This is a genomic window from Parvibaculum indicum (assembly GCF_011762095.1).
In the GTDB taxonomy this organism is placed as follows: Bacteria; Pseudomonadota; Alphaproteobacteria; order Parvibaculales; family Parvibaculaceae; genus Parvibaculum; species Parvibaculum indicum.
Genome location: NZ_JAASQO010000003.1, coordinates 229121 through 342833 on the forward strand (window position 1 = coordinate 229121; position 113713 = coordinate 342833).

At 63.3% G+C, this 113713-nt stretch carries 101 protein-coding genes, 2 tRNA genes, 1 pseudogene and 1 riboswitch (2 of these 105 cut by a window edge); of the genes and pseudogenes, 65 read left to right on the forward strand and 39 right to left on the reverse strand.

Going from position 1 to position 113713, the window contains the following annotated elements:
• Both FHS78_RS05445 and FHS78_RS05450 read right to left on the reverse strand, forming a co-directional pair.
• Positions 1-62 carry the beginning of a VOC family protein gene (locus FHS78_RS05445; protein ID WP_205305208.1) on the reverse strand. It extends 340 nt beyond the left edge of the window, so only the first 62 of its 402 coding nucleotides appear in the window; its start codon is at positions 60-62; the stop codon falls past the left edge of the window.
• 3 nt (positions 63-65) lie between these two features.
• The gene (locus FHS78_RS05450) at positions 66-713 is read right to left on the reverse strand and encodes a carboxymuconolactone decarboxylase family protein (RefSeq protein ID WP_167091380.1); all 648 of its coding nucleotides are present in this window, start codon (positions 711-713) and stop codon (positions 66-68) included.
• 72 nt (positions 714-785) lie between these two features.
• Between FHS78_RS05450 and FHS78_RS05455 the strand changes: the two genes are divergently transcribed.
• The 10 genes from FHS78_RS05455 (at position 786) to mutL (ending at position 13422) form a co-directional block, all read left to right on the forward strand.
• Complete coding sequence (locus tag FHS78_RS05455; protein ID WP_167091383.1) at positions 786-1256, forward strand: MarR family winged helix-turn-helix transcriptional regulator; 471 nt, start codon at positions 786-788, stop codon at positions 1254-1256.
• Positions 1253-2125 carry an isocitrate lyase/PEP mutase family protein gene (locus FHS78_RS05460; protein WP_167091386.1) on the forward strand — a complete coding sequence of 291 codons (873 nt, stop codon included), beginning with the start codon at positions 1253-1255 and terminating at the stop codon, positions 2123-2125. The genes FHS78_RS05455 and FHS78_RS05460 overlap by 4 nt, the downstream gene beginning before the upstream one ends.
• Positions 2126-2153: 28 nt before the next feature.
• Entirely contained in the window at positions 2154-2582 is a 429-nt protein-coding gene (locus FHS78_RS05465) for a PaaI family thioesterase (RefSeq protein ID WP_167091389.1), read from the forward strand.
• A gap of 347 nt (positions 2583-2929) precedes the next feature.
• Positions 2930-5884 carry an isoleucine--tRNA ligase gene (gene ileS, locus FHS78_RS05470; protein ID WP_167091392.1) on the forward strand — a complete coding sequence of 985 codons (2955 nt, stop codon included), beginning with the start codon at positions 2930-2932 and terminating at the stop codon, positions 5882-5884.
• 16 nt (positions 5885-5900) lie between these two features.
• Entirely contained in the window at positions 5901-6461 is a 561-nt protein-coding gene (gene lspA, locus FHS78_RS05475; protein WP_167091410.1) for a signal peptidase II, read from the forward strand.
• Between the two features lie 136 nt (positions 6462-6597).
• The gene (locus FHS78_RS05480; RefSeq protein WP_205305209.1) at positions 6598-7197 is read left to right on the forward strand and encodes a DUF3035 domain-containing protein; all 600 of its coding nucleotides are present in this window, start codon (positions 6598-6600) and stop codon (positions 7195-7197) included.
• A 154-nt stretch (positions 7198-7351) separates the two neighbouring features.
• The gene (locus FHS78_RS05485; protein ID WP_167091413.1) at positions 7352-8731 is read left to right on the forward strand and encodes a M16 family metallopeptidase; all 1380 of its coding nucleotides are present in this window, start codon (positions 7352-7354) and stop codon (positions 8729-8731) included.
• Entirely contained in the window at positions 8728-10113 is a 1386-nt protein-coding gene (locus FHS78_RS05490; RefSeq protein WP_167091417.1) for an insulinase family protein, read from the forward strand. The genes FHS78_RS05485 and FHS78_RS05490 overlap by 4 nt, the downstream gene beginning before the upstream one ends.
• 110 nt (positions 10114-10223) lie before the next feature.
• Positions 10224-11558, forward strand: a complete 1335-nt coding sequence (locus FHS78_RS05495; RefSeq protein ID WP_167091420.1) for a glucose-6-phosphate isomerase — start codon at positions 10224-10226, stop codon at positions 11556-11558.
• Positions 11559-11565: 7 nt separating this feature from the next.
• Entirely contained in the window at positions 11566-13422 is a 1857-nt protein-coding gene (gene mutL / locus FHS78_RS05500) for a DNA mismatch repair endonuclease MutL (protein ID WP_167091423.1), read from the forward strand.
• On the opposite strand, the gene FHS78_RS05505 is transcribed toward mutL, so the two are convergent.
• The gene (locus tag FHS78_RS05505) at positions 13423-14151 is read right to left on the reverse strand and encodes a pyrimidine 5'-nucleotidase (protein WP_167091426.1); all 729 of its coding nucleotides are present in this window, start codon (positions 14149-14151) and stop codon (positions 13423-13425) included.
• 126 nt (positions 14152-14277) lie between these two features.
• On the opposite strand from FHS78_RS05505, the gene FHS78_RS05510 reads away from it, so the two are divergent.
• Positions 14278-15534 (forward strand): DUF2336 domain-containing protein, encoded by a 1257-nt coding sequence (locus FHS78_RS05510; RefSeq protein WP_167091429.1) that lies wholly within the window; start codon positions 14278-14280, stop codon positions 15532-15534.
• Between the two features lie 21 nt (positions 15535-15555).
• On the opposite strand, the gene FHS78_RS05515 is transcribed toward FHS78_RS05510, so the two are convergent.
• The 6 genes from FHS78_RS05515 to rpmH all read right to left on the reverse strand — a co-directional run bounded on the left by FHS78_RS05515 (position 15556) and on the right by rpmH (position 20764).
• Positions 15556-16545 (reverse strand): DUF1036 domain-containing protein, encoded by a 990-nt coding sequence (locus tag FHS78_RS05515; protein ID WP_167091432.1) that lies wholly within the window; start codon positions 16543-16545, stop codon positions 15556-15558.
• A gap of 164 nt (positions 16546-16709) precedes the next feature.
• Positions 16710-17618, reverse strand: coding sequence for an acetylglutamate kinase (gene argB / locus FHS78_RS05520; protein ID WP_167091435.1), 909 nt, complete (start codon positions 17616-17618; stop codon positions 16710-16712).
• Between the two features lie 27 nt (positions 17619-17645).
• The gene (gene yihA, locus FHS78_RS05525; protein ID WP_167091438.1) at positions 17646-18347 is read right to left on the reverse strand and encodes a ribosome biogenesis GTP-binding protein YihA/YsxC; all 702 of its coding nucleotides are present in this window, start codon (positions 18345-18347) and stop codon (positions 17646-17648) included.
• Between the two features lie 4 nt (positions 18348-18351).
• On the reverse strand, positions 18352-20151 hold the full coding sequence (gene yidC, locus FHS78_RS05530; RefSeq protein ID WP_167091441.1) for a membrane protein insertase YidC: 1800 nt from the start codon (positions 20149-20151) through the stop codon (positions 18352-18354).
• 12 nt (positions 20152-20163) lie between these two features.
• Entirely contained in the window at positions 20164-20568 is a 405-nt protein-coding gene (rnpA, locus tag FHS78_RS05535; protein WP_167091443.1) for a ribonuclease P protein component, read from the reverse strand.
• A 61-nt stretch (positions 20569-20629) separates the two neighbouring features.
• A complete protein-coding gene (gene rpmH / locus FHS78_RS05540) occupies positions 20630-20764 on the reverse strand; it encodes a 50S ribosomal protein L34 (RefSeq protein ID WP_167091446.1) in 135 nt (44 codons plus the stop codon).
• A 421-nt stretch (positions 20765-21185) separates the two neighbouring features.
• Between rpmH and FHS78_RS05545 the strand changes: the two genes are divergently transcribed.
• The 7 genes from FHS78_RS05545 to glk all read left to right on the forward strand — a co-directional run bounded on the left by FHS78_RS05545 (position 21186) and on the right by glk (position 30000).
• Complete coding sequence (locus FHS78_RS05545; protein ID WP_167091449.1) at positions 21186-22004, forward strand: TVP38/TMEM64 family protein; 819 nt, start codon at positions 21186-21188, stop codon at positions 22002-22004.
• Between the two features lie 8 nt (positions 22005-22012).
• A complete protein-coding gene (locus FHS78_RS05550) occupies positions 22013-23446 on the forward strand; it encodes a dihydrolipoyl dehydrogenase family protein (RefSeq protein ID WP_167091452.1) in 1434 nt (477 codons plus the stop codon).
• 74 nt (positions 23447-23520) lie between these two features.
• Entirely contained in the window at positions 23521-25047 is a 1527-nt protein-coding gene (locus FHS78_RS05555; protein WP_167091455.1) for a sensor histidine kinase, read from the forward strand.
• Positions 25044-25784, forward strand: a complete 741-nt coding sequence (gene otsB / locus FHS78_RS05560; RefSeq protein ID WP_167091458.1) for a trehalose-phosphatase — start codon at positions 25044-25046, stop codon at positions 25782-25784. The genes FHS78_RS05555 and otsB overlap by 4 nt, the downstream gene beginning before the upstream one ends.
• 36 nt (positions 25785-25820) lie before the next feature.
• Positions 25821-27617, forward strand: a complete 1797-nt coding sequence (locus tag FHS78_RS05565; protein WP_167091461.1) for a glycoside hydrolase family 15 protein — start codon at positions 25821-25823, stop codon at positions 27615-27617.
• The gene (gene otsA, locus FHS78_RS05570) at positions 27614-29011 is read left to right on the forward strand and encodes an alpha,alpha-trehalose-phosphate synthase (UDP-forming) (RefSeq protein ID WP_167091464.1); all 1398 of its coding nucleotides are present in this window, start codon (positions 27614-27616) and stop codon (positions 29009-29011) included. Before FHS78_RS05565 ends, otsA begins: the two co-directional genes overlap by 4 nt.
• Complete coding sequence (glk, locus tag FHS78_RS05575; protein WP_167091467.1) at positions 29008-30000, forward strand: glucokinase; 993 nt, start codon at positions 29008-29010, stop codon at positions 29998-30000. Before otsA ends, glk begins: the two co-directional genes overlap by 4 nt.
• Here glk and ggt read toward each other — a convergent pair.
• A complete protein-coding gene (gene ggt, locus FHS78_RS05580) occupies positions 29997-31748 on the reverse strand; it encodes a gamma-glutamyltransferase (RefSeq protein WP_167091470.1) in 1752 nt (583 codons plus the stop codon). The two genes, glk and ggt, sit on opposite strands and share 4 nt — an antisense overlap.
• Positions 31749-31845: 97 nt before the next feature.
• Between ggt and FHS78_RS05585 the strand changes: the two genes are divergently transcribed.
• Both FHS78_RS05585 and FHS78_RS05590 read left to right on the forward strand, forming a co-directional pair.
• A complete protein-coding gene (locus FHS78_RS05585) occupies positions 31846-32907 on the forward strand; it encodes a P1 family peptidase (RefSeq protein WP_167091473.1) in 1062 nt (353 codons plus the stop codon).
• A 129-nt stretch (positions 32908-33036) separates the two neighbouring features.
• Positions 33037-33113 (forward strand) — tRNA-Arg (locus FHS78_RS05590).
• A gap of 64 nt (positions 33114-33177) precedes the next feature.
• On the opposite strand, the gene FHS78_RS05595 is transcribed toward FHS78_RS05590, so the two are convergent.
• Both FHS78_RS05595 and FHS78_RS05600 read right to left on the reverse strand, forming a co-directional pair.
• On the reverse strand, positions 33178-36642 hold the full coding sequence (locus FHS78_RS05595) for a glycosyltransferase (RefSeq protein ID WP_167091476.1): 3465 nt from the start codon (positions 36640-36642) through the stop codon (positions 33178-33180).
• A gap of 98 nt (positions 36643-36740) precedes the next feature.
• A complete protein-coding gene (locus FHS78_RS05600) occupies positions 36741-37772 on the reverse strand; it encodes a glutathione S-transferase N-terminal domain-containing protein (RefSeq protein WP_167091479.1) in 1032 nt (343 codons plus the stop codon).
• A gap of 138 nt (positions 37773-37910) precedes the next feature.
• On the opposite strand from FHS78_RS05600, the gene FHS78_RS05605 reads away from it, so the two are divergent.
• Both FHS78_RS05605 and FHS78_RS05610 read left to right on the forward strand, forming a co-directional pair.
• Positions 37911-38552 carry a hypothetical protein gene (locus tag FHS78_RS05605; protein WP_167091482.1) on the forward strand — a complete coding sequence of 214 codons (642 nt, stop codon included), beginning with the start codon at positions 37911-37913 and terminating at the stop codon, positions 38550-38552.
• A gap of 15 nt (positions 38553-38567) precedes the next feature.
• The gene (locus FHS78_RS05610) at positions 38568-39647 is read left to right on the forward strand and encodes a DUF2855 family protein (protein WP_167091485.1); all 1080 of its coding nucleotides are present in this window, start codon (positions 38568-38570) and stop codon (positions 39645-39647) included.
• A 6-nt stretch (positions 39648-39653) separates the two neighbouring features.
• Here the strand turns inward: FHS78_RS05610 and FHS78_RS05615 are convergent, their stop codons facing one another.
• Positions 39654-40286 carry a TetR/AcrR family transcriptional regulator gene (locus FHS78_RS05615; protein WP_167091487.1) on the reverse strand — a complete coding sequence of 211 codons (633 nt, stop codon included), beginning with the start codon at positions 40284-40286 and terminating at the stop codon, positions 39654-39656.
• Between the two features lie 267 nt (positions 40287-40553).
• On the opposite strand from FHS78_RS05615, the gene FHS78_RS05620 reads away from it, so the two are divergent.
• From FHS78_RS05620 to FHS78_RS05650, 7 genes are all read left to right on the forward strand, one after another.
• A complete protein-coding gene (locus FHS78_RS05620; protein WP_167091489.1) occupies positions 40554-41324 on the forward strand; it encodes a MotA/TolQ/ExbB proton channel family protein in 771 nt (256 codons plus the stop codon).
• Complete coding sequence (locus FHS78_RS05625) at positions 41284-41700, forward strand: ExbD/TolR family protein (protein ID WP_167091492.1); 417 nt, start codon at positions 41284-41286, stop codon at positions 41698-41700. Before FHS78_RS05620 ends, FHS78_RS05625 begins: the two co-directional genes overlap by 41 nt.
• Positions 41697-42083 carry an ExbD/TolR family protein gene (locus FHS78_RS05630; RefSeq protein ID WP_167091495.1) on the forward strand — a complete coding sequence of 129 codons (387 nt, stop codon included), beginning with the start codon at positions 41697-41699 and terminating at the stop codon, positions 42081-42083. The genes FHS78_RS05625 and FHS78_RS05630 overlap by 4 nt, the downstream gene beginning before the upstream one ends.
• Before the next feature lie 8 nt (positions 42084-42091).
• Positions 42092-42892 (forward strand): energy transducer TonB, encoded by an 801-nt coding sequence (locus FHS78_RS19585; RefSeq protein WP_167091498.1) that lies wholly within the window; start codon positions 42092-42094, stop codon positions 42890-42892.
• A 146-nt stretch (positions 42893-43038) separates the two neighbouring features.
• On the forward strand, positions 43039-43644 hold the full coding sequence (locus FHS78_RS05640; protein WP_167091501.1) for a glutathione S-transferase family protein: 606 nt from the start codon (positions 43039-43041) through the stop codon (positions 43642-43644).
• Positions 43645-43655: 11 nt separating this feature from the next.
• Positions 43656-44864, forward strand: a complete 1209-nt coding sequence (locus tag FHS78_RS05645; RefSeq protein ID WP_167091504.1) for an acyl-CoA dehydrogenase family protein — start codon at positions 43656-43658, stop codon at positions 44862-44864.
• Between the two features lie 16 nt (positions 44865-44880).
• Positions 44881-46002 carry an acyl-CoA dehydrogenase family protein gene (locus FHS78_RS05650; RefSeq protein ID WP_167091507.1) on the forward strand — a complete coding sequence of 374 codons (1122 nt, stop codon included), beginning with the start codon at positions 44881-44883 and terminating at the stop codon, positions 46000-46002.
• A 30-nt stretch (positions 46003-46032) separates the two neighbouring features.
• On the opposite strand, the gene FHS78_RS05655 is transcribed toward FHS78_RS05650, so the two are convergent.
• The gene (locus FHS78_RS05655) at positions 46033-46689 is read right to left on the reverse strand and encodes a TetR family transcriptional regulator (RefSeq protein WP_167091510.1); all 657 of its coding nucleotides are present in this window, start codon (positions 46687-46689) and stop codon (positions 46033-46035) included.
• Positions 46690-46797: 108 nt separating this feature from the next.
• Here FHS78_RS05655 and FHS78_RS19590 point away from each other — a divergent pair, with 108 nt between their 5' ends.
• The 8 genes from FHS78_RS19590 to FHS78_RS05690 all read left to right on the forward strand — a co-directional run bounded on the left by FHS78_RS19590 (position 46798) and on the right by FHS78_RS05690 (position 56738).
• Positions 46798-46926: a hypothetical protein gene (locus FHS78_RS19590; protein ID WP_281356576.1), complete on the forward strand. Its 129-nt coding sequence runs from the start codon at positions 46798-46800 to the stop codon at positions 46924-46926.
• Between the two features lie 51 nt (positions 46927-46977).
• Complete coding sequence (locus FHS78_RS05660) at positions 46978-48219, forward strand: acetyl-CoA C-acetyltransferase (protein ID WP_167091513.1); 1242 nt, start codon at positions 46978-46980, stop codon at positions 48217-48219.
• Positions 48220-48304: 85 nt separating this feature from the next.
• Positions 48305-48730, forward strand: a complete 426-nt coding sequence (locus FHS78_RS05665) for a MerR family transcriptional regulator (protein ID WP_167091516.1) — start codon at positions 48305-48307, stop codon at positions 48728-48730.
• 94 nt (positions 48731-48824) lie between these two features.
• Positions 48825-50228 carry an aldehyde dehydrogenase family protein gene (locus tag FHS78_RS05670; protein ID WP_167091519.1) on the forward strand — a complete coding sequence of 468 codons (1404 nt, stop codon included), beginning with the start codon at positions 48825-48827 and terminating at the stop codon, positions 50226-50228.
• Between the two features lie 149 nt (positions 50229-50377).
• A complete protein-coding gene (locus FHS78_RS05675) occupies positions 50378-51355 on the forward strand; it encodes an NAD(P)H-dependent flavin oxidoreductase (RefSeq protein WP_167091522.1) in 978 nt (325 codons plus the stop codon).
• 227 nt (positions 51356-51582) lie between these two features.
• Positions 51583-53610 carry a PHA/PHB synthase family protein gene (locus FHS78_RS05680; RefSeq protein ID WP_246220356.1) on the forward strand — a complete coding sequence of 676 codons (2028 nt, stop codon included), beginning with the start codon at positions 51583-51585 and terminating at the stop codon, positions 53608-53610.
• A 101-nt stretch (positions 53611-53711) separates the two neighbouring features.
• Positions 53712-55610: an alkyl/aryl-sulfatase gene (locus tag FHS78_RS05685; protein ID WP_167091525.1), complete on the forward strand. Its 1899-nt coding sequence runs from the start codon at positions 53712-53714 to the stop codon at positions 55608-55610.
• 108 nt (positions 55611-55718) lie between these two features.
• The gene (locus FHS78_RS05690) at positions 55719-56738 is read left to right on the forward strand and encodes an NADP-dependent oxidoreductase (RefSeq protein ID WP_167091528.1); all 1020 of its coding nucleotides are present in this window, start codon (positions 55719-55721) and stop codon (positions 56736-56738) included.
• A 21-nt stretch (positions 56739-56759) separates the two neighbouring features.
• Here the strand turns inward: FHS78_RS05690 and FHS78_RS05695 are convergent, their stop codons facing one another.
• The 3 genes from FHS78_RS05695 to FHS78_RS05705 all read right to left on the reverse strand — a co-directional run bounded on the left by FHS78_RS05695 (position 56760) and on the right by FHS78_RS05705 (position 59143).
• A complete protein-coding gene (locus tag FHS78_RS05695; RefSeq protein ID WP_167091531.1) occupies positions 56760-57554 on the reverse strand; it encodes a PAS domain-containing protein in 795 nt (264 codons plus the stop codon).
• 76 nt (positions 57555-57630) lie between these two features.
• Positions 57631-58737 carry a ferritin-like domain-containing protein gene (locus tag FHS78_RS05700; protein ID WP_167091534.1) on the reverse strand — a complete coding sequence of 369 codons (1107 nt, stop codon included), beginning with the start codon at positions 58735-58737 and terminating at the stop codon, positions 57631-57633.
• 85 nt (positions 58738-58822) lie between these two features.
• Positions 58823-59143, reverse strand: coding sequence for a 2Fe-2S iron-sulfur cluster-binding protein (locus FHS78_RS05705; RefSeq protein ID WP_167091537.1), 321 nt, complete (start codon positions 59141-59143; stop codon positions 58823-58825).
• 466 nt (positions 59144-59609) lie between these two features.
• On the opposite strand from FHS78_RS05705, the gene FHS78_RS05710 reads away from it, so the two are divergent.
• The gene (locus tag FHS78_RS05710; RefSeq protein ID WP_167091540.1) at positions 59610-61739 is read left to right on the forward strand and encodes a S8 family serine peptidase; all 2130 of its coding nucleotides are present in this window, start codon (positions 59610-59612) and stop codon (positions 61737-61739) included.
• A gap of 190 nt (positions 61740-61929) precedes the next feature.
• Entirely contained in the window at positions 61930-62331 is a 402-nt protein-coding gene (locus FHS78_RS05715) for a hypothetical protein (RefSeq protein WP_167091543.1), read from the forward strand.
• 22 nt (positions 62332-62353) lie between these two features.
• Here FHS78_RS05715 and FHS78_RS05720 read toward each other — a convergent pair whose 3' ends face one another.
• Together FHS78_RS05720 and FHS78_RS05725 are read right to left on the reverse strand one after the other, a co-directional pair.
• On the reverse strand, positions 62354-66574 hold the full coding sequence (locus FHS78_RS05720) for a translocation/assembly module TamB domain-containing protein (RefSeq protein WP_167091546.1): 4221 nt from the start codon (positions 66572-66574) through the stop codon (positions 62354-62356).
• Entirely contained in the window at positions 66574-68517 is a 1944-nt protein-coding gene (locus FHS78_RS05725) for an autotransporter assembly complex protein TamA (protein ID WP_167091551.1), read from the reverse strand. Before FHS78_RS05725 ends, FHS78_RS05720 begins: the two co-directional genes overlap by 1 nt.
• Positions 68518-68754: 237 nt before the next feature.
• On the opposite strand from FHS78_RS05725, the gene FHS78_RS05730 reads away from it, so the two are divergent.
• Genes FHS78_RS05730 through FHS78_RS05740 form a run of 3 tightly spaced genes read left to right on the forward strand, consistent with a single transcriptional unit; the run spans position 68755 to position 72110 of the window.
• Complete coding sequence (locus tag FHS78_RS05730) at positions 68755-70947, forward strand: copper-transporting P-type ATPase (protein WP_205305210.1); 2193 nt, start codon at positions 68755-68757, stop codon at positions 70945-70947.
• Between the two features lie 46 nt (positions 70948-70993).
• Positions 70994-71716, forward strand: a complete 723-nt coding sequence (locus FHS78_RS05735) for a TetR/AcrR family transcriptional regulator (RefSeq protein ID WP_167091557.1) — start codon at positions 70994-70996, stop codon at positions 71714-71716.
• A complete protein-coding gene (locus tag FHS78_RS05740) occupies positions 71691-72110 on the forward strand; it encodes a DUF1330 domain-containing protein (protein WP_167091560.1) in 420 nt (139 codons plus the stop codon). Before FHS78_RS05735 ends, FHS78_RS05740 begins: the two co-directional genes overlap by 26 nt.
• Here FHS78_RS05740 and FHS78_RS05745 read toward each other — a convergent pair.
• From FHS78_RS05745 to FHS78_RS05760, 4 genes are all read right to left on the reverse strand, one after another.
• Entirely contained in the window at positions 72107-72985 is an 879-nt protein-coding gene (locus tag FHS78_RS05745; RefSeq protein ID WP_167091563.1) for an alpha/beta fold hydrolase, read from the reverse strand. The two genes, FHS78_RS05740 and FHS78_RS05745, sit on opposite strands and share 4 nt — an antisense overlap.
• A 14-nt stretch (positions 72986-72999) precedes the next feature.
• Positions 73000-73233 (reverse strand): putative quinol monooxygenase, encoded by a 234-nt coding sequence (locus tag FHS78_RS05750; protein WP_167091568.1) that lies wholly within the window; start codon positions 73231-73233, stop codon positions 73000-73002.
• Positions 73234-73370: 137 nt separating this feature from the next.
• Entirely contained in the window at positions 73371-73886 is a 516-nt protein-coding gene (locus FHS78_RS05755) for a styrene oxide isomerase (protein ID WP_205305211.1), read from the reverse strand.
• Between the two features lie 11 nt (positions 73887-73897).
• Complete coding sequence (locus FHS78_RS05760) at positions 73898-74770, reverse strand: metal-dependent hydrolase (protein ID WP_167091573.1); 873 nt, start codon at positions 74768-74770, stop codon at positions 73898-73900.
• A 109-nt stretch (positions 74771-74879) separates the two neighbouring features.
• Here FHS78_RS05760 and FHS78_RS05765 point away from each other — a divergent pair, with 109 nt between their 5' ends.
• Positions 74880-75512 (forward strand): TetR/AcrR family transcriptional regulator, encoded by a 633-nt coding sequence (locus FHS78_RS05765; protein ID WP_167091577.1) that lies wholly within the window; start codon positions 74880-74882, stop codon positions 75510-75512.
• A 35-nt stretch (positions 75513-75547) separates the two neighbouring features.
• Here the strand turns inward: FHS78_RS05765 and FHS78_RS05770 are convergent, their stop codons facing one another.
• Positions 75548-76372, reverse strand: a complete 825-nt coding sequence (locus tag FHS78_RS05770; RefSeq protein WP_167091595.1) for an SDR family NAD(P)-dependent oxidoreductase — start codon at positions 76370-76372, stop codon at positions 75548-75550.
• Between the two features lie 153 nt (positions 76373-76525).
• Between FHS78_RS05770 and FHS78_RS05775 the strand changes: the two genes are divergently transcribed.
• The 8 genes from FHS78_RS05775 to phoB all read left to right on the forward strand — a co-directional run bounded on the left by FHS78_RS05775 (position 76526) and on the right by phoB (position 85764).
• On the forward strand, positions 76526-77743 hold the full coding sequence (locus FHS78_RS05775) for an acyl-CoA dehydrogenase family protein (RefSeq protein ID WP_167091598.1): 1218 nt from the start codon (positions 76526-76528) through the stop codon (positions 77741-77743).
• Positions 77744-77821: 78 nt separating this feature from the next.
• On the forward strand, positions 77822-79231 hold the full coding sequence (locus FHS78_RS05780) for an ATP-binding protein (RefSeq protein WP_167091601.1): 1410 nt from the start codon (positions 77822-77824) through the stop codon (positions 79229-79231).
• A 250-nt stretch (positions 79232-79481) separates the two neighbouring features.
• Positions 79482-80501: a substrate-binding domain-containing protein gene (locus FHS78_RS05785; protein ID WP_167091766.1), complete on the forward strand. Its 1020-nt coding sequence runs from the start codon at positions 79482-79484 to the stop codon at positions 80499-80501.
• Between the two features lie 142 nt (positions 80502-80643).
• Positions 80644-82104, forward strand: coding sequence for a phosphate ABC transporter permease subunit PstC (gene pstC / locus FHS78_RS05790; RefSeq protein WP_167091604.1), 1461 nt, complete (start codon positions 80644-80646; stop codon positions 82102-82104).
• Positions 82101-83420: a phosphate ABC transporter permease PstA gene (pstA, locus tag FHS78_RS05795; protein WP_425500290.1), complete on the forward strand. Its 1320-nt coding sequence runs from the start codon at positions 82101-82103 to the stop codon at positions 83418-83420. The genes pstC and pstA overlap by 4 nt, the downstream gene beginning before the upstream one ends.
• Positions 83421-83479: 59 nt before the next feature.
• Positions 83480-84229, forward strand: a complete 750-nt coding sequence (gene pstB, locus FHS78_RS05800) for a phosphate ABC transporter ATP-binding protein PstB (RefSeq protein ID WP_246220358.1) — start codon at positions 83480-83482, stop codon at positions 84227-84229.
• A gap of 45 nt (positions 84230-84274) precedes the next feature.
• Complete coding sequence (phoU, locus tag FHS78_RS05805) at positions 84275-84994, forward strand: phosphate signaling complex protein PhoU (protein WP_167091610.1); 720 nt, start codon at positions 84275-84277, stop codon at positions 84992-84994.
• Between the two features lie 74 nt (positions 84995-85068).
• Positions 85069-85764 carry a phosphate regulon transcriptional regulator PhoB gene (gene phoB, locus FHS78_RS05810; protein WP_167091613.1) on the forward strand — a complete coding sequence of 232 codons (696 nt, stop codon included), beginning with the start codon at positions 85069-85071 and terminating at the stop codon, positions 85762-85764.
• Positions 85765-85863: 99 nt separating this feature from the next.
• Here the strand turns inward: phoB and FHS78_RS05815 are convergent, their stop codons facing one another.
• Entirely contained in the window at positions 85864-86388 is a 525-nt protein-coding gene (locus FHS78_RS05815; protein ID WP_167091616.1) for a GcrA family cell cycle regulator, read from the reverse strand.
• Positions 86389-86836: 448 nt separating this feature from the next.
• Here FHS78_RS05815 and FHS78_RS05820 point away from each other — a divergent pair, with 448 nt between their 5' ends.
• From FHS78_RS05820 to FHS78_RS05835, 4 genes are all read left to right on the forward strand, one after another.
• Positions 86837-87661, forward strand: a complete 825-nt coding sequence (locus tag FHS78_RS05820) for an ABC transporter permease (RefSeq protein WP_205305212.1) — start codon at positions 86837-86839, stop codon at positions 87659-87661.
• A gap of 240 nt (positions 87662-87901) precedes the next feature.
• Positions 87902-89104, forward strand: a complete 1203-nt coding sequence (locus tag FHS78_RS05825) for an acetylornithine transaminase (protein WP_167091618.1) — start codon at positions 87902-87904, stop codon at positions 89102-89104.
• A complete protein-coding gene (gene argF, locus FHS78_RS05830; RefSeq protein WP_167091621.1) occupies positions 89101-90027 on the forward strand; it encodes an ornithine carbamoyltransferase in 927 nt (308 codons plus the stop codon). The genes FHS78_RS05825 and argF overlap by 4 nt, the downstream gene beginning before the upstream one ends.
• Before the next feature lie 58 nt (positions 90028-90085).
• Positions 90086-91096, forward strand: coding sequence for an Hsp33 family molecular chaperone (locus FHS78_RS05835; RefSeq protein WP_205305213.1), 1011 nt, complete (start codon positions 90086-90088; stop codon positions 91094-91096).
• A 3-nt stretch (positions 91097-91099) separates the two neighbouring features.
• On the opposite strand, the gene argE is transcribed toward FHS78_RS05835, so the two are convergent.
• The 3 genes from argE to FHS78_RS05850 form a co-directional block, all read right to left on the reverse strand.
• Positions 91100-92266, reverse strand: a complete 1167-nt coding sequence (gene argE / locus FHS78_RS05840) for an acetylornithine deacetylase (RefSeq protein WP_167091624.1) — start codon at positions 92264-92266, stop codon at positions 91100-91102.
• Between the two features lie 43 nt (positions 92267-92309).
• Entirely contained in the window at positions 92310-92702 is a 393-nt protein-coding gene (gene apaG, locus FHS78_RS05845) for a Co2+/Mg2+ efflux protein ApaG (RefSeq protein WP_167091627.1), read from the reverse strand.
• A gap of 178 nt (positions 92703-92880) precedes the next feature.
• A complete protein-coding gene (locus FHS78_RS05850; protein ID WP_167091630.1) occupies positions 92881-94077 on the reverse strand; it encodes an O-succinylhomoserine sulfhydrylase in 1197 nt (398 codons plus the stop codon).
• Between the two features lie 40 nt (positions 94078-94117).
• Positions 94118-94197, reverse strand: a riboswitch (SAM riboswitch).
• A gap of 151 nt (positions 94198-94348) precedes the next feature.
• On the opposite strand from FHS78_RS05850, the gene FHS78_RS05855 reads away from it, so the two are divergent.
• From FHS78_RS05855 to FHS78_RS05870, 4 genes are all read left to right on the forward strand, one after another.
• A complete protein-coding gene (locus FHS78_RS05855) occupies positions 94349-95509 on the forward strand; it encodes a 2'-deoxycytidine 5'-triphosphate deaminase (protein WP_167091633.1) in 1161 nt (386 codons plus the stop codon).
• 3 nt (positions 95510-95512) lie between these two features.
• Entirely contained in the window at positions 95513-95887 is a 375-nt protein-coding gene (locus tag FHS78_RS05860; RefSeq protein ID WP_167091635.1) for a CidA/LrgA family protein, read from the forward strand.
• Positions 95884-96606: an LrgB family protein gene (locus FHS78_RS05865; RefSeq protein WP_167091637.1), complete on the forward strand. Its 723-nt coding sequence runs from the start codon at positions 95884-95886 to the stop codon at positions 96604-96606. The genes FHS78_RS05860 and FHS78_RS05865 overlap by 4 nt, the downstream gene beginning before the upstream one ends.
• Before the next feature lie 102 nt (positions 96607-96708).
• Positions 96709-97398: an HD-GYP domain-containing protein gene (locus tag FHS78_RS05870; protein WP_167091640.1), complete on the forward strand. Its 690-nt coding sequence runs from the start codon at positions 96709-96711 to the stop codon at positions 97396-97398.
• A gap of 69 nt (positions 97399-97467) precedes the next feature.
• On the opposite strand, the gene FHS78_RS05875 is transcribed toward FHS78_RS05870, so the two are convergent.
• Positions 97468-97887, reverse strand: a complete 420-nt coding sequence (locus FHS78_RS05875; protein WP_167091642.1) for a hypothetical protein — start codon at positions 97885-97887, stop codon at positions 97468-97470.
• A 161-nt stretch (positions 97888-98048) separates the two neighbouring features.
• On the reverse strand, positions 98049-98999 hold the full coding sequence (locus FHS78_RS05880) for a radical SAM protein (RefSeq protein WP_167091644.1): 951 nt from the start codon (positions 98997-98999) through the stop codon (positions 98049-98051).
• Positions 99000-99089: 90 nt separating this feature from the next.
• Here FHS78_RS05880 and FHS78_RS05885 point away from each other — a divergent pair, with 90 nt between their 5' ends.
• Both FHS78_RS05885 and FHS78_RS05890 read left to right on the forward strand, forming a co-directional pair.
• A complete protein-coding gene (locus FHS78_RS05885; RefSeq protein ID WP_167091646.1) occupies positions 99090-100109 on the forward strand; it encodes a DUF2804 domain-containing protein in 1020 nt (339 codons plus the stop codon).
• 74 nt (positions 100110-100183) lie between these two features.
• Positions 100184-100257, forward strand: a tRNA-Gly gene (locus FHS78_RS05890).
• Between the two features lie 64 nt (positions 100258-100321).
• Here the strand turns inward: FHS78_RS05890 and FHS78_RS05895 are convergent.
• Positions 100322-101221, reverse strand: coding sequence for a GntR family transcriptional regulator (locus FHS78_RS05895; protein ID WP_167091649.1), 900 nt, complete (start codon positions 101219-101221; stop codon positions 100322-100324).
• 32 nt (positions 101222-101253) lie between these two features.
• Here FHS78_RS05895 and FHS78_RS05900 point away from each other — a divergent pair, with 32 nt between their 5' ends.
• The 3 genes from FHS78_RS05900 to FHS78_RS05910 all read left to right on the forward strand — a co-directional run bounded on the left by FHS78_RS05900 (position 101254) and on the right by FHS78_RS05910 (position 104050).
• On the forward strand, positions 101254-102420 hold the full coding sequence (locus FHS78_RS05900; protein ID WP_167091652.1) for a UxaA family hydrolase: 1167 nt from the start codon (positions 101254-101256) through the stop codon (positions 102418-102420).
• Complete coding sequence (locus FHS78_RS05905) at positions 102420-102716, forward strand: UxaA family hydrolase (protein WP_167091655.1); 297 nt, start codon at positions 102420-102422, stop codon at positions 102714-102716. The genes FHS78_RS05900 and FHS78_RS05905 overlap by 1 nt, the downstream gene beginning before the upstream one ends.
• Before the next feature lie 77 nt (positions 102717-102793).
• Positions 102794-104050: a serine hydrolase domain-containing protein gene (locus tag FHS78_RS05910; protein ID WP_167091658.1), complete on the forward strand. Its 1257-nt coding sequence runs from the start codon at positions 102794-102796 to the stop codon at positions 104048-104050.
• 72 nt (positions 104051-104122) lie between these two features.
• On the opposite strand, the gene FHS78_RS05915 is transcribed toward FHS78_RS05910, so the two are convergent.
• From FHS78_RS05915 to FHS78_RS05925, 3 genes are all read right to left on the reverse strand, one after another.
• Positions 104123-104881 carry an ABC transporter permease gene (locus FHS78_RS05915; RefSeq protein WP_343041929.1) on the reverse strand — a complete coding sequence of 253 codons (759 nt, stop codon included), beginning with the start codon at positions 104879-104881 and terminating at the stop codon, positions 104123-104125.
• A 110-nt stretch (positions 104882-104991) separates the two neighbouring features.
• Positions 104992-105843 (reverse strand): ABC transporter ATP-binding protein, encoded by an 852-nt coding sequence (locus tag FHS78_RS05920; RefSeq protein WP_167091664.1) that lies wholly within the window; start codon positions 105841-105843, stop codon positions 104992-104994.
• A 66-nt stretch (positions 105844-105909) separates the two neighbouring features.
• Positions 105910-106851 carry an isopenicillin N synthase family dioxygenase gene (locus tag FHS78_RS05925; RefSeq protein ID WP_167091667.1) on the reverse strand — a complete coding sequence of 314 codons (942 nt, stop codon included), beginning with the start codon at positions 106849-106851 and terminating at the stop codon, positions 105910-105912.
• A 339-nt stretch (positions 106852-107190) separates the two neighbouring features.
• Here FHS78_RS05925 and FHS78_RS05930 point away from each other — a divergent pair, with 339 nt between their 5' ends.
• Positions 107191-108783 (forward strand): gamma-glutamyltransferase family protein, encoded by a 1593-nt coding sequence (locus FHS78_RS05930; RefSeq protein ID WP_167091670.1) that lies wholly within the window; start codon positions 107191-107193, stop codon positions 108781-108783.
• Between the two features lie 23 nt (positions 108784-108806).
• Here FHS78_RS05930 and puuE read toward each other — a convergent pair.
• The 5 genes and pseudogenes from puuE to FHS78_RS05955 form a co-directional block, all read right to left on the reverse strand.
• Positions 108807-109703 (reverse strand): annotated as a pseudogene (gene puuE / locus FHS78_RS05935) (allantoinase PuuE); the annotation flags it as partial.
• Positions 109700-110959 (reverse strand): pyridoxal-phosphate-dependent aminotransferase family protein, encoded by a 1260-nt coding sequence (locus FHS78_RS05940; RefSeq protein WP_167091676.1) that lies wholly within the window; start codon positions 110957-110959, stop codon positions 109700-109702. The pseudogene puuE and the gene FHS78_RS05940, both read right to left, overlap by 4 nt.
• Positions 110959-112236: an allantoate amidohydrolase gene (locus FHS78_RS05945; protein ID WP_167091679.1), complete on the reverse strand. Its 1278-nt coding sequence runs from the start codon at positions 112234-112236 to the stop codon at positions 110959-110961. The genes FHS78_RS05940 and FHS78_RS05945 overlap by 1 nt, the downstream gene beginning before the upstream one ends.
• A gap of 8 nt (positions 112237-112244) precedes the next feature.
• The gene (uraH, locus tag FHS78_RS05950) at positions 112245-112592 is read right to left on the reverse strand and encodes a hydroxyisourate hydrolase (protein WP_167091682.1); all 348 of its coding nucleotides are present in this window, start codon (positions 112590-112592) and stop codon (positions 112245-112247) included.
• A protein-coding gene (locus FHS78_RS05955) for an NAD(P)-binding domain-containing protein (protein WP_167091685.1) crosses the window boundary here: on the reverse strand, positions 112589-113713 show its 3' portion. It continues 345 nt past the right edge of the window; only the last 1125 of its 1470 coding nucleotides appear in the window; its start codon lies off the right edge, out of view; it ends in the stop codon at positions 112589-112591. Before FHS78_RS05955 ends, uraH begins: the two co-directional genes overlap by 4 nt.

Below are 113713 nucleotides of genomic sequence, written 5' to 3' on the forward strand. Positions count from 1 at the left end.
TCATAGAAGTCGTGAATGGCCTTCATGTCGCGCGCGGCAAGCGCCAGATGATGATAGCCCATCGTTCAGTCTCCTCCTTTGTCCGTATCCACCATGCTCATCACGTCGGTCGAGCTTCCCTCCGGCGCGGCGACCTCGACGATCCGCTCGTCGACATCGTCATATTCGAGCCGGAGCGCCTTGCTCATGGTGGCGTGCATTTCATAGGTGCAGGTCACATAGGTGAATTCGAGAATCTCCTCGTCGGAGAGGTGCTTCTTCATCTCGTCGAAAATCGCCTCCGGCACGCGGCCCCCCTGAAGCACCAGGCAGTCGGTATAGGCGAGCAGCGCGCGCTCGACGGGTTCCCAGCAATCGGCGATGGGCCAGTGCGGAATGGCGTCGATCTGCTCTTCGGTGAAGCCCACATCGCGGCAGGCCTTGCAGTGCTGCGAAAAGACGAATTGCGAGCCGCGCGCGAACCCGGCCCGGATCTGCCCCAGTTCGCGCAGCTTCGGGTCGAGCTTGCGGTCGGGGCTGCGATAGAACTGGAAACCTTCCGTCGTGTGCTTGAAGGCGTCGGGCACCAGTGCGAAGACGGTCCACCAATTGCCGGGCGTGCCGGTGGCCGTGCCCGGCTCCTTCACCGGATCGCGGTCGCCGAACAGCATCTTGTAGAGCTGCTGGGCGAACGGATCGGCATCGGCCTTTCCGATCTCTCTCAAACGCGGCATCTGGCTCCCTCCCATTGCATCGTTCGGAAAAACGTAAGATAAACTGACAATACTCACAAGGGAGAATTTTGAATGTCTCGCCAGACCGGCCTTCTGGTGGCCCAGCTTCTGAACCGCTTCATGTGGTTCGACGGCGCGCTTCAGCGGAATCTGGAAAAGCGCGGCTGGGGCGGTGTGCGTCGGCTTGAATCCATGACCATGATCTATGTCCATGCGGGTATCCGCCGCCCGTCGGAACTGGCGCGCCTGATCGGCGTGACGCGGCAATCCATGAACACCGCGCTCAGGGAACTGGAGGACAAGAAACTGGTCCGCCTGCAGCCCGACCCGAAAGACAAGCGCTGCAAGATCGTGGAATTCGACCCGGCGGGTGCCGCCATGCGGCATGAGGCGCTCAACGTGATAGAGGAACTGGAAGCGCTGCTGGACGAGAGGCTGGGCGAGGGAACGGCGGACAGGCTGGCCGGCATTCTCGACGCCGATTGGGGAGAAGCGCCGCTGCTGAACGCGGATGGCGAGCGGAAAAAGAAAGAAGCGATATGAGCGAGACGAACACGCTGGACGAATTGCTGGCCAGACCCGGCCTGATCGTGGCGCCCGGTGCCTATGACGCGCTGTCGGCGCGGCTTGCCATGCAGGCGGGCGCGGATGCCGTCTATATGACGGGGTTCGGCGTGGCGGGCTCGACGCTGGGCCTGCCCGATATCGGGTTGATGAGCGCCAGCGAGATGGTCGCCCGCGTGGCCGCGCTGGCGGAGGCTTGCGCGCCCGCACCGCTTTTCGCCGATGGCGACAACGGTCATGGCGGGCCGCTCAATGCCGCGCGGCTGACGAGGGCGTATGAGCATGCGGGTGCTGCCTGCATCCAGATCGAGGATCAGGTCTTCCCCAAGCGCTGCGGTCATATGGAAGGTAAGGAAGTGATCGGGCTGGAGGATGCCGCCGCCAAGATCCGCGCCTGCGTGGACGCAAGGTCGAGCAAGGCCTTCAAGGTGATGGCACGCACCGACGCCCGCGCGACGCATGATCTCGACGAGGCGTTGAGGCGCGGCGAGGCCTTTCTGGAAGCAGGCGCCGATCTCCTTTTCATCGAGGCCCCGCAGACGGAAGCGGAAATGACGAAGGTCTGCGAAACCTTCAAGGGCGTGCCGCTGGTCGCCAATATGGTGGAGGACGGCAAGACGCCCTATCTTCCCGCTCGCGACCTCGAAGCGCTGGGCTTCAAGCTCGCCATCTATCCCGTATCGGCGCTTCTTGCCGTGACGGCGCGGCTGCAATCGGTCTATGCAACGCTTCTCAAAGGGGAAGGGCTACCCAAGGGCGAAGAGCGGGTCACCTTCCAGCGTTATAACGAGTTGATCGGCCTGCCGGAAATGCTGGCCGAGGCCGCCAAGCTCGCCACTGACGAATAAGACGGCCGAATAAGACGAAGGAGACGGTATGCCGAGTTGGGCCAATATCATGAAGCGGATCGCTGCGGGGGAGACGGAGAAGGCCCCGCCCCATGTGACGGCCCTCAATCTCTATGCGGGCGAGCTGACGGTGCTGGAGCCGGGGCGCATCCGCTTCGACTGGCCGGTCAACCCGGATTACATGAACCCGGTGGCTGTTTTCGGCGGCTATCTGGCGACGCTGGCCGACCAGACCTGCTCCTTCGCGCTGATGAGCATGCTGGAGGACGACAGGAACTTCACCACCGCCGACCTCCAGATGCATTTCTTCCGCCCCGTGACGAGCGGCACGCTCCATTGCGAGGGCCATGTCCTCAACAGGTCGAAGAACCAGGCCTATGTGGAGGCCGTCTTCACCAATGACGAGGGCAAGATGTGCCTGAAGGCCCGGGCGGTGGAGAAGATCATCCCAGCGTGAAGGACCGGTCCTACAACCACCTTCGTCGTCATGACCCGGCTTGTCCGGGTCATCCACGCCTTTCTTTTCGGCCTACCCGTATCGCCAAGACGTGGATGGCCCGCATGGAGCGGGCCATGACGCGGGGCCAGATGGGGCTCTTACTGGACTGTTAGGGGTTCGGCTGCTAGAAACCGGCGCATGACAAAGCTCGTTTCCATAGGGGCGAATGAGGGGCGCAAGCCCTGCATAGCGCCGCGAATTAGCCGCCCGGCGTGCCGCTGAGCGCCCCCATGACGAGGGGCCGGGGCACGGACCGGGACCCATCCTGAGCATTCGCGCGAACCCCGAACTTTCCGAGACCCCTCATGTCATCCGAAACGAAATCTGATTCCACGACCGAAAACGAAGAGACCGGCCGCGATTATCGCGAGACGCTCTTCCTGCCCAAAACCGACTTCCCCATGAAGGCGGGCCTGCCCAAGCGCGAGCCGGAATGGCTCGAGCGCTGGGAGAAGATGGACCTCTACAAGCGCCTGCGCGAGGAGTCCAAAGGCCGCGAGACTTTCACCCTGCATGACGGCCCGCCCTACGCCAACGGCAACATCCATATCGGCCATGCCCTCAACAAGACGCTGAAGGACATCGTCGTCCGCTCGCAGCAGATGATGGGCAGGGATGCCGCCTACGTGCCCGGCTGGGACTGCCACGGCCTCCCCATCGAGTGGAAGATCGAGGAGAAGTACCGCAAGAAGGGCAAGAACAAGGACGAGGTGCCGCCGCTCGAATTCCGCCGCGAATGCCGCGAGTTCGCCCAGAAATGGGTGGATGTGCAGCGCGAGGAGTTCAAGCGTCTCGGTGTGCAGGGCGACTGGGAGAACCCCTATCTCACCATGGCCTATGACGCCGAAGCGGTGATCGTGCGTGAGTTCCAGAAATTCCTGATGAACGGCGCGCTCTATCGCGGCTCCAAGCCCGTCATGTGGTCGGTCGTCGAAAAGACCGCGCTGGCGGAAGCGGAAGTTGAATATGCCGACCATGTCTCGCCGACGATCTGGGTGAGGTTTCCGATCGTATTTGAGGTGCCGGATACCCGTGTGGGGTCTAGGGAGAAGGTCAAGGAAGCCGATCCTCTTTGGGGGGCGTCAATCGTCATCTGGACGACCACGCCCTGGACCATCCCGGGCAACCGCGCCATCGCCTATTCCGACAAAATCGACTACGGCCTTTACCGGATCGATGCGGTGAATGAGGGCTCGGCGGCAAAAATCGGCGAGAAGATCGTGCTGGCCGATGCGCTGGCGCCGGAGGTCTTCAAGGCCGCGAATGTGGAATCATGGGAGCGCGAGCATCATGTCGATGCCGACATGCTGAAAGGCATGGTCTGCGCGCATCCTTTCCGCGGGCAGGGCTACGAGTTCGATGTGCCGCTGCTGGCGGGCGACCATGTGACGGAAGAGGCCGGTACCGGCTTCGTCCACACCGCGCCGGGACACGGTCAGGACGATTACATGCTCTGGGTGCAGAATTTCGGCTACAAGGGCATCCCGGAAACGGTGAATGAGGAAGGCACCTATTACGACGACGTGCCGCTCTTTGCCGGATGCTTCGTGCTGAACCGGCAGGGCAAGGACGGCAACGCCAACAAGCGCGTGATGGAAGAGCTCGAAAAGGCGGGCGCGCTGCTCGCCCATGGCAAGCTCACCCATTCCTACCCGCATAGCTGGCGTTCCAAGGCGCCGCTCATCTTCCGCAACACGGCGCAATGGTTCGTCGCCATGGACGCGAAAATCGAGCCTGCAGGCGGCAAGCAACTGCGCGAGGTGGCGCTCGAGGAAATCGACAAGGTGCGCTGGGTGCCCGCGCGCGGGCGCAACCGTATCCATTCCATGGTGGAAGGCCGCCCCGACTGGGTGCTGTCCCGCCAGCGCGCCTGGGGCGTGCCGCTGACGCTCTTCGTGAACAAGAACGACGGCTCGCTCCTGCGCGACGAGGCGGTGAATGCCCGCATCGTGGAGGCTGTGACGCAGGAAGGCGCGGATGCCTGGTTCGAGAAACCGGCGGGCGATTTCCTCGGCAATGACTACAATGCCGAGGATTGGGAAAAGGTGACCGACATTCTCGATGTCTGGTTCGATAGCGGGTCCACCCACGCCTTCGTACTGGAAGAGCGCGGTATGCCGACGCCCGCCGACCTCTATCTCGAAGGGTCCGACCAGCATCGCGGCTGGTTCCAGTCCTCGCTGCTGGAAAGCTGCGCCACGCGCGGCCGCGCACCCTACAAGCAGGTGCTCACCCATGGCATGACGCTGACCGACAAGGGCACCAAGATGTCGAAGTCGCTCGGTAACGCCATCGAGCCGGAAAAGATCATCAAGCAGAACGGCGCCGACATCCTGCGGCTCTGGGTGGCGGGTACGGACTACTGGGACGACCACAATATCGGCGACGCGATCATCAAGTCGAATGTCGAGGCCTACCGGAAACTGCGCAACACCTTCCGCTACATGCTGGGCAATCTCGACGGCTTCGAGGAGAGCGAGCGCGTGGCCGTCGCCGACATGCCGGAGCTTGAGCGCTCGATCCTGCACCGCCTGGCCGAACTCGATCAGCTCGTGCGTCAGGCCTATATGGATTACGACTTCAAGCGCGTGACGCATACGCTGTCGAATTTCATGAACGTGGATCTCTCCGCCTTCTATTTCGACATCCGCAAGGACACGCTTTATTGCGATGCGCCGTCGAGCCTGCGTCGCCGCGCCTGCCGCACGGTGCTCGACGAACTCTTCAACTGCCTGACGGCCTGGCTTGCGCCGGTGCTTTGCTTCACGGTGGAAGAAGTGTGGCTGTCGCGCTTCCCGGGCGAGGATAATTCGGTGCATCTGCGCACCTTTCCGGATGTGCCGGCCGACTGGCGCAACGAGGCGCTGTCGGAAAAATGGAAGAAGGTCCGGGAACTTCGCCGCGTCGTTACCGGCGCGCTGGAGGTGGAGCGCCGCGAAAAACGCATCGGCGCGAGCCTCGAAGCCGCGCCGGAGGTTTACGTATCGAGGCCCGAACTCGTCGAGGCGATGCAGGGGCTCGACCTCGCGGAAATCGCCATCACCAGTCAGGCGAGCCTGATCGAGGGCGACGGTCCGTCGAACAGTTTCCGGCTGGAAGATGTCCCCGGCGTTGCCGTGGTGCCTAAACTGGCGGAGGGACGGAAATGCGCGCGCTCGTGGAAAATTCTGCCCGAGGTTGGTTCCGATCCGGACTATCCTGACCTGACGCCCCGCGATGCCGAGGCGGTGAGGGAATGGGACGCGAAATCCGCGGCGTGAACGGCAAGCAGAGGGAATGGCGATGAAATGGGCGGCCTCCGATCTCTTCAAGCGTGAGACCTGGTGGGGCCCTCTGTCGCTCGCCGGGCTCGTCGTCGCCATTCTCGCCTTCGCAAGCGATCGCCTCCACAAATGGTGGATGCTTTTCCAGTACGACATGCCGGAAAAGGTCCGCGTAGAGGTCACCGGATTTTTCGACCTCGTCATGGCCTGGAACAAGGGCGTGAGCTACGGCCTCTTTCAGGCGGAAGGAACGGGCGGGGTCGTGCTGCTCATCCTCTTTGCGCTGCTGGTCGTGGGGGGCTTGAGCCTCTGGCTTGCCCGGGTGGCGCATTGGCGCATGGCGCTCGCCATCGGTCTCGTCATCGGCGGGGCGCTGGGCAACGTCTATGATCGATTCGTCTATGGCGCGGTCGCCGACTTCTTCAGCTTCCACGCCTGGGGCTATTACTGGTACATCTTCAATGTCGCCGATATCTGGATCGTGCTGGGCGTGGTCCTGATTTTCCTCGATTCCATGCTGGAAAGCGGGGAAGAAAAGGCGGCAGCGGGTCGCGGCGACGGCGAGCGGGGCTGAACGGGCTTCGCCTCTGGCCTAACCGGAACGATCTGCTAGGATGCGCCTCAAATATCGCGGCGACCGGCCAGGGGGCCGCGAAACGGATCGTCCCGAACGCCGAAAGGCCTTTGGGGACAGGGAGTTGAACGGGTTCATGAGCATGTCCGCAAACAGGAAACCGGCCCGCCGCATGGCGGCCATCATCGCCATCGGCACGCTTTCGCTGGGTCTGGCCGGCTGCGGCGGGGGTGGCCTTACCGACGCGCTCGGCATGGGCAAGAATGCGCCGGACGAGTTTGCCGTCGTCACCAAGGCGCCGCTTGTGATCCCGCCGGATTATTCGCTCCGCCCGCCCGAGCCGGGTGCGCCGCGCCCGCAGGAGGCCAGCCTGTCGCCTTCCGCCACTGCGCAGGAAGCCCTGATCGGCGGCAATGGACAAAGCGCCCCCGCCGCCGAAACGCTGTCGCCGGGTGAAAAGGCGCTGCTCGCCAATGCGGGCGCCGACAAGGCCGACCCCCGTATCCGTCAGGTGGTGAATGCCGAAAGCCGCTCGCTCGTGGAGCGGGACGACAGCTTCGTGGACGATGTTCTCTTCTGGAAAGACGGCAGCACGCCGCCTGCAGAGCCCATGGTGAACGCACCGGAAGAGGCCAAGCGCATCCGGGCGAACACGGCCGAAGGCAAGCCCGCCACGGAAGGCGAAACGCCGACTGTGGAGCCCGAGGAAAAGGGCATTCTGGAAGATATTTTCTGACCGCCCTTTCAGTCGGCGATTGCCTTTCCGTCACGGCCATCAAGGCGGGACGACCGTTTGATGAACGGGTTTTAACTGCGCGTCGTCCGGGGCGGCCGATAGCATGACGCGATGGGTCCCTTCGCGGCCCCAAGGGCCGCGTGAGGAGACTGTTTTGACGTTTGCGATTTTCTCTCCGATGAAAATGCCGTTCCGCCGGCTGGCGCTCGGTTGTGTCATGGCCGTCTCGCTGGCGGCGGCGCCCGCATTGGCGGAAAAGCCCGCCGATACCGCGCCGCAGAGCTTCAGCCTGTCCAACGGCATGCGCGTTCTCGTGATCCCGGATCATCGCGCCCCCGTCGTCACCCATATGGTCTGGTACGATGTCGGATCCGCCGACGAGACGAAGGGCAAGACAGGGCTTGCGCATTTTCTCGAACATCTGATGTTCAAGGGAACGAAGGACGTGGCCCCGGGCGAATTCGCCAGGATCGTCGACCGCAATGGCGGCAGCGAGAACGCCTTCACCAGCTACGACTACACCGCCTATTACGAAGTGATCGCCAGCGACCGGCTGCCGCTCGTCATGGAGTTGGAGGCCGACCGCATGGCCAATCTTCGCCTGACGGACGAGGTGGTCTATCCCGAGCGCGATGTGGTGCTGGAAGAATACCGCATGCGTATCGAGAACAATCCCATGTCGGCTTTGAGACAGAAGATGGACCAGGCGCTTTATGGTCCTCATCCCTATGTGCGGCAGGTGATCGGGGTGAAGAAGGATGTCGAAGGGCTGACCAGAGAGGACGCCCGCGCCTTTTACGACCGCTACTACACGCCGAAAAACGCGACGCTGGTGGTGGCGGGCGATATCGATGCCGAGGATCTGAAACCGCTGGCGGAAAAATATTACGGCGTGCTGAAGAACCGCGCCGAGCGTATCGAGCATGACGCCCCGCCGGTGAAGCCGTTGGCGAAATCGGTCCGCGAGGTCGTGCATGACAAGCGTGTCGGGGAGCCGGTTTGGCTTCGGACCTATCTCGCACCGAACTATGTGGCGCTGTCGCCGAAAGAGGGCGCGGCCTTTGACGTGCTGGGGCAGATCCTCGGCGACGGAACGACGAGCCGCCTCTACAAGGCGCTGGTGGTCGATCAGGGCATCGCGGCGGCGGCGCAGAGCTGGTATTCCGGCGGGCGGCGCGATAGCGGCGGGTTTGGTTTTTACGCCATTCCGCGTGGACGGGCGAGTTTTGCCGACATCGAAAAATCCGTCGATGCCGTGATCGGCAATCTGCTGAAGAACGGCGTCACCGGGGAAGAGTTGAAGCGCGCCAAGACGCTGATCGAGGCCGGCTCCGTCTATGCGCGCGACGACCAGAAGGGGCTGGCCAATGCCTATGGCAGCGCCCTGATGGTCGGCGTGAAGCCTGAAATCGTCCATGACTGGCCGTCCTATGTGAAACAGGTCACCGCCGGGGATGTAATGGAAGCTGCGCGCAAGGTGTTCGACGGAACCCATTACGTGACGGGCGAATTGCTGCCGGAGGAAAAATCGTGAATCGCATCCTTTCCTTCATCGCAGCTTCCTTTCTTGTTCTGGGTATCGCCGGTCCCGCGAGGGCGCTGGACATCGAGCGGGTGGTAAGCCCCGGCGGCATCGAGGCATGGCTCGTCGAGGAGCATCAGGTGCCGGTGGTCGTCATGAAGGCGGCCTGGATCGGCGGCGCGGCCTACGACCCCAGGGACAGGCAGGGGCTTGCCAATATGGTCTCCGGTCTGCTGGACGAAGGCGCCGGCGATATGGACTCGCAGACCTATCAGAAGACGCTGGACGACAATGCGGTGAGGCTCGGCTTCGATGCGGGGCGCGACACTTTCTCGACCACGCTGAAGACGCTGGACGATCGCCGCGACGAGGCCTTCCGCCTCTTCGCATTGGCGGTGAGCAAACCCCGCTTCGATGAGCAGGCGGTGGAACGCATCCGCGCCCAGATCCTCACGGGCCTGTCGCAGAAGAAGGAAGACCCGAACTGGCTGGCGGGCCGCGCCTGGTTCGAGAGCGCTTTTGGCGATCATCCCTATGCCCGGCCCTCCAACGGGACGCCGGAAAGCGTCCAGGCGATCACTCGGGAGGATCTCAACGGGTTCGCGAAGCGCGTGTTGGCGCGCGACAATCTGAAAATCGCCGTGGTCGGTCCGATCACGCCCGAGGAACTCGGTCCGTTGCTCGACAAGGCTTTTGGCGATCTGCCGGAAAAGGCCGATTTGCCGTCGCTTCCCGACATGACGATTGCAACGCGGAAGAAGCCGATCATTGTCGAAAAGCCCTTCCCGCAATCGGTCGTATTGTTCGGTACGCCGGGCATCAAGCGCGAGGATCCGGATTTCATCCCCGCCTATGTGATGAATTATGTGCTGGGGGGCGGCAGTTTCTCTTCCCGACTGGTGGAGGAGGTGCGCGTCAAGCACGGCCTCGTCTATTCGATCGGCACCTCGCTCTATCCGCTGGATCACTCGGGCTTTTTCTTCGGCCAGTTCGGCACCAAGAACAAGACGGTCGGCGTTGCGCTCAAGATTGTGCGCGAGCAGCTGGAACGCATGGCGAAATCCGGCGTCACAGCCGAGGAGCTGAAGGATGCCAAGACCTATCTCACCGGGTCCTATCCGCTGGGATTCGATTCGAACGGTTCCATCGCCAGCCGGCTGCTGGGCATTCAGCTTGAAAACCTCGGCATCGATTATGTTGAAAAGCGTAACGGCCTCGTCGAGGCGGTGACGCGCGAGGACGTGCAGCGGGCGGCGAAGCGGATTCTCGGCTCGGGCAAATGGCTTGTCGCCGTGGTCGGCCAGCCCGACCTTTCCGAGGATGTGCCCGCCGAAGGCGATCTGAAACCCGACGGAGAGGCGCCCCGGCACGGCGACACCGGCGGCCTCGACTGATCCGGCACGCCGCCGCTGCGGAGACGTCGCGGCTGGTTGCGCGTGGGGCTTCTTGCTAGGCTTCGATGACCGGCATCCGCCGGATCCATCCAGCCAGGTGTGAGCAGCGCATGACCAGTCCGCATTACCAGCAATCCATCGATACCTGCTTCGAGACGGCGATCGGGACCGGCGGCATTTCCGCATCCACCTTCGATGTCAGGCTCGCCGGGGCGGACAAGGCGCTTGCCTGGCTGCGCGACGCCTATGAGACGGGATCCCTGCCTGTCCTGCGTGTGCCGGAACGCCGCGACGATATTCCCGCGCTGAAAGAGGTGGCCGACGGTCTTCTGAAGGATACGAGCGATCTTTTCCTGTTCGGCATTGGCGGCTCGTCGCTCGGTGCGCAGGCGCTGGCGCAGCTTACCGGCTGGGGCACGCCCGCGCATGCGGTTCTGGAGGAACGCCCGCGCATCCATCTCGTGGACAATCTGGATGCCGTCACGATGGACGCATTGCTCGCGAATTGCGATCTGCGGACGACGCGCTTCCTCGTCGTCTCCAAATCCGGCGGTACGGTCGAGCCTGCCATGCAGATGCTGGTGGCCATGAGTGCCATCGAAAAGGCCGGTGGCGGCAAATACATGAAGCATCATTTCGCCGTGCTGACCGAACCGGCAAAGGACGGCAAGCCCAATGCGCTGAGAGCGCTGGCGGAGGCGCACGGATTTCCGGCGCTGGAGCACGACCCCGGCGTGGGCGGCCGTTTTGCCGTGCTTACCAATGTCGGTCTCGCGCCGGCGCATCTTTTCGGGCTCGATGTCGAGGCAATCCGCGAAGGCGCCTTTTCCGTCATGAAGCCGATCCTGGATGGGGCGGCAGCAGGCGATGTTGCGCCGGCGCAGGGTGCTGCCCTCTCGCTTGCCTTCTCGGAAGAAAAACACGCCAATATGAGTGTCTTCCTCGCTTATGCCGACAGGCTGGAGCGCTTTCTTGCATGGCATGTGCAGCTCTGGGCGGAGAGCCTCGGCAAGGAGGGGAAAGGCACGACACCGATTCGCGCGCTCGGCCCGGTGGACCAGCACAGCCAGTTGCAGCTTTGGCTGGGCGGCCCGAAGGACAAGCTTTTCAATGTCTTCACGACCGACACGAAGGGCACGGGGCCCGCGATTGCGCCGGAGATTGCGAAGGGCACGGGCTTTGAGGCATTGTCCGGTCACACGGTCGGCGACCTCGTCGATGCCGAGCAGCGCGCAACCTTCGATACGCTGGCGAATAACGGTCTGCCTGTGCGCGGGTTTCATGTGCCCGTACTGAACGAAAAGGCCATCGGCGCGCTTCTCATGCATTTCATGCTCGAAACCATGATCGCCGGGCACATGATGGGCATTAACACCTTCGATCAGCCCGCCGTTGAAGAAGGAAAGATTCTCGCCCGGAATTATTTGGCGGAAGGAAAGGGATAAGCCGCGCATGACGCGCATTCGCCGTCTCAGCGAAGGAACGATCAACCGCATCGCCGCGGGTGAAGTGGTCGAACGTCCGGCAAGCGCCGTGAAGGAGCTTGTCGAGAATGCGATCGACGCAGGCGCGCGCCATGTGGACATCGTCATTCAGGGTGGAGGACGCGACCTTATCCGCATCACCGACGATGGCTGTGGCATGAGCGTGGAAGAACTGGAGCTGGCGGTCGAGCGCCACGCAACCTCGAAACTCGCCACGGATGAAGCGGGACGCGAAGACCTGATGCGCATCGCGACGCTTGGCTTTCGCGGCGAGGCGCTGCCCTCCATCGGCGCGGTGGCAAGGCTCTCCATCGTCTCGCGCGCGCAAGGGGCGGACACCGCGCATCGCATCAGCGTGGAAGGCGGGCGCAAATCCGCCGTCGAGCCCGCCGCCGGCCCGCCCGGTACGCGGATCGAGGTGCGCGACCTCTTTTATGCGACGCCGGCCCGCCTCAAATTCATGAAGAGCGAGCGCGCCGAGACCATGGCCGTTTCCGATACGGTGAAACGGCTCGCCATGGCGCATCCCGAAATCGGCTTCACGCTGACGAGCGAGAGCCGCAACATGCTGCGTGTGGAGCCGGAACTGCCCGGGGAGGGAGGCCGGCTTTCGCGGCTGTCGGCGATCATGGGGCGCGACTTCTCATCCAATGCGCTGCCTATCGATGCGATGCGTGAGAATGTACGCCTGACGGGTTTCGCGGGTCTGCCGACATACAATCGCGGCAATGCGCAGCTCCAGTATCTTTTCGTCAATGGACGCCCGGTGCGTGACAAGCTGGTGGTGGGCGCGGTGCGCGGCGCCTATGCCGATTTCCTGGCGCGCGACCGGCATCCGGTCGTCGCTCTCTTTGTCGAGATCGATCCCTCGCAACTCGATGTGAATGTGCATCCGGCGAAAACCGAAGTGCGCTTCCGCGATGCGGGGCTTGTGCGCGGACTGATTGTCGGCGCACTCAAATATGCGCTGAACGAAGCGGGCCACCGTGCGTCCACGACGGTGGCCGGCGATGCGCTCTCCGCTTTGCGGCCGGGTGCGGCCCCGGCGCCGGCTCATCCCGCATATGCCTATGCGGCCGATCCGGGCTGCCCGTCGGGCTTTGCCGAACCGGCTCCCGCCCCCGCATCGGACTGGCAGGGCAGTTTTTCCGGTCTTTCCGGTCCTTCGGCGCGCGTTACCGAAACGCCGGAAATGCCTGCGCCGCAAGGCTTCCCCGAAACCGGGCAGCAAGAGCCGCCTCAAGACTATGCTCTGGGCGTTGCCCGCGGACAGCTTCACGAAACCTATGTCATTGCGCAAACGGCGGACGGCATCGTCATCGTGGACCAGCATGCGGCCCATGAAAGGCTCGTCTATGAGCGCATGAAAAAGGCGATGGCCGAACGCGGCATTCCGCGCCAGATGCTGCTCATTCCCGAAGTGGTGGAGCTGGAAGAGGCGGAGGCCGAACGCCTGACCGCCCGGACGGAAGAGCTTGCCGAACTCGGTTTCGTGCTGGAGGGCTTCGGCGGCGGCGCGGTCGTGGTGCGCGAAGTGCCGGCGCTTTTCGGCAAGCTCGACGTGGCAGGACTTGTCCGCGATCTGGCCGACGACCTCACCGAGATGGAAGAGGCATTGACGCTGAAGGAAAAGCTCGAAGATGTGTGCGGCACCATTGCCTGTCACGGGTCGGTCCGCGCCGGCCGCCGCCTGACAGCCGAGGAAATGAATGCGCTCCTGCGTGAAATGGAGGCGACGCCCCATTCCGGCCAATGCAATCATGGCCGTCCCACCTATGTGGAACTGAAGCTCGCCGATATCGAGAAGCTTTTCGGGCGGCGCTGATCAGGCCTTTTCAGCCAGCAACCTTTCCAGAAATATCGTCAGGTCGTCGGTCACGTGATGGACATGGCCGTCTTCCGCACCTTCCGCGGAAAGTTTCTGGTGCCGCGGCGCATCCGGCGCGGGATGCGGCGGCTTCACCCAGACTGTTGTCATGCCGAGCTCATGCGGCACGACGAGATTGCGGGCAATGTCTTCGAACATGGCCGCGCGCGCAGGCTCCACGCCGCTTGCTTCGATGAAGCGGTCATAGGCGGCCCGGCGCGGCTTCGGCTCGTAGCGCGTGGTGGCAATGTCGAACATGGCGTCGAAATGATGGTCGATGCCCAGTTGTCTCGCAACGTTCTCCGCATGGGCCAGCGAGCCGTTGGTGAAGATCACCTTCCGGCCCGGCAGCCGCGCAATCGCCTCGCCCAGCGTCAGATTTGCCGGTACGCCGGAGACGTCGATGTCATGCACATAGTCGAGGAAGTCGCCCGGCGTCATGCCATGGACGCTCATCAGCCCCGACAGCGTCGTCCCGTGCTCGACGTAATAGTGCTTTTGCACGCGCCGCGCTTCTTCTTCATCCAGCTTGAGATAATTCATGATGAAGTCGCACATCCGCCGGTCCACTTGCGAAAAGAGATCGCAGGCCGGTGGATAGAGCGTGTTGTCGAGATCGAAAACCCAGTGTTCCACATGGTTAAACGAACCTTGCGGGCGCGGCGCGGCGGCGGGGTTTTCGTGCATGCTGTTTTCCATACCCCATATGTGGCTCGCCCCGGCGCCGATGACAAGCGGCGGATTAATCGGACGTTAAGCCGGGGGCCGCAAGCTTTCGGGTGAAGCCCGTGTTGGCAGTATCGGAGTAATGAGGTGGGTCTTTTAGCGAGCCTTTTTCGGCGGCGGCGTCTGCCGAGCAAGATGGGCTATCAGGACGCGCGCGAGGCTCTGGAAAGCCGCAATCGCGAGGTGAAGCGCGAGCTCGCCGCCCGCGAGGATGCGCCGCCGGAAACCCTTTACTACCTCGCCTGCGACGATGACCGCGACGTACGTCAATGCGTGGCGGCCAACCCGTCGACCCCCATTCATGCCGATGAATTGCTGCAGACCGATGCCGATGACGATGTGCGCGTGGAACTGGCCCGCAAGCTCGGCCGGCTGCTGCCCGACATGGACGATGCCGAACGGCTGAACCTGCGCGAACGTGTGCTGCGTCTGATCGAAAGGCTCGCCGCCGACGAGGTACCCCGCGTGCGCGCCATGCTCGCCGAGGAGATCAAGTCCTGTCCCCTCATCCCCAGGCGCCTGGCGCTCCGGCTTGCCCGGGACACGGAAATTGCGGTGTCGGCCCCCATCCTCCAGTATTCGCCGCTGCTTTCCGACGAGGATCTGGTCGAGCTTATTGCGACCGCGCGTGTCGAAGGGGCGATCGAAGCCATGGCGAGGCGGGCGCACCTGAGCCCAGCCGTATCCGAAGCGGTGGTCGCGACCCTCGACATTGCAGCCATCGGCCAGTTGCTGGCGAATGACAATGCGCAGATCCGCGAGGACACATTGCAGCAGGTCATTGCCCAGGCCGCGGACATCGAGAGCTGGCACCAGCCGCTCGCCATGCGCCCGGGCCTTTCCCTGAGGGCGATGAAGCGCATTTCCAGTTTCGTCTCCCGCTCCCTTCTTGAAACGCTGGCCAACCGTCATGGCCTCGACGACGAGACGCGCGATCTGCTGAAGGCCCGCCTGCAGGAGCGGCTGGAAGGCCCGGCGAAGGAGGAGGCGCCGGTCGGTCCGCTTGCCGCGATAGCGAAAGCGTATGAAGAAGGACGGCTCGGAGACGAACAGGTAATGGAAGCGGCCACGCTTCAGCAGCGTGACGCGGTGGCGCTGGCCCTGTCGTCTCTCTCCGGTGCGCCGCTGGAGCGCGTGGATGCGGTGCTGAAATCGAAAAGCGGTCGCGCGGTCACGGCGCTTTGCTGGCACGCGGGCCTTTCCATGCGCACCGCACTACAGGTGGAGCGCCATATCGCACTGGTGGAAAAGGGGCATCTCCTGCTGCCTCGCGCAGGGACGGACTTCCCGCTCGATGAGGAAGAGATGCGATGGCATCTCGACTATTTCGATATCGAGGCGTGAACGCGCGAAGCGGACCCGCTTCTAGTCGAATTCGTATCTCAGCAACGGATCGCCGTCCGGATCGACCTCGATGAATTCGCGGCTGTCGAAGCCCCGCGCCGCGCAATCGGACCGGCCCTTGATGTCGAAACGCGTCGGCTTGGTGCAGAATGTTTTCGCGCCGGCCCATGTCACCCGGGCGCCATCCTTGCGCACTGCCACGCCGCGTTCGTCGACGGCTTCGCCATAGACGTAATAGGGGCGGTCGCGCAGCGCGCCCTTGATCGCCTTGCGGCACTCGCCCGGCGCAATGCGAATCCAGCCGCTCGACATGGGCGTGATTTTTTCCTTGTCGTCGGTGCTGTCATAGCCGACCGCCGACCAGATGAGATAGGCCGTCTCGTTGCACAGATCGAGACCGGCGCGGGCCTGGCGAGCTTCGGCCGTCGAGATGAGCTTGTCCAGCAGACCGTCCGTGATGGCGCCGCTTCCCGAAAGCCCGGCCTGTTTTTCGAAGGCGCGTATGGCCCGCGTCGTCCGATTGCCTTCATTGCCGTCGATATTCGAAAGCGCGATGCCATTATCCTTGAGCAGGCGTTGCGCACCGGCAACCCGTGCCTTGCGAACGGTGTAGTTTGACGGTTCGGTAAAGCTGGTCGTCCAGTCTTTCCCTTTGATCGTCTTGATGCGAATGAAGTCGGCGAAATCGTATCCGCGTCTTGCACAGGAGCGCCGGCCTTCGATCCTGAAATCGCCTTCCGTGACGCAGAAGCGCGAACCACCGCTGAAAAACTTCACCGGGCCTTCATGCGCGGCGATCGATTTGGCGTAAACGTAATAGACGTCGCGATCGATATCGCCCCGAATGGCGGCGGCGCAATTGCCCGGCCATATTCTGAGCCAGCCCTGGCTGGCGATCTCGTCGCCCTCGCCATACCCGATTGCGGCCTTCAATACATAGCTTGTCTGGTTGCAGAGGCGGTAATCGGCCTGTGCCGTCCCCGGCAGGAAGACGAAAAGACAAGCCGCCATGCCCATCAAGGCTGCCCACTGGAAAGAAGCCCTCAGGCGGAAAGAAGGAAGAAGAAATGCCGACATTTGAGTGGTTGCGCCCCTTTTTGGTCCCGAACCTTATCACCGCCTCGCGCCGGGCGAAAAGGCGAGGCTGCGGTTTGGGTTAACGGGCGCGCGGGCGGTTAGCGGTTCGAGGCCTCGATCAGCGTTCCCACGCCATGCTCGGTCAGGAGCTCGAGCAGCACTGCATGGCGCACGCGCCCGTCCAGAATGACGACGGCTTCCACGCCGCCCTCCACGCTTTCGATGCAGGTTTCGACCTTGGGAATCATGCCGCCCGAAATCGTGCCGTCCTTCATCATACTCTTGGCTTCGTCGACGGTCAGCGTCTCGACGAGTTGGCCTTCCTTGTCGAGCACGCCGCGCACATCCGTCAGCAGCAGCAGGCGCGTTGCGTTCATCGCCGCGGCGATGGCGCCCGCCGCCGTGTCGGCATTGATGTTGTAGGTGTCGCCGCCCCGCGACACACCGATGGGCGCGACCACCGGAATGATGTCGGACTTCTGGATGACGTCGAGAATTTCCGGATTGATGGATTCCGGTTCGCCGACGAATCCGAGATCGAGAATCTTCTCGATGTTCGATTCCGGATCGTGGATCTTGTGCTCCACCTTCCGCGCCTGAATGAGATTGCCGTCCTTGCCGCACAGGCCCACGGCGCGCCCGCCTGCCTGGTTGAGCTGGGCGACGATCTGCTTGTTGATCGAGCCGGCCAGCACCATTTCGACGATTTCCACCGTCGCCTTGTCGGTGATCCTGAGGCCGCCGGAAAATTCGCTCTTGATGTTGAGCCGGTCGAGCATGCGGCCGATCTGCGGGCCGCCGCCATGGACGACGATGGGGTTCACGCCCGCCTGTTTCAGCAGCACGATGTCACGGGCGAACTCGGCGCCGAGTTTCTCGTCGCCCATGGCGTGCCCGCCATATTTAACGACCACGGTGCGCTTGTCGTAGCGCTGCATGAAGGGCAGGGCTTCGGACAGGATCTGCGCGCGGTCGGGCGACCCTCCATCCTGAGTCTTGTCGGTCATGCGTCTCTTCCCCTTGCGACGTCCGGCTCAGCCGGATTGCGGTTTATATCCCAGCGCGGCTTCATCTGCCAGCGAGGCCAGTTCGGCCCTGAGTTCGGCGATCCCCGTTCCCTTTTCGCTCGATGTGGCGTGAATGACCGGGTGAGAGGCGGGATGTTTCTTGAGTTCGGTCCCGATCTCCTCGATCCGGCTCTGAAGTTCGTTCTTTTTCAGCTTGTCGATCTTGGTCAGCACGATCTGATAGGAAACGGCGACCTCGTCGAGCATGCTCATCACATCGCGGTCGCTGTCCTTGAGCCCGTGCCGGCTGTCGACCAGTACGAAGACGCGGCGAAGCTCAGGTCGGCCGCGCAGATAGTCGATGATGAGGGCGGTCCATTGCGCGACGCGCGCCTTGGTTTCGCGCGCATAGCCGTAGCCGGGCAGGTCCACCAGTATCAGGGCGGGTCCCGTGGCGGGGCCGAGCGAGAAGAAGTTCAGTTCCTTCGTCCGGCCGGGCGTATTGGACGTTCGTGCCAGCGTCTTGCGGCCCGTCAGCGCGTTGACGAGGCTCGACTTGCCGACGTTGGAGCGCCCGGCAAAGGCGATTTCCGGCAAGCCGGTATCGGGCAGGGCACGCAGCGTCGTGACGCCGAGCATGAACTCGCAAGGCTGGGCGAAGAGCCAGCGTCCGGCTTCGAGCGCATCCGCGTCCGTTCCGTCCTCCGTCTCGCCGCCTTCAGCCGTCATGGGATCAGCTCTTGCCGGAGCCGCCGAACAGGCGGTCGAAGCCCAGATTGCTGAAGATTTCGATCTTCACGCCCTGCCGCTTCATGATCACGCCCTGCTGCAGCACGGACAGGGAGTTGTTCCATGCCCAGTAGATAACGAGACCTGCCGGGAACCCTGCCAGCATCACGGTGAAGATGACGGGCATCCAGGTGAAGATCTGCTGCTGGATCGGGTCGGCGGGCGCCGGGTTCATGCGCTGCTGCATGAACATGGTCACGCCCATGATTAGCGGCCAGGCGCCGATCATCAGCATGGAGGGCGGCGTCCAGGGGATCAGGCCGAACAGGTTGAAGATCGTCGTCGGATCGGGCGCGGACAGGTCATGGATCCAGCCGAAGAAGGGCGCATGCCGCATTTCGATGGTGACGTAGAGCACCTTGTAGAGCGCGAAGAAGACCGGGATCTGGATCAGAATGGGCAGGCAGCCGGCCAGCGGGTTCACCTGCTCCTTCTTGTAGAGCTCCATGATCTCCTGCTGCTGCTTCATCTTGTCTTCGGCGTAGCGCTCCTGCAGCTCCTTCATCTTGGGCTGCAGCATCTTCATCTTGCTCATCACCACATAGGAACGGTTGGCAAGCGGGAAGAAGGCGAGTTTTACGAGCACGGTCACGATCAGGATCGCGACGCCGAAATTGCCCACGATGTTGGCGAAGAAGTGCAGCGCCTGGAACATCGGCTTGGTCAGGAACCAGAACCAGCCCCAGTCGATCATCAGGTCGAACTTGTAGACGCCCTGGTCACGATAGCCGTCGACCACGTTCACCACCTTGGCGCCCGCGAAGAGCTTGTTGGTGATGGTCTGCGTGGCCGAGGCGGGAATGGTGACGGCGTCATAGCGGAAATCGGCCTGGTAGATTTCCTTGGCCGGGTCCGGCGCCTCGCTGAAACGCGCATCGAAGCTGCGCCCCTTCTGGGGGATCAGCGCGGCGGCCCAGTATTTGTCGGTGATGCCGAGCCAGCCGTCATTCGCCTTGTAGCTCTGGGCCGGTTCGTCCTTCACGTCGCCATAATCGACTTCCAGAAGGCCTTCGCTGTCGAGGGCCCCGATCAGGCCTTCATGCAGAATGTAGATCTTGTGGCCGCTGGGCTGGCCGTTGCGCGAGATGAGGCCGTAGGGATAAAGCGTCACGGGCGCGCCCGTCTTGTTGTCCACGCTGTCCTTGACGGTGAACATGTAGTTCTCGTCGAGCGAGATCTCGCGATGGAAGACGAGGCCCTGACCATTGTCCCAGACGAGATCGACGGGCGTGGTGGGTGTCAGCGTGTCATTGCCCTCGACCGTCCACAGGGTCTTCGCACCGGGGGTGGCGATGCCGGAATTCGGCGGGGCGATCCAGCCGAATTCGGAGAAATAGGGGTGTTTGGTTCCCACCGGCGAGAACAGCCGGACCTCCGGGCTGTCGTCGGCGATGGTCTCGTGATAGTTGCGCAATTTCAGGTCGTCGAAGCGCACGCCGCTCAGCGAAATCGAGCCGTCGAGCCTGTCGGAGCTGACATCGATGCGCGGCCCCTGGGCGGTAACGGTTTCCGCGCTCAGACCGGACGTGGCAGGCGTGCGCGGTGCGCTGCCGTCGATCGCGGGTGGGCGGGCATGTCCGTCGCTCTGCGAGCCGGCATCGCTTTGCTGGGTCTGCGCAGCCTGCTGGGCGGCCTTCTGGGCCTTTTCGGCTTCCATCTTCGGATTGATGAAGAAGTACTGCCATCCGACGAAAACGAGCACCGAAAGCGCGATCGCGATGATGAAATTGCGGTTGTCACCCATACGGCAGGCTTCCTACTTTTCCACGTTTTTGGCTGGGCGCTGTTTGTCCGCCTTGCCGCCTTGCGGCGATACGGAGCGGCGCGCCGAATGGACGCGGGCAAGCGCCACGCGCAAATCCTCCAGAAGGTCGGGCCAGGCACGCGTCAGCGTTCCCGTCCGGCCTATCAGGACGTAGTCGTAACCGGGTTTTCCAAGGGAAGGAAGGATTTCGGCAGCTGCCGCGCGCAATCGTCGCTTTGCCCGGTTGCGCGTCACGGCTGTGCCCACCTTCTTGGTCACTGTGTAGCCGACCCGAAGCGGGTCGGCGTCGCTGCGCTTATGCGCCTGCAGGACAAGCCCCGGCGCGGCCCATTTGCGGCCTCTCGCGACAGTCAGAAACTCGCGGCGGCGTCTGAGACGGTCCATCATGGCGTCCATGGGCGCCTTCGGAGAGGAAATCCCCTGAAATGGCGCAACGACGCTCGTCACCGCAGTCGGTTCAAGCGGAAAGCCGCTTGCGCCCCTTTGCGCGACGGGCGGCCAGCACCTTGCGGCCGCCGATCGTGGCCTTGCGCGCACGGAAACCGTGACGGCGCTTGCGGACGAGCTTGCTCGGTTGATAAGTGCGTTTCACGTTTCTTCTCCGGCATATCTGACGGAAACCCCCGAAAAAAGGGTTCCCCGGGGCCGCCGCGGCCGGTCCCGAAATCGGAGCCGGCGCTGTCGTCCCCGTCAGACGGTAGGGCCGTCATCGGGTCTTGAGATGGGCCATGAACAACAAGAGCCGCAGGCGGTTGCCGCCAAACGGCTGGTTGGCGCGGTGTATAAGCGAAACAGGGGGCGGAAGTCAACGCCGGAGCGCCCGCCCGCCCGCGTTCAAGCACTATGAACTCCTCTCACATTCAGGTGAAGGGGCCTTCGCAACGGCCGATTTCCCGCTACCTTCTGGCGATGGACAGACACGGATCGGTTCAGGCTCCGAAAGTTCCTGAAATGTTCTTTGGGCTGTCCGGCCTTCGCATTGCTCTCCCGAGACCCTCAAAAGCGAGAAATCCATGGTATCTCCGCCCGATCCGGTTCTGTCAGCGCCGGCAGAGTCAGCGCCGGCAAAGCCCCGCGCGGTCTGGCGGCGGCTCCTGCCGCTTGCCGTCCTGGTAGCGCTTGTCGCACTCGCCTTCTGGTCGGGCCTCGACGAGTATTTCTCGCTGCGCCAGGTGGCGGAGAACCGGGCGGCCCTGACAGGCTTCGTGCGCGACAATTTCCTGCTGGCGGCCCTGGCCTATACCGTCATCTATATTGTCGTGACAGCGCTCTCGCTGCCGGCGGGCGCGCTTTTGACCATTACGGGCGGCTTTCTCTTCGGCCCCGTCATAGGGGGAACGGCTACCGTCGTCGGGGCAACGATCGGGGCAACCATCATCTATCTGATCGCCAGAACCTCTCTGGGCGAGCCGCTCGCGGCCCGGGCAGGGCCGTGGCTTTCGAAGCTGCGGAAGGGCTTTCAGGAAGATGCCATGTCCTACCTGCTCTTCCTGCGCCTGGTGCCTGCCTTTCCCTTTGCCGTGGTCAATCTGGTTCCGGCCGTTCTGGGCGTTCCACTGCGCACTTACGTACTGGCCACGTTTTTCGGCATAATCCCCGGCACCTTCGCCTTTGCTTGGCTGGGGGCGGGGCTCGATTCCATCATCGAGGTCCAGCAGGAGGCCTATCGCGAATGCGTGGCCACGCAAGGGGCAGGGGCGGCATGCCGCTTTGAACTCGACCCCGGGGCCTTGCTGACCAATGAGATCGTCATCGCCTTTGCCGCGCTGGGCGTGGTGGCGTTGATCCCGCCGCTTCTCCGCCGCTGGCGGAACCGCGGCGCCGCCGAGTAGGAGCCGGAATGGAAAGAATAAAAGCCGATATTTGCGTCATAGGCGCCGGGTCCGCCGGGCTTTCCGTCGCCGCCGGCGCCGCCCAGATGGGCGCGCGCACCGTGCTGGTGGAAAAGGCGGTGAGAAACGGCGCCATGGGCGGCGATTGCCTTCATACGGGCTGCGTGCCGTCCAAGGCGCTGCTGGCGGCCGCTGGTCATGCACAGACGATGCGTTCGGGGGATGCGTTCGGCGTGGCCGCGGCGCAGCCTGCCATCGATTTCGCCCGCGTCCACGACCATGTGCAGGGGGTGATCGCTTCCATTGCGCCGATGGACTCCGTGGCGCGTTTCGAGGGCCTCGGCGTCACCGTCATCCAGGACCATGCCCGCTTTACCGGCGAGCGGCTGCTCGTGGCGGGGTACAGGGAAATACAGGCCCGGCGCTTCGTGATTGCCACGGGCTCGCGCGCCGCCATGCCGCCCATTCCCGGCCTGGCGGAAACGCCCGTCTATACCAACGAAACCATTTTCGATCTGACCGAGTGTCCGAAACACCTCATCGTCATCGGCGGCGGGCCCATCGGCATGGAAATGGCGCAGGCGCATCGCCGGCTGGGCGCCGAGGTGACGGTGATCGAAGGTGCGAGCGTGCTGGGCCGCGACGATCCGGAACTTGCCGCGATCGTCGCCGATAATTTGCGCCGGGAAGGCGTGACGCTGATCGAAGAGGCCAGGGTCTTGCGCGTCTCCGGCGGCGCGGGCTCGGTCGATGTCGCCTATTCCTGCGACGGCAGGGAGACGTCGGTCTCCGGCTCGCATCTTTTGGTTGCGACCGGCCGCACGCCGAATGTGGAGGACATGGGGCTTGAGGAGGCGGGCGTGGACTACACCCCGCGCGGAATCACCGTCGACGACAGGCTTAGGACTACCAACAAGAAGATTTTCGCCATCGGCGATGTGGCCGGCGGACCGCAATTCACCCATGTGGCTGGCTATCACGCCGGGCTCGTCATCCGGAACGCGCTTTTTCGCGTGCCCGCCCGTGTCGATCATTCGGCGATCCCCCATGTGACCTATACCGATCCCGAACTCGCCCATGTCGGTGAAACCGAGGCAGAAGCACGCAAGCATCATTCGAAAATCAGCGCCCTTCGCTGGCATCTGGCAGAGAACGACCGGGCCCAGGCCGACAGGCGAACCGAGGGGGCGATCAAGATCGTCATCGACGGCCATGCCCGCGTTCTCGGCGCGACCATTGTGGGACCCCATGCAGGTGAACTCATCCTGCCATGGGTGATGGCCATGCAGCAGGGGCTGAAGCTCTCCGCGATGGCAGGCTATGTGGTTCCCTATCCGACCTATTCGGAAATCACCAAGCGCGTGGCCGGCTCCTACTATACCTCCACCTTGTTCGGGCCCAGAACGAAGGCGCTGGTCCGCTTCCTTTCCTGGTTCGGCTGATTCCGTCCCGGCGCCGTTTGCGTATACGATAAGAACGTAGGCGCGGCGGTGCAGGTCATGATCGAGGGAACGGAATGAAGGCCAGGGCGGGAAAGGACGAAGGCGGCAAGCCCGGCGCCCTGCGTCATGTCGCCGGGCCGGTATTGCGCCCGCTGCGCGCCAGTCTCTCCTTCCGGCTTCTGGTGATGACGGTGCTTTTCGTCATGCTGGCCGAAGTGCTGATCTTCGTCCCGTCCATTGCCAATTTCCGCAAGACATGGCTCGACCAGCGCGCCTCCGCCGCGCAGATCGCCTCTCTCTCGCTGGAAGCGACCCCCGACAACATGGTGTCGCCGGAGCTGCGCGAGGAACTTCTGCGCAATGCCCAGATATTCCTCGTGGTGCTGCACCGGACCGATGCGCGCAAGCTCCTGTTGAGCGAAAGCATGCCGCCAAAGGTCGATGCCTATTACGACCTTCAAAAGGCAACGCCCTTTTCGCTGGTGGTGGATGCTTTTGGAACATTGCTGGCGAAGGACGGGCGTACCATTCGTGTGATGAGCAAGCCGAACTATGCGGCCGGCGAGTCGATCGAAATCGTTCTGGACGAGACGCCGCTGCGGATTGCCATGCTTCACTATGGTGCGAATATCTTTTGGTTGTCCCTCGTGATTTCCGTCATCACCGCCGGGCTTGTCTATCTCGCGCTGCATGTTCTAATGGTGCGGCCCATGCGCCGGATTACACATCATATGGTCTCGTTTCGTCAGAACCCGGAGGATGCACGCCGCGTTATCCTGCCCTCCGGCCGTCTGGATGAAATCGGTGTGGCCGAGCGCGAACTCGCGGCCATGCAGTCCGAAATCCGCGCGACCCTCAATCAGAAGGCGCGCCTGGCCGCGCTGGGCGGCGCGGTGAGCAAGATCAATCACGACCTGCGCAATATTCTCGCGAGCGTGCAGCTTATCTCCGACCGTCTCGGCGCGGTCGACGACCCGACGGTGCAGAAACTGGCGCCGCGTCTTTTTTCATCCATCGACCGTGCGATCCAGCTTTGCACCGAAACGCTCAAATTCGGCCGCGCCAAGGAAGAGCTGCCACAGCGACAGCGTGTCCGCCTCGCGTCCTTCGCAAACGAGATCGCAGAGGCCGCGATTCCCGAAAAGCTCGCGATCGGCTGGATCGATCGCGTCCCGGACGATCTGGAGGTCGATGCCGATCCCGACCAGCTTTTCCGCGTATTGCTGAACCTCGTGCGCAATGCGACGCAGGCGCTGGGCGAATGCGGACGCGCCGATGGTGAAATCCGGCTCGCCGCCCGGCGCTGCAAGGATCATGTGCATATCTATCTGTCGGACAACGGACCCGGCCTGCCGGAAAAGGCGAGGGAGCATCTTTTCGAGCCCTTTTCGGGCAGTGCGCGGGCGGGTGGCAGCGGTCTGGGCCTTGCCATTGCCGATGAGCTGGTGCGCGCTCATGGAGGGCATATCGACCTCGTGAAGTCGGACGCCTCCGGTACCGTCTTCCGCATCTGTATCCCCGATGGTGGCGGGTCGGATGTGGAGTGCGAGAAGGCGGAAGAGATCTGCGAGATGGAAGCCGACGGGACGGTGCGAACGTGAACGATATCGATCTGCCTGTGCCGTCCCACGACTGGGCGCTCTTTCTCGATTTCGACGGTACGCTGACCGAGCTTGCACCGCATCCTGACGCCGTGCGCATCGATCCTGACCTGCCGGGACTTCTGGAGGCGATCTTTTTGGAGCTCGACGGAGCGCTCGCCGTCGTCTCCGGCCGCACGCTTGCCGAGCTTGACCGTCATCTGGGGGTCCGCTTGCCTGCCGCGGGCGTCCATGGGCTGGAACTGCGCGAGCGCCCCGGCGCCACCGTTCACCCGCCCGCGGAGGCGCTGCTTGTTGCGCGGCTCAAGGCGCGCCTTGCCGGTTTCGTCGCCGCCGACGATCGCCTCCTGCTGGAGGAAAAGCCGGGCGCGCTGGCGCTGCATTTTCGCCAGGCGCCCGACAGGGCAGCCGATTGCGCGCGCCTGATGGCGGAGGCGACGGCCGACCTCGATGGTATCCATGTGCTGAAGGGCAAAATGGTGCTGGAGGCAAAGCCCGCGCGTGTGAACAAGGGTCATGCCATAGAAACCATGATGAAGGAGCCGCCCTTTTCGGGGCGCGTACCCGTTTTTGCGGGCGACGACACGACGGATGAAGACGGATTCCGTATCGTCAACGCGCTGGGCGGCATATCGATCAAGATCGCCGATGGCGATACGCTCGCCCGCTACCGGATGGATGATGTCCGGGGCTTCATAAACTGGTTGAAGCATGTAGCATCCGTATTGTCGCCTTAGGGCGTCGTTCTGTATCTGTGTTTCCAGGAGGATCTCTTGTCGTCGCTCGATCTCGGTGTCATCGGAAATGGCAGCTTTGGTGCATTGATCGACGAGGAGGGCCGGATCGTCTGGTGCTGTCTGCCTCGCTTCGACGGCGATCCCGTCTTTCACGATCTCCTGAACGGCAAGCAGGAAGGCGATAATGAGGGGGACAGGGGGTTTTGGGAGATCTCCCTGGTCGGCCAGAAAAGCGTCACCCGGGAATATCGCACCAACACCGCGATCCTCGTCACCACTATCTCCGACGACCATGGCAATGCGATAGAGATCACCGACTTCGCGCCGCGTTTCGCCACGCGTGGCCGCATGTTCCAGCCCATGTCGCTGGTCCGCCGTGTGCGGCCCGTCAGCGGTACGCCGCGCATCAAGGTCCGGCTCCGTCCCGGCTTCAACTACGGCAAGATCGCACCCACGGTGACGCGCGGCTCCAACCATGCGCGTTTCATGCATTCCGGTCTCGTTCTGCGCCTCACCACCAACGCGCCGATCACCTATGTGCTGGACGAAACTTCTTTCCAGCTCAAGACGCCAGTGAGCTTCATTCTCGGTCCGGACGAAACCCTTTCCGACGGCATAGAAGAAACCGCGCGGAAATTCGAAGAGGACACGGAGACCTATTGGCGCCAATGGGTGCGCCGCCTGGCGCTGCCGCTGGAATGGCAGCAGGCCGTCATCCGAGCCGCGATCACGCTGAAACTTTGTTGTTATGAGGAAACCGGCGCCATCGTCGCGGCCATGACGACGAGCATTCCGGAAGCTGCCGATAGCGGGCGCAACTGGGATTATCGTTTCTGCTGGCTGCGCGACGCTTTCTTCGTGATCCGCGCGCTGAACTCGCTCGCCGAAGTCGAAACCATGGAGAATTATCTCCGCTATCTCGGCAATGTGGTCGGTGGCGCCGAAGACGGCCACTTGCAGCCCGTCTTCGGGATCGGCCTCGAAACGGACCTGACCGAGCATATCGTGGATACGCTGCCAGGCTATCGGGGCATGGGGCCGGTACGCCGCGGCAATCAGGCCTATGAGCATCTGCAGCACGACGTCTATGGCAATGTCGTGCTTGCCGCCGCGCAGAGTTTTTTCGACGATCGTCTGCTGCGTCCGGGCAGCCTTGCGGAGTTCGAGGCCTATGAAAAGGTCGGCGAGCGGGCCTATGCGATGCACAATGTGCCTGACGCCGGCATGTGGGAACTCAGAACGCGGGCGCGCACCCATACCTCGTCGAGCCTGATGTGCTGGGCGGCCTGCGACCGGCTTGCGCGGATCGCCGCGCATATGGGGCTCGAAGACCGTGCAACCCATTGGCGCGGTCTTGCCGACGAAATCCATCGGACGATCTGCACCCGCGCCTGGAGCGAGGAAAAAGGCGCCTTCGTGGAAAGTTTCGAGGGCGAAGCACTCGACGCCGGCCTCTTGCTGATGGCCGAGGTGAATTTCATCAGCCCGGACGACAAGCGTTTTGTCGGTACGCTGGAGGCCATCGAGAAGTCGCTCCGGCGTGGTAATCATATGTTCCGATATGCCAGCGCAGACGATTTCGGTATGCCGCAAAATGCCTTCAATATCTGCACTTTCTGGTACATCGACGCGCTTGCCCGCGTGGGCCGGACGGACGAGGCCCGCGAAATTTTCGAAAGCATTTTGTCCTGCCGCAATTCGCTGGGATTGCTTTCGGAGGATACAGATCCGGCAACCGGCGAGCTGTGGGGTAATTATCCCCAGACCTATTCTTTGGTCGGCATCATCAATGCCGCCATGCGGCTGAGCCGGAAATGGGAGGAAGAGGTATGAGCCGGCTTGTCATCGTCTCCAACCGCGTCGGCCCGGTGCGCGATGCGGCGCGGGCGGGTGGCCTTGCCGTGGCGCTGGTGGATGCGCTGCGGGCCCGTGGCGGCCTCTGGTACGGATGGAGCGGCGACACCAACAATCAGAGCGCCGGCGTCAAGGTCGAACAGGCCGGAGCCTTGCAGTTGGCCACGGCCGATCTCACCGAAGACGAATATGACGATTATTACAACGGCTTCGCCAATCGCTGCCTCTGGCCGCTCTTTCACTACCGCATAGACCTCACCGCCTTCGACCGCCGCTACTATGAAGGCTATCGGCGGGTGAATGCGAAATTTGCCAGCGGCCTCTTTCCCTTGCTGCGCGAAGACGACACGATCTGGGTGCACGACTATCACTTCCTTGCCTTCGGCAACGAACTGCGCCAGATGGGGGCGGAACAGGCCATCGGCTTTTTCCTGCACATCCCGTTTCCCTCGCCCGAAGTGCTCGCCACGCTGCCGAACCATGATGCGCTGGTGCGCGGGCTCTTTGCCTATGACGTGCTGGGCTTCCAGACCTCGCGCGATCTGGAACGCTTCTGCGATTTTGTGGTGCGCGAGGCGGGAGGGCATGTCGAGGGCGACCGGGTGACCTGTTTCGGCCGGACCATCATTGCACGCGCCTTTCCCATCGGCATCGATACGGACGGTTTCGCGAAGATGGCGGCAGATTCGGAGGATGCGCGCCGTCAGTACGAAAAGGCGGTGCGGGGTCTGCGCGGCCGCGCCCAGATGATCGGCGTGGACCGTCTCGACTATACGAAGGGATTGCCCGAACGCTTCCAGGCCTTCGAGCGGTTGCTGGACGATTATCCCGATGCCCGCGGCGAACTGGTCTATCTCCAGATTGCGCCCACATCGCGCGGCGACGTGCAGGCCTATCGGGAAATGCGCCAGGAACTGGAAGGGCTTTCCGGGCATATCAACGGGCAATATGGCGAATTCGACTGGACGCCGCTGCGCTATATCAATCGCGCCTTTGCGCGCCGCTCGCTCGCGGGCCTTTACCGGGCCAGCAAGATCGGCCTGATCACGCCGCTGCGCGACGGTATGAACCTCGTCGCCAAGGAATATGTGGCCGCGCAAAACCCGGAAAATCCGGGCGTCCTCATCCTTTCGCGGTTCGCGGGTGCCATCTATCAGATGCCGGAGGCGATTGCCGTCAATCCTTACGACATCAAGGAAGTGGCCGACGCTATTCAGAATGCGCGCTATATGAGCCTCGAAGAGCGCAAGGAGAGATTCCAGGCACTGTTCGACGGCTTGCAGCGGGACGACGTCGCCTATTGGCGCGACAGCTTTCTCGCCACGCTGGAACATGAGGCGCCGATGCACAGAAATGCGGAACGGCCTTCATGAAGCGCTATCTGCTGGGAGACATAGGCGGCACCAACGCCCGCTTTGCGCTCGCCGAGGAGGGCGACGGCCAGTCGCTTGCCCTGCGGCACAAGGCGAGTTTTGCCACCGCCGACTACCGCTCCCTGGAAGATGCGCTGTCACGTTTCCTGTCCGACATCCAGGGGCCGGCGCTGGACGCAGCCGCTATTTGCGCAGCAGGGCCCCTCTTGTCGGATGGGGAGACGGCCCGTATCCGCATGACGAATTGTCCCTGGGATATTTCGAGCGACGCGATTGAGAGGGTCAGCGGCTGCGCCCATCCGCGCCTGATCAACGATTTCACCGCGCTGGCGCTCGCCGTCCCTGAACTGCCGGTTGAGGCGCTGCACGCGGTGGGCGGCGGCGTGGCGGAAGCGGGGCGGCCTGTCGCGGTGCTGGGCGCGGGCACCGGGCTCGGCGTCGCCTCGCTGGTGCATGACGGCACACGCTATATCCCCGTGCCCGGTGAGGGCGGCCATGTCGACCTTCCGGCAACGGATGAATTCGAGATCGAGATATTGCGCCGCTTCATGGCCCGCTTCGGCCGGGTTTCCGTCGAGCGCGTTCTGTCGGGGCCGGGCCTTGTTTCCCTGTATGAGGTGCTGGGCGAACTGCGCCGCCGCCCGGTCGAAGTGGGGCTGACGCCGGAAGATGTGGCGGCCCGCGCCGGAGACGGCTCATGCCCGCTCTGCGGCGAGGCGGTATCCTTTTTTTGCGGCTGGCTCGGTTCGGTCGCGGGCAATCTCGCGCTGACGCTCTGGGCGAGCGGCGGCGTCTATATCGGTGGCGGGATCGTGCCCGGCTGGGTCGGGTCGGGCAGCGGACTGTTCGACGAAGCGCAGTTCCGCCGCCGTTTCGAGGCAAAGGGCCGTTTCGCGGAGCATCTGGCCCGCTTCCCCGTCCATGTCATTCTGGCGGAGGAGCCGGCCTTCTTCGGCCTCGCCGCCGCCGCGCGGGAGGCGGCACGCTAGCGCGTGCCGCTCACCACATTGCCGTCGCGGCGCGGATCCGCGCCTCCATTGTAGGAGCCGTCCGGCATCACCAGAATGCCGTGTAGACCGCTCATCATCCGTTCGACCTTTACCTCGTGGCCGAGCTGCTCGAATTCGGGGATCTTCTGTTCGAGCGCCGTGTTCTTCTCGATTTCCAACGGGCCGTTCCGGTCCATGAAATGCGGCAGGCCGATGGCCGCGGGCACATCCATGTTCCAGTCCAGCATGGCGATGAGCGACTGGTTCACATAGTTGATGATTCTGGAACCGCCGGGCGAGCCGATGGCGGCATGGAAGCCGCCGTCCTCGTCGAAAACGATTACCGGGTCCATGGAAGAGCGCGGCCTTTTGCCCGGCGCCACGGCATTTGCCACAGGCTTGCCGTCACGTTCCGGCAGGAAGGAAAAATCGGTCAGTTGATTGTTGAGGATCATGCCGCCCGCCATCAGGTGAGACCCGAACGGTCCTTCCACCGAGGTCGTCATCGACACCACATTGCCGTCCGGGTCGACGATGCTGAAATGGCTGGTAGACGGCTGGGACATATCGGCATTGGCGCCCCGGTTATCGGCGTGCTCTTCGCCAGGATTGCCCGGCGCGGCTTTGCCCATGGAGAGGCTTGCATCGATCAGGGCCGCCCGTGCGGCGAGATATTCCGGGTCGAGCATCGCGTCCACCGGCACGTCCACAAAATCCGGGTCGCCGATATACTGGTCTCGGTCGGCATAGGCGAGCGCTTCGGCCTCGGCGATGAAATGCATCGACGTCACGGTCATCGCGCCCATGCCCTTCAGGTCGAAACTCTCGAGAATGCCGAGCGTCTGCAGCGTGGTGAGCCCGCCGGATGTGGGCGGCGGCATGGTGCAGATGCGATAGATGCGATAGGGGCGGCAAAGCGCGGCACGCTCTTTCGCCTGATAGTTTTCCAGATCGGTAAGCGACAGCGTACCGGGTCTCGCAGGTGCATTTTGCACCGCATCGACGATTGCCTGCGCCACATCTCCTTCATAGAACCCATCCGGCCCCTTCTCCGCGATTTCGCGCAGCGTTCGTGCATAGGCCGGGTTCTTGATGATCTCGCCCGCCCTGTAGGGAACCTTCTTGTCATCCGGGCCGGTCTTGTAGAAATAGTCGCCCGCCACCGGCATGTCCTTCAGCACCGGGTCCCATTCCAGCCATTCCTGCAGCTTGGGCTGAACCTCGAAACCGTTTTCGGCCAGACGGATGGCAGGTTCGAAAAGATCGCTCCAGGGCAATGCGCCGTGCTTTTGATGCGCGAGCCACAGCATCTTGACGACGCCCGGCACGCCGACCGAGCGTCCGCTCACCACGGCATCGCGGAAACCGAGCGGTTGTCCATCGTCATCGAGGAAGAGCTTCGACGTCGCGCCCGCCGGTGCCGTCTCTCGCCCGTCATAGGCCAGCACCTTGTCCGCCGCCTCGTCGAAATAGACCATGAAGGCGCCGCCGCCGAGGCCGGAACTTTCCGGCTCCACCAGCGTCAGCACCGCCTGAACGGCGATGGCCGCGTCGATGGCATTGCCGCCCTTCTTGATGATTTCCTGCGCAGCCGCCGTCGCATCGGGGTTGGCAGCGGCGATCATATAGGGGCCCGAAGAGGGCCCGGCCGCGATTTCCGGACCATGGCTGCCGAGCTGCCAGGAAATGCCGCCGATAATGAGGAGCAGCGCGGCGAAAATCACCGGGACCGTTCTCGAGTTATGCATGGGCTCGCGCCTCCCCCTGAATTTATGTGCCGGGTATTGCTATGCTCTTGCCAGTCTAGCCGCTCACGCTCGCGGCGTCTGCCAACAGGAGTTTTACATGGCCGAAGCGCGGATTACGCCGGGACCCCGCAATCTGATTACGGATGTAGCTGGGCTTTCCATCGGCAATGCGCAAGATGCGTGCGCGCGCACCGGCGTGACCGTGTTGTTGCCGGACGAGCCGGGCATCGCTGCCATGGATGTGCGCGGCGGCGGACCTGGCACGCGCGAAAGCGATGCGCTGGATCCAAGGCATTTGCTGGAAGGCCGCGTCGATGCGTTGGTACTGTCGGGTGGGTCGGTCTACGGGCTCGATGCGCCTTCAGGCGTCACGCATTGGCTGGGAAGGCAGGGGCGCGGTTTCGCCTTTCCGGGGCTTTCCGTCACAGCGCCCATCGTTCCCGGCGCAATCCTCTTCGATCTCGCCAATGGCGGCGAGAAATACTGGGCCGCACAGGGGGCGCACGGCGTCGTGCAGGAACCGCCCTATCGCGCGCTGGGCTATGAGGCCTGTGAGGCGGCGGGTGCGGATTTCGCGCTCGGCAATGCGGGGGCGGGGTTCGGCGCGCAGGCCGGGCGCTACAAGGGCGGGCTCGGCTCCGCTTCCGCCGTGACGCCGGACGGCATCACCGTCGGTGCGCTCGTCGCGGTGAATGCGGTCGGCTCGCCCGTCATCCCCGGCACGGACTGTTTCTGGGCCGCGCCCTTCGAGCTCGATGGCGAATTCGGCGGCAGGCGCTGGGACGGGCAGGCTTCCCCCGCAGCCTGCGACCCGCTGGAAGGCTCCAAACTTGCAGCCGGGCCCCGCGAAAACACCACCATCGCCATCGTTGCGACCGATGCGACGCTCGATGCGACGGCGATGCACCGCATCGCCGTAATGGCGCATGACGGCTTCGCCCGCGCGCTCCGCCCTGTTCATGCGCCGGTGGACGGCGATGCCGTTTTCGCGCTTTCGACGGGCCGGAAACCGCTGGAGGCGGAGGCGCGGACGCTCGACATCACCCGGCTGGGCGCCATCGCGGCCGATTGCACGGCCCGCGCCATCGCCAGAGGCGTTTTCGAGGCGGAAACGCTGGGGGCTATCCTCTCATGGGCTGACCGCCACGGGGGGCGGTAGGCGGGAGGAGGGCCCAGGGCAGGTCCCCGGCGATGGGCACTTGCGTTCGGGCGCATGACGCTTTATGAGTACGCGCCTCGCCCGACGGTGCCCGCGCTTTTCAGCCGTTTTTGCCCGTCAGGTCAGGTTGCGCCGGTAGCTCAGCTGGATAGAGCACCAGACTACGAATCTGGGGGTCGGGAGTTCGAATCTTCCCCGGCGCGCCATCCCTTCATCGCCATGCAAACAACGCCTCCAGTGCGTCAGGGACATTTGTTCTGCCGAGCGGCATTAAATGCCGGTTTGGTGAGCCGACGACAGCGTCTCCCGCAGCGATGCCTGGAAGCGTTCGACCGAATAATCCTCCGAGATGCGTCGCAACGCATTGCGCCGGACCCGGTTCCAGAGGGCTTCATCCTTATAAAGCCGGTAGACGGCGTCGGCGAAGGCCTGTGGCGTGTCGGCGACCAGAATCTCCTCTTCGTCACGCCAGCCAAGTTGCGAGGCAAGCACGGAGGTGGCGACGACCGGAACGCCGCTGGCGGCGGCATGATGAACCTTGAGGGGGATCCCGGCGGCGAAACGTGTCGGCGCGACGAAGACCCGGGCCTGGTTGAACAGAGAATAAAGGTCGTCGACCGGGCCGAGAAGCTCTATGCCGTCGGTCTCGAGTGCCCGAATACTCGCGGCGCCGCTATGCCCCGCAACCTTGAGCGAAGCATCGCTTTCCGGTGAAAGCGCCAGAAGCGGCATCACGTTTTCGGCGTACCACGTCAGGCTGTCGACATTGGGCGAATCTTCCTCCTCAAGGCGGCCCAGGAAGACAATGTCCTTGCGCAGGGCAAACGCCGCGGGCGTCGGGCCGGTGTCGAGCGCGTAGCCGATGACATGAGTTGGTTTTCCGGTCGCGTGCCGGAAAACCTCTGCCTCCTTTTCCGTCACCGCGGTTATCTGGTCGGCTGTTTCGGCCAGGGCCAATTCCCGGGATTTGTCATGTTTGGCCTTGGCGGCCAGTGCCTTGTCGCCGAGTATCTCGGCCTTTATCGCGGTACGCGAGGAGAAGAGCGCCTCGGCGTCGTATGTGACTTTCGTTCCCTCAAACAGGTCGGGGCGCTGCCGGTAGACCTCCGACAGCGCCTCCATGTTGTGGGGGCGGCTGATAAAGATATGCTGATAATAGCCTTTCCGCTCCTCGAGGAATTGCTCGAGGCCGGCTGGGCCCCAACCCATTGCGACCTCGACGCCTTCGGGCACGCCGGACCGGGCAACCCTCCAGTCTTCGTATGGAACTATGGAGGGAAAGAATGTCACGAAGTATCCCTCTTCAACCATAAGGCGCAAAATGCTGTTGGATCGGGGAAGGCCTGCGCCGAGCGACACAATCGGAATGCGGTCTTCGATATAGAGGATCCGTTCGCAGTCGCCGCGCATCCTCGCCAGAAGGGGGGTGGTTGCAAGAGGAGACAAATGATTGCGCAGTTGGCTTGAATGTTTCCTCAGAAACTTTTGCCGATTGATCTTCTGAAGTTCGATCGCTCGCTCGGTGTTTTCGGATGACCCGAACTCGAAATGGTCGATCACCGCGCGCGGTTCGAAAATGACTTTCATTCCGGCGTGACGGATGCGCATGCATAGGTCCGTTTCCTCATAATACGCTGGAGCGAAATCCGGATCGAAGCCGCCAAGCCGCTGGAAAACACCTTCCCGGATCAAAAGAAACGCGCCGGAGCAGTAGTCGACTTCACGGCGGAAATTATAGGCGCCGTCTGACGGGTCGTCGCCACGGCCATATCCAAGGCAGTCGCCGTCGGCCCAGATAATGCTGCCGGCCTCCTGCAACGTGCCGTCGGGCAATATGATCGGGCCGCCCACGGCGCCGACATCGCCATCTGCCTCCATGGCCTCGACCGCCGCGGCGATCGAACCGGGCCTTACGACGGCATCGTTGTTGAGCAACAGCACATGGCCGCTTCTTACCGCTTCAAGGCCGCGATTAACGGCTTTCAGAAATCCGATATTCTTGTCATGTGAAATCAGCCGCACATTGTCGATGCGCTCCAGGAGTTCGGACGTGCGATCTGTCGAGGCATTGTCGATCAGAATGACTTCGAACGGGAGATCGGTTTCGGCCTCGAGAGAACGTAGGCAGCGCAAGGTAAGCCCGGCCTGATTCCACAGAACCAGAATGATCGAAACGCGCGGTTCGTCCGCATGGGAAAAGCGGATACGGGCATTCGAGGCGAGAAACACGGCAAGGTCTCGGTCGACATCCGCACGAACCTCGGCTTTCAGCGCATCCATTGATCTAACGGATGCCTCGGAACCTGTAACGTCGTCGGCGCCCCTGAATGGCGTTGCGAGCGCGTCGAGACGTCGATCCAGTTGCGAGCGTTTCGGGTTGACTTTGGCCGCCGATTCTCCGAAACGACGTTTCGTCCTGCCCGGCAGCGGCCAACCGTCTTTCGACAAGGTTCGCAGCAGACGATACTTCAGAAGCTGACGGAGCGCGGAGAGGGGGCGTTTGCGGGTCATGCGCAAACTCTGTTCGAACTCGCGCGCAAGCTCGAATGCTTCGCCGGCGCGCGCTTCGCTGGCACTCAACCGGAACCGCAGATGCATTCTCTCGTCACGGAGATAGCCGATCTCCCGGTTCAGTTTTCCGATTTCCGTGTCCTGCAAACTCCGAAGGCCTTTCCCGAGCGCGATCTGGGAACGCAAGCGCGTCGTTTCGGCGCGAAGGGCGCTGAGCTCGCTTCCTCTCTCTGCGGAAAGGTCGCATTGAGCCTTTTCCTCTCGAGCCGACATCCTCTCCAGAAAAGGCTGCGCGTCGTCCAGCCCTGTCATCGCCGTCGGATCGGACGGATTGAAACGCAGCCGCATCAGCAAGTCCGCGACGTCGTCGATCCGGGCCGCCGTTTCCTCGTCCACGCCCTCGAACGGCGTATCCCCGAGATGGTGCTGAAGGCGCGGCGACAGAAATTCCTCGATCTTGTCGGCATATGTGTCGTTTCCATCGGCTGGCGGGAGAGAGAACGCGGTACGCATCCGCTGGACCTGCGGACGCCAATCCCGGATCAAATCCTCGTATGAGAAAAAGGCGCGGCGATGACCCCGGGTCGCGACCTCCGCATCCAGGTGATGGCGCATCCAGAGCAGGCCGGCTTGTTCGGGCGGGGTTTTGTTGCGCGCGGCAAGGGAGGCCGCCACGGCACGCGGATCCCTTAGCGAGTGGAGAAACGCCGCTTCGTATCCAAGGCGGTCCAGTGCCTCCACATAGAGCGGAACGAATCGCGAAATACGAGGATCCTTGAGCACGATCGTTTCGGCATCGCCATATTCCGACTGGATCGCCGCGGCGATCAGCTTCACCAGATCGGGGCCATACTCGGCCAGGCGGTCTTCCGCGTTGAATGCACGCCAGTCGTCCCAGGCGCTGCCGCATGCTGCAAGAAGTACGTCATTGAGTCCGACAATAATTTCGGATTCCCAGAACCCGCGTTCATTGTCGTCCTGGGGCGGCATCAAGGTTTTTGGGGCCGCGGCACCGGACAAATTCAGGAGCCGTGAAAACGCACTCGTGCCCGAACGATGCGTACCAAGAACGAGAATGCAGGTTTTGCTCATCTTCCGACTCATTATCCACGTCATATAGATAAGGCGACATGCCAGGTCGGGATAGTGATTTGGCCGTTGTCGGAGGTCGAGACCTGTTATTTTTGAATGAATTTCGCAATCTTTGTCGCATGCGGCATGCATCAACCCGTCCAGAGCGGATGCGTCTCCCTGCTGTCAATCTTTCGGGAAGCCTCTCATGAGGATCCGAATGGCACCGATCGACAGACGGGGCCGTTCATTTACCTCTCCACGAACAACGCCTCGCAGCCCGTGCCGGCCAGGATCGTATCCACTGCCTCGCGGTCGGCGGCGCTCAGCGCCGCATGTTTTTCCCTGAGCCATGCAAGGCATTTTCCCTGATAGGGGAAAGGCTGCTGGACCCATTCGCGGCCGTCGACTTCCGTGCGGACTTCGTCGTCGTCATTCATCAGCGCTTTGGCATTGGCGAGCATGACGGGGGCATAGACGCGGCCGACCTCATTGAGGAGGCTTTTGATTGTTTCGGGGATTGCACCTCGGTCGATCCAGTCTTCTTCCTTCGGGTCGACGCCGGATGAATCTTCCACGATATCGACCCAGGCGAAGACTCGCGGCGCGCGCCTGAGCGTTTCGTCCATCGGCGTCGGGTCGAAATGGGTAAGCTGGGTCAGCTGTCCGTAAAAGCCGAAATCGGACGCGCCGGGCCGTCTGCCCATCAGGTAAGGCGCGGTTTCAAGATGCGCTTTCAGCGCGTCGAGAATGCGCAGATAGCTCGCCTCGATCACCGGGGCGGTCACATCGTTGGAACCGACGACATAAAGCCGCTTGATCTGCCGGTCGGCGAAAACCCCGCCCATCTTTAGCGCTTCTTCTTCCGTTTGGGTGACGTTCCGCCAGCGGGGCAGGATCGCCGCCGCGCGGTCGATATCCGGCTTGTAGTGCCAGCGATAGTGGAACATCGCCTTGGTAAGCCATTCATCGGCGAAATCTTCCAGCAGATAGTCGAGAAACTCGATCACGGGATCGGCCGGCACGATCTTGCGGTCGGAAAACGCCGCCTCGAAGCGGCGGATGAGCGGCGTGGAATCCACCACGGCCTCCATCTCGCCCTTGTCATTCGGCAGATAGAATGTCGGCAGCAATTGTACTTTCGGCTTGGGCAGGCCGAGCGCCGCGGGCGCATCGCCGATCAGGAAACGATAGGGGATCAGCCGGTAACGCAGCACCGCCAGCATCTTCCGCGTATAGGGCGAGCCGGGCGCGCCGCTAAGCAGAACGGGTCTTGCCGTCATTGTCGTCTTCCTCCCCGTTTCTTCTTCTGGCACGAAGCGTGTCACCAAGCGCGACACGGCGTCAAGCTTTGCCGGAAGCCGGCTTGAGAAAATAGCACCATAAGTGCCAATATAATGAAAATGCCGGGGGAGGACGGGATGGAGACGTTTTGGGGGCAGGGATTCTGGGTATGGCTCGTAGCGCTGGCGCTTTATGCGCTCTTCCTCGCCTGGTATCGGAACTGGCGTGGGAAGCTGACGCCGCCTGAGGTCGAGCGCTACATCTCGGAGGCGGTTAAGGCCCAGGACGGCAACCTCGATGATTTCTCCGCTATCCGACAATTTCTCGAAGAAGATGACGGACGCGAATTCGTCATGGCCAATCTGGTCAAGGTGGCGTCCGGCAAGGTGCCGGACCCTGTAACCGGTGAGCCGGCGCCGGGCCCTGCGCTGCTTCGTCGTTACACTGGGCCGTTCATGCGTGCGCTTTTTGTCCGGGGCGGTCATCCGGCGCTCGTCGCACGCAAGGTGGGCGGTTATGTCGATGCATGGAACGTGGCGCCCGATCCCGGCTGGACGATGGCAGGCTTCATGCGCTACCGCAGCCGCCGCGACATGATGGAACTGGTGATCGATCCGCGTTTCCGCGATATGCATGCCTTCAAGATCGCGGCGCTCCCGGAAACCTTTTCCTTTCCGGCGCAACCGGTGATCCGGATCTACCTCGCACCGTTCGTCTGGGTGCCGATGTGGCTTGCGTTATGCGCCGCGCTGGCACAGCTTGCTATCCTGCTGGTCTGAGAGAGGGAGGACATCATGATCGTGGAGCTGGACGTGAAGCGTGCCGCTATCGACGAATGCCGTGTGATCGCACGGCAGGAGCGGGCGCTGGAAGAGGGCGAGATCGAAGTCGCTGTGCGCAAATTCGCACTGACCGCCAACAACATCACCTATGCGCTCACCGGCGACATGATCGGCTACTGGAAGTTTTTTCCCACGGAAGGCGAATGGGGCATCGTGCCCGTCTGGGGCTTCGGCGAGGTCGTGGCGTCACGCTGCGACGGCGTGCCGGAAGGAACCGAGATCTGGGGCTTCCTGCCCATGGCCTCAAGCGTGGTGATGCGCCCGGGGCAGGTCGCCGGGCATGGCTTCACGGATGAGGCGCCGCACCGCAAGGACCTGCCGCCGGTCTATAACCGCTACACCGTCACCAATGACGATCCCGCGGCGCTGAAGGCGCTGGCGGATGCGCGCTGCGTGTTCTTCCCGCTCTTCACCACTTCCTATCTCATCTACGACTATCTGATGGACAATGACTGGTTCGGCGCGAAGCAGGTCGTCATCGGTTCCGCCTCGTCGAAGACCGGCGCGGGCCTTGCCAATATGCTGGCGACGCATGCCAAAGGCAGCATTCGCGTAACCGGCCTCACATCGCCGCGCAACAGGGCCTTTGTGGAAAGTCTCGGCACCTATGACGAGGTCCGCCTCTATGACGACATCGCCGGGCTCGATGCCTCCGTGCCGAGCATTTATGTGGACATGTCGGGCGACGGAAAGGTTCTCGCCGCGCTGCATCGTCATTTCGGGGACAATATCAAGGCGAGCTGCGGCGTCGGGGCGACCCATTGGCAGGCCCCGCGCGATGCCGGCGAGCTGCCCGGCGCAAAGCCCGAATTCTTCTTCGCGCCCGCCCAGATCCAGAAGCGCGACAATGAATGGGGGCCGGGCGCGGCGATGCGTCGCGCGCAGGATGAGTGCGCGCGCATGGCCGGGGAGATGGAGCCGCATCTGAAAATCGAGCATGGCACAGGCGCGGAAGCGGTGAAGGCGGCTTATCTGTCCATGGCGCGCGGCGAAACGGCGCCGGACCGGGGCATCATGTTGTCCTTCGGCTGAGCCGCGTCAGGGGCGCGGCACGAGGGCTCCGGCCATATGCTTCATCGCCGCCCGCGCCGCCTTGGGCGAGAGGCTCTGGTCGTGGCGCAGCCTCTGCCACATCTCCATGCTGAGCGCGGCATCCAGCGCCTCGAAGGTCCGGCTGCCCGGCGCCATCTTCTTCGGCAGGACGTCGGCGAGCATCTGCCGCGTCATCCGGGCGAGCTGGGCATGGTCTTCCTGCAGGAAAGGCGAAAGATGGCGTTGCGTGTCGGCGGCCGTCTTGAAGGGCAGGATTTCCTCGAAAATCTTGGCGCGGCGCTCGATCATTGCGTCCAGCCTGTCACGCCAGCTCCGGCCCTCCAGCGGCGCGCGGAAGACCGGTTCGATCCGCCCCATCATCACCTGGTGGATTTCCCGATACACCGTTTCCATGTCGGAAAAGAGCCGGAAGACCGTGCGCCGTCCGACGCCGGCCTTGACCGCCACGGCCTCGGCGCTGGGCGAGACTTCGCCCGCCCTCGTCAAATCCATCATGGCTTCGATGATACGCTGTCGGGATGTGTCGGCCCGTCGCCGGCGGCCATCGGGGTTTTCCGGCGGGCTTTCGGCGGCGGTTGCGCCGGGGCGGGAACGGGAAGCGGATATCTGGCTGGTCATGACGGTCACAGACTAGCGTCTTATGCCCGCTTACTATAGGGCGATGCCGCCTGGCCGGCCGATGGCGATGGATCGATTTTGTCGGCATTGCAAATGACTATCAATATACGGTATAGCAAGCCGGAAGCGGGCAAGCGGCCCGGGTGCGGCCTTACGCACGGATTGGCCGGTTTGAATTAAAGGCTATTGTGACGGCACCATGAGCCGGCGCCGGCAATCCGCAGCCGGCCCCGCAAGATGTGTCGGAGTTGATTGAAAGGAAGGTCGATGGAACCCCAGACTGATGCCGCCGCGACGGGAAGCGCCGCGCCGCAGGCCGGGACGGCCGTCACGGGCGATATGCCATCGGCGGCGGTCACCGCCACGACCGAACAGGCAACCGGTCCCGCCGCCGAAATGAGCGCATTGGTAGGCGCGGGCGGCCCGGTGCTGATGATCATCATCGTCATGTCGGTCGTCGCCACGGCCTTCATCCTCGCCAAGATGTGGCAGTTCCGCCGTGTAAGCGAGGGCGGGGCCCGCAAGACCAAGCGTATTCTGGGCGATGCCGCCAATCGCAAGGACGCCGCCGACCGACTTTCTCGTATGAAGGACCCGGTGGCGCGCGTCGCGGCCGTCGCCCTTTCCGGCGTTCCGCAGGAACGCGCCTGGCGCGAGGCGGAAGAGACGATCGAGCCTTACCGCTCCCATATGCGTCTGCTGGAAGTGATCGCCGCGCTGGCCCCTCTGCTGGGCCTGCTCGGCACGGTGCTCGGCATGATCGATGCGTTCCAGGCGCTGGGCGCCGCTCAGGGGCGCGCCGATCCGCACATCCTGTCGAACGGTATCTGGGAAGCGCTGCTGACCACGGCCGCGGGCCTTGCCCTCGCCATTCCGGCGACCGCTTTCGTCAACTGGTTCGATCGTCGCATCGAGCGCATGACCTTCCATATGGAAACCGTGCTCTCGCGTCTTTTCGACAACGGGTCCGCCATGCATCTGCTGGAAGGAGACGAGCATGAGTCTCGCAGCCTCGCGACGCCTCGCGCGGCCGAGTAACAGCAGCCACGCGCGGATCAGCCTGACACCGCTGATCGACGTCATCTTCATTCTCCTGATCTTCTTCATGCTGGCTTCGCGTCTGTCGGCCTGGCACGACATCGACATTGCCATCGCGAGCGATAGCGGCACCCCGCAACAGGTGACGGGCGATCTGCATCGCGTGAGCCTGCTTGGCGATGGCGGCATGCTGCTGGATGGCGAAGCGCTGAACGCGGATATGCTGGCCGCCCGGCTCGCATCGCTGCCGAAAGACGCTCGCCTCATCGTGGACCCCGCGGCAGGCGTGCGGCTCGAAAGGGCGATCGGCGTACTCGACATGGCGGGCAAGGCGGGTATTGCCGCCTCTCTGGTGGCGGATGAGGGCAAGTCATGAAGCTCACGCGCCGCAGACGGCTGGCGGAGACGGAATCCGTCGTGCCGCTCATCAATATCGTCTTCCTGCTCCTCATCTTCTTCATGGTGGCGGGTGAGCTTGCCGCGCCGACGCCCTTCCCGCTGGACCCGCCGAAATCCTCCAGCGACCTGGCTTCGGAAAAGCGGGAGGCGGAGCTTTTCGTGAGCGAGGACGGCAAGCTCTCGTTCAACGGGGCGGATGTGACGGAAGAGACGCTTGCCGATGCGTTGGGGGCAATACCGCCCGAGCAGGTCCGCGTGGCGGCCGACGGCAAGGCGGAAGCCCGGCTGATCGGACGGTTGCTCGCCGGGCTTAGGGAAGCGGGTGTGAAGCGCGCATTTCTCGTGACGGTGAAGAATTAGGGCCGGACATGACGCTGACGCGCAATGAAATCGTGGCTTTTGTCGTCGCGGCTGTTTTCCTGCACTTTGCCGGATTTTACTGGGCGTTCTGGGGACGTCCTCCGTCGCCCGGCGCGGTGGCGACGGGCAGTGGCGGCCTCATGATCGAACTGGCCGGCCAGACCGGCACGGGCGGCGCGCAGCTTGGCGAGCAGCTCGAACCGGAACCCGAGCCGGAACCGGTGGAAGAGGTCGCGCCAGAGCCCGAGCCCGAACCGGTCGTAAAACCCACCCCGAAGCCGGAACCGGTCCCGAAAGCAAAACCCAAGCCCAAGCCGAAACCCGAGCCCAAACCGAAGCCCAAGCCCAAGCCCAAGCCGCAAAAACCGGTGGAAAAGAAGGAGGCCCCCAAGAAGGCGGCGGCGCCTGACCGTCGTTCCGGCACCGCCGACGCGGTGAAGGCTGACAAGGTCGGCAAACCGGGCATTGCAACGCAGGGTAAGGCCGGGGCCGGGCAGCATGCGGGCGGAGGTGCGCCCGGCGCGCGGGCCGACTATCGTTCGCTCATTATCGCGCGGCTGGCCCGCGAGAAGCGCTATCCGATGCGGGCAAGGATGCGCGGTATCGAGGGAACGGCGCTGCTCCGCCTGGTGATCTCGCCGGAGGGTACCGTGCTCTCCTCGGAGCTGGAAAAGTCCACCGGCAGCAGCCTGCTCGACAAGGAGATCGATCGGATGGTGGAGCGTGCGACCCCTCTGCCGCCCTTTCCGCAAAACATGGCGCCCAAGCCGCTCACCTTGCGCATTCCGGTCGAGTTCGAACTCCACTAGGGCACGCATCTCGCCATATTTCCCTTGCGTCAACTGTGGCTGACACGGTGCCGTTTCAATTTGCCGGTGAAATCCTCGGTCCGCGATGCTAGGAAAACGCTCATAAGAAAACCGGCCGAAGCCGGCACGAAAAGGGCAGGCGAGGAATGAAACTCTATCACTGCAAGGGCGCGCGCTCGCTGCGCCCGCTCTGGACGCTGGAGGAAATGGGTCTCGACTACGAACTCGAGACCATGCCCTTCCCGCCACGCTTTCTGCGCGAGGGCTATACCGACATCAATCCGGTCGGCACCGTGCCCTATTTCGTGGATGGCGAAACGGAGATGACGGAATCGGCGGGCATTGCCCAGTATCTGGTGGATGTCTACGGGCCGACCGATCTCGCGCTGACACCGGGCGACAGGGAATATGGCGCCTGGCTCAACTGGATCCATCGCAGCGACGCCACGCTGACGTTCCCGCAGACCATCGTGCTCCGCTACACGCAGCTCGAGCCGGAAGAGCGGCGCCTGAAACAGGCGGCGGACGACTACACGCAATGGTTCTTCGCGCGCCTACGCACCGTCGAGGCCGCGCTGGACGGTCACGACTATCTTTGCGCGGATCGTTTCACCGTCGCGGATATATGCGTCGGCTTTTCGCTCTACCTAGCAGACACGCTTGGTTTCAAGGGCGGCTTCAAGCCCAACACGGCAGCCTATTACGAGCGGCTCTGCGCGCGGCCCGCTTTCCAGCGTTCGATCGAATTGTAGGGAACGAGAAAATGTCCGATGTGAGTCAGAAGGAACTGGACGAGTTCCGCGCCGGCGCGCGGGCCTGGTTTGCCGAAAACGTGCCGTCCGAGCCGGATTTCATGCTGCCGCTGACCTTCATGGAAGTCGGTACGCAGGAACAGTTCGACTTCCTGCGCGACTGGCAGCGCAAATGCTACGAGGCGGGCTATCTCGGCGCCGCCTGGCCGAAGGAATATGGCGGCGGCGGACTGGCACAGGCCTTTCAGGATGTGGCGACGCAGGAAATGCACCGCGCGGGCGGCCCCATCATGCTCAATGCCATCGGTATCAACTGGGCCGGGCCGCTCATTCTCGACATGGGATCGGAGGAACAGCGCAAGGCCTATATCAAGGGCATTCTGAGCGCGGAGGACATCTGGTGTCAGGGCTTCTCCGAGCCCGACCACGGCTCCGACCTCGGCAATGCGCAGACCCGCGCCGTCCGCGATGGCGACGACTATGTCATCAACGGCTCGAAGATCTGGACGACGCAGGGCAACTACGCGAAATACATGATCCTGCTCGCCCGCACCGATCCCGATGCGCCGCGCAAATATGACGGCCTGAGCTTCTTCCTCGCGCCGATGACGGTGCCCGGCGTCGAAACCGTGCCGATCAAGAAGCTCACCGGCGAATACGGCTTCACGCAGACCTTCTTCACCGATGCCCGTATCCCGGCAACCTCGCTCATTGGCGGCGAGGGTAAGGGCTGGGCGGTCGCCATGCGCACGCTCGAATATGAACGCGGCGCGCGCGGCGGTCAGGCGGGCGGCTATGTCACCGTCTATCCGGATGTCGGCGAGGTGGTGGAGCTGGCCAAGCGCGCCTTGCGCAACGGCCATCCGGCCTGCGAGGACCCGATCATCCGCGACAAGCTCGTGAAGCTGCTGGCGACCTATCGCGGACTTCAGCTCAACGGCAAGCGCTCGCGCATCGCGCCGCTGGTGCAGGACAAGCCGATGTCCCTGCCGCTTTCCTCCAAGCTGATCGCGACGGAGTTCTATCGCGAGATCAATCAGCTTGCGATGGCCATGCAGGGGCCGCGCGGCGCCTATTATGTCGGCGAGCCGGAAGCCTATGACGAAGGCATCTGGCAGCGCTCCTATCTCAATGCCTTCTCCGGCACGATCGGTGGCGGCACCAGCCAGATCCAGCACAACATTATCGGCGAGCATGTGCTCGGCCTGCCGAAAAGCTGAGGGCGAGGAAACGACAATGGAACGAAACGTCACGCTCACATTCAGTGAAGAACAGGCCGAACTTCTGGAGGTCGCGCAGAATTTCTGCCGCGACAAGTCGCCCGTCCCGACCGTCCGCAAGCTGATCGAGGATGATCTGGGTTATGACCCCGCTGTCTGGGAAGAAATGGTCGCGCTGGGCTGGCTCGGCATCGCCGTGCCGGAAGAGTTCGGCGGCGTCGGCCTTTCCATGGCCGAAGTCGTGCCGGTGGTGGAGCAGATGAGCCGCCGCCTGATGGGTGGGCCTTTCGTGCCGGCGACGCTCGCCGCGCAGGCGCTCATCGCGGGCGGTACGGAAAAGCAGAAATCGGCGATCCTGCCGGAAATCTGTGCGGGCAAGGTGGCAACGCTGGCGCTCACCGAGCCGCATGCCGACTGGAACCTCACCCACATTGAGGCGAAGGCGGTCGAAGAGGGCGGCAAGCTGAAGCTCTCCGGCACGAAGATTTTCGTGGTCGATGCGGCAAGCGCGGAATGGATCGTCGCATCGGTGTCGAAGGACGGGGCACCCGCCCTCGTCATCATCGAGAAGTCGACCCTGCCTGAGGGCGCGCTGCGCCGCGAGGTGGTGGCCGATGAAACGCGCCGGTCCTTCCGGCTGGAACTCGACGGTGTGACCGTGCCCGCCGACGCGCTGCTCGATGTATCGCGCGCGAAGGAAACGCTCGATCATATCGACCTCGCAGCCTCGCTCCTCCTGTCGGCGGAAGCCTGCGGCGCGGCGGCGAGCTGTGTCGATTACACGGTCGAGTATCTCCAGACGCGCAAGCAGTTCGGCAAGCTGATCGGCTCCTACCAGTCGCTGAAACATCCGACGGTCGATGCGCTGGTCGCCTATGAGATGGCCCGCTCGCACCTTTACAATGCGGCCTGCACGTTCGGCCAGCAGGGCGAGGGCGAGATCGCGGTGCGCATGGCGAAGTCGGAAGCCTCCGACGCGCTTTCATTCGCCGCCGACCGCGCCATCCAGTTCCATGGCGGTTTCGGTTTTACCTATGAATGCGATGCGCAGCTTTATCGCCGCCGCAGCATGTGGTGCGAATATCTGCATGGCGACGGGCCCTATCAAAGGGCGAAGCTCGCCGATCTGCTGTTCTGAGGAAAAACGGCGCTCTGGATCGCAAAGGTCTCAGGCGCCGTTTCTTTCCGTCAGGCAACCGTTCATGAACGTGTCGAGTACGACATTGGTGTAGTGGCGTCGCAGATCGTCGCTGATCTCGTCCACGCCATAGACATATTTCAGGTTCGCTTGGTTGACGAAAATCTGCTCGCAGGCGCCCAGGGCCGCGAAATAGAACAGCATCGGATCTTCCACACGCATCAACCCGGCGGCCTGCGCCTCCCGGATGAGTCCGGTCGCGGCGCGGGCAAGGGGTGCGGCAAAGAATTCCGCAATTTCCTTGGACGCTTCCGTCGAGGCATCGCGCATCAGCGAATGCAGTAGCCGGTTCAGATAGGGATAGCGGAAGAAGGTCCAGATGACGCCGGCCAGATGCCGCTGGAATTTTTCCACGGGATCGATGTCGAGGGCGAGCAGCCTGTCGAGTTGTGCGAGCGCCTCTGTCGCGTTGCGCTTGGCAAGCGCCAGCAATAGCCCTTCCTTGCCCCCGAAATAATAGCTGACCAGCGCCACATTCACTTCCGCGCGCGCCGCTATTTCGGCGAGAGGAACGTCGATGGTCTCACGTTCGGTCATCAGGGCGCTGGCCGCGTCCAGAAGCTGGTCGCGCGCCGCGGGCCGGGCCGGAGCCGCCTTGATTTTCGCTTTCGCCTGCGGCTCCACCATCCCTCCTTGCGTTTCCGTTTTTTTGGATTTAAATACGCATTTAAGAAATTAAATACGCCTTTAAGAGGGCCCGCGCAAGACGGGTGATGAGGTTTAGGGAGGACGGGGATGAAGGTTACCGCAGCGGTGGTGCGCTCGGCTGAAAATGATTTCTCTATCGAAGAAACCGATCTCGACGAACCGCGCGCCGATGGGGGCTGGTGCGCTAAGGTCGTGCACACCATGGACCGGCGGTAAAACCGAAATCCGGAAAAACGAAACGAAAAAACGAAACAGGGAGAAACGTGAATGTCTGACGCATATATCATCGACGCATGCCGCACGCCGCGCGGCATCGGCAAGGTGGGCAAGGGCTCGCTCGCACATCTTCATCCGCAGCATCTGGCCCGCACCGTGCTGGCGGCCATCGCCGAGCGCAACGATCTGAACACCGCCGACGTCGAAGACGTGATCTGGGGTACTTCGTCCCAGCGCGGCGCGCAGGGCGGCGATATGGGCCGCATGGCCGCGCTTGATGCGGGCTATGACATCACGGCGTCGGGCGTCACGCTCGACCGTTTCTGCGGATCGGGCATCACCACGGTGAACCTCGCCGCCGCGCAGGTCATGTCCGGCATGGAAGATCTCGTCATTGCGGGCGGTACCGAGATGATGAGCTACACGGCCGCCACCGCCGATCCCAAGACCCCGCCCATGATGGATGCGGGCAATCTGCACCTGCGCAAGCTGCACCCGCAGTCCCAGCAGGGCGTTTGCGCCGATGCGATCGCGACGCTGGAAGGCATCGACCGCCAGGCGGTGGACGAACTCGCGCTCACCTCGCAGCAGCGCGCCGCCAAGGCCATCGAGGAAGGCCGTTTCGATAAGTCGCTGGTCACCGTCTACAATGACGACGGTTCGGTCGCCCTCGACCATGAGGAATTCCCGCGCCCCCAGACGACCATGGAAGGCCTCGCTGGCCTGAAGCCGTCCTTCACCGCCTGGACCGGTATTCCGGTGGACGAGCAGGGCACCACTTACGGCTCGCTCATCCAGCAGGTCTATCCGCAGATCAAGGAGTTCAACCACATCCACCATGCCGGTAACTCCTCCGGCGTCGTGGACGGTGCGGCCGCGATCCTCGTCGCCTCGAAGAACTACGCGGACAAGAACGGCCTGAAGCCGCGCGCCCGCATCGTCGCGACCGCCAATATGGGCGATTGCCCGACGCTGATGCTGAACGCTCCGGTGCCCGCCGCGAAGAAGGTGCTGGAGAAGGCCGGTCTCACCACGGACGATATCGACCTTTGGGAGATCAACGAGGCCTTTGCCGTGGTAGCAGAGAAATTCATCCGCGATCTCAAGCTCGACCGCGAAAAGGTGAATGTGAATGGCGGCGCCTGCGCCCTCGGCCATCCGATCGGCGCGACCGGCTCCATTCTCATCGGCACGGTGCTCGACGAGCTCGAGCGCCGCGATCTGAAGCGCGGCCTGGTGACCATGTGCGCCGCCGGCGGCATGGCCCCGGCCATCATCATCGAACGCGTGTAACACGCCGGAAGCCGGCGGGCGGGAATTCGCCCGTCCGCCGGTCCGGTGCAAACGTCGAATAAGTAATCGAAAGGCTTGACCCGATATGACCTACTCGATCACGGAACTCGCCAACGAATTCGAAATCACCCCCCGCGCTCTGCGGTTCTACGAAGAAAAGGGCCTGCTGACCCCGGCCCGCGACGGCCAGACGCGTATCTATTCCCACAAGGACCGCGCTCGCCTGCAGCTCATTCTGAGCGGTCGGAGCGTCGGTCTGACCTTGCGCGAAATCGGCGACATTTTCGATCTTTACCAGGCCGATGGCGATTGCGAGGAGCAATACAAGCTGGCCATTTCGCTCTTCCGCCGCCGCATGAAGGTCGTGCAGGAGCAGCGTGCGATGGTGGATCGGCAGATCGAGCGCCTGCACGATATCTGCAGCGATCTCGAGCAGAAGCTGGAAGCGACACACGAAACGCCTGCCCGCCGCGCGGCGAACAACGAAGTTCACGCCCCGGCCATGTCGTAACGACGCCTGTCGCAGGGCGGCAGGGAAGGCTGTATGGTTTTCGCGATAACAGCTCCCGGCAGAGGAGCGCAAAAGGCATATGGGAGACACCGAAATGAGTGAATTCAAGCTGCTGATCGGCGGCAAGCTGGTCGATGGAGCGAAATTCTCGCCCGTCCTCAATCCGGCGACCGAGGAAAGCGTGACCGATTGCCCGCGCGGGTCCGAAGGCCAGTTGAACGAAGCCGTGGCGGCTGCCAAGGCGGCGTTCCCCGGCTGGTCCGCAACCCCGATCGACGAACGCAAGAAGGTGGTCAACGCCATCGCCGATGCGATCGAGGCCAATGCCGACGATCTCGCCCGTATCCTGACGCAGGAACAGGGCAAGCCCATCGGCGACGCCACGATGGAAGTTTACGGCACGGCCGCTTTCTTCCGATATTTCACCTCGCTCGACCTGCCGGTAAAGGTGATCGAAGACAGCGAAGGCAAATATGTCGAGGCGCATCGCCGTCCGCTCGGTGTCATCGGCGCCATCGTGCCGTGGAACTTCCCGATGATCCTGATGGCGTTCAAGCTGCCGCCGGCCCTGATCTCGGGCAACACGGTGGTGCTGAAGCCCGCGCCCACGACGCCGCTCACCTCGCTGAAGCTCGGCGAACTCATCAAGGACATCGTGCCCGCGGGCGTGGTGAATATTATCGCCGACGAGAACGATCTCGGCGCGCCGCTCACCGCCCACCCCGATGTGCGCAAGATTTCCTTCACCGGCTCCACCGCGACCGGCTCGAAGGTGATGGAAGGGGCCGCTGGCCTCCTGAAGCGCATCACGCTGGAACTCGGCGGCAACGACGCCGGTATCGTGCTCGGCAATGTCGATCCGAAGGAAGCCGCGCCGAAGCTCTTCCAGAGTGCCTTCCAGAATTCCGGTCAGGTCTGCATCGCCATGAAGCGGCTCTATGTGCACGACTCGATCTATGACGAGATGTGCGACGAGCTCGCCAACATCGCCAATAACACCATCGTCGGTGACGGTCTGGAGCAGGGCACCCAGCTCGGGCCGCTCCAGAACAAGATGCAGTACGAGAAGGTCTGGGACCTCATCGAGGACGCCCGCAAGAGCGGCAAGATCATTGCCGGTGGCGAGAAGGTGGAAGGCAAGGGCTACTTCATCCGCCCGACCATCGTCCGCGATATCGAGGACGGCTCCCGTCTCGTCGATGAAGAGCAGTTCGGTCCGGTCCTGCCGGTGATCCGTTATTCGGATGCGGACGATGCGGTGTCCCGCGCCAACGCCTCCGATTACGGGCTCGGCGGTTCGATCTGGTCGTCCAGTAACGACGACGCCTACGATCTCGCGCTGAAGATGGAAAGCGGCTCGGTCTGGATCAACAAGCATGCCGATCTCGCGCCGAATATTCCCTTTGGCGGCGCGCGTTTCTCCGGTCTCGGCACCGAGCTTGGCGAAGAGGGCCTGCTGGAGTTCACCCAGCTCAAGGTCATCAACATGGCCCGCTGAGCGATTGCGTTCTGAGACGGCGAATGAAATGGCGGTTCCGGTTCATATCCGGGACCGCCTCTTTCATTCCTGAACACCGGCCAGGCGCGCATCGCGCGGCCATTTCGTATTAGATGACATCCGAAAAATAACACCCGGGAGAAGACACCATGAAGACCCGTATCACCGAACTCTTCGGTATCCAGCACCCGATCGTCCAGGGCGGCATGCATTTCGTCGGCCTTGCCGAAATGGCGGCGGCGGTTTCGAATGCCGGCGGGCTCGGCATCATTACGGGCCTTACCCAGCCGACGCCGGAAGACCTCGCGAAGGAAATCGCGAAGTGCAACGACATGACCGACAAGCCCTTCGGCGTGAACCTTACCTTCCTGCCGGGCTTCGCCAACCCGCCCTATCCGGAATATATCGACGCCATCATTCAGGGTGGCGTGAAGGTCGTTGAGACGGCGGGTCGCAGCCCCGAGCAGTACATGCCGGCACTGAAGGAAGGCGGCATCAAGGTCATCCATAAATGCACTTCGGTGCGCCATTCGCTCAAGGCGGAAAAGATCGGCTGCGACGCGGTGAGCGTGGACGGCTTCGAATGCGGCGGCCATCCGGGCGAGGACGACATTCCGAACATGATCCTGCTGCCCCGCGCGGCGGAAGAGCTGAAGATTCCCTTCGTCGCTTCCGGCGGCATGGGCACGGCTTCGCAGCTCGTGGCCGCTCTGGCGCTGGGCGCGGACGGCATCAACATGGGCACGCGCTTCATCGCAACGAAGGAAGCGCCGGTGCATGAGAATGTGAAGCAGGCGCTCATCGCGGCGAGCGAACTCGATACTCGCCTCATCATGCGCCCGTTGCGCAATACCGAGCGCGTGCTGGCCAATGAAGCGGTCGAAAAGATCGTGGAGATCGAGCGTGAAAAGGGCGCGGCGACCACCATCGATGACATCAAGGAGCTTGTCGGCGGCGTCTATCCGCGCGTCATGCAGAAGGGCGAGATGGATGCCGGCGCCTGGAGCTGCGGCATGGTCGCAGGTCTCATCCACGACATCCCGACCTGCAAGGACCTTATCGACGGTATGATGAAGGACGCGAACGAGATCATCCGCAAGCGGCTGGATGCGTTCGCCGCCGCCTGATAGAGGCTTTCCGTAACATTTCGAGGCAGCGGCCCGGACGGCTTACCGTCCGGGCCTTTTTCTTTGGCAAAGACATGGCGTTTTCGCGCAGAACGGGCGCGAGATGCTTTCATCTGATGATGACAATCGCCGGATAGAGTGTTGATACTGCTCAATGCGCTCTGCCCCGCGATGGGCAATGCTGCCCGTTGCGCCTGTTTGAAGGACCTGTCCGAAGGAGTTGCGTTATGGCCGGTGAAGCCCCCTCGTCCAAATCTCGCTCGAAACAGCGCGGAAAATCGCCCAAGCTCGAGGCGAACAAGGCCGCCGCCGGCCGGAAGACGTCTCCCGCGAACGACAGGGAAAACGGCGGGGGAAAGGGAGAAGTGGAAAACCCCTTCCTGGATTTTGCCGGGAAATGGCACGACGCCTGGGCCAATGGCATGAACGACCTGCTGGAGCGGCAGCGCGGCCTGAACCCGTTTCTGAACAACAGGCATCCGGAACGGGTAAAGCCGCAAGAGGAAGGTTGCCCGCCCACCGATGTGGAACCCGCCGCCAAGCTGACCAGCGTCGACCGGCTGATCCATGTCATGCTGGGGCAGGCCATGGGCGGCGTTTCGCCCGCCTCGCTCGGCCTCGCCTGGATGGACTGGAGCGCGCACCTGGCCATGTCGCCGGGCAAGCAGGCGCATCTGATGGAAAAGGCGCAGCGCAAACTTGCCCGTCTCGCCCTGCGCCAGATGAAATCGCTGCGCAAGAGCGAGCCGCAGCCGCCCTGCATCCAGCCCTTGCCGCATGACCGTCGCTTCGACGACCCTGCCTGGCGCGAACCGCCTTTCGACAGCCTCTATCAGAGCTTCCTGCTCATGCAGCAATGGTGGCACAACGCCACCACCGATGTGCGCGGCGCCTCGAAACATTCTCTCGACATGATGAACTTCATGTCGCGCCAGGTGCTCGACATGTACTCGCCCTCCAATAATCTTCTGACCAATCCGGAATTGTTGAAGACCACGATGGAGGAGGGCGGCGATAATCTCTGGCGCGGTTTCCTCAACGCGGTGGAAGACTGGGAGCGCACCAGCGCGGGCCATCCGCCGGTCGGCGCGGAAAACTACAGGCCCGGCAAGACGGTTGCGATCACCGAGGGCGAAGTCGTCTATCGCAACCGGCTGATCGAACTCATCCAGTACAAGCCGACGACGGAAAAGGTCGGCGCCGAGCCGGTGCTGATCGTACCGGCCTGGATCATGAAATATTACATCCTCGACCTCGAGCCGCAGAACTCGCTGGTGAAATATCTGGTGGACCGGGGCCATACCGTTTTCATGATCTCCTGGAAAAATCCGACCGCCGAGGATCGCGACCTCTCCATGGACGATTATCTCGATTTCGGGATCATGAAGGCGGTGAAAGCTGTCGAGGCGATCATGCCGGACAGGAAAATAGACGCCGTGGGGTATTGTCTCGGTGGAACGCTGCTTTCCATCGCGGCGGCCTATATGGGCCGCAATGGCGACGGGCCGCTTAATTCGGTCACGCTGTTTGCCGCCCAGACCGATTTCAGTGAAGCGGGCGAACTCAAGCTCTTCATCGACGACAGCCAGCTTACCTTCCTCGACGACCTGATGTGGGATCAGGGCTATCTCGACACCAAGCAGATGGCGGGCGCCTTCCATATGCTGCGCTCGCAGGACCTCATCTGGTCGCGGCTGGTGCATGAAAACCTGATGGGCGAGCGCGCGCCGATGAACGCGCTCATGGCGTGGAACGCCGATGCGACGCGCATGCCCTATCACATGCATTCCGAATATCTGCGGCACATGTTCCTGAACAACGATCTCTTCGAAGGCCGTTACGAGGCCTTCGGCCACCATGTGTCGCTGTCGGATATTCGCGCGCCGCTTTTCGTCGTCTCCACCGAGACGGATCACGTCGCGCCGTGGAAGTCGGTCTACAAGATCAACCTCGTCGCTGATGTGCCCATTACCTTCGTCCTGACCTCGGGCGGGCATAATGCGGGCATCGTGTCCGAGCCCGGCCATCCGCATCGCCATTTCCGGATTTCGACGCGGGAAGCCTCGCAGCGTTATCTCTCACCGGAAAGCTGGCTGGAGCGTACCCCGGTCAACGAGGGCTCATGGTGGCCCGGCTGGGTGGATTGGCTGGACGCCCTGTCCAGCGGCCGGACGGAGCCGCCCTCCATGGGGCTCGAAGGCACGGACTATGCGCCCATCACGCCCGCCCCCGGCCATTACGTACTCCAGACCTGAGGACCGGTTCGGTTTCTCCTAGCGGAATCGGACGTTCCGGCGCTTTCCCGGCCTCTCCCTCGCGGCTACTCTGCGGCGAAACAAACAAGGGAGGCTGCCCCATGACCGGGCCCAAAGACGCCACGAAAGCCACGTGCGAGGCGCATGAGAAGCTGAAGGGCGGACTGCCGCCGGCCTCCGAGCAGGATTTCGAGGACGCAAAGCGCGGCTTCATCGCGACGATCCCGGACGCGAAAGTGCTGAACGAGGCGGGCAACCCCGTTTGGGATATGGGCCAGTTCGCCTTCGAAGCCGACGGATGCGAGTGCCCCGACACGGTGAACCCGAGCCTTTGGCGTCAGGCGCAGCTCAATTCCATCCACGGTCTCTTCGAGGTCGTGCCGGGCATCTATCAGGTGCGCAATTTCGACCTGTCGAACATCACCTTTATCGAAGGCGAAACGGGCTACATCGTCATCGACCCGCTGATCTCGGCGGAACCCGCCGCGGCCGCGCTGAAGCTGATGCGCGAGCAGCGTGGCGACAAGCCCGTCACCGCCGTCATCTATACGCATAGCCATGTCGACCATTATGGCGGTGTGCGCGGCGTAATCTCCGACAAGGACATCGAGAACGGCCTGATGATCGTCGCGCCGGAAGGCTTTCTCGAAGCCGCGGTGAGCGAGAACGTGCTGGCGGGCAATGCCATGGGCCGCCGCGCGACCTATATGTATGGCGCGCTCCTGCCGCGCAATGCGAAGGGGCATGTCGACGCCGGTCTCGGCAAGACCGTTTCCATGGGATCGGTTTCCATCGTGCCGCCGACGAAAAGCATTTGCGAGACGGGCGAGAAGCTCGTCATCGACGGCGTGGAAATCGTCTTCCAGGTGACGCCCGATACCGAAGCGCCCTCGGAGATGAATTTTTATTTCCCGCAGTTCAAGGCGCTCTGCATGGCGGAGAACTGCTCTTGCCACATGCATAATATCTACACGCCGCGCGGCGCGCAGGTGCGCGACGCCAAGGCGTGGAGCTACTACATTAACGAAGCGATCGACCTGTTCGCGGGTGACACGGATGTGCTCTTTGCCTCGCATCACTGGCCGCGCTGGGGCAAGGAGCGTTCGATCGACTTCCTGAAGAAGCAGCGCGACATGTACAAATATGTGCATGACCAGACGCTGCGACTTGCCAATCACGGGCTGACGCCGGTCGAGATCGCCGAAGAGATTCAACTCCCGCCGACACTCGCCGCCGAGTGGTACACGCGCGGCTATTACGGCACGCTCAATCACAATGCCAAGGCCGTCTATCAGCGCTATCTCGGCTGGTTCGACGGTAACCCCGCAAACCTGCACAAGCATCCGCCGGTAGAAGCGGGCAAGCGCTATGTGGAGGTGATGGGCGGTGCCGACGCCGTGCTCGCCGCGGGCCGAAAGGCGTATGAGGCGGGGGACTATCGCTGGGTCGCGGAACTGGTGAACCATCTCGTCTTCGCCGACCCGTCGAACGAAGATGCCCGCCGATTGCAGGCCGATGCGCTGGAGCAGCTCGGCTATCAGGCAGAGTCCGGTCCCTGGCGTGCCTTCTACCTGACGGGCGCGATGGAGCTTCGCAATCCGCGTGCGCCGTCCGCTGCGCCGCGCCCGGGCGGTGCGGGCACCATTCTCGCCCTGCCGCCGGACCAGCTTCTCGATTCCATGTCGGTCCGCTTGAACGGCATGCGCGCAGGCGCGCGCGAGATCGCGCTCAACCTGCATTTCACCGATACCGGTGAGCGCTTCCTGCTCTCGCTTGAAAATGCCGTGCTGCACCATCTTCCCGACAGGGAGAGCGCGGATGCGGCGGCGAAGGTGACGCTGACGCAGGGGGCGCTGGCGCAAATCCTGGTCGGTCAGACCACCGCGCGCCGGCAGATCGAGGAAGGAAACATCGGCATCGAAGGCGACAAATCCGCTTTCATCGAACTCATGGAACTGCTCGATCTCTTCGATTTCTGGTTCGAGATCGTGATGCCCTGACCGGGGAAATGATTTCCGCCCTTCTGCCCGCGGCGTGGACCTGTCATAAATTCCGGCACGAAACCAATTGCCGATGACAGACCACGCCGCAAGGCAAGGGAGGAAACCATGTCAGACAAGAACCGTCAGTTTCGCCTGAAATCGCGCCCCACGGGCCGCATCGAAACCGGCCATTTCGATTTCGTCGAGGAAGCGCTGCCGGAGATTTCCGATGGCGAAGCGCTGGTGCGCACGCTCTATCTGAGCCTCGATCCCACGAACCGCATCTGGATGAGCGACATGGACCAGTACATGCCGCCCGTCGGGATCGGCGAGGTCATGCGCGGCGGCGGCATCGGCCAGGTCGTGAAGTCGAAATCCGCCCGCTATCCGGAAGGCGCCATCGTCAGTGGCATCACCGGCTGGCAGGACTACTGCATCGCCGATGAAGGCGAACGCGCCATGAGCGTGCTGCCCGAAGGCCTGCCGGTCGATCTGCCGGTCATGCTGGGCGCCTGCGGCATGACGGGGCTCACCGCCTATTTCGGGCTCCTCGAACTGGGCAAGCCCGAGCCCGGCAACACTGTGCTCGTCTCCGCCGCCGCGGGTGCCGTTGGGTCCGTCGTCGGGCAGATCGCGAAGATCAAGGGCTGCCGCGCCGTCGGCATCGCGGGCGGCAAGGAGAAGTGTGCCCACATCGTCGAGGAACTCGGTTTCGACGCGGCGGTCGACTACAAGGCATCGGACTGGCGCGAACAGCTCGTCGCGGCGACGCCCGATGGCGTCGATGTGAATTTCGAGAATGTCGGCGGTGAGATCATGGAAGCCGTGATGACCCGCATGAACCTCTTCAGCCGCATGCCGCTTTGCGGAATGATCTCCGGCTACAACACGGGCGATCCAGCCATGCGCGCGGATTATTCGCCCATCCTGATGCGCCGCATCACCGTGCGCGGCTTCATCGTCATCGACTTCATGGAGAAGTTCGCCGAAGGCACCATGCAGCTCGCGCAATGGGTGGCGGAAGGCAAGCTCAAGCACCGCGAAACCATCGTGGACGGCCTCGAAAAGGCGCCGACCGCCGTCAACATGCTGTTCGACGGCACCAATGTCGGCAAGCTCGTCGTCAAGGTCGCCGACAAGGCGTAAGGAACGGAGCCCGGCGTCTTGTTAGAGGCGTCGGGTTTTCCCCGTATTGGCGCGCAGATGGGCGCAATAGGTCATGCGGCCATGCGCTTCCACCTTGGTGATGGTCGCATCGACCGGAAATTCCTCGCCATCCTTGCGCAGGCCCGTCACCGGCCCGCGCTCGCTCATCCAGCGCGAGGCGGTCTTGCCGCGCCCGAAGGCGGCGATATCCGCGGCATGGCCCGGACGGAAGCGCTGCGGCAGCAGCATGTCGAGCGGCTGGCCCAGCACTTCGTCGGCGCGATAGCCGAACATCTTCTCCGCCTTGAGGTTGAAGAAGGTGATGTTGCGATCCGCATCGATGATGACGATGCCGTCTTCCGCGATCTGCAGGATGCGGGAGAAGAGAAGATGCTTCTCCTTGAAATCGATCATCTCCTGCCGCGCCACACTGTTGTCGCGCACGGTGATGAAAAAGCGTTCCGCGCCGCCGAGATCGGCTTTCACCACGCGTACATCCACCGGCATTTCATGCCCGTCCTTGCGCCGTCCGGTGAGGTTCAGGAAGCGTGATTGCTCATGCTCGCTTTCGCCGGCCCAGCGGGTAAGCCATTTCATCGGCTCCGCGCGCTGGCCTGCCTGTTGCGGCACAAGGATCGTGATGCTTTTGCCCACGACCTCGCTTGCCTCATAGCGCAAAAGCTTTTCAAGCGCCGGATTGACATAGGTGATCTCGCCCTGGGGCGTCGAAACGATGATCGCTTCGGGCACATTTTCGACCAATGTCCGGAAGAAGCCTTCCGTTTGCGCATCATTATCTGAAGATGGCCCGCTCATTTCGTTCCTCCGAAAACCGTTCCCGGCAAAAGCGCCGGTGGCAGGGCCTGGATGCGCGCCCTGCCACCGGGCTCCCCTATTCGGCCGCCGCGACCTCGCCCGTCGGGTGGCCGCCTTCCATTGCCTGAAGAACGCGCTGGTCCTCGGCGATGGGAATGCCCGCTTCCTCGTATTTCTTGCGGATGGTCGGCGTCAGCAGGCCGACACGCGCCAGCGCGGGCATCATCAGGTCTTCAAGCGCATGGACCTGTCCGGGCGGAAGCGCCTGGGTGATGCCGGCTTCCTGGGCTTCCTTGAGGCCCTTGAAGAAGTCGTCCGCGTCGATATTGCTGTTCTCCAGTACCTGCATGAAGCCGGGATCGACCTTGTTGGCGATCGTGCCCGCCGTCTGCGCCTGCACGAGGATGTTGACCGCGCCGAAGGCGAACTCGGCGAGATCTTCCAGCTCGTCCTCCGGCAGCTCCTTGAAGACCGGACCGAGGAACACATGGCCGAAGGAGACGTGGCGGGATTCGTCGCGCATCACGTTGAAGGTCAGCTTCTTCAGGAGCGGGCAGGTGGTGGACCGGTACATGTTGTTGAAGGCGCCGAGCGCGAGGCCCTCCACGATCATGTTCATCCCGATCATGACCTTCTCGTAGCGGTCGGACTGAAGCGTCGCGTCGATGAGCTGCTTCAGCCAGGGCGACATGGGATAGACCATGGCGATCTTGTCGCAATATTTCGAATAGACCTCGACATGGCGGGCCTCGTCCATGGTCTGCGTCGCGGCATAGAGCTTCGCGCCTTCATCCGGCACGGAATGCGTCACGCAGGCCGCCGTCATCAGCGCGCCCTGTTCGCCATGCAGGAACTGCGAGAGAAGCTGCGCCGTCGAATGCGCGGTAAAGGTTTCCTGCTGCGATTTCGACAGCTTCTTGAAGAAGGGCATCTGGTGATAGATGTCCGACCGGTCGTTCACCAGCGGCTTGGAGGGATCGACTTCCGTATCCCAGGGCAGCAGTTCGTCGCTGTCCCACTGGTTCTGCTTCGCCCGGTTGTAGAGATCCTCGACCTTGTCTTCGGAGAACATGTATTTGAACGTCCATGCGATATCCATGGGGTTCTTGTAGATGTCGTCCGGCGTCATGCTGACGCGCCAGTCGCCCTTGGTGACGACTTCATGCTCCTGGGTTGTGCTCATCGTCCTTCTCCTGGTTGGCCGCATTCAGCGGTGTTGTTCTCGGGACGGATGTTTCCCCGTCCTCTTTCTTTTCAACGCACGGAATTCAGTACTGACGGGCAGGTGTTTTCACCACGAGTCCGTCGAGCGTGTCGTCAACCTTGATCTGGCAGGAAAGCCGGCTGTTGTCGGCGACGTCGAAAGCGAAATCCAGCATGTCGCGTTCGAGTTCTTCCATGGGGGGCAGCTTCTCGAACCAGCCATCCTCCACATAGACATGGCAGGTGGCACAGGCGCAGGCCCCGCCGCAATCGCCGTCGATACCCGGAATGGTGTAGCGCAGTGCGCCCTCCATCACGGTGAGCCCGTTGGGGACGTCCACGTCATGCTCGGTCCCGTTGAACTCGATATATTTGATCTTCGCCATCGTCCCGATTTCTCTTCCGGTCTCCGCCGTGGTCGGTTGTTCTTGTTTCGGGCGAATACCCACAAAAAGAGTAATGCTATTTAGGCGGCGAGAAGAATGCGGCAAACTGTCCGGGCCATGCTGCGCTGCATGATGGATGCGCCGTTCCGCCATGTCTGAAAATGATCCAATGTAAGGCGGCACTTACATTTCCGACACATTGCGACGAATGGCGGCACAACCCGGTTGCCATGGCGGTTAGGTTTTCTCCGGTGGTCCGAGCTGATGAAACGGAGAAAATTCGATGGGTGACGACTGCCGGACAAAACTTCCTTCCCGCCGTCCTGGGAGGGATGTCCGCTTCCTTGCTTTGCTTGCCGCCGGGTCCGCCCTTGCCCTTTCCGGCTGCGGTGGAGGCGGTGGCGGGGGCGATGCGCCGCCATCTCCATCGCCCTCTCCGACGCCGTCGCCGATTTTCGATCCGCTCGTGGACATCCCCTCGCCCGTCGTGCGAACGCCGGTCGTGCCCATCCGGACGGTGGAATACGACAACTCGACCTATCTCGACGGCATTCATGCCGACGGCGCCTATGCGTTGGGCGCCACAGGCAATGGCATCAATATCGCGATCATCGACGATGGCATTTCCGAAACGAGTCCGGAGCTTTCGGGCCGTGTGCGCGAGTATATCGACACGACGGGCTCTTATCCGTCCGGCGGACTTGCCGAGCACGGAACGTCGGTTGCCTCCATCGCCGCCGCGGTGCGCGACGGAACCGGCATTCACGGGGTCGCGTTCAACTCCTACCTCTATGACATCAACGTCTTCACCAAAGCGGCGTCAGGCGACGTTTCGGCCACCGACGCGGATATCGGCGAGGCACTGAACATCGTCGCGGGCAACAATCCCGCCTACAGTTCCGTGAATGCGCGCATCGCCAATATGAGCCTGGCCGGAGACGGCAGCTTTTCGTCGTTCACGCTTGGCGCCATGCGATCGGTCGCGGCGGCCGACAGGGTGATGGTCATTTCAGCCGGCAATGACGGCAATGCGCAGCCGGCGCCAACGGCGCGGGCCGTGACCGACCCGAATATCGGCCCTTCCATGTTGATCGTCGGCGCGGTTGACGACACCGGTACGATCACCGGTTTTTCCAATCGTGCGGGAAGCTATGGGGAGTATTTCGTCGTGGCGCCGGGCCAGCGGCTCATCACGGCTGCGCCGGATGGTGGATATGTCTTCTTCTCCGGCACCAGCGCCGCGACGCCGGTGGTCAGCGGCGCATTGGCCGTGCTGGCCAACGCCTATCCTTTCCTGACCGGGCCGCAGCTTGTCGCGCTGATCAAGCAGACGGCGGACGATCTCGGCGCGCCCGGGGTCGATGCGGTTTACGGCTCCGGCCTCGTCAATCTCACCACGGCGATGAACCCCGTCGCCCCCCTGGTCATGACGGTGGGCAACACGGTGTACGCCCTTACCGCGCCGCTATCCGCGGCGACGATTGCCACGGGCAGCGTGCTGGGTGGCTTCAAGGGCGGCAACACCATCCTGCTCGATGCCTATCGCCGCGCCTATACCGTGCCGCTCGACACCTTCACCGCGCGCCGGGCGAGCCTTTTCGACGGCTTCACTGGCATAGACGGTCGCGCATCCGGCGTGGGGATCGCGACCCTGCTCGACAACTGGTATCCGGAGAAGGGCGCTTCGCTCGCCTTTGGCAGCGGCGTGGCGGCGCGTCATGTGTCGGCAGCCCATGCCGTCGCGCTGTCCGGCAACACCTTCGCCATGTCCATGCGCCATGCGGGTGTGGCGAGCCTGGTGGCGATGTCGGGGCTGGAACCTGCCGCGGGCAATGGCCGGTCTCTGTTCCTCTCCACAGGCGCCGCCGCGACGCCGCAAGGGGCGTTTTTCGACGAGGGTGTGTCCGGTGTCGCGCTGGGCTGGCGTCGCGACGGCCTGCGCATGACGGCGAGTTACGCGGCTGGGCGCAATATCCGTGGACAGAGCGATCTTATGCAGTCCTCCATGGCGGTGAAGACGGGACCGGTCGAATGGGGGCTGTCGGGCAGCCTGCTGAACGAGGATGGCAGCCTGCTGGGCGCCTTTGGCCAGGGTGCCTTCGCGGGCGCGGGCGGCCGCACCGGATTTGCGACGGCGAGTTTCCGCTACGAGGCCGGCGCCGACTGGTCGTTCGCGGCAACCTATACGCGCGCGCGCCTCGAGGAGGGGACGCTCGGCAACGGCCTGGCATTGCGCAATGTCGAGGGCGATGCCATGTCCGTGACCCTGTCCGGCCCGGCGGGCTGGCGCGAGGGCGACAGGCTCGGTTTTCGCATGGCACAGCCCCTGCGCGCCGAAAAGGCGACGGCCAATGTCTGGCTTCCGGTCGGCCGCGACATGGCGGGCAATATCCTCCGGCGTCATCAGGCGGTCGGCATGGAGCCGGACGGACGGGAGCTGGATTTCGAACTGGCCTATGCGACCCCCTTGCCGGAAATCGTCTGGGGAAGAGCAGCCTTCTTGACGCTTAACGGCTTTGCCGCGCTGCAACCGGATCATGTGGCCTCGGCAGGCCCCGCCTATGGGATGGCGGCCCAGTTCACCTTCCGCTGGTAGAATTTGCCGTGCAGGGAAGGAGAGTGTGGCGCGGCTGCCATAGCCATTCGGAAAGCGTTAAGGATGAATCCCGCCCCTGCGCCTGCCTCACATTGGCTGGGTGCGAAACCGCCGTCTCGCGTTATAGTGGTGTCTGTCATATCCGTGGCGCAGTCCGCGCCGGTGGTGTTGAAGCTAGGGAGAACCCGTTATGGCGCAGAATTTCTCTATCGCGGCGAATCTGAACGACGGACGGACGAGGAAAGGGCTTCTGGCCGCGTCCGCTGCGACGGTGTCCGCTTTTTTGCTCGCCGTGACGATTGCCGCGCCATCCGTGGCGCAGGAAAAGGAAACCGCGCCCAACGGGGACACCGTCTACAAGGTCACCGACGAGCCCGATACGCCGCCCGTCAACTATCGCTCCGAGCAGGATCCGAAATACGACACGAAAGAGCAGCATGACGCGGAGATGTATGCCGAGCAGTACGAGAAAGAGCGCCGCAAGAAGCAGCAGGACGATAAAGAGCAGCTGGAGCGCATTCTCGACTTTTCCGGCGGCGGAACCGAGCCGAACAGCGTGAACCCGTCGGGCGATTCGATGGGCCGCTACTGACCGGGCGTCCGTCGCGGGCGGCTCAGTAGTCCCATTTCCAGTTGACGCCCGCGCCGCCGCTGGCGTCCTGTCCCACCGATGTCTCGACGCTGATATTGTCCGTCACGTCGATCTCGACCTTGACCGAGGAATCGCTGGCCAGCGCCCCCTGCTCGACGCCGACATAGATCCCCTTGTCGATATATTTGCCCGCCGATACCGTCGTCTGGCCGGATGCGCCCTGGTTCACGCGCAACACGTCGAGCCCGAGCTGTTGCTGGATCTGGCCGAGCAGGTTCAATCCGCCGCCGCCTGTGACCCCTGAAAGTTCCGCCGCCGTCGCCGCGAGCTGCGCCGCCTCGAAAGCGGACAATTCGCCGACCTGCTTGTCGAAGAGGATGCGCGAAATGATTTCGTCCTCCGGCAGTCCGGACGGCGAAGAGAGTTCGATTTCGGGGTCGGACGCCTGTCCCGTCACGCCGATCGTCGCCTCGAAATCGTTTCGCTCATAGCCGAGCGCGACATCGATGGTCGGATTGGGCGGATTGCGTCCATAGAATGTGATGGCGCCCTTCTTCAGCGTGAAGGTCTTGCCCGCGAAATCCAGCGTGCCGCGCAGACTGGTCAGCGTGCCCGAAATCAGAGGGGCATCGGCCGTGCCGGTCACGTGCAGCGATCCCGTCCACAAGGCATTGATACCGCGCCCCGTCACCAGCGCTGGTTGGCCGATTTCCACCGTCAGATCCAGCGCCGTGGGAACGGGCGCCTCTTCTTCCTCGCGCTGGACGATTCCCGCGGGCGCATTGATTTCCGTCACTTTGATTTCCGGTACGCTGCCCGGCAGGCTTTGCGGAATGCGGTATTGCGCAAGGTCGGTGGTGAGCTTGCCGCTGACGGACAAGGGGGCGTCGGGCGCGGGCGGCAGCGATGTCGCTTCGATGGCGAGGTCGCCGCTGACGGCGGCATCCGCTTCGGCTTGCCGGACCAGATGCGCCTTGTCGAATTCCAGCTTCACCAGAAGAGGCGTTTCTGCGTCTTCGCCGAGAGCAAGCTCGCCCTCCGCCGTCATGCGGCCCTGGCCGCCATCATTGGCATCCAGCCGGAACGTGAAGGCGCGGCTGTTCTGCGCTTCCATATGGAAGGTCATGTCGCGCAGCACCGTGCCCGTCGAAATGTTCTCGAACCGCCCATCCGTGATGTCCACCGTCCCGTTGACGAGCGGCGCGGATATGTCGCCGTCGAGCGTCAGCAGAATGTCGGTGTCGCCGTCGATCTTCTGCCCGTCGAGATCGGCAAGCGCGGCGAGGGATCCAAGCGGCCCCTTCCAGGTGAGTTTTCCCGAGACCGGTCCTTTTTCCGGCAGCATCGGGAAGGCGCCTTGCGGATCGCGGATGAGCGGCAGCGTCGCATCGAGTTCGAACGGTTCGATCGACACGCCCTTGGCCCGGGCCGACAGGGTGAAGCTGCGGCCGGCCCATTTCCCGTCGAGCAAGGCGTCGAAAGCGGGACGTTCTTCCAGATTGGCTTCCGGTACGCGCACCTGTTCGAAGGTGAGCGCGACCTGTGCCGACGATTTGCCGCTGTCGAGCATTATCGTCCCCCCGGCGGAACCGCGCGCCACATCGACCGGCAGGACGGGCGTCAGCAATTCGAGCGGGGCATTGTCGAGCGTCGCATCGAGGCGCGCCGCGCGGGACCGCAATTCCATCTGCGCGGTGACCGAACCTTTCCCCTCGGTGCTGTCGGTATCCAGCGACAGCTCGTTCGTCTCGATGGCCGTACCCAGCTTGATCGTGAAAGGCTGCGTGAGATGCAGCTCCGCGGCCCCCACGACATAGTCGAGCGCGTCGAGCGAGACCTGGTCGCCCGTATAGGTGCCGTTGACGAGGAAGCTGACGCCGGCGGGCGTCAGCTGTTCGCGTTCGCCCTTCACCGAAACATCGAAAGCGATGTCGTCGAGCGGTCCCCCGGCCGTTGCGCCGAATTCGCTGAAGCGCGTATTGCCCGCGCCGCCCGAACGGCTCTTCATCACCACGTCGAGCGACGGATCGCCTGTCAGATCGTCCGCGCGGAAGGCGAATTCGGCCTTTTCGAGCGTCAACCGGTCGGTGATGTCGGCTGTCAGCCTGGGAACGAGGATATAGGCCGTGGCGTTCTGCTTGCCGTTCCGCGTATCCAGTGAGAAATCGACATCCGCCTGCCCGTCCACCGGCAGTCCTGCCAGCGCGGCGAGCGGCGCGAGCGCAAGGTTCTCGCCGGTCAGCGACCCCGAGGCGAGCCCTTCTGGATCGACGCTCAGACTTCCCTTCAGCGGCGCGCCCAGAATGGAGGCGTTGATCGGAGCGAGTTTCGCACCGCCTTTTTCGGGCAGGACCAGCGTCGTATCCAGGCTGATCTGGCCGTCCCCGCCGGTCAGGCGGAAGGCGATGGGGCCTTGCGAGCCTCCGGCGCTTCCGTCTTCTTCGTTTCGCTGGTCGATTTTCGCTGTGAGCCTTGCGAGCTTCGCATCGAGACCGGCCAGCATGCCTTTTTGAAGTTTTGCGTCGAGCGAGAGTTGCGGCGCGTCGGTCGTGCCGCCCAATCTTGTCTGGGCGGTAAGGTGGCCGCGCGTGTCAGCGCTGCCGAGCACTTTGCCCGCATCGGGCATCTCCAGCACGGCGTCGCCTTTCAGCGCGCCGGCTGCCGTCAGGGCACCTCCGCCCGTCAGCGTGAAGCTTGCGGAACGGGCTTCCACATTCGAGGCCGCATAGCCGCCTTTGCCGTCCATGGAAAGCGCCGCCGCGGCGGTGAAGCCCGGCGACAACAGCCCGTCCAGCATCGGGTCTCCCGTGGAAATCTTTTCGCCCGCGAGCGAAAGCTGCGCATTGGCCGCGCCGTCCGGATCGAGCGTCAGCGGTGCAATGTCGATTTTCAGCTGTCCGGCGAGCGGCTGCCCCGCCAGATCGCCGACCGGTTTGAGGTCGTTGAGCGCGCCATGCGCTTCGCCATCGACGCTCAGTCCGTCGGCAAGCCCGACCTGGCCGGCAAAGCTCAGCCGGTTATCTCGACCGGCAAGAGAGAGCTCCTCGATATCGGCCTGCATCTCGTCCATATCGGCCCTGGCCGCGAGGTGCCAGTCCATGACATCGAGAAGTCCGTTCCCGTCAGCGCCCGCCAGCCTGTCGAGCCCCCGGACCGTGCCCGCACCTCTTATATCGGCTGCGTTCCCCGTTGCCGCGCCGTCGGTTTCGATATCGCCCGTCAATACAAGGGCGCCTGCCTTCGCCTCGATGTTCCGCAGGGTGAGATGCCGGGCGCCGTCCCAGCCGATGCGGAGGCCCGCCTGTGCGTCTTCGGCGCCGACCGGCTCCAGCGCATCGGCGATCAGGCGGCCTTTCGCATCGAACGACAGCGTGATGTCGAGTTCACCGTCGGTAAGGCCATGCGCGGCGAGCCGGGCGTCGATCACGCGTCCCGCCGTCACCGACATTTCGCCCGTCATCGCGCCTTCGCGCATCGTGCCGCTTGCCTTTGCCGTCACGCCGGCAAAGCGTTCGTCTTCCGTCAGCGCGGCGAGGAAGCCGGGCGTCGCGGAAGAGCCGTCGGCCATGTCGAGCGTCAGTTCGCCCCGGCCGCTTCCCTCATCATGCGCGACATGCGCCACGATATGTCCGGGTATATTGTCCGTCCGCTCGGCCCGCAGATCGAGGTCGATATCCCCGCCGTTCCAGTCGAGACCGCCACCGGCGTCGAAGCGTATAGCGGCGCCGGCAAGCGGCTTGCCCAGCCTCGCATCGTCGAGCCTCAGCGCGTCGATCCGGATGGCGACCGGCAGAGACGGCAGACGCGGCAGGGTAAAGGGGGCATCGCTCGCGGGTTCTTCCGCGGGCGTTTCGCTTTCCGGCGCCCGGGCGACATCGAGCCCGCTGATCGTCAGCGAAACGATATGGACCTCGCCGGACCAGAGCGCCAGCGGCCGCCACTCGATGGATGCATGGGGAAGGGTAAGCCAGCTTCCCTTTTCATCCCGCAGCGAGACATTTTCGAGAATGAGCGTCGAAGGCCATTCGCCGGCGATATCCTCGACGGAGAGCGCCACGCCCGCGCTGTTGGCCTGCGCCAGCCCGACATCGAGCAGCGCCTGCCGCACGGGCCGGATATTGAGAAGCGCGACGGCAAGGACCACCAGCAACAGCACGATCCCGACAAGGCCGAGCGCCACCGCGCCGGCCCGCCGCAGCAGGCGGGTCGTCATCTTGCGCCGTTGTGCCTCCGCCTGTGCCATCAGAATGCCTGTCCCAGCGAAACATAGATCTGGAAACGATCGTCGACGCCGTCGCGCCGGTCCAGCGGCACGGCAACGTCGAAACGTACCGGCCCGACAGGCGTGTAGTAGCGAAAGCCCAGTCCCGCGCCCCATTTGAGCGGCTTGCCGAATGAGGGCGTGAGGCCGGAATAGGCATTGCCGCCGTCGAGAAAGGCAACCGTGCCGATGGATTCCGTTACCCGCAGCCGCGCTTCGAAATTGGCTTCGAGCACCGAACGCCCGCCGACCGGGTCGTTGTCGCTGTCGAGCGGGCCCAGCAACTGGTAGCCATAGCCCCGCACTGAGCCGCCCCCGCCCGCATAGAAGCGCGTGGAACCCGGCACATCGTCGGTCTCGGACGCGAGCAGCGAGCCCGCCCGCCCGCGCGCGGCGAGCGTCACCCAAGGCGCGCCGTCGTCTCTCTTGCCGAAGCTGAAATAGGTCGAGCCGATACCTTCCAGCCGCGTGAACGCGGTCGCCTTTTGATTGGCGCGGCCGAAATAGGGCGTCGCCCGCACGGTGGCGCGTATCCCCTCGGTCGGGTCGAGCAGGTTGTTGCTGCCGTCATAGCTCAGCGCGGCGGGAATGCCGACGAGCTGGTAGCGATTGTTGCCGCGCGAATCCGCCGTGCGGACCAGCTCGAATGTGACGCCGAGGCTTGCCTTGATATTGTCCGTCAGGGGACGGACGAGACCGACGCCCGATTTGATGCGGTTTTCGTTGTAGGCATCCGAGCGTTCATGCGCGATTTCGAAATTCGCGGTCAGGGTCTGGTCCTGTCGCAGGAAACGGGGCTTGTTGAAATCGGCGGTCGCGGATTGTTCCGTCTGCGAGATGTTGAGGCCCAGCGTCAGCTTCTCGCCTCGTCCCAGCAGGTTGCGATGTTCCCAGGATGCCTTTGCCCCCGGCCCGGTAGAGGTCGTGTAGTTCGCGCCGAGCCGCACCGTGCGGGCGTCGCTTTCCTTGAGCGTCAGGTCTTGCGGCAATTCGTTCCCGTCGACCGTCTGTCCGCTATCCAGCGCCACCTGGTCGAAGAGCCCCGTCTTGCGTAGCGCGTTCAGCGATTTGTCCACTTCGCTGCGGTCGTAGGCCTTGCCCTCCTCGAAGGTGATGAAGGAGCGCACATAATCGTCGCGAACGCGGCCCTCATTGGAAATGGCCAGCAGGCCGAAAAGCATGGGCTCGCCCGCCTTGATGGAAAGCGTGACGGTGGCCGTATGCGCCGCGAGATCGACGATCACCTTGCGGTCGGCGAGTTCCGCATCCGGGTGACCGTGATTGTTGAGCCAGGTGATCGTCTCGTTGGTGAGATCGATGATGCGCTGCGCCTTCGCCGCCCGCTCGGGTTTCAGCCCGAAAAATGCGCCGTCCGGCGGCAGCTCGCTTTCGTCTTCCGGATGGTCGGCATAGACGATGTCGAAGCTTTCGATCATCGTCCGCTCGCCCAGATCGACGTCGAAGACCACCTTGTAAGCGCCACCGGTTTCCTGCCGGATGGAGGAGGAAATGCGGCCGCTGTAATAAGCCTCCGAACGCAGCACGCGGTCGATCCGCTTTTCGTCCTCGGCCGCCCGCCGGCGAAGCTGGGCGAGTGTCGGCACGGGCGTGCCGGTCTTGCCCGTCTGGACGGCGTCTTCCATCAGCTTCTGCAGATAATCGGGAATGCGCGGGCCGCGGACCTCGGTGGAGAAATCGAGGCTGCGCTCGTCGGCGGTCGCGGCGGCTTCCTCTTCCGGCTGGGGGGAGGCGGGCGGGCTTTCGATATGGCCGGGATCGGCTTCTTCCTCGGTGGCCGGCGCGGCAAAGGCGCTTGTCAGCGCAACCGCCAGGGCGGCCGCCGAAATGCCCGAAAGCGCGCGCAGCCGGCCCTTTTGCCATGCTGCGCGCCCGCCACCGGGCTGCCACCGCGCCTTGCGGATCATTCGTCACTCGCTCCAGACAGGGCCACGCTCCAGACAGAGCGGAAACCCCGGATATACCGGCTCTGACGGCCGGTTCAACCTAAGACGTCGTATTATGCACGAGGCCGCGCCTGTGCGGCCATGCTCCTGCCCCGGGATGACTGGCATTCAGCCATTTTCTCGTCAACCTTGACCTTCCAGTTGCTGGAAGCATTACGTTCCGGGATGAAAACCGGACCTCCCTGCGGGAAAGAGACCATGAGCGAACAGGAAAGCTGCTGCCACCATCATGATCATTGCCATGGCGGCGGGGACAAGACGCCCCCGCCGGTGATTCCCGGCGCGCAATATACCTGCCCCATGCATCCCGAGATCGTTCAGGATGGCCCCGGCACTTGTCCGAAATGCGGCATGGCGCTGGAGCCCATGACGGTGACGCGCGATGCCGAGCCGAATGAAGAGCTGATCGACATGACGCGGCGCTTCTGGGTAGGCCTTGCCCTGGCGCTGCCGGTCTTCGTGCTGGAAATGGGCGGTCATTTGTTTCACACGGATTTCGGCCTTTCCCCGGTTGTGAGCGGCTGGGTCCAGTTCGCGCTGGCGACACCCGTCGTGCTCTGGGCGGGCGCGCCGTTCTTCCAGCGCGGCTGGTCCTCGGTGGTGACGAACAATCTCAACATGTTCACGCTCATCGCGATGGGCACGGGCGCCGCTTATGCCTATTCGGTGGTGGCGATCTTCTTCCCCCATATTTTCCCCACCGCCTTCCGCAACGAGGACGGCACGGTGCCGGTCTATTTCGAGGCCTCCGCCGTCATCATCGTGCTCGTGCTGCTGGGGCAGGTGCTGGAACTCAGGGCGCGCGACCGCACCAGCGAGGCGCTGCGCGCGCTGCTCGACCTTGCGCCGCGCACCGCCCGGCGCCTGACCGAGAGCGGCGACGACGAGGAAGTGGATCTCGGCGAGGTCGAGAAGGGCGACCGCCTGCGCGTGCGCCCGGGCGAAAGCGTGCCCGTCGACGGCGTGGTGATCGACGGCCGCAGCTCGGTCGACGAGTCCATGATCACCGGCGAAAGCGTTCCGGTCGAAAAAGCCGAGGACGACAATGTCATCGGCGGTACGCTCAACGGCACCGGCACCTTCGTCATGCGGGCCGAGCAGGTCGGCATGGAAACCATGCTCTCGCGCATCGTGAACATGGTGGCGGAGGCGCAGCGCAGCTCCGCGCCCATTCAGGGCCTCGCCGACAAGGTGGCGGGCTATTTCGTTCCCGCCGTGATCGCCGTTGCGGTCATCGCCTTCATCGTCTGGTCTTTTGCCGGACCGAGCCCCGCTTTCGGCTATGCGCTGGTCGCCGCCGTCTCCGTTCTCATCATTGCCTGCCCCTGCGCGCTGGGGCTTGCCACGCCCATGTCGCTGATGGTCGGCATGGGACGCGGCGCCAATCTCGGTGTGCTGATCCGCAACGGCGATGCGCTGGAACTGATGGAGAAGGTCGACACGCTGGTCGTGGACAAGACGGGTACGCTGACCGAAGGCAAACCGCGGGTGACCTCGGTGGAACCGGCGGACGGCGTGAGCGAGGACGACCTCCTGCGTCTGGCTGCGAGCCTCGAGCGCGGCAGCGAACATCCGCTCGCCGACGCCATCATGGAAGCCGCGAAGGAGCGGGGATTGTCGCTGGCCGATGCGCAGGATTTCGATGCGCCGTCGGGCAAGGGCGTTACCGGCACGGTGGACGGTCGCAAGCTGGCGCTGGGCAACCGGCACCTGCTGGACGATCTGGGCATCGCGGCGGACAAGCTTTCCGCCCGGGCCGACGAGCTGCGGGACAAGGGCGCCACCGTGATGTTCGTCACGATGGACGGCGCGCTGGCGGGGCTCCTCGCCGTTGCCGACCCGATCAAGAAGACGACGCCGGATGCGATTGCGCGCCTGCGTGAGGACGGCATGCGTATCGTCATGCTGACCGGCGACAATGAACGCACGGCGCGCGCCATTGCCGGCGAACTCGGCATCGACGAGGTGGAGGCGGAAATCCTGCCCGATCAGAAATCGGAGGCGGTGAAGCGGCTGCAGGGCGAGGGCCGCGTGGTCGCCATGGCGGGCGACGGCGTCAACGATGCCCCGGCGCTCGCTGTGGCCGATGTCGGCATCGCCATGGGCACGGGCACCGACATCGCCATGGAAAGCGCGGGCGTGACACTGGTGAAAGGCGATTTGATGGGGATTGCGCGTGCGCGCGAACTCTCCCGCGCAACGATGAAGAACATTCGCCAGAACCTGTTCTTCGCCTTCATCTACAACGCGGCGGGTGTGCCCATCGCGGCGGGCGTTCTCTATCCCGTTTTCGGTCTCCTTCTGAGCCCGATCTTCGCGGCGGCGGCGATGTCCCTTTCCTCCGTCTCCGTAATCGGCAATGCTTTGCGCCTGCGCGGGCTCAAACTGTGAGCTCGTTCCCATTGACCGTTATAATGGGGGTCATTAGTCTCGCCTCATGTCCGGGACCAGGAGTAAAGCGGGAAACCGCAGCAGCGACACGCGCGAGAGGTTGATCGTCGCCGCCGAGCAATTGTTCGGCGAGCGCGGCATCCATGCCGTGACGCTGAAGGAAATCAACGCGGCGGCGGGGCAGCGCAATGAATCCGCGCTGCATTATCACTTCGGATCGAAAAAGGCGCTGATCGAGGCGATCCTGCGTCAGCGCGCCGATGTGCTGGATGCCCGCCGCTCGCAATTGCTCGACGATCTGGCGGCGAGCGGCGAAAAGCCCGATCTCCGCGAGGTCGTGAAGATCTCCTTCCAGCCGATCTTCGAACTGCTGCATACGAGGGACGGTGTACGCTTTGCCCGTTTCGTGGCGCAGGTGCTGGGCGATCCGCAATTCGATTTGCCCCGCATGACGGTCTGGGGGCGCTATGACGGCCTGACCCGGGTCAATATTCTGCTGGCCGATTATCTGAACGACCTGCCGCCGGATGTCGCCGAACAGCGCCAGCGTTTCATGCTGGAGATGGCGATCAGCGCGCTCGCCATCTGGACGCGTCGTCACGATGCGCTGAAGGATGTCGCGGCGCGCGAATTCTTCACGGCGAATCTCGTCGACGGCCTGCTCGGCATGCTGACGGCGCCCGTCTCGGCGGAAACCGAGGCCGCATTGACGCCGGCTGTGAAATCCAGGGGGAGGAAAACCGATGAGCGAAAAGCTCGAGCCGACTGAGGCGCAGCTCGATGCGCTGATGAAGGCCGACCAGACGACGCCCATCGTCATGGTCAATCTGCTGAAGTTCCGCGACAAGGCCGTTTATGAAGATGGCCGCGACGCAGGCGGCATCGGCGGTGCGGAAGCCTACGGGCTCTACGGCCAGGTTGCGCAGAAGAAGATCAAATCCGTCGGCGGCAGCATCCTCTGGCAGTCTCCGCGCGAGCAGCTCGTCGTCGGCACAGAGAAGGACGACTGGGACGCGGTGGTGCTGGTGCGCTATCCCTCCCGCAAGGCCTTCCTCGAAATGACCTCCGAAGCCGACTACCGCGAAGCGCTACCCCATCGCACCGCCGGACTGGAACGCACCGCGCTCATCCAGTGCATGGATACCGGCGCTCTCGGCGTCTAGTCCTTCAGAAAATCCCGCGTCACGCTCAGGAACTCGTCCAGCTTGTCATGCTGGACCCAGTGGCCTGCACCCTCGATATTCACGACCTCTGCATTCTGGAAATGCTTCGCGCGACCGTCCTTCACAGGGTCGCTTGCCCAGCTTTCCGTGCCGCGAATGAGCAGCGTCGGGCAGGTGATGCGCGACCAGAGATAGGTCGTGGTTTCCTCGTCGAAACCTGTCGGCGGAAAGACGCGCACGTAATTGTCGAACTTCCAGCTATAGGTGCCGTCTTCGTTCTGGTGCACGCCGTGAATGGTGAGGTGCCGCGCGCGCTCCGGCGAGAGATGCGGGTTCTCGTCCTGCATGCGCTTATAGGCTTCCTCGATGCTGGCATAGCGGCGCGGCTGGCGGCCGGAGAGCTTGCGCGTTTCGTCGATCCAGTTGCGGATACGCTGGTCCGTCGTCACGTCCTTGCCCTTTTCGAGCATTTTGGGCGAGGGGCCGAGCCCTTCGATGACGACAAGCTTCTTCACGTTTTCCGGATAAAGTCCCGTATAGCGCAGCGCCACTGCGCCGCCCATGGAATGCGCGACGATGGTCAGCGGCGCGAGGTCTTTCTGATGGATGAGCTGCGCAATGTCATAGACATAGTCGTTCATCTGATAGGTGCTGCCCAGCATCCAGTCGCTGTCGCCATGGCCGCGCAGATCCGGCGCGATGATGTGGTAGTCGTTGCGCAGCGCCTGCGCCGTCCAGTCCCAGTTACGGCAATGGTCGCGCCCGCCATGGATCATCAGCATGGGCGAGGCGTTTTCATTTCCCCAGTCGACATAGTGGAGCCGCAGGCGTTGCGAAAAATAGATGTGGGAGGCGGGGCCGATCCGTTCTTCCATCGGGAGTGTCTCTCCTAGCCGCGAACCGGTCCGGCGGGACCGGCTTCGAATTTCTTCGTCTCTACCGAAAGAACCTCGATATCGGCCATCGCCTTGCCGAAGGCGGCCATGTGAGGCTGTTCGAAATGGGAGGTCAATGCTGCCTCATCTTCCCATTCCTCGTAAATGCGGAAGAGGCCGGGCGTTTCGATGTCTTCGTAGAAGCCATAGGCGATGCAGCCCGGCTCTTCGCGCGTCTCGCGCGCCATGGTGCGGCGATGCCGGCTGCCTTCTCGCGGCTTGCCTCGGCGATCCTGAATGTGCCCGTCACGACGATCATTCTGCCTCCTTGCCCGGCTTGTGACGGGCTGTGTGCAGTGTCGGAGACCGGCCTGTCGAATGCCGGTTATTTTTCCGAAATGTACCGCCACACGCCATAAAGCGCGAGCCCCAGCATGATGTGGACGGCAAGCACCGGAGGCCAGCCGAAGAGATAGATGATGTCGTTGGCAAGGCCGGGCTTGAAGGGGCCGCCGCCAAAGGCAAGGCCGCGCGTGCCGAAAATCGCATTGAAGACGGCAGGCACGGTGAAAAGCCAAGCCGTAATCGGCGCCGACCAGAAGAACCAGGTGAACAGTCTCGGCGTCAGACGCATGAATTGTCCGCCGATCCCGAAAGCCATCAGCATCAGCCCCTGCGTGATCGCTTCCATATGGGCCATGCGCCAGGCTCTCGAATCGTCCGGTAGGGAAACCGGAATGTCGATCGGAAGCGGCCAGAGGACGATCCGGCCCAGCAGGGCGAAAAACCAGATCCAGCCGATGACGATCGCCAGCGCGAGGAGCGCGACGCCATTGAAGAACAGGAGGCCGCGCATGCGTTCTGTCATCGTCGCGGCGGTGGAGTGCAGGGAAGGGGCCATCTTCATTCTTCTCATAAGCCACGCGGCACGGGCGCGGGCCGCCGAAGCTGATCCGTGTCGAGCCGTCCCGCGGCATCTTGATCGGCCGAAAAAAGCGCTGCCCACGCCAATGCCCAATCCGGATCGGGCACCCGTCTGGGGGTGTATCCGGGAACGAGAATGCGCAGGAGCCTGGGTGTCAGCTTGCGGAAGATGCGCAGCAGCAATCCGGCGAGGCGCAACCGCGATCTCAGGTCGTGCCAGAGCCCGTCTTCCCTGAGCAGGGTCCGGTATCCGTGCCGCGTCAGCAGAAAGATATGTGTCATGGCGTAAAGGAAGCCATGGACGCGCCGGAAATAGCCGCCCGCCACATGGTCGAACACGTCATAGGCGACATTCTTGTGTTCGATTTCCTCCACGAAATGCCAGAGCACCAGCGAGGCGACGCCGCTTTCGCTTCCGCCGAACAGATAGTCGCGATCTTCGATGAGCATCTGGCCGATGGCGAGCGCCATCGACTCGAACCCTTCCGCATAGGCGAGGTTGAAGGCGAGAGAATGCGTGGCTTCGATCTCCGCATAGGAGGCGTCGAGCTTTGCTTCCAGTGCGTCGACCGATGTGTAGCCACGGGCTTTCAGCTCGTCGTTGAATTTCCGGTGCTGCCGGAAATGCGTTGCCTCCTGCGCCACATAGGAGTCGATTTCCCGGTGCAGCGCGTCTTCGCGCACCAGCGGCCGGGCTTTTCGCATGGTGCGAATGAGATAGGGCTCCAGATAGGGCATGGCGAGCGAGGCCGCGTTGACGAGCTGCGAGAACTCGGGCCGTTTGCGGTTCCAGTGGCCTTTCATGGCCGGTGGATAGGCAAAGCCCATCCGCCGGATTGTCATGCGCATTTCGGCGCTCATGTCGTTCCCCTCCCGCGGAATAGAGTAAATAGTCTAATTAGAGTATTTGATCTAATTCGCCGGGGTGTCAAGCCTTGGAGCCGTCGCACACGGGTAGTATGAAAAGGGGATGAGCAATCGCGAACGCATTCTGGAATTGAGCCTCAACCTCATGAACGAGGAGGGCGCGGCAGCCGGCACGACCACGCGTATCGCCGGGGAGCTGGGTATCAGCCCCGGAAATCTCTACTACCACTTCAGGAACAGGGAAGAGATCGTCAGGGTTCTGTTCGATGAGCTGGACAGGGAGTTGCGCGCGGTGCTCGTCGAAGATGTCGGCCCGCCGATCTCGCCGGCGCGGTTCGCCGCCTTTTACCTGCGGAGTTTCGACCTCGCATGGCGCTACCGTTTCTTCTTCGGCGGCCTGCTGGGGCTTCTGCGCCGGGACGATGCGCTCGCCGCCCGCTACCGCGCCCTTCAGGACTGGGGCATCGGCGAACTGGAGCGGATCGCCGGCCAGATCGTGAAGGACGGCAACATGACACGTCCGGGCGGGCGCGGCGGGTTGCGGTCCGTCGCGCTCAATACCTGGCTGATATGGATGAACTGGATCCGTTTTCTGCAGATATCCGGCAAGCGCACCATCGAACACGAAGACATGGCCGACGGCGCGAGCCAGCTATTCGACATACTGGCGCCCTATCTCGACCCCGCTTTCGAACGGTCGGCCCGCCGCGCGCTGGCTCGCGATCTGCCTCGCTAGCCCGCAACCCGTCCGGGCTTGGGTGGTTAGGGGGCTCAGATGTCTTCCAGCCCCATTTCCTTGCGGAACATGAGCTTGCCATAGGACGCGGGCATCAGCCTCTGCATGCAATCGATGAGATGGGCGTCCAGGCCGATCAGGATGCGGCCCTTGTCTTTCCGGATGCCCTTGAGGATGACCTGCGCGGCGCGCTCCGGCGTGGTCCGGGCGATCTTGTCGAAGCCGGAAGCCGCTTCCTCCCGCGTGGTCGCCTGGGTGGACTGCAGGAAGCGCGCATTGCGCACGATATTGGTCTTGATGCCGCCGGGATGGACGCTGGAGACCTTGATGTCCGTGCGCTGAAGCTCGTGGCGCAGCGCCTCGGTGAAGCCCCGAATGGCGAACTTCGCCGAGTTGTAGGCCGCCTGGGAGGGAACGGAGATGATCCCGAAAATGCTCGACACATTCACGATGTGCCCCGCGCCCTTGGCCTGAAGCTGCGGCAGGAAGGCCTTGGTGCCGTAGACCATCCCCCAGAAGTCGATATTCATCACCCATTCGAAATCGTCGAAGGACAGTTCCTCCACCTTGGCGATTTGGGCGACGCCGGCATTGTTGATGACGATATCGGCGCCGCCATAGCTCGTTTCGATATCCTGTGCGAAGGCGAAAACGGCGTCCTTGTCGGCCACGTCCAGCAGATAGGTCGAGACCTTGCCGCCGGCCGCCTCGATCCGTTTGGCGGTCTCAGCCAGGCCTTCCCTGTCGAGATCCGAGGCGCAGACCGTGGCGCCTTCCCGGGCTAGGGCGATGGCGGTGGCGCGGCCGATCCCGCTCGCGGCGCCGGTAATGGTGGCGACTTTTCCGGCAATCTCCGTCATGGACTATCCGTTCTCCTGCTGTGTTCAAACCGGCAGACACTAGGCGATTTCCCGGCCTTATTCACGTGGTTGCTTGTCTTTATGTGTTGCGGTTGGCCCCATCGGCCTTTCTCCCCCTAGAATGCCGCCCAACGACAAGGGGAGGAGGCGAAAATGGACATCAAACCCATCGCCGGGCTCGACGACCGGATCAACGACATCAGGCTCATGACGGCAAAGGTCGTGAATGAGGAGATCATCCCGGCCGAACCGGTTCTCTACAAGGGCGGCGACGAGGCCGAGGCCGTTCGTGCCGGTATCCGGGACAAGGTAAAGGAGCTCGGTCTCTGGGCGCCGCATCTGCCGGAGGAATATGGCGGCATGGGGATCGGCTTTCTGGCCCATGCCTATATGAACGAGGTCATGGCCTGGAGCCCCTTTTCCGCGCGGCTCTTCGGTGTGGTCGCGCCCAATTCCGGCAACCAGAAGATCCTGCTGAAATACGGCACACCCGAGCAGAAGAAGAAATGGCTGGAGCCCCTCGTCGCGGGCGAGATCGAATCCTGCTTTTCGATGACCGAGCCGGACCAGCCCGGCTCCAACCCCTATGCCATCCAGACACGCGCGGTGAAGGACGGCGACCACTGGGTGATCGACGGCCATAAATGGTTCACCTCCAACGGCCGCCGCGCAGATATTGCCATCGTCATGTGCCGCACCGAGCAGGATGACGGCAAGGGCGGCACCAGGGACAAGATGACCCAGATCATCGTGCCCATGGATACGCCCGGCGTGAACATTATCCGCTCCGTGCCGGTCTGGGGTCACACCAATGGCGACCATTGTGAAATTCGGTACGAAAATGTCCGTGTACCGCTTGAAAACCAGCTCGGGCGGACCGGCACCGGCCATCAGGCCGCGCAGGACCGGCTGGGCGAGGGCCGCGTCTTTCACTGCATGAACTCGATCGGCCAGATGTGGCGGGCCTTCGATCTCATGTGCAAACGCGCGATGACGCGCGAGGTGCATGGTGGCACGCTGGCGTCGAAGCAGTTCACGCAAGGCTTCATCGCCGACAGCTATATGGACATCCAGTCGGCCCGGCTGATGACGCTGCATTGCGCGCACCAGATGGAGGCGGGCGGCGATGCGCGTACGGATATTTCGGCGATCAAGGTCTTCGTGCCCGCCGCCTTCGAGCGCGTGGTGGACCGTGCCATCCAGGTACATGGCGCATTGGGCGTCTCGGGCGACACGCCGCTTTCGGGCATGTATATGGGCGCGCGCACGCTTCGCCTCGCCGACGGGCCGGATGAAGTTCATCGTATTGTCATCGCGAAGAACGTCCTCAAATGCTATCAGGAAGGCGCGAGCTGGGATTTCGGGGCCTGATGTTATGATGAATCACACGGTGATTCGCGGTCTGCCGATGAAACCGTCCACGGACGAATTTGTGAGGATGAAAAGCCGGTGGTAGTGCCCCCGGATCAGGAAGAGCCCGGAAAGAGCTGGAGCGCGATGCGGCACCATGTGACGCATTGGTCCGGGTCGCGGACCTATGTCGCCGCCGTCACCATCGTGTTCGGCCTGCTCTATCTCGGCGGGGCCATCCATGTCGCGGCGGCGCTCGCGGCATATGGCTTCATCCTCATCGTTGTGCTGGCGCGCGGTGCGATTGCCGGCGATAGCCGGCCCGTCCGGGTCTCGCGCGCCTCGGGCGAAAAACGCGCGACCCCGCTTGGCGGCGGTCCGTCGCTCACCATTCTCGACCGTCTGCCCGATCCGCTCATCGTGCTGGACGGGGCGGGGCGTGTCCTCTTGCGCAACAGCGCCGCGGAGCCGCTGGTCGTCAAACAGGCGGTCGGCAAGCATGTCGCGACCGTGCTGCGCAATGCGCCGCTCATTTCCTGCATCGAATCGGTACTCAAGGGCGGGCCGGCCTGCTCGGTCGAATACACGTTGCCCGTACCGGTCGAGCGCCACTTCAATGCCTTCGTCACCCCGATCGAGACCGAAGGCGAGGGCCCGGGGCCGAGGAAGAATTTTCTCGTCCTGGTGCTGCTTCACGATCTCACGGAAGCCAAGCGCGTCGAATCCATGCGCGTGGACTTCGTGGCCAATGCCAGCCACGAGCTGAAAACGCCGCTGGCCTCGCTCTCCGGCTTCATCGACACGCTGAGCGGCCACGCCAAGGACGACCCGGACGCGCGCGAGAAATTCCTCGGGATCATGAGCGATCAGGCGCAGCGCATGCGCCGCCTGATCGACGACCTGCTTTCTCTGTCGCGCATCGAACTGCGCGAGCATGTGCTGCCGGACCAGCTGGTGAACCTGCAGGGCGTGGTGGAAGACGTGATGGATGCGCTGACGCCGATCGCGCGCGATTCGGGCGTGGAGCTTGTCGCCTCGGCCCCGGCCACCCTGCCGCCCGTCAGGGGGGAGCGCGACGAACTGGCCCAGATTATCCAGAATCTCGTCGATAATGCCCTGCGCTATGCCCAGTCGGGCAAGCGAATCGAAATCGGCCTGTCCCGGGAAACCCGGGGCAGCCGCGATGTCGTCCGCCTGGCCGTCCGGGATTTCGGGCCCGGCATCGCGCGCGAGCATATTCCGCGGCTGACCGAGCGTTTCTACCGCGTCGACGCGGCAACCTCGCGGGCCCGGGGCGGCACCGGCCTTGGCCTTGCCATCGTCAAGCATATCGTGAACCGGCATCAGGGCACGCTCGCCATCGAGAGCGAAATCGGCAAGGGAACGACCTTCGTCGTTCAGATTCCCGTGGCCGAGACCGGCCGGGGCGCCACAATCGGCCCCGCCGGGGAGACCGACGACGCGGCGGCCCAAAATGACGCATCCGCGAGCGTCCGGGCCGCCCAATAGCCTGATTTCATTGCCGGATTTTCAAATTATTTCATATTCGGATTCCCTCGAATCCCAGGGTTTCCTTGGGTTTCCGCCCTCACCTTCAAAAAAGTGTCACGTAAGCGTCGTAAACGCTTAGTCAGTCGCTTCTAGCGTCCGCTCCGCCTGAAGGTAAGAACAGCTGCGGCAAAGGGGGAAGCCGTTTCGGGGTGCCCCGTGTCCAGCTCTCACAGACTGGAGATTAATCGTGAAACTCAAGAATCTGACGATGGCCGCGACCGTTGTCGTCGCCACTCTCGGCGTAGCGGGCGTTGCCCAGGCGCGCGACCAGGTTTCGATCGCCGGTTCGTCGACGGTGCTGCCCTACGCCACGATCGTGGCCGAGCAGTTCGGTTCGGCGTTCCCGAACTTGAAGACCCCCGTCGTTGAATCCGGCGGCTCCTCCGCCGGCCTGAAGCAGTTCTGTCAGGGCATCGGCGAGGAATATATCGACGTTGCGAACGCCTCCCGCTCGATCAAGGACAAGGAAGTCGCCGCTTGCGCCGAAAACGGCGTGAAGGAAATCGTCCAGGTCAAGATCGGCTATGACGGCATCGTGTTCGCGTCCGACGTGAACGGTCCCTCTTTCGCTTTCGAGCCGAAGGACTGGTTCCTGGCCCTGTCCAATGAAGTTCCGGTCGACGGCAAGATGGTCGCCAACCCGAACAAGACGTGGTCCGACGTGAACCCGGATTTCCCCGATTGGGAGATCAAGGCGTTCATCCCGGGCGAAAAGCACGGCACGCGTGAAGTGTTCGAAGACAAGGTGATCCTTGCCGGTTGCGAAGCCGCGGGCGGCTTCGACATCTACAAGGATGGTGGCATGGACAAGAAGGCCGCCGAGAAGGCCTGCATCAAGCTGCGCACCGACGGCGCCTCCACCGACATCGACGGCGACTATACCGAAACGCTCGGCCGCCTGCAGTCGAACAAGGAAGCCATCGGCGTGTTCGGCCTCTCCTTCTACGAGAACAACACCGACAAGCTGAAGGTTGCCACGATGGGCGGCATCAACCCCTCCGTCGAGACGATCGCCAAGGGTGAGTATCCGGTCTCCCGTCCGCTCTTCTTCTACGTGAAGAAGGCCCATGTCGGCGTGATCCCGGGCCTCAAGGAATATGCGACGTTCTTCATGAGCGACGCGATGGCCGGCCCCGACGGCCCGCTCGCCGAATACGGCCTCGTGCCGCTGCCGGCGAACGAACTGAAGGAAGTTCAGGAAACCGTGGCTGAAATGAAGCCGATGTAATCCTGGTTCTGCCAGGGAGCCGGTGCCCTCGGGCGCCGGCTCCTCCTCCGGCTTCCGCCGGAAGTCGTTAAGTCCAGTTGCGGCCCTTGCCTGTCGGCAGAGGCTCCGCGCCCCGCCGGGGCACCCTATGGGAAGAGCGGTAATGACCACTCAGATGATTTTTCTGATCCTTCTGCTCGCAGGCGTTGCAGCCTTCTTCTACGGCCGTATGCGCGCCAGGGCGATGACGGTCGCCTCCGCGGAGAAGTTCCATTCCCGGCCCGGCCATCATGGCTTCTACGTCACGATCTGGACCATGCTGCCGGCCTTTTTCCTGATCGTGCTCTGGCTGGTCGTGGCGCCGCTGGTCGTGCGCTGGGCGGTGACGAATTCCCTGCCCGAAGCGGCGACGGCCTCGGGCGAAAGCGTGTCCCTGATCATGACCACGGTCGAGCAGCTCTCCCGTGGCGTGACGCAGCTCGAGGAAGAGGATTTCGACCGGATCAGCTCCGGCGCGATGACGGTGCAGGAGGTCATGCGCTCCAAAGGTGTGCTGGTCGGGTCCGACGCCAAACCCTACATGCTGCAGGCGGCGATCCTCGATGAACGCCTGAGTGCCAACAGCCACCTCTTTCTGACGCTCTTTGCCGGGATCACGATGATCGGCGGGTTCCTGTACGGCCGGCGCGGCATCGCGCCCCGGGCACGGGCGCGCAACGCCGTCGAGCAGGTCATGACGCTCGGCCTCATCGCCGCGTCCACCGTCGCGATCCTCACCACGGCGGGCATCGTCCTGTCGGTGCTCTTCGAATCCATCGAATTCTTCCGGATGGTCCCGCCGGCCGACTTCTTCTTCGGGACCGTCTGGGATCCGCGCTTTTCCGCGCCGGGCCGCGTCGGCGGCAGCGACGGGCAGTTCGGTATCCTGCCGCTTCTCTGGGGTACGGCCTATATCTCGCTCGTGGCGCTCATGGTTGCCGTGCCGATCGGCCTCATGTCCGCGATCTACATGTCGGAATATGCCGGCAACAAGGTGCGCTCCATAGCCAAGCCGCTGCTGGAAATTCTGGCCGGCATCCCCACCATCGTTTACGGCTTCTTCGCGCTGGTGACATTCGGTCCCTTCCTGCGCGACGCGGGCGGCCTTGTCGGCTTCGACATCCAGGCCTCCTCGGTGCTGACGGCCGGCTTCGTGATGGGGATCATGATCATCCCCTTTGTGTCCTCGCTTTCCGACGACATTATCTCCGCCGTCCCGCAATCTCTACGCGAAGGGTCTTACGGTCTGGGCGCCACCCAGTCGGAGACCATCAAGCAGGTCATCATGCCCGCCGCGCTGCCCGGCGTCGTGGGGGCGGTGCTACTCGCCGCCTCGCGGGCCATCGGCGAAACCATGATCGTGGTGCTGGCGGCCGGTATCGCCGCCAATATCACGCTCAATCCCGGCGAGTCGGTGACGACCGTTACGGTCAAGATCGTCAGCCAGTTGACCGGCGACCTGGAGTTCAACAGCCCGCAAACGCTGGTGGCCTTTGCGCTGGGGCTCACGCTCTTCGTCGTCACCCTCGGCCTCAATGTCTTCGCACTTTACATCGTGCGCAAATATCGGGAGCAATATGAATGACCGATCAGGTGCAGCGTATGGATGTTACGGCAGGGGGTCGTGTGGCCAAGTCCGAGAAGAGCAAACTGGTAAAGCGGCGCTACGCCGCGGAACGCCGGTTCCGTTTCTATGGCATGGCGGCAATCGGGACGGCGGTATTCTTCGTCTTCCTGCTGTTCGGCTCGATCGTCAATAATGGCTGGTCTGCGTTTTTCCAGACCAAACTCGACCTGACGGTGCATTTCGACGAGTCCGTAATCGACAAATCCGGCCAGCGCGATCGCATGACGCTGCTGACCGCGAACTACCGCAAACTCGCTCGTGAAGCATTGCTGGCCGAGCTTGGCGTCGATCCCGCCGACCGGCCGATGCGCCGCAAGGCCGAGGCGCTGCTGTCGCGCGGCGCCGCGATCCAGCTCCGCGATGTCGTGATGGACGACCCTTCCGTCATCGGCACCACGCAAAAGGTCGAGCTTCTGGCCAGCGGCAACGCGGACGCGCTGATGAAGGGCGCCATCGACCGCGACGTGCCCGAAAGCCGGCGCCAGCTCGACAACCGGCAGGTGGCCTGGCTCGATGAGCTGAGGGCGAAGGATATTCTCTCGCTGGCCTTCAATACCGGCCTGTTCACCTATGGCGCCTCCTCCCAGCCTGAAACGGCGGGTATCGGGGTGGCCGCCATCGGGTCCTTCTTCATGATGCTGATCGTGGTTCTGCTGGCGGTCCCGCTCGGCGTCGCCGCCGCGCTCTATCTGGAGGAATTCGCCCCGCAGAACCGCTGGACGGATCTGATCGAGGTGAACATCAACAACCTCGCCGCCGTTCCCTCCATCGTTTTCGGCCTGTTGGGGCTTGCCGTCTTCATCAACTTCGCCGGCCTGCCGCGCTCCTCCGCTCTGGTGGGCGGTCTGGTGCTGACGCTGATGACGCTCCCGACCGTGATCATCGCCACGCGCGCGGCCATCCGCGCCGTCCCGCCTTCCATCCGCGAGGCGGCGCTGGGGGTCGGTGCGTCCAAGATGCAGACCGTCACCCATCACGTCCTGCCGCTCGCGCTGCCCGGTATTCTCACCGGCACGATCATCGGGCTGGTGCAGGCGCTGGGCGAAACGGCCCCTCTTCTGATGATCGGCCTCGTCGCTTTCGTCGTCGATTATCCCGCTACGCCCATGGATCCCGCAACGGCGCTGCCGGTGCAGATCTATATGTGGGCGACCGCCGCCGAGCGCGGTTTCGTTGAGCGCACGGCAGGGGCGACGATCATCCTGCTGGGCTTCCTCATTCTCATGAATTCCACCGCTGTCATCATGCGCAGAAGGTTCGAACGCAAATGGTAGAAATCTCCGCACCCGTGTCCCCGGTCTCCGAGGGGGCAAACCAGGCAGACAGCGTCAAGATGAGCGCGCGCGACGTTTGCGTCTATTACGGCGAGAAGCAGGCCCTTTTCGGTGTGAACCTGCAGATCCCGACCAACGAGATCATGGCGCTCATCGGTCCGTCCGGCTGCGGCAAGTCCACATTCCTGCGCTGCCTGAACCGGATGAACGACGTGATCCCGATCGCGCGCATCACCGGCGATATCGAACTCGACGGCGAAGACATCTACGCGCCCGACCTCGATGTGGTCGAACTCAGGGCGCGTGTCGGCATGGTGTTCCAGAAGCCGAACCCCTTTCCGAAGTCGATCTTCGACAACATCGCCTACGGGCCGCGCATCCATGGCTTCTCCTCCAACAACAAGACCGACATGGAAGAGCTGGTGGCGACCAGCCTTCAGAAAGCCGGTCTCTGGGAAGAAGTGAAGGATCGTCTGGACCAGCCGGGCACGGGCCTTTCCGGCGGGCAGCAGCAGCGCCTGTGCATCGCCCGCGCCATTGCCGTGAAGCCCGAAGTCATTCTGATGGACGAGCCCTGCTCGGCGCTCGACCCCATCGCGACGGCGAAAATCGAAGAGCTGATGGACGAACTCCGGTCCGACTACACGATCGTGATCGTGACGCACTCCATGCAGCAGGCGGCACGTGTGTCGCAGCGAACCGCGTTCTTCCACCTGGGTGTGCTGGTGGAAGAGGGGGATACCGACAAGATCTTCACAAATCCGGACGACGAGCGCACACAGAACTACATCACCGGCCGTTTCGGCTAATTTAGGCGCCGGTCACTCGGTGAGGGGCCTAAAGGAGGATCAGGCGTGACGACAGAACATACAGTGAAGTCCTTCCAGGAAGAGCTGGAAAAGCTCAGCACCGGGATCGCCCAGATGGGCGGGTTGACCGAGGCTCAGCTATCGGCGGCTCTCGAGGCCGTTCAGCGGCGCGACAATCAGCTGGCCGAGCGCACGGTGCGCGAGGATGTGCGGATCGACGATCTGGAAACTGAAATCGAGACACAGGCCGTGCGTGTGATCGCGCTTCGCCAGCCCATGGCGTCCGATCTTCGCGAGGCCATCGCCTCGATCAAGATTTCCAACGATCTGGAACGCATCGGCGATCTGGCGAAGAACATCGCCAAGCGCGCCATCGTGATCGGTTCCGATTTCAACATCGAGAACCGCCTCATCCAGAGCATCGGTCGCATGGGCCGCCTGGCCCAGGGGCAGCTCAAGACGGTGCTGGACTCCTATTCCAGCCGCGATGCGCAGGCCGCCATGGATGTCTGGATGCAGGATGAGGAGATCGACGAGATGTACAACTCGATCTTCCGCGAGCTGCTGACCTACATGATGGAAGACCCCCGCACGATCGGCGTCTCCACGCACCTGCTCTTCATTGCCAAGAACCTGGAACGGATCGGCGACCATACGACCAATGTCGCCGAGACGGTCCGCTACCTCATCACCGGCGAACGTGTCGTGGATGACCGCCCGAAGGGCGATACGACGAGCATGACCTCGATAGAATCGGATGATTGAAGGAGGCCACAAGGGAAATGCAGATGTTGACCACGGCGGATGAGCTACGGTCTCACGCGTCCTTTGAACGAAGAATGAAACCAACCGTATTGATTGTGGAAGATGAGGAGGCTCTCTCGACCCTCCTCCAGTACAATCTGGACAAGGAAGGCTACCGGATTCTCTCCGCGGCGGATGGGGAAGAGGCGGCGATGATGGTTCGGGAAACGACCCCCGATCTCGTCCTTCTCGACTGGATGCTGCCGGGCCTGTCCGGTATCGAACTCTGCCGCAGGCTTCGCGGCCGCCCCGAAACCCGCAACCTGCCGATCATCATGATCACGGCGCGCGGCGAGGAATCGGATCGTATCCGCGGCCTCGACACGGGCGCGGACGACTATGTGACCAAGCCTTTTTCCATGACCGAGCTTCTGGCGCGGATCAGGGCGGTCATGCGGCGTATCCGGCCGGCGCTGACCGAGGATCTTGTGACCTTCGGCGACATCGTGATCGACCGGGCGGCCCATCGTGTGCGGCGCGGCGAACGGGAGGTCCATCTGGGCCCCACCGAATACCGCCTGCTCGATCATCTGATCCAGCATCCCGGCCGCGTGTTCAGCCGCGAACAATTGCTCGATGCGGTCTGGGGCTCCGACGTCTATGTGGAGGCCCGTACCGTGGACGTGCATGTGGGCCGGTTGCGCAAGGCTCTCAATGACAGGGGCGAACGCGACCCGATCCGCACCGTCCGCTCGGCGGGCTATGCGCTGGACGAACAGTTCCGCGCCTGAGCCCTCCCGCGGAGACAGAAAAAAGCCGGTGTCGAAAGACACCGGCTTTTGTGTTCGTCCGGCCCCCGGTCCGGACGAAAAGGCTCCCCTCTGGAGCGATCAGCCCGTCAGGCGGTCCGTCCGCGCACGCTCGCGATTGCGGCGGCTCTGGGCAGGCTGATAGGCCTTGCGCGCATGTTCCGGGCAATAGGGCATGCCGTCTTCGGCGGAGCGGCCGCAGAAATGGAAACCCGCCTTGCCCGGCTCGCCGATGGGCCATTTGCAGGTCCGCTCGGTCAGCGTCAGTACCGTGGCGCGCTCCGAAAGCGGCAGGTCGGGCAGCTCGCTCGCGCTTGAGGCCCGGCTTTCCTTCGGCAGATTGTCTTCGCTCCGGCTCTGAAGCTCTTCTTTCTGCTCGCGCGGGGTCGCCGGCTCGGGCCGGGCCCGGACCAGCGTGCGCGGCGCCGCGGGACGGCTCGTGCGTGCCGGACGGCTGGGCGTGGCGCGGCCGGAAAGACCGAGCCGGTGTACCTTGCCGATCACCGCGTTTCGTGTCACGCCGCCAAGCTGTTTGGCGACCTGACTGGCGCTGAGGCCTTCCGACCACAGCTTTTTCAGGAGTTCTACGCGTTCCTCAGTCCACATGTCGGTTCCTTCCCCCTTTTGGGCCGGAAGGCCCTGCTGCCCGCAGGGCCTGGACGCGACCCGGCCAATGCCCGCAAATTTCGACCGTCAGGCACACCAGATTTCGTATGTGTTCACGGAAAATATACTAGATCGGGGTAATTTTTAGCAAGGAGACATGCGCCTCCGATTCGGCTTATCCACAGAAAAGGGTGGGGATGCCGCGTTTCTCTCCCTATATATGCCCCTTGCGCGGTCGAAACGGTCCGATCCGTCCCCGATATCCCGTCCCGGACGGATGTCGGGCCGTCGCCGTCCATCCCTGCCGGCCCCTTCGAGAGAGCCTGTGACAATTTTCCGGGGCGCGATTGTCACGGCGGCGGCGGTTCCGTATTGCTTGCCCATGAAAAGAGGTGCGGCGGCCGGCTCTGGCCGGCGGCACCGATAAAACGTCAAGGGAGCCTTGCCCATGAGTGTTTCGACAGATCGCACGTCAACGCAGCCCATGGCCGGTGCCCGGCGCTTCGGCTCGGTGAACTGGCTGGGCGTATGGACGCTCTACCTGAAGGAGGTCCGCCGCTTCATGAAGGTCATCACCCAGACGGTGGCGGCCCCGGTGGTGACGACGCTTCTTTATCTTGCGATCTTCGCGCTCGCCATCGGCAAGTTCCGGCCGGATGTGCATGGCGTGCCCTTTATCGAGTTTCTGGCGCCGGGCCTCATCATCATGACGATGATCCAGAACTCCTTCGCCAATACCTCCTCCTCGATCCTGATCTCGAAAGTGCAGGGCAATATCGTCGATATCCTCATGCCGCCCCTTTCGCCGGGCGAATTGAATGTGGGGATCGCGACGGCGGGCGTCACGCGCGGCGTGGTCTGCGGCCTGGCGACCGCGCTCGGCATGTGGCCCTTCATCCATCTGGAGATCGACCATCTCTGGGCGCTGGTCTTCTTCGCCGTGGGCGCCTCGCTCATGCTGTCGCTGCTCGGCATGATGGGCGGTATCTGGTCGGAGAAATTCGACCATCTTCAGGCGGTCACCAACTTCCTGATCCTGCCGGCGACCTTCCTGTCGGGCACATTCTATTCGGTGACGCAGCTTCCGGACTTCGCCTACCACATCACCCAGTACAACCCGATCTTCTATCTGATCGACGGCTTCCGCTACGGCATGACGGGCCATGCCGACGGCTCCATCCAGATCGGCGTGGCGGTCGTGCTGGGGGTCAATGCGCTCCTCTGGGCGGTTTGCCACATGATGTTGAAGCGCGGCTACCGGCTGAAGGCCTGAGCGGCCGGTCCGGGGGGCGGAAAACAGGCTAACCGCCCGCATGACTTCACTTTTTTGCGTTGGGAGAGGCCGTCTGCGATTGACAGCGGCGCGGCCTCTCCCTAATACTTCGAGGCTTCTCGCAACGCCGCCGGATTTGGGCGGCTTTTTCTATTGGGGCCCGTCTATGGAAAATGACGGGCGCAGCCGGACGGGCTTTCGACACAAGCGGCCGGTGCGATCCCCCGCAGGAGCGCAGTCGTGATCACGCCAGTTCTGCCGACCTATGCACGGGCCGACCTCGAATTCGAGAAGGGCGAGGGCTCATACCTCCTCACCGCCTCGGGCGAGCGATATCTCGACTTCGGCGCCGGGATCGCGGTCAATGTGCTCGGCCACGCAAACCCCGGTCTCGTCGCCGCGCTGAACGATCAGGCGCAGAAGGTCTGGCATACCTCCAACATCTATCGCATCCCGGGACAGGAGCGGCTGGCGCGCCGTCTCGTCGAGGCGACCTTCGCCGATACGGTGTTCTTCACAAATTCCGGCGGCGAGGCGCTGGAATGCGCGATCAAGATGGCGCGCAAATATCACGCGGCGAGCGGTCATCCGGAACGCTACGAACTCATCACCATGGAAGGGGCCTTCCACGGGCGGACGCTGGCGACCATCGCCGCGGGCGGCCAGAAGAAATATCTGGAAGGCTTCGGCCCGGTCACGCCCGGCTTCCCGCAAGTGCCCTTCGACGATCTGAAGGCGCTCAAGGAAGCGATCGGCCCGGCGACGGCGGGCGTGCTCATCGAGCCCATTCAGGGCGAAGGCGGCATCCGTCCCTTGCCCTATGGCGATCTGCGCCAGATCCGCGAGATCTGCGACGAGGCGGGCATCCTGCTCGTGCTCGACGAGGTGCAGACCGGCGTCGGCCGCACGGGCAAGCTCTTCGCGCATGAACTGGCCAGCATCGCGCCCGACATCATGGCGATTGCCAAGGCGCTGGGCGGCGGCTTTCCCGTGGGCGCCTGTCTGGCGACGGAAGAGGCGGCCAAGGGCATGACGGCGGGCACACATGGCTCGACCTTCGGCGGCAATCCGCTGGCCATGGCGGTCGCCAACGCGGTGCTGGATCAGGTGCTGGCCGACGGCTTCATCGAGCATGTGAACGAGCTGGGCCGCACGCTGCGCCAGAAGCTGGCGCGGCTGGCCGACGAGCATCCCGACATCATCGAAGGCGTGCGCGGCGAGGGACTGATGCTCGGTATCAAGTGCAAGGTGCCCAATACCGATCTCGTGGCCGCTGCGCGCAGCGAACATCTGCTGGTGGTGGGCGCGGGCGACAATACGGTCCGCCTGCTGCCGCCGCTCAACATCGGAGACGAAGAGGTGGAAGAAGCGATCGACAAGCTGTCGAAGGCCTGCACCGCGCTGGACGGACGCGCGGGCGAAAAGCGGGAGGGCGCGGCATGAGCCGGCATTTCCTCGATCTGCATGAAGTCGCGCCGGGCGAATTGCGCGGTATTCTGGACGGCGCTCATGCGCGCAAGGCCGCCCGCAAAGGCAAGGGTCAGGCCGAGCCCGACGACGACACGCCGCTCAACGGCAAGCTGCTCGCCATGATCTTCGAAAAGCCCTCCACGCGGACCCGCGTCTCTTTCGACGTGGCGATGCGTCAGCTCGGCGGCCAGACGCTTCTGATGAACGGGCAGGAAACCCAGCTCGGCCGGGGCGAAACCGTCGCCGACACGGCGCGCGTTCTGTCGCGCTTCGTCGATGCGGTCATGATCCGCACCACCGATCACGCCTCGCTGCTGGAACTCGCCGACAATGCGAGCGTTCCCGTCATCAACGGTCTCACCGACAGGTCCCATCCCTGCCAGCTCATGGCGGATGTGATGACCTTCGAGGAGCACAAGGGCAATATCGCAGGCCGCAAGATCGCCTGGGTGGGCGACGGCAATAATGTCGCCGCCTCCTGGATCCATGCCGCGGGCCAGCTCGGTTTCGAACTGCGCCTGGCCTGCCCGCCGGAACTGAGCCCGGACGCCGAAGTCATGGACTGGGCGAAGAAGACTGGCGCCAAGGTGACGCTCGGAACCGACCCGGACGCGGCGGTGGACGGCGTCGATTGCGTGGTGGCCGACACATGGGTCTCCATGGGCGACGATATTGAAACCAAGACCCGCAGGCACAATCTATTGGCACCGTTCCAGGTGAACGGGAAGCTGATGGACAAGGCCGCGCCGGACGCCATTTTCATGCATTGCCTGCCCGCGCATCGCGGCGAGGAAATGACCGCTGACGTGATCGACGGTCCCGCCTCGGTGGTCTGGGACGAGGCGGAAAACCGGCTGCATGCCCAAAAGGGCGTGCTCGCCTGGTGTTTCGGCTGACAGCCCGAACGGCCAGGCGGTGGCGTAAGGCAACACGCCCGACTGACAGGAAGTAAAGATGAGTGACGCAAGCCAGAACGCGGGCGGCGGCGATGGCCGCCGCTTCGACATGCCGGGCGACGACATCGTGCAGCCCTTCCAGATCGAGGATCTGGGCATAAGGGGCCGTCTCGTGCGTCTTGGTCCCCTGGTCGATGAGGTCCTGAAACGCCACGACTACCCCGAACCGGTCTCCCGCCTGCTGGGCGAGGCGCTGGCGCTGACGGTGATGCTCGGCTCCGCCCTGAAATTCGAGGGCCGCTTCATCCTGCAGACGCAGAGCAAGGGGCCGATTTCCATGCTCGTCGCCGATTATGAAAGCCATGGCGACGGCACCGGCAAGGTGCGCGGCTATGCGCATATGGACGTCGACGCGGTGGGCGAGGCCATCGCCGCGGGCCGTGCGTCATCCGCCGAGCTGATGGGCGAGGGGCATATGGCGCTCACCATCGATCAGGGCGGCGACATGGACCGCTATCAAGGCATCGTCGCGCTCGATCCGGAAGGGCTCACCCCGTCGGCGCATGAATATTTCGAGAGTTCCGAGCAGGTGGCGACCCGCATCCGCATCGCTGCGGGGCCGCTTTACAGCCGCGAAGAGCAGGGCCATAGCGAGAAGCATTGGCGCGCCGGCGCGATCATGATCCAGCATGTCGCGCGGGAAGGCGGCCTCACCGGGTATCGCGAGGGCGACGACGACAGTCCCTATACCGAAGAAGAGGAAAGCTGGAACCGCGCCTCCATCCTGCTCGACACGGTGGAGGATCATGAACTCCTCGACCCCGCGCTGGAGCCGCAGCGTCTGCTGTTCCGCCTCTTCCACGAGGATGGCGTCCGCGCCTTCCAGACCTCCGGCGTGGAATTCGGCTGCCGCTGCTCGCGCGAGCGCATGAGTTCGGTCCTGCGCTCCTTCGGCGCGGAAGAGATCGACAGCATGGTGCTGGACGATGTCATCACCACCAAATGCGAGTTCTGCAGTTCGGTCTATGTCTTCACGGCCGACGAGCTGAAGGAAGGGCTGGAGGAGTAGCTCTCAGCCCGCCACATGCTCGGCGAGCCGCATCATGAAGCGCTCGCATTCGGCAATCTGCGAAAGCGCGATGAACTCGTCCGGCTTGTGGGCCTGCGCAATGTCGCCCGGCCCGCAAACCAGCGTCGGCACATCCGCCATCTGGAAAAGCCCGGCCTCGGTCGCATAGGAGACGGCTTCCGTCTCGTTGCATTGCGCGAGCTTCAGGATCAGCGTCTCGGCGGGCGATCCGGTTTCGGGTACGAGGCCCGGCGCCTTGGCGCGTTCGCGCGTCTCGATGCGGGCCTGCGGATAGACCTCGCGCATGCGCGGCAGCACGTCTTCTTCGGCAAAGGCGGTGAAACGGGTGATGATCTCGTCGGGGTCGTCGTCGGGCAGCGCGCGATACTCCCAGCCGAACTCGCATTTGCGCGGGATGATGTTCACCGCCGTGCCGCCCTTCACCACCCCCACATTGATGGTGGTGTAAGGCGGCGCGAAGCGGCAGCCCGCCGGGGAGCGCCCCCGCATTTCCTCCGCCAGCTTGCCCAGGAAGCCGATCAGCTCCATGGCGTAAAAGATCGCCGACACGCCCTTGTCCGTGGCGCTCGAATGGGATTCGAGCCCGGTCACGGTCGTGAAATAGGACTGGATGGATTTATGGGCATTCACGACCTTCATCATCGACGGCTCGCCGACGATCGCGACCGCCGGGCGCGGCAGCTCGCGCACGATGCTATCGATCATCGGGCGCACGCCGAGGCAGCCGATTTCCTCGTCATAGGAAAAAGCGAGGTGGACCGGGATGGCCGGGCCGCGCTTCAGGAATTCCGGCACCATGACGAGCGCGATGGCGATGAAGCTCTTCATGTCGCTGGTGCCGCGTCCGAAAAGCATGCCGTCCTTCTCGACGACGCCGAAGGGATCGCTCGACCAGTCCTGCCCGTCTACCGGCACGACATCGGTATGGCCCGACAGCACGATGCCGCCGGGCTTCGATGCATCGCCGATGGTGGCGAACAGATTGGCCTTGGACCCGTCCTCGTTCACGACGCGCTGCGAGGCGACGCCATGGCTGGCCAGATAGTCCTCGACAAAGGAAATCAGTTCGAGATTGGAGTTCCGGCTGGTCGTATCGAAGGAGATGAGCCGGTCGATCATCTCCCGGGTTGAAAGCCGCATCGGCGTCATCGCGTCCCCCTGGGTGAGGGCGCATCCTAACGCGGCTTGGCGATCAGTTCATCAGCGCCTTGATGTGGGGGCAATCGAGCGAGAAGGCGGGAATATTGACCTCGAAGGTTTCGCCGCCGCCGGTTTCCATCTGGTACTTGCCGAACATGATGCCGGAAGGCGCCCCCAGCGGGGTCCCGCTGGTATATTCGAAGCGTTCGCCGGGATGGAGCACGGGCTGCTCGCCGACCACGCCGTCGCCGCGCACTTCATGCACCCGTCCGCCGGCATCGGCGATCTGCCAGTAGCGCGAGCGAAGCTGCACGGTCTCGCCGCCTTCATTCTCGATGACAACGCGATAGGCCCATACGAAGTAATCGTCGTCCGGCTCGGACTGATCTTCGAGATAGGTCGGTTCGACACAGACTTTGATGGATCTCGTCTTCTCGCTGTACATCGGCTGTCCTGCTCTCCGGCACGCCCGGCGTGAGGTCTTCATCCTGAATGCCCCGCGGCACTGGATATGACCCGGCCACGTCCTTGGCAAGAGGGTCTCCAGCGAGTTCCGCGAGGCAGACATAGCAGGGCAGGGGCTAAATTCCCCTTAATGTGCACCTGTCCGGACTGGATCAATCTCAGATGCGCGCAAGTGCCGCATCGAAATCGGCGATGAGATCGTCGGCGTCTTCGAGCCCGACGGAGAGCCGGACGAGCCCTTCCCGGATGCCCAGTTCCTCCCGCGCTTCCGGCGAAAGCCGCTGATGGGTGGTCGTCGCCGGATGGGTGATGAGGCTCTTGGCGTCGCCCAGATTGTTGGAAATCTTGACGATTTCCAGCGCATTCGCCGCCTTGAAGGCGCCCGCCTTGCCCCCCTTCACCTCGAAGGCGACGATGTTGCCGCCCATCTCCATCTGGCTCATGGCGAGCTTGTGTTGGGGGTGGGAGGCGAGCCCCGGGTAAAATACCCGTTCCACTTTTTCATGGCCCTCGAGGAACTGTGCGACGGCCTCTGCATTTCTTGCATGCTGAGTCACACGAAGGTCCAGCGTCTCAAGGCTTTTGAGCATGACCCAGGCATTGAAGGGGCTGATGGCGGGCCCTGTCTGGCGCAGGAAATTCGCCAGATGCTCGTCGATGAATTCCTGGTCCGACAGCACCACCCCGCCGAGGCACCGGCCCTGGCCGTCGATATGCTTGGTCGCCGAATAGACGACGACATCCGCGCCCAGCTCCATCGGCTTCTGGAGGACCGGCGTCGCAAACACATTGTCGACGATCAGGCGCGCGCCATTTGCATGGGCGAGCTCGGCCACCGCCGCGATATCGATCACTTCCAGCGTTGGGTTGGAGGGCGATTCCAGAAAGAGCACCTTGGTCTCGGGGCGGATGGCCGCGCGCCATTCGTCCATATTGCGCCCGTCCACGAAACTGGAGGTCACGCCGAAGCGCGGCAGCAGCGTCTCCACGATATAGCGACAGGAGCCGAAAAGCGCCCTCGAGGACAGCACATGGTCGCCCGCCTGCAGATGGCAGAGCATGGAGGCGGTCACCGCGGCCATGCCGGTCGCCGTGGCGCGCGCGTCCGCCGCCCCTTCCAGCGCCGCGATTCGTTCCTCGAACATGCGCACGGTGGGGTTTGCGAAGCGGCTGTAGACGAAGCCGGGCTCTTCGTTCTTGAAGCGGGCTTCGGCCGATTCCATCGTCTCGTACACATAGCCCGACGTCAGGAACATCGCCTCGCTCGTCTCTCCGAACTGGCTGCGCATGGTGCCCCCATGGACGGCGGCGGTGCGGGCGCTCCATTTGGCGGCGGAGGGTGTCTTTTCGGTCATAGGCGTGTCCCCAAACAAAAAACCCCGACCGGGAAGGACGGGGTTTCACAACCCGACCTTTTTAGCGGGTTGTTTTACGTGGCCGCAAGCCGGTCGGCTCAAATCACCACGGGGCCCGAAACGGCTCCATGGCCGCCCGAACGCGGCGCATTAAAAGCCCGTGCGGCCTCCCAGTCAAGCCGCGGACGGGGAGAAGCCCGGCCCGGCCCCTATCGGGGACGGAATCGCGGGGCTTCCGCCAAAAGCCGCGCCCCCTTATAAGGGCAGGATCATGACGACACCCGCTGACGACCTTTTTCCCCATCTTGAAGACCCGGAGCCGCGCAGGGTTGGCCCCGGCCAGACCCATGCGACCGGCATCCTGCCCGCCCATGCGATCCAGTCGCTGATCCGGGAAAAGGAAATCTGGGGCAGCCCGGAGATCGAGCAGGCGCAGATCCAGCCCGCGAGCCTCGACCTGCGGCTGGGGACGACGGCCTACCGCCTGCGGGCGAGCTTCCTGCCCGGCCCCCATCGCGGCGTCATGGAATGCGTGGAGGAGCTGACCCTTCACAAGATCGACCTGACGGAAGGCGCGGTGCTGGAAACCGGCTGCGTCTATCTGGTGCCGCTGGTGGAGGCGCTGGCGCTGTCGGAGCGCACGTCTGCGGCCGCGAACCCGAAGAGCTCCACCGGGCGCCTGGACGTCTTCACCCGTGTCATCACCGATTTCTGCGCCGAGTTCGATCAGGTGGAAGCGGGCTACAAGGGCCATCTCTATCTGGAGATATCGCCGCGCACCTTCCCGATCCTGGTCCGCCCCGGCTCGCGCCTGTCGCAGATCCGTTTCCGGCGCGGCACGCCCACCCATTCCGACGCGGAACTGAAGCGGCTTCACGAGCAGGTGAAGCTCGTGGAAGGCGAGGCGGATATCGACGGCGGGCTCGCCCTCACCGTGAACCTGAAAACGGACCGGGAGGACGGCCTTGTCGGCTATCGCGCCAAGCGCCACACCGATGTGATCGACGTCGACAGGCCGGACGCCTATGAGGTGCTCGATTTCTGGGAGCCGCTTTATATCCGCGACAGCAAGGGTCTCGTTCTGGACCCGGATGAATTCTACATCCTTGCCTCGCGCGAGGCGGTGCATGTCCCGCCCACCCATGCCGCTGAAATGGTGCCCTACAACCCGCTGGTGGGCGAGTTCCGCGTCCACTACGCGGGCTTCTTCGACCCCGGCTTCGGCGCGCGCGAGGCGGGCGGTGTCGGCAGCCGGGCCGTGCTGGAAGTGCGCAGCCACGACGTGCCCTTCATCCTGGAGCATCGCCAGATCATCGGCCGTCTTGTCTATGAGCGCCTGACGGACCGCCCGGGCAAGCTTTACGGCGGCGACATCGGCTCCAACTATCAGCGCCAGGGGCTGAAGCTCTCCAAGCATTTCAAGGCACGCTGAACGATGCGTGGGCTCCCCATGCTCGCGCTCGCCTTTGTGCTGCTGGTCGCATGCAACGAGGCGGGTAACTGGCTGTCCGACACGCTGGCGCTGCCCGTGCCCGGCACGGTGATCGGTATCCTGATCCTGCTGGCCGGGCTTCTCGCCACGGGCCGCGTACCCGAGCCGCTCCGCCGCGTCGCGACTTTCCTGCTGTCCCACCTCAATCTCTTCTATGTGCCCGCCGGTGTCGGCCTCATGGGCTATATCGCGCTCCTGCGCCGCGACCTGCTGCCGATTGCCGTGGCGCTCGTCGTCTCCACGCTGCTCGCCATGGCAGTGGGCGCGCTTGTTTTCCGCTGGGCGGCGAAAGGCGATGACGGGGAGGGGATGGAATGAGCGACATCGGCTTCGACCTTGCCCCGCTGGATGAAATCGCCGCCATGGCCTTCTGGCTCGCGCTCATCGTCGGCCTCTATCTGCTGGCGCGGCGTTTCCAGCAAAAGGTCAACGGCCATCCGCTGGCAAACACCGTGCTGCTCACAGCGCTTCCCGTCATGTTCCTGCTGGCGGTCGACAAGCAGGCGATGCTGCAATACGAGCCCGCCGGCGCCCTGCTGCTCTGGCTGTTGGGCCCCGCCACGGTGGGCATCGCGGTGCCGCTCTACGCCAACTTTCATCATGTGCGCCGCTCGCTGAAACCCATGGTGCTGGCGCTCGTTGCGGGCTCGGCCACGGCGGTGATCTCGGCCATCTGTATCGGCTGGGTGCTCGGAGCGGAGCCGGAAACCATCCGTTCGCTGGCGCCGAAATCCGTCACCACGCCGATTGCCATGGGGATTGCCGACAAGATCGGCGGTCTCGCATCGCTCACCGCCGCCTTCGTCATCGTGACGGGGATCATCGGCGCGGTCTCCGGCGCGATGCTCTTCAATGCGCTGGGTGTGAAGGACGAGCGTGCAAGGGGCTTTGCCATGGGCACCGCCGCTCACGGTATCGGCACGGCGCGCGCCTTTCAGGAGCACGAGGTGGCGGGCACCTTTTCCGGCGTCGCGATGGCCCTGAACGGCATTGCCACGGCCATCCTGTTGCCGCTGATCTGGCTCATTCTCTCCTGATCGCACGCCATTGCGGAACACACCGCGTTAGAGACTCCTTAATCGCCCCCGACCGACAGTAGCGTCTCCGTATTCGAGGGGGAGGGCCCTTGGGAGACTGAGATGAAGCCTGACAAATCCCTGAATGATGGGCACGGGAACGAGATGGCTCTGGCGGAGTTGCGACGCTCTCTTTCGTGCGTCGATCTCGCTTGTCCGGGCCTGGATCTCTACGGCCATTCAACCCGTGTAGGAGACCTCGCAACGGGGCTGGGGCGTGCGATGGGGCTCGGCGAGCGCGACGCGCAGCTGCTCGGCGAGGCGGCTTGTTTCCATGATGTCGGGAAGCTGTTCATCCCGGTTTCCACACTCGGCAAGCCGGGCCCTCTTGCGTTCGATGAGCGTAGCCTGATCGAATCTCATTGCGACCTCGGGTACAACGCGCTCGCGAATGAAACGGGCGCTTTCGCGGAAATGGCGCGCAACATCGCGCGTCTCCATCATGAACGCTATGACGGCAAAGGATATCCGGGACGGTTGGGCGGAACGGATATTCCGTTCGAGGCGCGCATCGTCGCTGTCGCGGATGTCTATGACGCCCTGCGGTCCGTTCGTTCCTACAAGGCGCAGCAAAGCCACGAGGATACCGTCGGTCAGATCGTGAAAGAATGCCGGGGCGATCCCGGAGGCTTCGATCCATTGGTGATGGAAGCGTTTCTCGATACCCAGGCCGACATTCGTGCGATCTGGGATCGGGCGATGCTTTCCCGGATCGCCGCGACGATGAAGGGGTGCCGAGAGCGAACCGGGTGAGCATCCCGATAAAGGAAAACGGGCGCGGCCTGCTCAGGCCGCGCCCGTCTTCATTCGCGGTCCCGTCCGTCAAAGATGGTTGGGATTGCCGTCATAGACGTTGAATTTGAGATCGGTCACGCCCACCTCGTTGTAGCGGGTCAGCACGCCATCCTTGTCGATATTGTAGTCGAAGCAGCCGCTGGAACGCCCGGAGCCCAGCGTGACGCAGAACTTGCCGTCCTTCACTTCCCACGAGCCGCCGTAACGCGACCAGCTGCCGGTCATCCGGCAGGGGCGTTCGCGGCCGCGGATCGTGCCGTCGGGGTCGTAATATTCCTGGAAATCGTTCCGGTCGGCGGCGCATTCGCGATACTGGCCTTCGATCGTATTGCCGACGACCTCCTTGGCGACATCCTTGCCGGTCATGAAAACTTCAGCCGATGCGGCGCCGCTCCACAAGGCGAGTGCACTTGCGGCGGCAACAAGGGAAACTGCGATTTTCTTCATGGACGATCCTCCTCATCTCGGGGTTATCGGGAAATCTTGTCCCCGGAAAGAAAAGAAGATCGCGAGGAGGGGATCAATAAGGAGGAACCCGTATAGCGATAAATCCGCCCACGAATATTTGGGCGGAAAACTTGATCCAGGTCATTGCGTATCGAGAAGGCCTAGGCGGTACAGCTTCCGCCGCCCAGCACGCAGAACGTCGCGCAATGCCGGTGATTGAGCTTCACCCGCCCCAGCGCATCGCAAAGGCGCGGGCCGAAATCGAATTTCGGGTCGTCCGGCAACAATGTGCAGGCGATGACGCTGGGCTCTTGCGCGCCTTTGCGCTTCACCACCATGCGGCTGGTGGCGCACATTACCTGCGCGGGGTCGACATGCAGGATGTTCCAGCAAGCGGTGGTAATTTCCGGCACGTCGGCCGCCTCGTCCATCTCGGGGAAAAGAATGAGCGAGGCCGGATCGTGCGCGTCGAGGTTCAGCCCCAGCTTCTGAAACAGGGAGGAGAACCCGGCGCGCATGACCTCTTCCGCTTCGCCCCAGGCCGTCCGTGCGGCGATGCTCAGCGGAAAAGCATGAGCCGCGAGCCAGCGCAGGCCGGCAATGGTGCGGGCATAGCTGCCGGTGCCGCGCTCCCGGTCATGGGTCTCTTCGAGATGATGGTCGATGCTGATGCGCAACCGCAGGCGCTGTCCGAAGCGCGATTTGAGATCGAGGAGACCTTCCCGCACACGGGGCCGCATCATGGGCTGCATCGCATTGGTCAGGATCAGCACCTCATGGCCGCGGTGAAGCGCGTCTTCCGCCATGGCGCACATATCCGGGTTCATGAACGGCTCGCCGCCGGTAAAGGCGATCTCCACCGCGCCGAGCCCCAGCTCGTCGATCTCGTCGAGATAGCGCGCGGCCTCTTCCCGCGTGATGTAGGCAAGCCGGTCCTCCGTCGGCCCGGAATGAATATAGCAATGCGCGCATTCGATATTGCAGAGCGTGCCCGTATTGATCCACAGCGTTTCCAGCCGCCGGAAATCGACCGAGGCGCGCGCCTCGCCCTTGGCCGTCACGTCCGGGTGGGCAAATTTCTCGCGGGGCAGATCGTCGGGGTTCGCTGTCATATCTGAGACCCTAGCGCGAGCGGGCCGCGCGGCAATTCACAAATCTGCGAGGCAGGTTATGCTCTCCAGCCGGAACGTGGAGGGGATTCGATGCAACATGAAATGACGAATGGCGATTTGCTCGATGCGCAGGGCCGCCTTGTGGAGCGCGGCTGGGCAAGGTCGGAGGTGCGCAACTATCGCCGCGCGGCCATTCGCGCGCCCTGGTTCCGTATCAAGGAGTGGGACTATTACTGCGTGCTGGCGGGCGATTACGGGATCGCCATGGTGGTCGCCGACAATGGCTATATGGGTCTCATCGGCACCACCTGGTTCGATTTCACCGCGCCGAAAGCGACCGAGGAAAGCGTCGTCACGGCGCTGCCGCGCGGCAAGATGAAGCTGCCGGAGAGCGCCGATACGGGCGACATCGCCCAGCACCACCCGAAAATCGACATCGCCTTCCGCCATGAGCCCGGCGGGCGGCGGCTGACGCTCGACTGTCCGGGATTCGGCAAGGGACGCGGCCTCAAGGGGGAGCTCTTCCTGAGCCAGCCGCCCATGGACCGCATGGTTATTGCGACGCCGTTCCCCGATGCGCCGCGCGCCTTCTACTACAATCAGAAGATCAACTGCATGGCGGCGGAGGGGAGCGTGACCGTCGGCGGAGAGACATTCGCCTTCGACCCGGCCGCCGCCTTCGGCGTCCTGGACTGGGGCCGGGGCGTCTGGACCTATGACAATGTCTGGTACTGGGGCTCGGCCTCGGGCCTCGTCGGCGGCAAACCCTTCGGCTTCAATATCGGCTATGGATTCGGCGACACCTCCGCCGCCTCCGAGAACATGGTCTTCGTGGAGGGCAAGGCCCACAAGCTCGACCGGGTGACCTTCCATATCCCCGAAGGCACGTTCGACGGCGCGCCATGGAGCTTCAGCAGCAATGACGGCCGGTTCGAAATGCGCTTCGAGCCCATCATCGACCGCAGCAGCGCGGTCGACCTCAAGATCCTGCGTTCCATTCAGCATCAGGTTTTCGGCCGCTTCTCCGGCCATGTCGTGCTGGACGACGGCAGCCGTCTGGAAGTGACGGACCTGCTGGGCTTTGCCGAAGAGGTGAAGAACCGCTGGTAGAGCCCTTTCCGCAGGATCTCCCTTCGCGATCCCTCTTGCGCGGGGCGGGACGGCTAAGCTACTAAGAAGGCCGCGCGGGTGTAGCTCAATGGTAGAGCAGAAGCTTCCCAAGCTTACGACGAGGGTTCGATTCCCTTCACCCGCTCCAGCCTTTTCTTCCCCCGAAACTCGACCGTCGCCCCGTTCCATGCGGCCGGCGATCACAAAGCATGTCACTCCGTTGTCGAGGGGGTTGGCTCATCCTTTTGCGGATGTTCGCTGGCGGATTTCAGCGCGCGATATTGCTCATAGGTGGTGCGCCGGTTTTCCTCGCCCAGCTTCTGGGCCAGGGAGGCCGCAAGATCGCTATCCCCCATCCGGACGGCCTGTCCCAGCATGTTGGCCAGCGTCAGAAAGCGCTGACGATGCGCCATGTCCCGTTTGGCAAATCTCACATAGAACAGGAATGCCTGACGGTCGATACGTTCCGCGTGCCGATGCAGAACGGGATTGCCGCAGTGTTTGTATATGAAGCGGGCGGCGCTCTGGCTCAGTCGGGCGAATTGTTCCGCCGGCCCGTCTTTGGCGGCCCTCAGCTCTTTGCCGAAGGCCGCGTATTGGGCGATTAATTCCTCGCTCAGCTCGCCATTATGCAGGCGGTGAGTGAAAAGCCGGATGGCAGCCGCGAACAGCGCCGTCCGGACCTCGTAGAGATCGGACAGCTCCTTGGGGGTCAGCTCCGGAACGCAAGCGCCGAGATGGGGCCGTATCCGCACCAGATCGTCGCGCGACAGAATTCTCAACGCCTCCCGCACAGGTCCGCGGGACACCCCGAAGCGTTTGGCAAGAGCTTCCTCGACCAGTTTTGTGCCGGGCGGAATTGTGCCTTCGCTGATTTCCCGTTCAAGCGCGTCGGCTATTTCCCCGGCATGGGTTCGCCGATGGTCTTCGCTGTGGCTGGGGTCCCGGGAAACGGCCATGGAGTTTCTGCCTCTGGCGCAACGAAAACGAGTGACGCACGATTGATTGTTGACAATTATACCCCATCCCTCTCTATTGTCCGAGGATAATCGCCATTTTTTGGACGATAAGGCTTCGTGACGAGGAGGATTGTTGACAATATGGCGGGGCAATGGGTGGTTCATTGAGCGATGGAACCGGGGTTATGACTGAAGAATATCGTTTCGACGCTTATCGCAGGCCTGACGGATCGGTCGGTCTGCGCAATGATTTGCTCATACTCTCCCTGTCCGGGCTGACCACTCCGATCGCCCGGCGCGTCGCCTCGGCTCTTCCGCAGGCCAAGGTGATCACGGTCCCCTATACGGGCGGGATTATCGGGGAAGATGCCGTGCTTCGCCGGCGGATGTTGTCCGGTTTCGCAACGCATCCGAATGTCGGCGCGGTCCTGGTGATCAGCTGCAATCCCATTGAAGGGAATTTGTATCGAGACGTTGTGGAGGCGTCGGGTCGTCCCGCGGCGAAGCTGGTGCTGGATGATTATGGGCATGACGGTCTTCGGCTGACGGATGCCGCTATTCGGGCAGGGGCTAGGCTTCTGAGGGAGCTGTCCGCAATGCGCCGTAGTCCCGCCGCCTTGTCGGACCTGTGCATCGGCGTCGAATGCGGTCGTTCCGATACCAGTTCCGGGGTTGCGTCCAATCCGCTCGTGGGCCGTATCGCCGATGCCGTTGTTGCCGGCGGCGGTCGTGTCATGGGCGGCGAGACGATGGAATGGTTCGGGGCGGAACATCTCCTGGAAAAGCGGGCGGCAACGCCCGCCGTCGCCGAGCGTTTGCGGGAGGCCGTCGACCGGCGCATGCAACGAGCCGAGGCGGCCGGGATAGATTTGATCGGCAGCAATCCGGGGCCGGCCAACATCGCCATGGGGCTTTCCACGCTTGAGGAGAAATCCTTGGGCGCCGTCATGAAGACCGGTACGTCGCCTGTTTATGGCGTGCTGCAGCATGGGGAGGCCCCCGCCGGTCCGGGACTTTGGCTGATGGACCAGCCCTTTTACTCCACGGAATCGCTTTCCGGTTTTGTCGCGGCCGGCGCGCATATGGTGCTGTTCACGACCGGGCCGGGCAATAGCTTTGTCAGTCTCCTGGCGCCTACGGTCAAGCTGTCGGCCAACGCCGTGGCGTGCCGCGAACTGACCGAGCAGATCGATTTCGATGCCAGCGGGATTTTGACCGGAGAAATGACCTTCGATGACGCGTCGAAGGCATTGCTCCAGCACATGATGGGCGTCGCGTCCGGGACCTCCACCTTCGGGGAGATCCTGGGAGAAGGCGATGAAACAATCAGCAGAAACGGAGAAACGCTCTGATGGCCGGCGAACCCGAATATGCCGGATTCATGCTGCATACGGATGATGATATCGCATTGGCTCTCGTGCCGTTGGAGGCAGGTGCCCTGGTGCGCATCGTCACGCCGGATGGGCCTCGTGAACTGGAAGTGAAAGAAGACATTCCGCTTTACCACAAATTCGCCACGCGAGATCTCGCGGAGGGAACTGCGGTGATCAAGGGGGGAGAGGCCATCGGTGTGACATCGGCACCGGTCGGTTGCGGGATGCATCTCCACATCCAGAATTTGAAAAGTATGCGCTACGGGGTTTCCTGACGCGGGTTGAGTTGAAGCGTTTCCGTACCGGCAAAACCGAATGTCACGCCTCGGCAAGAAGAAGGTTTGAAGAACCAATGACACGCCCCGCCGACAAATCTCCGCAGCAAGCCGCGCCGCTCGAGCCCAATCTCGACGCGCCAAGCGATTTGGGAATCATGGTCGGTTTTCCGCCGCCGCCGGAAAAGCGCGTTACGCTCGCCAACATGATGGCGCCCGGGCATCTGCGCTGGAGCTTCATGAACCAGTCCCGGTTGTTTCCCACGACGCGCGTTTCCCGGGGGGAGGAGGCTATCGTCCCCTTCGGCGACGGACAGCAACTGGATGTCGATGGCTTGCCCATTGCATTTGAGGGAAACGACGAATTTCCGATGCAGGACTTCTATCGCCGGGCGGGCGTCGATGCGCTCCTGGTTGTGCATCGGGGCGAGATAGTGTTCGAGCGCTATTTCGGAGACATGACGGCATCCACGCTGCATGCCTTGTTTTCCTGCACAAAAGGATTTGTCGGCCTGCTGATCGAATGGCTCGTCCAGGAAGGCGAGATCGATCGCAATGCCTCTGCCGGGACTTACGTTCCGGAGCTTCAGGGGACGGCGCTTGGAGAGGCGACGGTGCAGCAGCTGATGGATATGCAGGCGCATTTCGACTTCAGCGCATTTCCGCCGCGTGTTCCGGGGCAGGTGCAGGTGGGGTACCTCGCCGCGCTTGGATTCATCGATGGCGGACCGGACTACGCAGGGCCGGAAGGCGTCTATGAAATTCTGGCGACGAATACGGCAACGGAGCCGCATGGCGGCGCGTTTCGCTATGACAATGGCAGCACCGACATGCTCGGCTGGATCCTGAGGCGGACCGCCGGAAAGAGCCTCGACCGGCTCATTGGCGACCGCATCTGGTCGAAACTGGGCGCGGAGCACGATGCCTCGTTTTTCATAGATCTGGGCGGGACCGAATGGGCCGCCGGCGGCCTTTCCATGACGGCTCGCGACCTGGCGCGGTTCGGTGAAATGGTTCGCTGCAATGGCATGTTCAACGGCACTCAAATCGTACCCGACGGTGTCATTGCGGAAATCAGGAAAGCCGGAAATCGCGATATCTTCGAGGGCGATCCGATGTCCTATCCGGGGGGCTCCTATCACAATCAGTGGTGGTTCTTTCACGACGAGTTCGATTCTTTCGCCGCCCGGGGCCAATTCGGTCAGCGACTATGGATCGCGCCGACCGCGGAAACCGTGATCGTGCAGTTCTCGACCGATCCGGACCCTACCGGCAGCGAGGAACCCTTGCGCCTGGCGGCCTGGCAGACGATTGCGCGGGCTTTGGCGAGCTGATTGCCGGAAGGGGAATTCCGGGTGAAACGAGGCGATCTGTGACGCGCATTCCCGTAGGCGCCGATCGGGTCGTCAGTGCCCGCCCGCCGCGCTCTCATGCCACTTGCGGAGGATGAGGCGTGAAAGAAGCGACAGCGCCGCAAAGATGAGAACGCCGGTAAGCGAGATGAGAACCAGCGCGGCGAACATGCGCGGAATCTGCAGGCGGTAGCCGGCTTCCAGAATGCGATAGGCAAGACCCGATTGCGTGCCGCCCGTGCCGGCGACGAACTCGGCGACGACGGCGCCGATCAGCGCGAGCCCGCCTGCGATGCGCAGCCCCGCGAGATAATAGGGCATGGCGGCGGGCAGCTTCAGCAGCCACATGGTTTGGAACTTGCCGGCACCGTAGAGGTGGAAGAGCTGGATGAGGTTGCGGTCCGTGCTGTTGAGGCCGACGGCGGTGTTCGACACCACGGGAAAGAAGGCGACGAGCCAGGCGCAGATGAGCAAGGCAAGCTGTGTATCTTTTGCCCAGATAATGATGAGGGGCGCGATTGCCACGATGGGCGTTACCTGAAGAACCACCGCATAGGGAAACAGGCTGCGCTCGATCCAGCGCGAACTCGCAAACAGCATACCCAGCAAGAGACCGCCGATCGCAGCCATGGCAAAGGCCACGACCGTGATCCTGAATGTGATGAGAAGGCTGGGGAAGAGGGTGCCGAAATCCTTGTAGAGCGTTTCCGCGATCAGCAGGGGCCCGGGCAGGATATAGGGCGGAACGTGATTGATCCGGACCAGGATTTCCCAGACCGTGAGAAGAAGAAGACCGAAAATCACGGGGGCCATCTGGAACGCGACTTTGTGAACGACGGCTCGTATCCGATCCCCGTTTGCCGCGTCCGGTGTATCCGCATCGTCCTCGGGCTCTGTTGTCGAGAGTTGCTCCATTGCGTCCATCAGTGTTCGTCCTCAACGCCGGCCATGGCCTGCTTCAGCAGCCCGGATACTTCCTTGCAATACTCATTGTAGGCGGATGAGGTCCTGTAGGCCTCGGTCCGCGGGTAAGGCGCGTCGATGCCGATATCGGCGATGACGCGGCCCGGCCGCGCCGCCATGACGACGATGCGATCAGAGAGGTAGGCGGATTCGAAAACGCTGTGCGTGACGAAGATCACCGTCAGGCGCTGCTTTTCCCACAGGGACAGCAGGTCGTTGTTGAGTTTCAGGCGCGTGATCTCGTCGAGCGCGGCGAAAGGCTCGTCCATGAGCAGGACCTTCGGCCTCGTTGCCAGTGCGCGTGCGATGGAGACGCGCATTTTCATGCCGCCCGAAAGCTCGCGCGGATAGCTGTCGGCGAATTTTTCCAGCCCGACCATGCGCAACGCATCCATGACCTGATCGTGAACGGCCGCCTTCTTGTGCTTCTTGAGGCGCAGCGGAAGATAGACATTGTCGAACACGCTCGCCCAGGGCATGAGCGTGGGTTCCTGAAAGACAAAACCGATTTCCGCAAGCGGGCGGCCCTTGGAGTCGTAGGGAGTGGTCGGCCAGTCGATCTCGCCGCCCGTATGTCTTTCGAGGCCGGAAATCATGCGCAGCAGCGTACTCTTGCCGCAGCCGGACGGGCCCAGAAGGCTGATGAATTGCGGCCGGCCCGGAACATCCAGGCTGACTTTCCGCACCGCCTCGGTGCCGTTCGGATAGACCTTGCTGACGGATTTTATGGAGATGAGCGAGCGGGGAGGCGTCCCCGCCGACGATCCGGTGTCGGAAGCGCTCTCCGGGGGCGTCGCTTCGATGGTGTTCATATTCTCTGGCTCCGCATTGGCGAAGCGACGCAAAAACCGTTCTTCCTACGCATTACTTGCATCGCACTAAACTGTGATCTCGTAGCTCCGGCGCATCATTTCCTGGAAGTGCTCGTCGACGGAGCAGGCCGGATAGTGAGGCGCCTCTCCTTCTTCGCGGCAGGTCGGCAGGCAGCGCACCGGGTAGTCGTCTCGCGGGCTGAAAAACGCCGCCATGGAAAAGCGGGGCCGCTCGGCTGCGTTGTGGACGACCCTGTGCGTCGTCGAGCGGTAGCGGTCATTCGTCCAGCGGCGGATCAGGTCCCCGAGATTGATGACGAAGGTGCCCTCTATCGGTGTCGCCTCGATCCATTCGCCATCGGCGTTCAGAACCTCAAGGCCGCCGATCTCGTCCTGATGCAGCATGGTGATGGCGCCCCAATCCGTGTGTGCGCCTGCGCCGATCTGGTTTGAAAGGGCGCTCGGCGGGCGCGGCGGATAATGCAGCACGCGGATGGCGCAATTGGGGGCTGCGCACGCCTCGTCGAAATAATCCTCCGGGAGGTCGAGAGACAGCGCGATGCAGCGCATGAGATGTTGCCCAAGCGTCTGTAGATGCGCCTGATAGGCCTCGAGCCTCTGGCGGAAGGCCGGCAGCTCGTCGGGCCATGGCACATCGCCTGCGCGTTTCTGCGGCGGCGTCACCATCAGGAAACTGTCTTTCAGGTCCGGCGGGGTACCGGGTTCGAGTGCCTGTTTGCCGGGCGGGTCGTAGCCGAAGCCATGCCCGCCGACGAGCTGCATCTTCCGGTCGTCCGGCAGGTCGAAGAACTGGCGCGTAACCTCCCGTGCCGCCCGGATCGCGCCGTCGGGCACGCCGTGATTGCGGACATAGAAGAAGCCGATATCGCGACAGGCAATGTCGATCTCGCGTGCGACTTTCATGCGCTCATCGAGCGACGGAGAAAAACTGTCGGCAAGGTCGATGACGGGAATGACTGGAGCGGGGTCGGGCGGATTGCGAGGCATCGGCGATGTCTTCCAGAAGCGGGCGAGGACGAGGCGCGGCCGTCATGGACAATCGATCCTGCCGCGCTTCGCCGGGGGCTATGCAAGACTGCATAAAATTGTATACAAGACAGGAATTCTGCAATTCATATGCCGAACCCACCCCGCGGATCGGAGGTCTATGTTTTTGTTGCATAAAACAGAAAGAGAGAAGTGAAGTGGGTGAAAATCGTTCTTTCCTGCAGGGCCGTTGAACAGCTCTCTGGCAATATGATGCATAAAAAATATGCATGTTGAATTTTTGCGCTGCTCTCTTTCGGGGGGAAGCCGTCATCCTCAAGCGATCACAGGATATCGAGAATGCCTGCAACCCGGATGAGCTATCGCGGTATGGCGGTAGCCCCTCACCATCTCGCCGCCGCCGCGGCCCGCGATGTGCTGGCGGAAGGCGGCAATGCCGCCGAAGCGATGATTGCCGCCGCCGCCGCGATTGCCGCCGTCTACCCGCATATGAACCATCTGGGGGGCGACGGCTTCTGGCTTCTGGCCGCGCCCGGCGCGGCGCCCGTCGGGATCGAGGCCTGCGGCCCCGCCGCGGCGGCGGCAAGCATCGACTATTATCGTGAGCGCGGCGCGCCGGATGCCATCCCCTCGCGTGGCGGTCTTGCCGCGCTGACGGTGCCCGGCGCCATATCCGGCTGGGAAAAGGCCCATCGCATGGCGCAGGACTGGGGCGGCAAACTTCCCCTGTCGCGCCTGCTGGAGCCCGCCGCTTTCTTCGCGCGCGACGGCGTGGCGGTCAGCGAAAGCCAGGAGCGGCTGACGGCGGAGAAATTCGACGAACTGAAGGACGTGCCGGGCTTTGCGCAAACCTTCCTCGCCGACGGCAAGGCGCCGTCGCGCGGTGCGAGGCTGCGCCAGCCGGCATTGGCCGATACGTTCGACCGTCTCGGCAAAGCGGGCCTGCGCGACTTCTATGAGGGAGAGATCGGCGCCGTGCTGGCGCGGGATCTGGAAGAGGCGGGCTCGCCCCTCCGGGCGGGCGATCTGGCCGGTTATGCCGCGAGATATGTGGAGCCGCTCTCGACGAGGCTTTCCTCCGGCACGGTCTTCAACATGCCGCCGCCCACGCAAGGCATTGCCTCGCTCGCGATCCTCGGCGTATTCGACCGGCTGGGCGTGCGCGAGGGCGAGAGCTTTGCGCATATTCACGGGCTCGTCGAAGCGACGAAACAGGCCTTCCGCATGCGCGACGCGCAGGTCTGCGACCCGGCTTTCATGACATGCGATCCGGCATCGCTGATTGCCAAAGACGAACTCGACCGGATGGCCGCCGGCGTAGACCGCCACCGGGCCGCGCCCTGGCCGCATGTCGCGGCGCCCGGCGATACGATCTGGATGGGCGTGATCGATGCGCAAGGGCGCATGGCCAGTTACATCCAGTCGATCTATTGGGAGTTCGGTGCTGGCGTCGTTTCGCCCTCGACCGGCGTCCTTTTCCAGAACCGGGGCATCGGCTTCGCGCTGGATGAAAAACGGCTCAATGCGCTGGTGCCGGGCAAAAAGCCCTTCCATACCTTGAACCCCGCCATGGCGAGACTCGATGACGGACGGCAGATGGTTTACGGCACCATGGGCGGCGAGGGGCAGCCGCAAACACAGGCGGCCGTCTTCACGCGGCATGTGCTGTTCGGCCGCGATCCTGGCGAGGCGATTGCCGCCCCGCGCTGGCTTCTGGGCCGCACATGGGGCGCGCAATCCATCACCCTCAAGCTCGAAAGCGATTTCGACCCCGCCCTGGTCGATGCGCTGAAGGCGGCCGGACATGACGTCGAACTGGTTGCGCCGAAGAACGACATGATGGGCCATGCGGGCATGGTGACGCTCTCGCCGGAGGGGCGTTTTGAAGCTGCGTCCGATCCGCGCTCCGATGGCGACGCCATGGGGCTCTGAGGGCGCCGGCGTCAGGCGCCAAAGGGATGCGTTTCGAGCCAGTGCCGCGCAATGTCGATACGGCGCGCCACCCACACCTTGTCGTGTCCCGTCACATAGTCGAGAAAGCGCGCAACCGCCGCCGCGCGCGCGGGCTTGCCCGCGACGCGGGCATGCAGCCCCACCGACATCATTTTCGGCTGCGTCTCGCCTTCGGCATAGAGCATGTCGAAATTGTCCTTGAGATAGGCGAAGAACTGATCGCCCGAGTTGAAGCCCTGCGGCGCGACGAAGCGCATATCGTTGGTGTCCAGCGTATAGGGCACGATGAGCTGCGGCTTGCCATGCGCGGTGTCGTAATAGGGAAGGTCGTCGGCATAGGAATCGGCGTCATAGACGAAGCCGCCTTCCTCGACGACGAGCCGCGCCGTATTGGGGCTCGTGCGGCCCTGATACCAGCCGAGCGGGCGCGAGCCGGTGACGCGCGTGTGAATGTCGACCGCCCGCGCGATATGCTCGCGCTCCATGTCCTCGGGCACGAACTGGTAGTTGATCCAGCGATAGCCATGCGAGGCGATCTCCCAATCGGCCTTCAGCATCGCCTCGACCGCGCTTGGGTTGCGCTCCATCGCCATGGCGACCCCATAGACGGTGAGCGGCAGGTTCCGCTCGGTGAAAAGGCGGTGCAGTCGCCAGAAACCGGCGCGGGAGCCGTATTCGTAAAGGCTCTCCATGGACATGTGCCGCATGTTGAAGATCGGCGGCGTACCGATCATTTCCGACAGGAAGGATTCCGATGAATCGTCGCCATGGAGAATGCAGTTTTCCGCGCCTTCCTCATAGTTGAGGACGAACTGGAGCGCGATGCGCGCCCCGCCGGGCCATTTGGCATCCGGCGGCGTCGCGCCATAGCCGACAAGGTCACGGGGATAGGCTGTCATGACGTGGTCTCTCCGGCAGCTTGCTCGCTTGCTTGGTAGACGGCGCGCGCCGCGTCGACGGCGGCGCCGGAGGTGAGGGAAAAGCCGGCGCCGCGCAGCACCGCTTCCAGCGCGCCGAGCGTGATGAGCACATTATGCTTGCGGCAGTTGTACCCCATGGCGCCGATGCGCCAGATGCGTCCCTGCAAGGGGCCGAAGGAGCTGCCGATCTCGATCTCGAAATCCTGCCGCATGCGCGCACGCACCGTTTCGCCGTCGATCCCGTCGGGGATCGCGATGCCGGTCACATTGCTCATCCTGTGGTTCGGGTCGCCGAAGAGAGTAAGGCCCATTGCCTCAAGCCCCGCGCCCATGGCGCGGCTGGCAAGCGCGTGACGGGTATGGCGGGCGGCAAGGCCTTCCTGCAGCACGATGCGCGCGCATTCGCGCGCCGCATACAGCATGGAGGTTGCCTCTGTGTGATGGTTGAGCCGCTTTTCCGACCAGTAATCCATGATCATGGCGAGGTCGAAATAGTTGGAGGCGATCCGCACGCCGTTTGCCGTGGCGGCGCCGTCGGGCGCGATGCCTTTTTCGATGTGACGACGGGAAAAGATGCGCTCCGCCGCGCGATCGGAGATGGTGATGGGCGAACTCCCCGACGGTCCCCCCAGGCATTTCTGCAGACCCGCCGTGGCGATATCGATGCCGAGCCGGTCCACCGGCAGCGGCATGCCCCCGAGTGTCGCCGTCGCATCGACATAAAGCAGCGCATCGTATCTGCGGCAGATGTCGCCTATGCCGTCGAGAGGCTGGGCGATGGTGGTCGAGGTGTCGCCATGCACGCAGGCGACGAGGCGCGGTTTCACCCGGGCGACCGCTTCCTCGATGGCGTCGAGCGGCACGGTGCGGCCCCATTCGGCCGGCACCGGCGTCACCTCCGCGCCGCAACGCTGCGCGATCTCGGTGAGGAGAAGGCCGAAGCGCCCGAAATCCGGCACGACGACGCGGTCGCCCGGTTCGAGGACGGAGACCAGCGCGGCCTCGATGCCCGCCCGCGACGTGCCGTCGATGAGAAAGGTCCAACGGTTTTCCGTTTCGAAGACCCGGCGATAAAGCGCCATGGTTTCGTTCATATAGGTCGTGAACTCGGGGTCGAACTGGCCGAGAAGCGGCGCCGACATGGCGCGCAATACGCGCGGATGCGCATTGACGGGCCCCGGCCCCATCAAAAGGCGCGAGGGAGGGTCCAGCTCGTCGAAAAGGGGATCGGGCATTACGCAGTACTCGCTTCAAGGCGGTCGATAAAACGGAGCATGGCCTCGACGGCCAGATCGGCATCCGCCGGATCGACGGCTTCGGCCGGATTGTGACTGATGCCGCCCGCGCAGCGGATAAAGAGCATGGCCATGGGCGCAATCGCCGCCAGCGCGGCGGCATCGTGTCCGGCACCGCTTGCCAGCCGAAACGGCGGAAGCCCCATCTCGCCAAGCGCCTCTTCGAGCAAGCCGGAAAGCGCCGGATCGCAGGGGCTCGGCGGCAAATCCTGCAATTGCTCGAATTCGACGCCGACATTCCGCCGGGCCGCGATATCGGCGATGCACGACATCATGCTTCGTGCCATCTCGTCGCGCAGCGTTCCGTCGAGCGCGCGAATGTCGAGCGTCATGTCCGTCCGACCGGCTATGACATTCGCGGCGCCGGGTTTTGCATCGATGAAACCCACCGTGGCGACCGCGCCCCGGGCGGCCTGCTGCCGGGCCATTCCTTCGATCGCGAGAATGGCCTCCCCCGCGCAGGCCAGCGCGTCCTGCCGCAGGCCCATCGGCGTGGTGCCGGCATGACCGGCCGCGCCGGTGAAGCTGACCTGAAAGCGAAGCTGTGCCGCGATGCCGGTGACGACGCCAAGGGCGAGGCCTTCCGCTTCGAGTTGCGGTCCCTGCTCGATATGCGCTTCGAGATAGGCAAGAACGCTCTCGGGCGCGCGGGCTGTTCCGGGCAGACTTGCGGGGTCGAGGCCGAAACTCTCCAGAGCGTCGGCAAGCGTCACGCCGTCTTCGTCTTCCAGTGCGGCGATGGATGCATAATCGGAAATGAGGCCGGCCATGGCGCGGCTGCCGATCATGGCGGAAGGAAAGCGCGATCCCTCCTCGTCGCCGAAAGCGACCAGTTCGATGGCGAAGGGAAGGCGACGCGTCGCGGCGGCGAGCTGTTCGACACAGGAAAGTCCGAGCATGACGCCGAGCGCGCCGTCATAGCGGCCCGCATCGCGCACCGTGTCGATATGAGAGCCGATCATGAGAGCGGGCGCGCCCGCCATGCTGCCTTCATACCGTCCGATGAGGTTACCGAGCGGATCGAGCGTCACGGACATGTCGGCTTTTCGCATCCACCGCTGAAGGCTCGCTATGGCGGCGGTATGGGCCGGCGTCAGAAAGCGGCGCGTCAGCATCGCCGGGGTTTCGCTATAGGGCGGCTTGCCGAAGATGTCGCAGCGGGCAACGGCGCGGGCGCCGGGAGACAGGGCTTCTATGTCGGAGATATCCGTTTCCATGCCGGTGCCTAGCCGCCCCGATAGGTCGAGTAGCCATAGGGGCTGAGGATCAGGGGCACATGGTAATGCGCCGTGCCGTCCGCGATGCCGAAGCGGATCGGGATTTCATCGAAGAAGGGCGGTTCGGGAAGATCGAGCCTGTTTTCTCTCTGGTATTCGGCGACAAGGAAAACGATCTCGTAGAGCCCGGATTCCAGCGTCGGGCTTTCGATAAGCGTTGCCCGCCCGTCGTCGCCAAGCGTGAAATCGCATGGCCCGAGCGGGTCGGGCGAAAGCCTGCGCAGGGTCAGGCGAAGTCCCGCCGCGGGCATGCCGCGCGCCGTGTCGAGGACATGGGTGGTGAGCTTGCCCGTCATGCGCCCAGGAACTCCTCTGTGTCGTAAGCGAAATACTCGTCGAGAATGACGTCTCGGTCGTCCATGAAGAGTTGGTTCGTCACCCCTTCGATGAGGCGCGGCATGGCGAATTTCATGCCGGACAAGGCCGATGCCGACAGGCCGAGGCTTGCCAGCGCCGAATAGTTGAAAGCGAAAAGGCCGTGTATGCGCGCGGCGCCTTCCGCCGTTCGCGGCGTGAACTCGAAACCCGGCCCCAGATAGGGGTGCTTGTCGATCAATGCATTGTCTTCGCCGTCCGGCGGTGTGTATCGGTCGCGCCAGCGGGCGATGTCGTCGGCGACGGCGGAAAGCTCTTCCCTCAGCGCGACGTCGGTGAGAAGGCCCGTGCTCAGGACGATGAAGTCGAACAGGAACTCGCCTTTCGGCGTGACGACGTGCACGCCGTCCTCGGTTTCCTCGACATGCGTCCAGGGTGAGCCGAGATGCAGGTGGAAGTCGGCAAAGGCGGCGGCGCGATTATAGGTATCGTTGGTAGGCGGCTGATTGTGCCGCAGGAAAAAGGAGATGCCCGCATATTTCGTGGCATCGTCCAGCGTGGCGAAATGCCGGAGGAAGCCCGCATTCTCCATATAGCGAATGGGATTGATGCGCGGTATGCGCTCGCGCCGGATAAAGACATGCGCCTCCCCGACGCCCGCCCCCAGCGCATATTGCGCATTGTCGAACGCGGAGGCGCCGCCGCCCAGTATGCCGATCCTCTTGCCCTTGAGCGCGCCGAAATCGATTTGTTCGGACGTATGGGCATAACGCGTGGGCGAGACGGCGCTCTTTATGAACGCCGGCACATGCCATTCGCCGCCGCCCTGAATGCCGGTGGCGAACACGACTTTACGCGCCAGAATTGGCGGCATGGACGATGCCGCGTCCGTTTTGACCCCGAAGAGGCCGGGTTCCAGCGGCTCGACGAGCCGGACTTTCAGGGCATTGCGGACAGGAATATCCAGCACATGCCGGAACCAGCGCAGATAGCGCATCCACTCTTCCCTGGGAATTTTGCCGAGGGCTTCCCAGCCCTCGGCGCCGAATTGCGCTTCCCACCAGGCCCGGAAGGTGAGCGAGGGGACACCCAGATCGGGCCC

Excerpts from the sequence above, each read along its gene's own strand:
- mutL (WP_167091423.1), top strand. The coding sequence starts at position 11,566 with ATGACGCGCATTCGCCGTCTCAGCGAAGGAACGATCAACCGCATCGCC.
- FHS78_RS05925 (WP_167091667.1), bottom strand. The coding sequence starts at position 106,851 with ATGCCTCGCAATCCGCCCGACCCCGCTCCAGTCATTCCCGTCATCGAC.
- FHS78_RS05945 (WP_167091679.1), bottom strand. The coding sequence starts at position 112,236 with ATGGAAACGGATATCTCCGACATAGAAGCCCTGTCTCCCGGCGCCCGC.
- FHS78_RS19590 (WP_281356576.1), top strand. The coding sequence starts at position 46,798 with ATGAAGGTTACCGCAGCGGTGGTGCGCTCGGCTGAAAATGATTTCTCT.
- FHS78_RS05690 (WP_167091528.1), top strand. The coding sequence starts at position 55,719 with ATGTCAGACAAGAACCGTCAGTTTCGCCTGAAATCGCGCCCCACGGGC.
- glk (WP_167091467.1), top strand. The coding sequence starts at position 29,008 with ATGAAGCGCTATCTGCTGGGAGACATAGGCGGCACCAACGCCCGCTTT.
- FHS78_RS05655 (WP_167091510.1), bottom strand. The coding sequence starts at position 46,689 with ATGGTGGAGCCGCAGGCGAAAGCGAAAATCAAGGCGGCTCCGGCCCGG.
- FHS78_RS05605 (WP_167091482.1), top strand. The coding sequence starts at position 37,911 with ATGGAGACGTTTTGGGGGCAGGGATTCTGGGTATGGCTCGTAGCGCTG.
- FHS78_RS05600 (WP_167091479.1), bottom strand. The coding sequence starts at position 37,772 with ATGACGGCAAGACCCGTTCTGCTTAGCGGCGCGCCCGGCTCGCCCTAT.
- FHS78_RS05865 (WP_167091637.1), top strand. The coding sequence starts at position 95,884 with ATGAGCGACATCGGCTTCGACCTTGCCCCGCTGGATGAAATCGCCGCC.
- FHS78_RS05835 (WP_205305213.1), top strand. The coding sequence starts at position 90,086 with ATGAGTGACGCAAGCCAGAACGCGGGCGGCGGCGATGGCCGCCGCTTC.
- apaG (WP_167091627.1), bottom strand. The coding sequence starts at position 92,702 with ATGTACAGCGAGAAGACGAGATCCATCAAAGTCTGTGTCGAACCGACC.
- FHS78_RS05495 (WP_167091420.1), top strand. The coding sequence starts at position 10,224 with ATGACCAGTCCGCATTACCAGCAATCCATCGATACCTGCTTCGAGACG.
- FHS78_RS05630 (WP_167091495.1), top strand. The coding sequence starts at position 41,697 with ATGAAGCTCACGCGCCGCAGACGGCTGGCGGAGACGGAATCCGTCGTG.
- FHS78_RS05920 (WP_167091664.1), bottom strand. The coding sequence starts at position 105,843 with ATGAACACCATCGAAGCGACGCCCCCGGAGAGCGCTTCCGACACCGGA.
- FHS78_RS05595 (WP_167091476.1), bottom strand. The coding sequence starts at position 36,642 with ATGCATGCCGCATGCGACAAAGATTGCGAAATTCATTCAAAAATAACA.
- FHS78_RS05615 (WP_167091487.1), bottom strand. The coding sequence starts at position 40,286 with ATGACCAGCCAGATATCCGCTTCCCGTTCCCGCCCCGGCGCAACCGCC.
- FHS78_RS05545 (WP_167091449.1), top strand. The coding sequence starts at position 21,186 with ATGGTATCTCCGCCCGATCCGGTTCTGTCAGCGCCGGCAGAGTCAGCG.
- argE (WP_167091624.1), bottom strand. The coding sequence starts at position 92,266 with ATGACGCCGATGCGGCTTTCAACCCGGGAGATGATCGACCGGCTCATC.
- FHS78_RS05815 (WP_167091616.1), bottom strand. The coding sequence starts at position 86,388 with ATGTGGACTGAGGAACGCGTAGAACTCCTGAAAAAGCTGTGGTCGGAA.
- FHS78_RS05735 (WP_167091557.1), top strand. The coding sequence starts at position 70,994 with ATGTCCGGGACCAGGAGTAAAGCGGGAAACCGCAGCAGCGACACGCGC.
- FHS78_RS05755 (WP_205305211.1), bottom strand. The coding sequence starts at position 73,886 with ATGGCCCCTTCCCTGCACTCCACCGCCGCGACGATGACAGAACGCATG.
- FHS78_RS05505 (WP_167091426.1), bottom strand. The coding sequence starts at position 14,151 with ATGCACGAAAACCCCGCCGCCGCGCCGCGCCCGCAAGGTTCGTTTAAC.
- otsA (WP_167091464.1), top strand. The coding sequence starts at position 27,614 with ATGAGCCGGCTTGTCATCGTCTCCAACCGCGTCGGCCCGGTGCGCGAT.
- FHS78_RS05725 (WP_167091551.1), bottom strand. The coding sequence starts at position 68,517 with ATGATCCGCAAGGCGCGGTGGCAGCCCGGTGGCGGGCGCGCAGCATGG.
- FHS78_RS19585 (WP_167091498.1), top strand. The coding sequence starts at position 42,092 with ATGACGCTGACGCGCAATGAAATCGTGGCTTTTGTCGTCGCGGCTGTT.
- FHS78_RS05465 (WP_167091389.1), top strand. The coding sequence starts at position 2,154 with ATGCCGAGTTGGGCCAATATCATGAAGCGGATCGCTGCGGGGGAGACG.
- FHS78_RS05515 (WP_167091432.1), bottom strand. The coding sequence starts at position 16,545 with ATGGCGGCTTGTCTTTTCGTCTTCCTGCCGGGGACGGCACAGGCCGAT.
- FHS78_RS05620 (WP_167091489.1), top strand. The coding sequence starts at position 40,554 with ATGGAACCCCAGACTGATGCCGCCGCGACGGGAAGCGCCGCGCCGCAG.
- FHS78_RS05650 (WP_167091507.1), top strand. The coding sequence starts at position 44,881 with ATGGAACGAAACGTCACGCTCACATTCAGTGAAGAACAGGCCGAACTT.
- FHS78_RS05850 (WP_167091630.1), bottom strand. The coding sequence starts at position 94,077 with ATGACCGAAAAGACACCCTCCGCCGCCAAATGGAGCGCCCGCACCGCC.
- uraH (WP_167091682.1), bottom strand. The coding sequence starts at position 112,592 with ATGACGGGCAAGCTCACCACCCATGTCCTCGACACGGCGCGCGGCATG.
- FHS78_RS05915 (WP_343041929.1), bottom strand. The coding sequence starts at position 104,881 with ATGGCCCCCGTGATTTTCGGTCTTCTTCTTCTCACGGTCTGGGAAATC.
- ileS (WP_167091392.1), top strand. The coding sequence starts at position 2,930 with ATGTCATCCGAAACGAAATCTGATTCCACGACCGAAAACGAAGAGACC.
- FHS78_RS05455 (WP_167091383.1), top strand. The coding sequence starts at position 786 with ATGTCTCGCCAGACCGGCCTTCTGGTGGCCCAGCTTCTGAACCGCTTC.
- FHS78_RS05685 (WP_167091525.1), top strand. The coding sequence starts at position 53,712 with ATGACCGGGCCCAAAGACGCCACGAAAGCCACGTGCGAGGCGCATGAG.
- rnpA (WP_167091443.1), bottom strand. The coding sequence starts at position 20,568 with ATGGACGCCATGATGGACCGTCTCAGACGCCGCCGCGAGTTTCTGACT.
- FHS78_RS05900 (WP_167091652.1), top strand. The coding sequence starts at position 101,254 with ATGACTGAAGAATATCGTTTCGACGCTTATCGCAGGCCTGACGGATCG.
- FHS78_RS05765 (WP_167091577.1), top strand. The coding sequence starts at position 74,880 with ATGAGCAATCGCGAACGCATTCTGGAATTGAGCCTCAACCTCATGAAC.
- FHS78_RS05670 (WP_167091519.1), top strand. The coding sequence starts at position 48,825 with ATGAGTGAATTCAAGCTGCTGATCGGCGGCAAGCTGGTCGATGGAGCG.
- FHS78_RS05740 (WP_167091560.1), top strand. The coding sequence starts at position 71,691 with ATGAGCGAAAAGCTCGAGCCGACTGAGGCGCAGCTCGATGCGCTGATG.
- FHS78_RS05885 (WP_167091646.1), top strand. The coding sequence starts at position 99,090 with ATGCAACATGAAATGACGAATGGCGATTTGCTCGATGCGCAGGGCCGC.
- FHS78_RS05870 (WP_167091640.1), top strand. The coding sequence starts at position 96,709 with ATGAAGCCTGACAAATCCCTGAATGATGGGCACGGGAACGAGATGGCT.
- FHS78_RS05705 (WP_167091537.1), bottom strand. The coding sequence starts at position 59,143 with ATGGCGAAGATCAAATATATCGAGTTCAACGGGACCGAGCATGACGTG.
- yihA (WP_167091438.1), bottom strand. The coding sequence starts at position 18,347 with ATGACGGCTGAAGGCGGCGAGACGGAGGACGGAACGGACGCGGATGCG.
- FHS78_RS05460 (WP_167091386.1), top strand. The coding sequence starts at position 1,253 with ATGAGCGAGACGAACACGCTGGACGAATTGCTGGCCAGACCCGGCCTG.
- FHS78_RS05550 (WP_167091452.1), top strand. The coding sequence starts at position 22,013 with ATGGAAAGAATAAAAGCCGATATTTGCGTCATAGGCGCCGGGTCCGCC.
- pstB (WP_246220358.1), top strand. The coding sequence starts at position 83,480 with ATGAGCGCGCGCGACGTTTGCGTCTATTACGGCGAGAAGCAGGCCCTT.
- FHS78_RS05480 (WP_205305209.1), top strand. The coding sequence starts at position 6,598 with ATGAGCATGTCCGCAAACAGGAAACCGGCCCGCCGCATGGCGGCCATC.
- FHS78_RS05775 (WP_167091598.1), top strand. The coding sequence starts at position 76,526 with ATGGACATCAAACCCATCGCCGGGCTCGACGACCGGATCAACGACATC.
- lspA (WP_167091410.1), top strand. The coding sequence starts at position 5,901 with ATGGCGATGAAATGGGCGGCCTCCGATCTCTTCAAGCGTGAGACCTGG.
- FHS78_RS05875 (WP_167091642.1), bottom strand. The coding sequence starts at position 97,887 with ATGAAGAAAATCGCAGTTTCCCTTGTTGCCGCCGCAAGTGCACTCGCC.
- pstC (WP_167091604.1), top strand. The coding sequence starts at position 80,644 with ATGACCACTCAGATGATTTTTCTGATCCTTCTGCTCGCAGGCGTTGCA.
- FHS78_RS05585 (WP_167091473.1), top strand. The coding sequence starts at position 31,846 with ATGGCCGAAGCGCGGATTACGCCGGGACCCCGCAATCTGATTACGGAT.
- FHS78_RS05720 (WP_167091546.1), bottom strand. The coding sequence starts at position 66,574 with ATGGCACAGGCGGAGGCACAACGGCGCAAGATGACGACCCGCCTGCTG.
- FHS78_RS05880 (WP_167091644.1), bottom strand. The coding sequence starts at position 98,999 with ATGACAGCGAACCCCGACGATCTGCCCCGCGAGAAATTTGCCCACCCG.
- FHS78_RS05820 (WP_205305212.1), top strand. The coding sequence starts at position 86,837 with ATGAGTGTTTCGACAGATCGCACGTCAACGCAGCCCATGGCCGGTGCC.
- FHS78_RS05855 (WP_167091633.1), top strand. The coding sequence starts at position 94,349 with ATGACGACACCCGCTGACGACCTTTTTCCCCATCTTGAAGACCCGGAG.
- FHS78_RS05665 (WP_167091516.1), top strand. The coding sequence starts at position 48,305 with ATGACCTACTCGATCACGGAACTCGCCAACGAATTCGAAATCACCCCC.
- argF (WP_167091621.1), top strand. The coding sequence starts at position 89,101 with ATGAGCCGGCATTTCCTCGATCTGCATGAAGTCGCGCCGGGCGAATTG.
- FHS78_RS05660 (WP_167091513.1), top strand. The coding sequence starts at position 46,978 with ATGTCTGACGCATATATCATCGACGCATGCCGCACGCCGCGCGGCATC.
- FHS78_RS05905 (WP_167091655.1), top strand. The coding sequence starts at position 102,420 with ATGGCCGGCGAACCCGAATATGCCGGATTCATGCTGCATACGGATGAT.
- FHS78_RS05750 (WP_167091568.1), bottom strand. The coding sequence starts at position 73,233 with ATGGCGCGCGAGACGCGCGAAGAGCCGGGCTGCATCGCCTATGGCTTC.
- FHS78_RS05675 (WP_167091522.1), top strand. The coding sequence starts at position 50,378 with ATGAAGACCCGTATCACCGAACTCTTCGGTATCCAGCACCCGATCGTC.
- FHS78_RS05700 (WP_167091534.1), bottom strand. The coding sequence starts at position 58,737 with ATGAGCACAACCCAGGAGCATGAAGTCGTCACCAAGGGCGACTGGCGC.
- FHS78_RS05910 (WP_167091658.1), top strand. The coding sequence starts at position 102,794 with ATGACACGCCCCGCCGACAAATCTCCGCAGCAAGCCGCGCCGCTCGAG.
- FHS78_RS05715 (WP_167091543.1), top strand. The coding sequence starts at position 61,930 with ATGGCGCAGAATTTCTCTATCGCGGCGAATCTGAACGACGGACGGACG.
- FHS78_RS05680 (WP_246220356.1), top strand. The coding sequence starts at position 51,583 with ATGGCCGGTGAAGCCCCCTCGTCCAAATCTCGCTCGAAACAGCGCGGA.
- FHS78_RS05770 (WP_167091595.1), bottom strand. The coding sequence starts at position 76,372 with ATGACGGAGATTGCCGGAAAAGTCGCCACCATTACCGGCGCCGCGAGC.
- FHS78_RS05610 (WP_167091485.1), top strand. The coding sequence starts at position 38,568 with ATGATCGTGGAGCTGGACGTGAAGCGTGCCGCTATCGACGAATGCCGT.
- FHS78_RS05645 (WP_167091504.1), top strand. The coding sequence starts at position 43,656 with ATGTCCGATGTGAGTCAGAAGGAACTGGACGAGTTCCGCGCCGGCGCG.
- argB (WP_167091435.1), bottom strand. The coding sequence starts at position 17,618 with ATGACCGACAAGACTCAGGATGGAGGGTCGCCCGACCGCGCGCAGATC.
- FHS78_RS05930 (WP_167091670.1), top strand. The coding sequence starts at position 107,191 with ATGCCTGCAACCCGGATGAGCTATCGCGGTATGGCGGTAGCCCCTCAC.
- ggt (WP_167091470.1), bottom strand. The coding sequence starts at position 31,748 with ATGCATAACTCGAGAACGGTCCCGGTGATTTTCGCCGCGCTGCTCCTC.
- yidC (WP_167091441.1), bottom strand. The coding sequence starts at position 20,151 with ATGGGTGACAACCGCAATTTCATCATCGCGATCGCGCTTTCGGTGCTC.
- FHS78_RS05745 (WP_167091563.1), bottom strand. The coding sequence starts at position 72,985 with ATGGAAGAACGGATCGGCCCCGCCTCCCACATCTATTTTTCGCAACGC.
- FHS78_RS05760 (WP_167091573.1), bottom strand. The coding sequence starts at position 74,770 with ATGAGCGCCGAAATGCGCATGACAATCCGGCGGATGGGCTTTGCCTAT.
- FHS78_RS05730 (WP_205305210.1), top strand. The coding sequence starts at position 68,755 with ATGAGCGAACAGGAAAGCTGCTGCCACCATCATGATCATTGCCATGGC.
- phoB (WP_167091613.1), top strand. The coding sequence starts at position 85,069 with ATGAAACCAACCGTATTGATTGTGGAAGATGAGGAGGCTCTCTCGACC.
- FHS78_RS05640 (WP_167091501.1), top strand. The coding sequence starts at position 43,039 with ATGAAACTCTATCACTGCAAGGGCGCGCGCTCGCTGCGCCCGCTCTGG.
- FHS78_RS05940 (WP_167091676.1), bottom strand. The coding sequence starts at position 110,959 with ATGCCCGATCCCCTTTTCGACGAGCTGGACCCTCCCTCGCGCCTTTTG.
- FHS78_RS05860 (WP_167091635.1), top strand. The coding sequence starts at position 95,513 with ATGCGTGGGCTCCCCATGCTCGCGCTCGCCTTTGTGCTGCTGGTCGCA.
- FHS78_RS05625 (WP_167091492.1), top strand. The coding sequence starts at position 41,284 with ATGAGTCTCGCAGCCTCGCGACGCCTCGCGCGGCCGAGTAACAGCAGC.
- pstA (WP_425500290.1), top strand. The coding sequence starts at position 82,101 with ATGACCGATCAGGTGCAGCGTATGGATGTTACGGCAGGGGGTCGTGTG.
- FHS78_RS05450 (WP_167091380.1), bottom strand. The coding sequence starts at position 713 with ATGCCGCGTTTGAGAGAGATCGGAAAGGCCGATGCCGATCCGTTCGCC.
- FHS78_RS05555 (WP_167091455.1), top strand. The coding sequence starts at position 23,521 with ATGAAGGCCAGGGCGGGAAAGGACGAAGGCGGCAAGCCCGGCGCCCTG.
- FHS78_RS05695 (WP_167091531.1), bottom strand. The coding sequence starts at position 57,554 with ATGAGCGGGCCATCTTCAGATAATGATGCGCAAACGGAAGGCTTCTTC.
- FHS78_RS05785 (WP_167091766.1), top strand. The coding sequence starts at position 79,482 with ATGGCCGCGACCGTTGTCGTCGCCACTCTCGGCGTAGCGGGCGTTGCC.